This window comes from Neobacillus rhizophilus (assembly GCF_018343535.1).
GTDB lineage: Bacteria > Bacillota > Bacilli > Bacillales > Cytobacillaceae > Neobacillus > Neobacillus rhizophilus.
Genome location: NZ_JAGYPF010000001.1, coordinates 692,057 through 807,399, shown reverse-complemented (window position 1 = coordinate 807,399; position 115,343 = coordinate 692,057). Strand labels below are relative to the sequence as shown.

The following is a 115,343-nucleotide window of genomic DNA, read 5'->3' as shown; positions in this document are numbered from 1 at the left end:
TGTCATTTAAAGCTCTAAAGGATACCTTAATCAGGGTCCCATGGTGGGCAATGAACGAGAGACCAAATCAGTTGGTAAAAGAGGATGTAATCAGACAAGCTGATCATTTAATGCCTAGCCCTCCAAAGGCTGGCGAAGAAGGGAGTCCCTCATGAAGAAGGCCCGGATTTTATTATTGATCCTGTTCCTTCTCATACCACTAACGGGCTGTTGGGATCGAACGGAAATAAACGATTTGGCATTTGTAGTTGGAACGGGAGTTGATAAGGGCCCGAAGCAGCAATACCGTTTTTCTGTGCAGGTACCCTTGCCAAGCTCTTTAGGCGGAACAGGATCGAGCGGGGGAGGCGGCGGGACTAGCGGTGAGGGGCCTTTTCTTATCGCAACCGGGACTGGTCGAAACATCAGGGAAGGTGTTGAAGACATCCAGGCAAGATTATCAAGAAAGCTTTATTTTGCTCACCGCAGGGTCTTGGTAATTGGTGAGGATCAGGCAAAAGAAGGAATAAGGGAAATTCTTAATGCTGTTTTTACCCAGCCTCAGTCAAGATTATCAACCTTTCTTATTGTTTCAAAAGGAGAGGCTGTTAAAATGTTAAAAGCCCAGCCTCGAATGGAACTTTCGTCCGCTGAAGCGATGCGGGAAATGGCCAAAGCAGGTGCGAACTTGACCGTGATGGATGTCCTGCAAAATTTAGACCGGCAAGGAAAGTCTCTGATCATTCCGATGGTTGAACCAACTGGGACATTAAAAAAGGAAAGGGATGGAAAAGAGGTACTAATGGGCAGATTTGCTGTGTTTAAGGCTGACAAGCTTTCCTTCTTTACAAGTAAAAGGGAATCTCACGGCATCTTATGGCTGCTCGAACGGATGAAAAAGAAAAGCTATTCTTTTTCCGTTTCGAAAAATAAGGAAATGACAGTTCATATTAACGAAAATAGTGTCCACCCAAACTTAAAAATAGTGAATGGGAACCCTGAATTTGCCGTTTCCGTCAGGGTAACAGGGCATCTGGTGGAAAACGAAGCAAATTTACGAATCGAAGACCCAGCAACCTATAACAAAATTATTGAAAATATGGAAGAGAAAATAAAGAATGATATCCATTCAATATTAAAACGTGCTCATACACAAGGTATAGATATTTATGGATTCGGATGGTTTTTATTTAAACGTCATCATCAAAAATGGGAGCATGAGTGGAAGCAGAATTGGAAATCGATGCTGCCTCACTTAAAGGTAACGGTTAAGGTGGACGCCGATATTCAAAGAACGACGAATACCGGGAATGTGGAAAGGAACTAACATATGGATATAGCGATTGTTTGGTTATCTCTTACCATTTATGTTGTGATTATTTTCAAGGCGAAAATTATTGATAAAAAAGAGCGTAAATGGGTGTTCCTGTTCATTATTTTAACTGTCGGATGCACTGTTTTGACGGGACTGCATCTTTCATTAAATAGTGTTACCGTATTTTTAAATGATTCATTTGGAAGGCTGTCAAGAATGGTTGTGAACATATGAAGGAAAAAATATCCAATCTTCAGTTAATCTTTTTAATCGCAAACTTTATTATGAGTGCAGCCATAATCAGCCTGCCGCAAATCATCGTTCATACGGGACGGCAGAACGCTTGGCTTGTCCCGATTCTTTCATTTCCATTTTTTCTATTGATCATTTATCTGATTTTTGGAAAGAAAGGGAAGGCGGAACGGTTTGAACATCTTTTTGCCATTGGGAAAAAAGGGAGCCTTTTGGAAAAAGGGATCATCATTTTATTTTTCTTTTTAGCTTTATTCATTTTTGTACGTGATTTACGGGCGCTTGTTGATTTTGTGGCATCCGTACTTTTGCCAAACACCCCTATTAATATGTTAATGGTTCTTTCGACCTTGGTCATCATTTATATCAGCATGGCTGGAATAGAGGTGATTGCAAGAATTAATGCCATCCATTTTTTTATTCTCATCATTGTGGTCCTTTTCCTGCCATTTCTTTTGCTAAACGAACTGGATGCGGGAAATTTGCAGCCGCTCCCTGGCCTGCGCTCATTTAAAGCATTAACGAAATCTGTTTTTATATCCTTCTCCTGGATAGGGGAACTGTTTTTTTTCATTCTGATTATCGCAAATGTGAACCCGCTAAAGGCAGCCCGAAAAGCAGTAATAACCGGTACAGCTTTGGGTGTGTTTCTGTTTTTGATTGTTCTTATTTTAAACATCTCGGTTTTAGGAACAAAAATAGTCCGGGAGGCAGCCTATCCAACCTACGTACTTGTCCAGCAAATCAACTTAACTGATTTTCTTGACCGGCTGGATTTAGTCATTGTGTCAGTATGGATTCCGGTTTTATTCTGCAAAGTCGCCTTTCTAATGTATACGATTAATTTTTGTTTTAGTTATTTCTATAATTCCAATACAAATAAATTTCTTCCGCCTATTGCGTTAACTCTCGGGTATTTGTCGATTTTATTGTTTAAAAACAGCATGGAACATATCCATTTTTCCTTTTATGCCTGGAATTCACTTGGAATCTTTTTGGAAGGATGCATTGTTATTTTATTTCTTTTTTTGAAAAGAATGGTTCTTAAAAGGAAGGAAGCTAAACCAGCTAATACGTCTTAAATGAGGAAAGAAACACGGTATAAACACCGTGTTTCTTTATGGGATACAACTTGTTGTTAGATTAATTTGATACCACTAAATAAAATCATTAAAGCCATGATTGTTCTTAGTGGTTTTGCAGGAAACTTTGATGATAATGTACTTCCAATTAGAACCCCAGGGATGGAGCCTAATAACAGATTCAGTGTTAATAAATAATCGACATTGCCGATTCCGGCGTGCATAAAACCCGCTGCGGTAACTAATAAAAATGCATGGGCTATATCAGTTCCAACCAGTTCCGACGAACCCATCCGGTACAAGTAAAGCATCGCTATGGCAAATAATGATCCAGAACCAATAGAAGTTAATCCGACTATAAAGCCTAATACCGCTCCAATTGTAATAGTTAGTGCCTTTTTTTCCTCCTGGGGTTTCATCTGCATAGGATTCCACTCAATTTTCTTTTTCATAAAGGTTTTAAATAGGGTGGCCGCCGCAACCAAAATAAGTACATATCCAAGGGCATGCTTGATAATCTGCTCCTGGTTATGGAAAAAGGAATCAAATAAATGAAGCAGTCCAACCGCTAAAAGGGCGCTGGGGATGCTGCCGATGGCAAGATACTTAACAAGTTTAAGATTGATGGTTTTCTGCCGCCAATGCTGGATGGAACCAAATAGTTTTGTAATCGAGTTATAAAATAAGTCTGTACCAACTGCTATCGAAGGACTGATTCCTAATAAAATGAGGATTGGTGTTAAAAGGGCAGCCCCGCCAACCCCAGTTAATCCGACCATAAAGCCAATGAAAAGCCCCATGATGATAATGCCGACACTCATAGGCAAACACTCCTATTTCTCTAAACTGCATTTCATCAATAAAATATGAAGTAGTCAAATGCCTTGTCAGCCCATTTATTCAAATAAAAAAGAGGACAACTGCCCTCTTTTGCGAAAAATATTATTTTTCTTCTTCTTCCTCACTCAATTTAATTTTCTTACAGCCAACATATAAACAAGAGAAAATATCAACCCCTGGTTTAGCTTTTGTCATTCCTTTAATATAAGGGGTAACAAGATCCTTAAAGTCGAGTCCGACCCCCTCTTCCTCCAAAATTCCATACACGAACAGTTTTTTCTCATCAAATAAGAAGGCAACATTGCCGACTGCCTTATTGGTGGAATCGACAACATTTAGGACCTGAAAATGAGGAGTGATGACTTCAGGTGAAAAATATATTTGCACTGTTTTCAGCTCCCTTACGTAAACTGCAATTTTTCAAATAGCGTATCATTTTCCTTTTCCTTCGAAGACTCTTTTTTCGCCACATGAATCAGAACCATACATAGCAAAGCGCAAATGAGGGTTAACCCGGCTGTCGTTAAAAACATTCCGGACCGTGACCAATCCATTAATTTACTAAAGATGGGCGGCCCAATGGCAACTCCTAAGAAACGGACGGAGCCATATAAGGAGGTGACGAATCCTCTCCTGTCTGCAGGAACCGAGCCGGTAATAAAGCTGTTAATGCAAGGCAGCACAAGCCCTGTTCCGATACTGCTTATAACAAGTACAGAAAAGAATGGAACCAGCTTTTTAAAGAAAATTAACGATGCAAATGAGCCGGTCATCAAGAGAAGTCCAATAATAATCAGTGCTTTCATCAGCTTCATTCTCTTGCCGATTTTACTTCCTGTGATGTAAGAGGTTGTGGTCATAAATAAAAGTGGGATGGCAAGGATGGCCCCCTTTAATATTCCATCAATTTGATAGTCCTTTTCAAGAATATCTGAAATGTAAAATAAAATGCCAAATAAAGTAAATAAGCATACAGCTCCTGTCAAGTAAGCGGCAAATAGCCAGCGGCCTTCAGTTTTAAAAACAGAAACAAGGCCTTTTACATATTTTCCAACTGGCGGCGGCTCTTTTTTTGTTTTCTTTTCCTTGATAAAAAAGATCGTTAATAACACGGATAAGAAACAGAAAATCGGAAAGGCAAAGAAGGCGGCGTACCAGAAAATGAGGGCCAATAACGAGCCGATTATTGGACTAATCACTTTGCCAAAACCGTTTGATGCTTCTACTAACCCTAATACCTTACTTTGTTCTCCGCCTTTAAATAAATCTCCTGTTAACGCCATGGCAATAGGCGCTGTTCCCGCTGCGCCTATTCCTTGCATGATTCTGCCGGCAAGAATCCAAGTATAGGAGCTGCCAAACCACGCTGCTGAAGCTCCTGCTAAAAGCCCGCCGATACCATATAAAATGAGGGCCGGGATGATGACCGCTTTCCTTGAAAAACGATCAGAAAAATACCCTAATACCGGAATCGAAATGGCTGCTGCAATCGAAAACACCGAAATAACCAAACTTACCTGGAATTGAGAAATATCTAACTCCGATTTCATTTTTGGGAGGATTGGGATTAACATTGAGTTTCCTAAGACTAAAATCATCGGGATTGAACCAATTGCAAAAATCGTCATGCCTTTGTGTTTTTGTTTAGGCAATGGAGTGCACCCCTATCGTTGAAATAAGCTATTTTAGTGTGTGATTGCGGACATCAGTTTATACAAGGCGAATGCCTAATTTCTATGGAAAAGGCCCATTATCTACACATTCACCCAGTTTTTGAATAATCTATCCTAGAAAAAAAGAGGAGGCGTAATGCCTATGGATTTTTTAACACTTCCTGAACGGACTTCCGGCAGCCGAACTTATGGATTAACCTCTGTCGCCGACTTCGGAACTCCTATGGGAGAATTAAGGAATATATTGGCCGATTACAGCCATATCATTGACATTGCCAAAATTGGAATTGGTTCTGCGTATGTCACCCCCAATTTAAAGAAGAAGGTGGACCTGTATAAGGAATACGGAATCAAGCCTTATTGTGGAGGCACATTATTTGAAAAATGTTATTACCAAAACAAAATCCCGGAATACCTCTCTTATTTATGTGAACTTGGGATTGAATGGGTTGAAGTTTCAAATGGGACCTTGGATATTCCACTTGACCAGAGGCTGGAATTGATTTATTTTCTAAAAAATAATTTTAACGTGATTGCCGAGGTGGGATCGAAGGATACCGAGAAAGAGATGCCCATTTCAGAATGGAGAGCAGAAATCAAGCAATTGCTTGAGGCAGGTTGTCAATACGTTATTACAGAAGGGCGTGATTCCGGGACTTCCGGCATTTATGAAAAATGCGGTACGGTTAAGTCTGACCTGATTCAGGAATTAGTCAGAGATTTGGATCCGAATAAGATTATTTTCGAGGCGCCATCAGCAAAGCATCAAATGTATTTTATTAGGGAGTTTGGGCCTAATGTAAATTTGGGTAATGTGAAGCTTTCGGATGTTTTAATGTTGGAGGCGCAGCGCTGCGGCCTGAGAAGTGAAACATTTTATATGGAGGCACAGGAATGCAAATTACCTTAATCCGCCATTTGCCTACCGAATGGAATAACAACAATATGCTTCAAGGGAGAAGGGATATCGGAATTTCTCCGTTAACTGAGGAATTTCGCAAAGGCATTGCTGAAAACAAAAGCATGTTGAATGGTCTTGCTCCTTTTGAAGTTGTTTTGGCCAGCAGTTTAAAAAGAACACGACAAACAGCACAATGTTATGGGTTTCAGCCTGAAACCGAATGCTTATTGGATGAATTGGATTTTGGCCCATTTGAAGGCCAGCCAAAGGCAATGTTGATTGAAGCATTTGGAGATGCCTGGTTAGAGAACCCAAGCAAGCTGGTGTTAGGTGAAAGTATTCATAACCTTGAAAAACGCATTTCCATGTTCTTGGAGAAATATCGGGAATATAAAAACATGTTAGTATTTGGCCATGGCTGTTGGATTCGAGCTATGATTTCCTTTTCAAAGCATGGTCATATTGATGAGATGAACAAAGTATTATTGGAAAATAACTCCTTTGTAACGTTAACGATGGATTCATAATTAATTTGGAGGGGTGGGAATGGCTTCGATACTTACGTATGAAAATTGGGACGAACAAAAAATAGCAGAAATTAGCGGCCAAAGCAGGGATTATTTCGATATTTTAAAGTGGGCATATCAGGAATATGATGGCGAGGAAATTGTTTACGCTTGTAGCTTTGGAGCAGAAGGAATGGTGTTAATCGATTTAATTCATAAAGTTAATAAACAGGCAAAAATCATCTTCCTGGATACTGGCCTTCATTTCCCGCAAACGTATGAATTAATAAATCAGGTGAAGGAACGCTACCCTTCATTTAACATCACAATGTTAAAACCGAAGCTATCTTTATTGGAACAGGCAAAGGAGCACGGTGAAGAGCTTTGGCGTCATAATCCAAATTTGTGCTGCCAGATAAGAAAAGTTGCCCCTTTAAAGGAGGCGCTGCAGGGCGTAAAGGCATGGATTTCAGGGCTCAGAAGGGAACAATCGGCTATAAGGAGCAATACTCAGTACATCAATAAAGATGAAAAGTTCCATAATATCAAGATTTGTCCGCTTATTCATTGGACTTGGGATGATATATTGACGTACATCGACTTAAACAAATTGCCTTATAACCCATTACATGATAACGGTTATCCAAGTATCGGCTGCGCACCGTGTACCCAGCCGGTTACTGATTCTGGTGACCAGCGGGCGGGTCGCTGGGCGGGACAATCAAAAACGGAGTGCGGACTCCATTTAACTTAGAGATAAAGAAATTTGGGGAGGTAAAACCGTTGAATAAGAGAATTCCCCATGGCGGGAAATTAGTCAATCGAATCAATTTAAATTGTGTAGTGGACTATACTCTCAATTATGTTGAACTCGATAAATTGGAATTAAGCGATTTGGAGTTAATCGCTAACGGTGCTTACAGTCCAATTGAAGGTTTCATGGGAAAAGCCGACTATGAGTCGGTTGTACACAAAATGAGGCTTGTTTCGGGACTGCCGTGGTCACTGCCGATTACTCTGGCAGTCCACCAGACCAAAGCGGCCGAATTAACAATCGGTGAGACCATTAACCTCATTCATAATGACAAGGTTTATGGTGTCATGAAGGTAACCGAAAAGTTTTCACCAGATAAACGGATAGAGGCTGAAAAGGTATTCAAGACAACGGAACTAGCCCATCCCGGTGTAAAAAAACTTTTTGAACGTCCCGCTGTTTATCTGGCCGGACCTATCACACTTATAAAAAGACCTGAAAAAGGCCAGTTTGAGGATTTTTATTTAGACCCTATACAAACAAGGGAAATGTTCCAGCAATTAGGCTGGAAAACAGTTGTTGGGTTCCAAACACGTAATCCGGTACACAGGGCTCATGAATACATTCAAAAGTCGGCACTGGAAACGGTTGACGGGCTGTTCCTTAATCCTCTTGTCGGCGAGACAAAAGCAGATGATATTCCGGGCGAAATCAGAATGAAAAGCTATCAAGCCTTACTTGAAAATTATTATCCAAAGAACCGGGTGTTCCTGTCCGTTTTCCCGGCAGCGATGCGATACGCCGGACCGCGGGAAGCGATTTTTCATGCCCTTGTCCGGAAAAACTTCGGCTGCAGCCATTTTATTGTCGGAAGAGACCATGCTGGGGTAGGAAACTACTATGGCACTTATGATGCCCAAAAAATATTTTCTAATTTTTCCGAAGAGGAGCTTGGAATCAAGCCGCTGTTTTTTGAACATAGCTTTTATTGTAAAAAATGCGAGAACATGGCTTCTGAAAAAACCTGCCCGCATGACAGGCAATATCATGTCATCTTATCCGGAACTAAAGTCAGGGGGATGCTCAAAAATGGCGAGCAGCCTCCAAAGGAATTCAGCCGTCCAGAAGTCGTTGAAATCCTTATCGAGGGGATGAGGGAAGTCTACAAACTAGAAGGTGTAGGAAATGGGGAAAAGTAATCATCTTACCTGGCACCAATCAACGATCACAAAAATAGACCGGCATCAGAAGAATGGACATAAAAGCTGTGTGCTTTGGTTTACAGGCTTATCAGGTTCAGGAAAATCTACGCTGGCAAATGCCGTAGACCAGGCACTTTTTAAAGAAGGCTTTAGAAGTTATGTATTGGATGGGGATAATATTCGTCATGGTTTAAACAAAGATTTAAGTTTTGGTGTTAGTGACAGGAAAGAGAATATCCGCCGAATTGGGGAAGTGGCAAAACTATTCGTGGACAGTGGTCAAATCGTTTCTTCAGCCTTTATTTCCCCTTTTCTTGAGGACCGGGCGCAGGTTCGTAATATGTTTGAAAACGGGGAGTTCATTGAAATTTACTTGAATTGCCCGATTCAAATCTGTGAAGACCGGGACCCGAAAGGTTTGTACAGAAAGGCAAGAATTGGAGAAATCCCCGAATTTACCGGTATCTCCTCACCATACGAAATTCCCGACAATCCAGAAATCATTATTGAAACAGGTCGAATGTCGATTGAAGAATCAGTAAAAGAAATTTTAGAGTATTTAAAGGAAAGGAAGATCCTTTAACAGGTCTTCCTTTACCTTATTTGGGGGGCTACCGTGAAAAAAGGAACAAATAATATTTCAGGACAAAATCCCCAATCAATTTCAACTCAAAATTATTCTAATACAACGAAATTAGTACTAGGATCTCTCCTTGCTGGAATCGCAGCCATCCTGCAGGCCGCCGGATTTTTTACAGGAATTGGCTATGCATTCAGTATGTTAACTACACTGCCCATTGTTCTTGCTTCCATGTTGTCTTTAAGGATTGGGTTCATGTCTTATGTTATTACCGTTTTTCTATTGGCTATTATCCAGCCCAGCGAGTTGTTAGTATTTCCTTTTACAACAGGGCTATTAGGAATTTCCATGGGGGGCGCATTCAAGTTGTGGAAAAGTTGGATTTCTATCACTTTTGCCGGCGGAATTGGTCTCTCGATTGGAATCATGTTTTTGCTTTACGTTCTTCGGTTTCCGGTTTTAGGGCCAACGATCTCATCTATATTTAATTTTAAAACTTCCATAATAATTTTCCTGTTCTCTTTGTTCTACAGTTTAATCTGGATGGGTCTAAGTAAGCGGGTTTTTGTAATTTTATCGAGGTATTTATAGATTTAATGGACTATTTGAAAAAGAGGCTGCCTAAACAAGACAGCCTCTTTACTCTTTAACGTCTTCGCCAATTGGCAGAAAGGAAAAGTAATCGATTAAATCTTAATTCATAAATAAAATCAATAATATTGGTTGAAAAGAATTGACAAACAATGGCGTACACGACAATTTTATAATCAATGACCAACGCGGTTAATAAAAATATCATCATATTGATGCCCATCATCACTTTTCCTGGACTCCAATTTTTATAGGCGGCTATCATTAGCGCAGGAATGACCATCCCGCCGCTTGATGCCCCTGCACGAATCAAAAGACCAACGCCGATGCCAAAAAAGATGCTGCCGCAAACCATATCAAACAACATATGAACGTGATGATGTGGTATTTGGGTCGTAATCACGCTAACAACTGTTGAGGTAGTAGCGACTGATAGAATGGTTCGAAATGTCCATGTATAGCCAAAATATTTTAGCGCAAAAAGTAAGAAGACAATATTGGCCAGCCATAGGGAGAAGCCAAGCGATAAACCAAACCAATAATTCATTAAGATGGCCAGTCCTGCCGCACCGCCAGAAGGGATGGAATGGGGAAATAAAAACAGGGACATTGACAGACCTTGCAAGGTTGCCCCAAAAAGCAAACATAGGTAAATTAACAAAGTTTTTTTCATTATTTAAAAGAAATAATCTCTAAAAATTTTCGTCATAACATTCACTGTTATTCCTCCCTGGACTTGCCTTTCTTGTCCATTTTATGAGTTGAGAAAAAAGAATATGTGGGAATATTTTGTGAAAAAACAAAGTTTTCCCAATCTACCGATGTTTTAAATTGCAATATTAGGATTGAAAATCAAAATTATTAAGATTAATATTATAGTAAGATTAATGACTATTATCATATGAAATAGTGAAAATGAACTAGTGCACCTAGACCTTTGACATGCCAAATCGGAAGTAGGATCATTTGACTATTTCTAATTTGGCTTTTTTATAAATAATGAAAGGAACTTTTGATCGTGATGCAAAGTTCTATAACTGATATTAAAAAGGAAAAGCGGATCTTGTTAGAAAAGCATTTAAATGGCAGCCTGAATAGCTATCAGTCTCTGTTCGCATGCGATTCTGATGCCATTTATGCAATGGATTTAGATGGTTATTTCATTCCATTAAACCCTGCTTGTGCGCTCATTTTTGGATATAATTCGGACGAATTTTCAAAATTAACGTATATGAAAGTCATGAAATTGGAGCATCTGGATCGAGCCATTTCATTTTTTTACAAGGCAATTGACGGCAAATTGCAGAATTTCGATTGTCAAATCGTTCATAAAAGCGGGAAATTAATTGATTTAAATATGACAAATTATCCGATTGTCATCGATGGTGAAATTGTAGGCGTTTATGCAGTAGCAAAGGATATTACGGAAATCAAACAAAAGCGAAAAAAGCTTATGGAAGATATTCAGCAGCGGGAGAATACCTATCGGGATATTGTAGAGCATTCACCTGATGCAGTCGCGATTGTTAAAGATGAGCTAATCCTTTTTGCCAACGATACTGCCGTGGATTTAATTGGTGCGAAGGATAAAAATGAAGTGATTGGAAAAAGCATTTACGATTTTTTGGACAGCCCTTACTCAGACATTGTGAAACAACGGGCCAAGAAGGTTGAAAACGGCATGGCTGTTGATTTTATCGTGGAAAAGCTGGTCCGTATGGATGGCACGATTATTGAAGTCGAAGTAAAAGCTATTCCAGCCATTTATCAAAACGAACCTGCACGTCATATTATCATTCGGGACATAATGGAGAAGAAAAGAACGCAAAAATTGCTTCTCCAGTCTGAAAAGTTAACGGTGGCTGGGCAGCTTGCCGCTGGAATCGCCCATGAAATAAGAAATCCATTAACCGCTATAAAAGGCTTTATTAAGCTAATGGATACAGGACGTGAATTTAATTCTAGTTATTTGGATATTATCAATTCTGAAGTGAACCGCATCGAACTGATTCTGGGTGAATTGTTGCTGTTAGCGAAACCGCAGTCTATGAAATTTGAAAAACGTGATTTGCCGACCATTTTAGAGCACGTTAAAACGCTTGCTGATACACAGGCGATTATGAGAAATATAGGTATTCATATTCTTTACCTGACAGAAATCCCTGAAGTTTATTGCGATGAAAACCAGCTTAAGCAAATGTTTATTAATTTCCTCAAAAATTCTGTTGAGGCCATGCCTAAGGGTGGAGAAATCATTATAGAGGTTCAATGTACAGATTCTAATCAAATAAAAATTCGGTTTATTGACCAAGGGTGCGGTATCCCGAAAGAGCATCTCGAACGAATAGGCCAGCCATTTTTTACAACCAAGGATAATGGAAATGGATTAGGTTTGATGATTAGCATGCAAATTATTGAAAATCACAATGGCACGATGCATATCTCTAGTAATGAAAATGGAACTACGATGGAGATATTACTGCCAATTTAGTGAATGTTAGCGGACGGAGGGAAGACCGTCCGTTTTTGTATTGACGAGAATTTCATTTTATGATATTTAAATATTTGTTAGCACTCATTTCAATAGAGTGCTAATCATTTGATTTATTGACCTCCTGCAATTATGATGAGAAGGGTAAAAATGGAAGGAGAATTGGGTATGGAAACAAAACAATTTAAAGCGGAATCGAAACGTTTGTTGGACATGATGATTAATTCGATTTATACGCATCGCGAAATTTTTCTGCGTGAGTTAATCTCCAATGCGAGTGATGCGATCGATAAAATCTATTACAAAGCATTAACGGATGATTCCTTGTCATTCGATAAAGACAATTACTACATAAAGATAATCGCTGACAAGGAAAATAGAACTTTACGATTAATCGATACTGGGATTGGGATGACTAAGGAAGAATTGGAAAATAACCTTGGTACGATTGCTAAGAGTGGATCTTTAGCGTTCAAAAGCGAGAATGAATTGAAGGATGGCTATGATATCATTGGCCAATTTGGCGTTGGTTTTTATTCAGCGTTTATGGTTGCCGACGTCGTAACAGTCATTAGTAAGGCTTTAGGTAGTAACGAAGCCTACAAGTGGGAGTCACAGGGTGCCGAGGGATACACCATCGTTCCATGTGAAAAAGAAACAGTCGGTACTGACATTATTTTAAAAATCAAAGATAATTCCGAAGAAGAAAATTATGATGAGTATTTAGAGGAATACCGTTTAAAAGCAATTATCAAGAAATACTCTGACTTTATCCGCTACCCTATTAAAATGGATGTGTCGAAAAGCCGTCTTAAAGAGGGCAGCGAAACGGAGTACGAAGATTATCAAGTTGAAGAAGCCATCAACAGCATGGTGCCGATTTGGCGGAAAAATAAAAACGAACTGACAGCCGAGGATTATGAAAATTTTTATGCGGAAAAGCGATACGGCTTTGACAAACCGCTGAAGCATATTCATATCAGTGTGGATGGGGCGGTCCGTTATAACGCGATTCTTTATATTCCAGAAAACATGCCGTTTGACTATTATTCTGCAGAATATGAAAAGGGTCTAGAGCTTTATTCGAGCGGTGTTTTAATTATGAACAAGTGCGCCGACCTCCTGCCTGACTATTTCAGCTTTGTTAAGGGAATGGTCGACTCAGAAGATTTATCTTTGAATATTTCACGTGAGTTGCTCCAGCACGACCGTCAATTAAAGCTAATAGCGAAAAATATTAACAAGAAAATCAAGAGTGAGCTAGTAAGCTTATTGAAAAATGAACGGGAAAAATATGAGCAGTTTTATCAGGCATTTGGCCGCCAGTTAAAGTATGGTGTCTATAGCGAATTTGGCGCTCATAAGGAAGAATTGCAGGATTTATTGATGTTCCATTCCTCCAAAGAGAAGAAGCTCGTAACGTTAGATGAATATGTTTCTAGAATGCCGGAGGACCAAAAATATATTTTCTACGCCACTGGCGGAACCAATGAGCGAATCGAAAAGCTGCCGCAAACGGAGTTGGTTGCAGACAAAGGCTATGAAATTCTGTATTTCACAGATGAAATTGACGAATTCGCCATTAGAATGCTAATGAGTTACAAAGATAAAGAGTTTAAGTCCGTTTCTAGTGGTGATTTAGGCTTTGAAGCAGATGAAAAGTCTCAGGATTCGGCAGGAGAAGAGCAGGATAACAAGGAACTGTTTGAGTATATGAAGGAGACCCTGGCTGGCAAAGTGAAGGATGTCCGTATTTCTAAACGCCTGAAGTCGCATCCAGTTTGCTTATCAACAGATGGAGAAGTCTCTATCGAGATGGAAAAAATCCTAAATGCAATGCCGAATAACCAGGGAATTAAAGCTGAGAAGGTACTAGAAATCAATGCAAATCACGAGGTTTTTGCAGCCTTAAAAGAATCATTTACCGGAGACAAAGACAAGCTGACATTGTATACACACCTATTGTATAATCAGGCACTACTAATTGAAGGCCTGCCAATTGAAGATCCGGTTGAATTTACGAATAATATTTGCAAAATAATGGTGTAATGGATGATGAAAGGATTGCCGTGATACGTGATGCGGCAATCCTTTAAATTTTTCTCCATTTTTAGAGTATTAGCCGGATCATAGACAAAACCGGTCGGAAAACAGACGAAAATGTCCTTGATAGGCCGGATCAAGGACAAAACCGGTCGGAAAACAGATGGAAATGTCCTTGATAGGCGGGATCAAGGACAAAACCGGTCGGAAAACAGACGAAAATGTCCTTGATAGGCGGGATCAAGGACAAAACCAGGAGAAAAACGGAAGAAAATGTCCTTGATAGGCCGGATCGAGGACAAAAACGGTCGGAAAACGGAAGAAAATGTCTTTGAATAGGCGGGATCAAGGACAAAACCAGTTGAAAAACGGATGGAAATGTCCTTGATAGGCCGGATCAAGGACAAAACCGGTCGGAAAACAGACGAAAATGTCCTTGATAGGTAGGATCAAGGACAAAACCAGGAGAAAAACGGAAGGAAATGTCCTTGATAGGTAGGATCAAGGACAAAACCAGGAGAAAAACGGAAGGAAATGTCCTTGATAGGCCGGATCGAGGACAAAAACGGTCGGAAAACGGAAGAAAATGTCTTTGATAGGCGGGATCAAGGACAAAACCGGTTGAAAAACGGATGGAAATGTCCTTGATAGGCCGGATCAAGGACAAAACCGGTCGGAAAACAGACGAAAATGTCCTTGATAGGCAGGATCAAGGACAAAACCAGGAGAAAAACGGAAGAAAATGTCCTTGATAGGCCGGATCGAGGACAAAAACGGTCGGAAAACGGAAGAAAATGTCTTTGATAGGCGGGATCAAGGACAAAACCGGTTGAAAAACAGATGGAAATGTCCTTGATCACCTTTTAAAACCCAATATTTCCGCAATAAACCATAAAGTATCTATAGGAAGCTCAATATATACACGTTAATGAATATTTCCATCCACATATTTTCCGTAATCCGGAATCGCTAAGCTGTCAAAATTATTTACCAGCCTTTGCAGTCCGCTGGTTAATGCCTCGCCTGCGAGCGGAGTACCATGCCCTGTTATCGCTGTCGAAGGACTTAATTCAGCTAGCTTTTTAACTGAGTCCCAAGCGGCCCTCCAATCAGTTGTGAAGTATCTAGGCGGACCGTTTACCTCTTCCTCCTGGGTAATGACCTTATATAATGAATCCTGTTTCACATTTATGAAAGCATCTCCCGCAATCAACGCACGGTCCTCATCTCTAAAAAAGGAAACATGTCCAGGTGTGTGACCTGGAGTGTGGATCCAGCGGAATCCAGGCATATGAGGGACGCTGCCGTCTGCAGGAAGTTTTTCAACATGGTTACCCAGGTTAATTGGCTCATTCGGAAATAACGGTGACATCTTCGCCACCATCCCGCCTTCCACACTGGGGTCGGGCTCAGGATAGCTCCTTTGCCCGGTTAAATAAGGCAATTCAATTTCATGGGCATATACCGGTACCTGCCAATGATTCACCAGTTCGATTATTGCTCCAACATGGTCAAAATGACCATGCGTTAAAATAATCGCTTTCGGGCGGCAACCCTCGCCAAACCGTTCCTCTGCTGCCCCGATAATTTCATCTGCTGACCCCGTCATACCGGCATCCACTAAAACAAACTCGCCATTATCAGGGTTACCTACAAAACAAATATTGACGATTTGGATGGTATAAGAAAATAAATCCGGCAAAACCTGAATCCCGATTCCACTACCAATAGAAGTGGCTGGAATCAATTTATAGTCACTTCCATATGACATTTCTTTATCCATTAAACGATCCCCTTATCAATTTCCTAATTTTAGGGATAGTTTTCCTTTGTTTAAAGCAATTATTCAATCAGCTTAGTTAGGCTCCACATGGACATTAACATCAAACACATCGTGTTCCTTGATTAAGGCATTTTCCACCTTTGTGGCAACATCATGTGCTTCCCGAATATTTAGATTGGAATTCACGAGGATTACCACATCCACGACAGCGCTATTGCCATAATTCCGTGCTTTGATGTCCTTTATTCCTTTAACGCCCGAAATCTCTTCAATTGTATTTTTAAAAAAAGACATCTCCTTCACATCAAAACCATCGGTTAAGCTGTGGGATGCATCGCGAAAAATATCCCATGCCGTATTACAGATAAGAAGTCCTACGATTACTGCAGTAATTGGATCTAGCCATGGCAGATTGAATTGAGCGCCAATAATTCCTGCAGCAGTTCCGATGCTCACCCAGGCATCAGAGAGATTGTCTTTCGCGGCAGCCATTACCGCCTGGCTGTTAATTTTTGCAGCAAGCTTATGGTTATAGCGATAGACAGCATACATGACTGCGCCACAAAAAATTCCGGTTACGGCAGAAAGGGGGTCTGGCGACTCGCTCTTTCCATTGATGATGGTGGTAACCGCATCATATAGCACCTCAATACCCACGGCCATCATGATAAAAGAAGAAACCATGGAGGCAACAGTTTCCGCTTTCCAATGACCATAAGGATGGTCCTTATCTGCGGGCTTTTGTGAAAGTTTTAGGCCGATTAACACAACAATAGATGCGATTACATCCGTACTGTTGTTTAATCCATCGGCTTTTAGTGCCTCCGAGTTGGATGCATAGCCAACGGCCAGTTTTAAAATGGATAGAAAAATGTATGCAAAAATACTGATATATGCGGCTTGTTCCCCTTTTTTTAGTGCTAAATACTTTTCATTTTCCATATGTATTGCCCCTTAGCTTTTCGTTCCCTTCATTATCTTAGCAATCTATTATTATGTGGGTCTAGAGAAACCTTTTTAGTCCGGACTTAAAATTCTTATATCAGGAAAAAAAGTTTAGTACGGGCAAAACAGACATCTGCTTTAATGAAAAAATAGTTATAATATTTTCATCATTTATATTGACAAATCCCTATGTGTCTAGTAGGATTAATTTCATCAACTATATATGCGAATTCCTATTGGTCTAGTGGGATTAATATTGAGAAATTGAAACAGTAAAATGCCTTTCCTGGAATAGGAGGAATTTTTTAGGAAAAGGGGGCGAATCGGCTGAAAACACCAGATGAATGGCAAGAAATTGCGGCACACCTTAGGCCGATGCTCGAATCAATCAAATTCGGATCGATTACACTTGTTATCCAGGACGGTAAGGTCGTGCAAATTGAAAAAAACGAAAAGGTTCGTCTTCAATCGAATAAAACACGCTGACTAGACAAACTAGAGGCGGTCTTCACCATTAATGGTTGAAGGCTGCCTTTTTTTAAAGGAATAAGGAGGCTTGCATGATGACAAACGCAGTGACATATGAAAATTGGTATTCCATTTCTGACTCTTTTTCGATTCAAGATGAAACGAAAGGCGCTAAAGCAGTATTGGAATGGGCTTATCAGAATTATTCTGACAATAAAATTGTTTATGCTTCGAGCTTTGGGGCGGAAGCGATTGTGTTGATTGACTTGATTGCTCAGGTGAAACCTGATGCGCACATCGTTTTCTTGGATACAGATCTTCACTTTCTAGAAACCTACGATGTTATCAAAAGGATCGAAGAACGTTTTCCATCATTGAAAATCGAGAAGAAGAAACCTGCATTAACTCTTGATGAACAGGCTGCTCAATATGGGACAGCATTATGGAAACGCGACCCTAACCAATGCTGCCAAATCCGAAAAGTCATTCCTCTTAGGGAAACTCTTACAGCAAGAGAAGCTTGGATCTCAGGTCTTCGCAGAGAACAATCACCGACAAGGAAAGATACTGAGTTTGTTAACAAAGATGAAAAATTTAAAAATATTAAAATATGCCCGCTGATTCATTGGACATGGGATGAGGTATGGTCCTATATTCGGGAAAAAGACCTTCCATATAACGAGTTGCATGACCACAACTACCCAAGTATTGGCTGCTTCCCTTGTACGCAAGCAGTTGCCGGTGACGGTGATTCCCGTGCCGGACGCTGGTCCGGCAGTAGTAAAACCGAGTGTGGATTACACTCATCGTAAGGGGGCGGTCAAAACGATCACAATCATTGCTATAATGATAGGTTTGTTTTTTGCAGTCAATATCGGGGCCAGCGGGGCAGCTGCTTCGATGGGGATATCCTATGGTGCCGGCGTTGTCAAAAAACAACTGGCTTTATTCCTTTGTGGAATTGCGGTGTTCCTTGGTGCATGGCTTGGCGGCGGCGAGGTCGTAAAGACCATTGGCGGCGGTATCGTTCCAAGCAGTACCTTTACAAATGCCATTGCTTTAATCGTGTTAGCTTCAGCAGCTATGTCGCTGTTTTTAGCGAACATTTTTGGAATACCACTCTCAACAAGTGAAGTAGCAGTGGGCGCCGTCGTGGGGGCGGGGATTGTCTATCAATCCGTTTTTGTCGGCAAGCTCCTATGGATTATGGTGTTTTGGCTGTTAACTCCAATTGCAGCTTTCGTGCTGGCGATCCTTGCTGCTAATTTTTTAAAAATCAAACCTATTAAAAAAATTGTCGAGAAACCAAAAGCAGGACCTCTTCTTGCAGTACTTGTCGTCTTAATGGGATTGTTCGAAGCCTTTTCGGCAGGAATGAACAATGTGGCCAATGCCGTTGGCCCCCTTGTTGCCGCATCATTAATGTCTAAAGAGACAGCTGTCCTTTGGGGAGGTTTGGCCGTAGCACTTGGTGCATTCCTGCTCGGCCACCGAGTAATTGAAACCAATGGGAAGAAAATAACAAAGCTTCGCTTGGAAGAGGGATGTATCATATCCGGTACTGGAGCCAGCATCGTAACGGCTGCATCGCTCTTTGGAATTCCAGTTCCGCTTACGCAAATTACGACATCTTCTATTATTGGAATTGGTTTTGCAAAATACGGAAAATCAGTCTTGAAAAAGGGTATTGTCGTTCAGCTTCTGACGGTCTGGATTGTTTCACCGGTTATTTCAATGGTGCTCTCATACACCATTATTCAATTAGTGATAGTTCGGAACTTTTATCCGATTATTGTCATGGCAGGCGTCCTTATCTCTGTTTTTGGAGTGCTGTTTTTAATGAAACGAACTTCATCCGCATCGATTGGTGCGCCTACCGATATTGCAAATAAATAAAAACAAATAGAAGGGTTGATAACAAAAATGTCATTTTTACCAAAACCTCACGGAGGCAAACTTATTCAAGCTTTTGATCCAAACTATGATTTATCCAATGCAGCAAAAGAATTAGAAATTGATGCGATTGCTTTAAGCGATCTTGAACTTATTGGAGTGGGAGTTTTCAGCCCGTTAAACGGTTTTCTTGGTAAAGAGGATTATGAATCTGTTGTCAGCAATATGCGTTTAGCCGACAATACGATTTGGTCCATTCCAGTAACTCTTCCTGTATCCTATGAAATCGCGGAATCCTTAGTAGTCGGTGAAGAAATTAAATTAAAACACAACGATGAAGTTTACGGTGTAATTAAGGTTTCTGAATTGTATGAGCCGGATTTAAACAAAGAAGCAAGAGAAGTTTATAAAACGGAAGAACTTGCTCATCCAGGCGTTAAGCGGCTATTTGAAAGAGGACCTGTCTATGTGGCAGGGGAAGTTGTGCTTGTTAAGAAACCTGAAAAAGGCGTGTTCGGTGATGTCTGGTTCGAACCAAATCAGACTCGCGCCTTTTTTGAAGAGAAAGGCTGGAAAACAGTTGTTGGTTTCCAAACAAGAAATCCGATTCATCGTGCGCATGAGTACATTCAAAAGGCTGCCCTTGAAACGGTTGATGGCTTGTTCGTGAACCCGCTAGTCGGTGAAACAAAATCTGATGACGTTCCAGCTGATGTACGTCTGAAAAGCTATCGTGTTTTATTGGAAAACTATTATCCAAAAGAACGGGTCCAGCTAGGCGTCCACCCAGCTGCAATGCGCTATGCAGGTCCAAGAGAAGCTATTTTCCACGCTCTTGCCCGCAAAAATTATGGCTGCACACACTTTATTGTCGGCCGTGACCATGCTGGGGTAGGAAACTATTACGGAACCTATGATGCCCAGTATATTTTCAGCAATTTTACTGAAGAGGAACTTGGTATTAAACCATTATTCTTTGAACACAGCTTCTTTTGCACAAAATGCGATGGTATGGCATCTGACAAAACTTGCCCGCATGGCAAGGAAGATCGTGTAATCCTGTCGGGAACAAAAGTTAGAGAGATGCTCCGCTCAGGAGTTCTTCCGCCAGCAACCTTCAGCCGTAAAGAAGTGGTTGAAGTCCTGATTGAAGGAATGAGAGAAAAAGCGACAGTATAAGGAGTAGGAGAATGAGCAAATCATCGAATATTACATGGCATAACGCTACCATTACAAAAGAAGACAGACGTGCGCAAAACGGTCATGGAAGCTGTACACTATGGTTTACAGGGCTATCTGGTTCTGGGAAATCAACAATTGCGAATGCAGTTTCAAACGAATTGTTTCGGCAGGGAATTAACGAATACGTTCTTGATGGAGACAATATCCGTCACGGCTTAAATAAGGATCTTGGTTTTTCTGAAGAAGATAGAACAGAAAATATCCGCCGCATCGGGGAAGTGGCAAAGCTGTTTGTTGACAGCGGTCAGATTGTCACTACTGCGTTTATTTCACCATTCCGTTCCGACCGGGACAATGTCCGTGCGTTATTTGCAGAAGGGGAATTTATCGAGGTTTTCATTGATTGTCCTCTTGAAGAATGCGAACGCCGTGACCCAAAACAGCTTTATGTTAAGGCTCGCAAAGGTGAAATTAAGGATTTTACGGGGATTGATTCACCATACGAGTCACCGGAAAATCCGGAAATCCTCATCCGCTCTGATTTGGTGACAGTTGAAGAATCAGTGGAACAAGTGTTAGGATATTTACGGGAAAAGAATATTATTTAATAAAATAGCTTTTTTAAAAAGAAGCGGGTACTATGAAATCACATAGTACCCGTTTGAGTTAAAAAGCAAAATGTGAAAGGAGCAGCCAGCATGAAAGCAATTCTCTACATTGGACACGGTACTCGCTCAAGGAAAGGGGCGGATGAGGCAAGGACGTTTATCCAGCGGATAATGGCCCGAATCGATGTGCAAATTCAGGAAATGGGTTTTCTGGAGCTGGCTGAGCCACTGATTGAAGATGGTTTCAGGCATTGTGTAGAAAGGGGTGCCACCGAAATAACGGTTGTTCCTCTTTTTCTGCTTGCCGCGGGGCATATAAAAGAGGATATACCAAATGCATTGGCAGGGCTTCATGAAAAATATCCTCATGTTAAGGTAAATGTGAAGGATCCTTTTGGGGTACAGGGGAACATTCTTGATGGTTTAGCAGATCTTGTTAATGAAGAGGCAGGGACGCTGACAGCTAAAGACAGCGTCTTGCTTGTCGGCAGGGGGAGCAGCGACCCGGATATATTAGCGGATTTTGCAAACATTGTTGATGGAATCCGAAATCGTCTAGGACTTAATCGTGTTTCTGTTTGCTATTTAGCTGCCGCTGAACCCAGGTTCGATGAGGGATTGGAAACTGTCTGCAACGAGGCAGTGGGCCGGGTCATTGTCGTTCCTTATTTGCTGTTTTCAGGACTTCTATTAACGGAAGTGGTCCAAAAAGTGCGGAAAAAGGAAAAAGAAGGTTACTCGATTATACATACAGGTCAATTGAGCAGGCACCATGTTATTGAAGATGTCATTATTAAGCGGGCAATTGAACACGAATAAGTTTTTTCTGGGATTCGCAGATATATTCATAAATTCGCAGATAAAATGAAATATTCGCGGATATCGTCACAGAATTCGCAGATACATGAAAATGCTTCCTAAATAAGCTTTTTATTGGATTGATTTTTCTTGTTGAGATAGAATTTTCCTTGGGTATAAGTGCCATAATAGGTTGGTATATGCCTAAAAAACCATGGGAAAGGTGAGAACAATGGTTAAAAGCTTAAAGGATACGACTACATTACATAATGGTGTTGAAATGCCTTGGTTTGGCCTTGGTGTTTTTAAAGTGCAGGAAGGTTCAGAGGTAATTGACTCTGTAAAGGCAGCTATCAAAAATGGCTACCGCAGCATTGATACTGCAGCGGTTTATCAAAATGAAGAAGGTGTCGGTCAGGGCATTAGAGAGTCCGGTGTTTCTCGTGAGGAGTTATTCATCACTTCAAAGGTATGGAACTCTGATCAAGGTTACGAGTCCACACTTCAAGCATATGAAACTAGTTTAAATAAGCTGGGACTAGATTACCTTGACTTATACCTCATTCACTGGCCAGGCAAAAACAAATTCAAAGAAACTTGGAAAGCCCTTGAAAAATTATATAAGGATGGACGCGTTCGTGCCATCGGTGTCAGCAACTTCAAGGTCCATCACTTAGAGGAACTATTAAAGGATGCCGAGATTAAGCCGATGGTGAATCAAGTGGAATATCATCCACATTTAACTCAAAAGGATTTACTTGCTTTTTGCCAAAAAGAAGGGATTCAATTAGAAGCATGGTCGCCGCTTAAACAGGGGAAATTATTGAATGATCCTAATTTAAGTGATATTGCTCGTAAATATGGAAAGTCAGTTGCCCAGGTCATCTTACGCTGGGATTTACAATCAAAAGTAGTGACTATACCAAAATCAATTAAGGAACAGCGTATCATTGAAAATGCCGATATTTTCGATTTTGAGTTATCAACAGAGGACATAGCAAGAATTGATGGCTTGAACAAAGATGAGCGGGTCGGCCCAGATCCGGATGATTTTACGAATGGATTTACCGAATAAAGAACACAAAAAAAGCGAACAGCCGCAAAACTGTTCGCTTTTTTACGTTTAAATTAATGCCCTAACTCCACATCGTCGACGTGCTTGACATGGTGCCGATTCATGAAAATAAATATAACAGAAACAAGGACAAATCCAGCACCTACAATAAAAGGTGTTGATGGTGTATAAATTTCGGCAAGCTTACCTGCCGTATATGGTGCAATTGCACCCCCTATAAAGCGAAGGAAGCTATATGCGGCAGATGCAGTCGAGCGTTCTACCGGGGCAGAGTTCATAACAGCAGTGGTAATAAGCGTATTATTATTCCCCAGTAAAGCCCCAGCAAAAATAACAGCCGCAATAATAACCCATTGCGTTGATGTCCAAATACCCATCGCTAAAAGGACTAGGGCAAATAATGTTAACATTGCCCCCATAGAATTGATGGTTCCAAACCTTTGCTGAAGCTTTGGAGCAGTAACAACTGATGTAATGGCAAGTAAAATACCCCATCCCAGAAACACATACCCCAAGCCATGTTCGTCAAGACCCATTACAAATGGAGCGTAGGCAAGGAGGGTGAAGAAACCAAAGTTATAAAGCGCCGCAGCAATACCAAATACCAATAATGAACGATATTTTAAGGCGCGGAATGGATCAAGCAAGGAAGTTTTCTTTTGTTGTGTGCTCTGCTGCTGATGTGTTCGCGGCATTAATATCAAAAGTCCAACGAAGGCTACAATCATAAGTGTGGCAACACCGAGAAACGGACCTCTCCAGGAAATGGCCCCAAGCCAGCCTCCAAGTAAAGGACCTACAGAAATCCCTAAACCAATAGCAGCTTCGTAAAGGATGATGGCTTTTGCAGTCCCGCTGTTAGAAAGAGAGACGATCGCCGCCAAGGCAGTTGCGACAAACAGTGCGTTACCAAGGCCCCATCCGCCGCGAAGGCCAACAAGTGTCCAGATCCCATTTGAATAGCCGCCAAGCGCTGAAAAGACAGCAATTATGATAATTCCGGCAATTAGTGTCCATTTAATGCCTAGTCTTGATGATATCGTGCCCGTGATTAACATGGCAACGGCCATAACAGCATTATAGCTTGTAAAAAGAAGTGTAACCTCACTGTGAGAAGCATGTAATTGGTTAGCGATTGCAGGTAAAATCGGGTCGACAAGTCCCAAACCCATGAAGGCAATAATGCAGGCAAAGAAGACAGCCCAGACGGCCTTTGGCTGCTTAAGAAGATTTGATTCTTCTATAGAAGACATGCTAGTAGTTCTTGGTACAACAGTTTGTGATGTTGATGACATCTGAATCCCCCTTGTTTTATCTTTTCTTTGTAAGTATTAAAAATAGTTGTATAATGAAACTATATATTTGTATTATACAACCATTTTTCACTACGTCAATAGTGAATTCGCCTATAAGTTATAATTTGGGGCGCTCTTATGATATCATAAGAACAAGAAATGACACCTTGAGAGGTGATAATTATGTCTGAAGAATCCCTTGAAACGATCGAACTTGAACTGGCCATTATGATTCGCCGTATCACGGCCTACTCTTCTCATAAAAAAATTGGCAATCTTGATCGTTCCGCTTATCTTCTACTACATCAAATCGCAACAAATGGACCAGCAGGAGTGAAAACATTAGCAGGACAATCCCAACTGGATATTTCCACAATAAGCAGGCAGGCATCCGCATTAGAACAAAAAGGCTTCCTATATCGAATTCCTGATCCAACAGATGGAAGGGCATATTTCTTAGAAATTACTGAATTGGGTTTAAGGAAATTAAGGGAAGAGAGACAAACGAGGAAGATAAGGGTAGGAGAAGTGACAAAGGACTGGTCTGACGAAGAACGGGCCACATTTGGTAAACTTTTAACAAGATTTAATATTGCAGCTATTCAAGAATAAAAAAGAGGATTGTCATCCTCTTTTTTATTTATTTTAGTGTGTCTCATCAGGCGCTAATAGCTCTAAAAATTTTTCAAATGGCATTTGGCAGGCTGGGTATTTTTCAAGTAAATCCAGCATTGTAATGCCTTTGTCTACAACGTGAGCCTTATAAGCATCTTCGTTTATAAGTGCTTCTAATTCTTTTTGATGAGGCGGGCATACGGTATGTTCAGCCAGCTCTTGAAGCTGCGGACGGGTAACAATTTCTTCTAAATTAACCGTTAGACTCAGTAAGTCGCTGACACGGACAGGGAAATCTAGTGGCAGCCGGGTCGCAAATTTCGGGTTCCCACTCAAGATAACCTTTGTGTTTGTATCTAATGCGAAGCGGTTAAGAACACGTTCAACCGTCTTAAATGAATTGCGCGTTTTCACAGTCTGGACCGCAGTACCCCCTGAACCATGCTCCGTGGTCTGTACTTCATCGACAAATTGGATTGTCAATGCCTGATTTGATTCTTCTGATTTATTTTCAACTTTAAGCCCTAATGCCTCAAACACATTTGGCCATAATTGTTCATGCCAATCTTCAAACTGTTGATCAAAATCACTGCTTGCGTCACCTTGGCCTTTTGGCGATATTCTGTTGGCACCCTTTTCAGCAAGCTTTTCGTCAATCAAATTAGGAACACTTTGATAAGTGTTCGCCCAGTTCGTATCTCCGCAGCCAAAAACAGCGTAACGAACACCATCGAGCATCTCACCTTCAGACTCTTTCATCCACTTGACAAACTTTCGAGCGTTCTTTGGCGGATTGCCATTATAAGAGGAAGTGACAATTACAGTAACTCCTTCTTTCGGCAATACGCCAACGTATTCATCAAGCGGAGCTATTTCACTTTTGAAACCTTTAAAACGAGCACTTGTTGCCAAATCTTTTGCGATTCCTTCCGCAGTCCCCATATTGGAACCGTATAGAACAAGTAATGGTGTATTATTTCCTATCGAAGAATCGTATTGTTGATTAGCTGATTTTAAGACAGAAGAGCTTTTTTCTTCAGCAGGTACTATAAATGATTCAACAAGACGTTTATCACGCAGTTGGACGCTCATCGTGAAATTTTCAGGCTTAAGCGTCAACGTTTGCTTAATTTTTAATTGATAGTTCGTATGGTCAATTAAGTCAAAGTTTTGCAAAATCATTCCTATTAATAATGTTGCCTCGTGAAGGGCAAACTGCATTCCGATACATGCACGTTGTCCATTGCCGAAAGGTTTATAAGCATCATGCGGTATTTTTTTCGGGTCTTCAAACCGTTCGGGACGAAACTCTTCAGCATCTTCACCCCAAGCTTCTTTGTCGCGGTGCAGCTGAGGGAGGAGAATGGCAACCGTCTGCTTTTTATTTATCTTATATTTTCCTCCAAGAACCAAATCTTCCTTGGCATATAGGGTAAATTGCGGTGCTGTCGGATAAAGCCGTAACGATTCATTTAAAATCATCCGAATATACTTCAGCTCCAAAACTTGTTTAAAGGTTGGAACTGCTCCTGTCAATACACTGTCAACTTCCGCACGGGCTTTTTCCAGGATTTCCGGGTGCTTTAACAGCAGGTAAAGCGTAAAGGACAAAAGACCGCTGGTTGTTTCGTGTCCGGCAATCAGGAAGGTGATGATTTGGTAACGGATATTTTCATCATCGAGCATTTCGCCTGTTTGCGGATCTTTAGCACTTAGCATCCGAGCAAGCAAATCTGTTTCCCCTTGATCACCGCGTTCCTTCCGTTCAGCGATTAGTTTGTCTACCAAGGAAAACATCGCTTGGATGTTCTTTTGGTATTCCTGTCGTTTTTTTACCATGAATTTATCTTGAATCGGGAGACGGGTCCCTTTATGCATGGCTTCATCTAGGGCATTCACCATATTGATAATAAACGGGTCATGCGTCTCACGGTAGAAGCTGTTGAAACGATAGTTAAAGCCGCACAAGCCAATCGTATCAAGCGTAAGTCTGGTCATATCATCCGGTACATCAATACTATCATTTGGATTCAGCCGTGCCCATTTTTGGACGAGCTGGCTTGCTATGTCTACCATCATGGAGTGATACCCTTTCATAGCTGACAGACTAAACGAAGGCATTAGAATGTTATGGGCTTTTTGCCAGTTTGGCTCAGATGTTTTACCTGTAAATAGCCCATCGCCAGCGAATTCGCGGACCTGATGGAGGCCGCCGAGCAAACTTTTATCAAATTTTCCGCTGTTCAGAACCTCGCCGGCCCATTTATGGCCGGAAACAAAAATGGTAGAAAATCCGCCGAAAAATTCCATACGAAAAATCGGACCGTATTTTTCCGCGATTTTCCATAAGGAGAGTGTCGGGGCCTCCTTATCAATCAAAGGCATGTTGCCAAGTGGGCCATACGTTTTCGGCTGCGGTATCGCAGCAATTTCGGAAGTAGACATATTTGTTTTTACAACCTTCCTTTCTCCTCGAGAAATTTAATTTTTAAATAATTTTAAAATAATATTTTAGAAGATTATACCATGTGTATAATACGAATATAAAGCATTTGATGAGTAAATATTCAGACAAATTTCTACATTTTTTTCATTTTTGCTTTTTACGAAAATAGGCTGAAAAACAAACAAATTATTGAAAACGGTTTCAAAAAGGAGTATATTATAAAGAGAGTGAAGTGATATTTTAGAAGATTATAGTGTCCTCTTAAAAGTGGTTGTTGATCAGGTGATATTTTTTTAAAATAATATTTTTGAAGAATTTTTGTTTTAAGAATGAAATTATAGCAGGAATGTAATACAATAACTTTGTAAATGTTATTATATATAATAGGATTCTATTAAAATAGAATGCCTAAATACAAAGGTGAGGTAAGAAAATGGAAGCGAATACAACAAGGGTTGAACAAGACTTCTTAGGAAAAAAAGAAATACCGGAAAATGCTTATTATGGGATTCAAACATTACGGGCCGTTGAAAATTTTCCGATTACAGGATACCGAATCCATGAGGAATTAATTAAGGCATTAGCAATGGTCAAGAAAGCAGCAGCTATTGCTAATATGAATACCAAACGTTTATACAGCGGACTTGGGGAAAAAATCGTTCAGGCAGCCGAGGAGATCATTGAAGGGAAGTGGCATGACGAGTTTATCGTCGACCCAATTCAGGGTGGTGCCGGGACATCCATGAATATGAACGCAAATGAGGTGATCGGCAACCGCGCACTTGAATTGCTGGGACACAAAAAAGGGGATTATAAGCATTTAAGCCCAAATAGCCATGTCAATATGTCACAATCGACAAATGATGCCTTCCCAACGGCAATCCATATTGCAACACTAAATCTATTGAGCAAATTATTAGAGACAATGCAGTACATGCATAGCGTTTTCAAGGCAAAAGCAAAGCAATTTGAAACAGTAATCAAAATGGGCCGAACTCACCTTCAAGATGCTGTACCGATTCGCCTCGGCCAGGAATTTGAAGCGTATTCCCGTGTACTTGAAAGGGATATGAAGAGAATTTCTCAATCGCGGAACCATTTATATGAGGTAAATATGGGGGCAACTGCAGTTGGAACAGGATTAAATGCTGACCCTCAGTATATTGAAGATGTGGTAAAACAGTTGGCCGAAATCAGCGGGCTGCCATTGGTCAATGCGGAGCACCTGGTGGATGCCACCCAGAATACCGATGCCTATACGGAGGTTTCTGCCGCTCTAAAAGTATGTATGATGAATATGTCGAAAATTGCTAACGACCTACGCCTGATGGCTTCGGGACCACGGGCAGGTCTGGCTGAAATTTCACTGCCGGCACGCCAGCCTGGATCTTCCATCATGCCGGGTAAAGTAAACCCAGTTATGCCGGAACTGATTAACCAAATTGCTTTTCAGGTGATTGGCAATGACCATACCATTTGTCTGGCATCGGAAGCAGGGCAGCTTGAGTTAAACGTAATGGAGCCTGTTTTAGTCTTCAATCTGCTGCAATCCATCAGTATCATGAACAATGGTTTCCGCTCATTTACTGACCACTGTTTAGCTGGCATTGAGGCGAATGAAGCTAGATTGAAAGAATATGTTGAAAAGAGTGTCGGCATAATTACCGCAGTAAATCCGCATCTTGGTTATGAAGCAGCGGCAAGAATTGCAAGGGAAGCGACTTTAACAGGGAAATCTGTTCGTGAGTTGTGCCTGCAGCATGATGTTTTAACTGAGGAAGAATTGGATCAAATCCTTAATATTTATGAAATGACAAAACCGGGGATTGCCGGAGCGGCACTTTTAGATCGAGATTAAAACCCAAAGAGCGAACAGTTAGCGAACTGTTCGCTTTTTTTATATTGCGTGCCCAGCAAGCCGTTAATTGCTAATTGGTGAAAGTCCAATCTGAGTAAGTACCAAGACGCTCAGTAGCTGACAGGCAACTGGTGAAGAAACTCTAAGGTTGAAGCCCTGTGACAAAGTAACTCTCTAGCAGAGTGCGAGCAAACTAACAGGTTGTAACATTAAGTGAATCCTGCCGTCTCGTCAAAGGAACCCACCGTCGGTGGCTAAAGAGAAGTCGAGCCTTGAGTATATGGGCGAAGACCATGGAAGGTGTGAAGAACTTGGGAAAGCAGCACCAAGGAATCTCTCGGGGTAAGGGGAGCGACATGTTAGGAAAGTAATTAACGGAACTGGGGATACCCTCCTCGTCACTTTCATACGAAAGTAAAGCAGAAACCTATAAGTGTAAACGAAGTGGTGAATGGATGAGAGGGAGTCGGAGGGGGTCATAGTACCAATGATGACAATGACAACATAACATTGTCTAGGGAAGGACGGCAAAAGCCAATACCCTACTTCGTTCATATGTTGGAAGGAGGTAAGAGTCAGTGAATGCCAAGAAAATGGCTAACTACACCAATAAAGTAAAAGCTCAAGAACTCTGGAAGACGTTATATCTTTGTGCCAAGGAAAACACTAGCCGTAGATTTCATGCTTTATATGACAAAATTTATCGTCCTGATATCCTATGGGAAGCCTGGCAACGTGTGAAACGAAAGAAAGGCAGTGGGGGCGTAGATGGACAATCGATTGTAAATATCGTCGAGGAATACGGAGAGAAGAAGTTCTTGAACGAACTCTACCTAGAGTTGAAAGAGAACAGATATCATCCCAATCCAGTCCTAAGAACCTACATACCAAAGGATGACGGGAAGAAACGTCCATTAGGAATCCCAACCATTAAAGATAGAGTTGCACAAATGGCTACTAAGATGGTTATTGAACCTATTTTTGAGGCTGACTTTCATGATTGCTCATTTGGTTTTCGTCCTAAACGTAATGCTCATCAAGCCATGGCAAAGATACGAAAAGCGAGTAAGAAATGTTTTTGGGTAGTAGACGTCGATATCCAAGGATATTTTGATAACATCAACCAAGATAAATTGATGAAATTGGTCGAACAACGTATCAGTGACCGCAGAGTTCTAAAGCTAATTCGTAAGTGGCTGAAGGCGGGCATCATGGAAGAAGGTAAGATTAGAAATCCGATTTCTGGAACACCGCAAGGTGGTGTTATCTCCCCGCTGTTAGCGAATATCTATTTAAACACAATGGATAAAATTTGGGAGAAGCGATTTAATCATTTAGGTGAACTGGTCAGGTATGCGGATGACTTCGTCATCATGTGCAACACTAAACAACATGCACTTAAAAGCATTAAAGTTATTCAAGCAATAATGGGAAAACTGGACCTTTCAATTAATCGAGATAAATCAAGATTGGTTCATCTTTGGGATGATATAGAGGGTTTTGACTTCTTAGGATTTCATAATAGGAAGTTTCCAATCCGTCGGAAAGGCGGTTACACATTATTTGTGATGTCACACATCCCGAAAAAGAACGCAATGAAGAAAATGCGTGCAAAAATTAAGGCATACACTGAGCCAAGGGCAAAATTGTACATGGATATTCATGACTTGGTGATCGGATTAAACAAGAAACTACAAGGTTTCAAAAATTACTATCTCATATCACTTAATGCAAAGAAATGGCTTAATCGGATTGATTGGTATGTGTTAGAACGCCTAACATTATTCTATAACAAGAAAAGAAATAGTCGTATGAAACATGGGAATTTAATAGACGTACGAAAAGAAATTGGTCATTTATTAGTGAAATTGGCTAGTTAGTCTCCGTAAAGCCAAAGAAAGAAGAACGTCGGAAAGCCGTATGAGGGAAAACTTCACGTACGGTTTGATGAGGAGGAACTGAAAGTAAAAGAGATAGCCGAAAGGCTATCCCTCTGAAATCAGTTTCTTACTCTACTAAAATTGGATGTATTAAGAGAGGTTGTCTAAAAGCTGACAACCTTTCTTTTTTTAACTTGAAGTAAATATTCTGCTGCAATAAAGTAGAAAAATTTAAAAAAAGAGTAATAATTCCGAAAATGGGGGCATCGAGAGTTTTTTATAATAAAGGTAAAAGGAAGAAAGGAGAAAGTGGATGAAGACAAAGATAAAGGGAAGGTATGTCATAGGCTATGACGGGGAAGACCATGTTATCATCGAAAATGCTGAAGTTGTTTATGAACAAGACACTATTATATATGTCGGTAAAAATTACACAGGTGTAATAAATGAAATAATCGATGTAGGGAATGCCGTCATTAGCCCTGGTTTTATTGATTTAAATGCGTTAGGAGATATCGACCATGATATTTTACACCTCGAGGCCAGTACAAACAGACAGAAAAACTTGCTCTGGTCCGCGCAATATATTAAGGACGGATACCATGAAGTGATGACCGCTGAAGAAGAAGCTTTTAAATCTCTTTATGCCTATACGCAGCTAATTCTACACGGGATTACAACGGCGATGCCAATTACGTCAGTCTTTTATAAAAAATGGGCTGAAACATATGAGGAATTAGCAGCAGCTGCAAACCATGCCGGAAACCTTGGGTTAAGAATTTATCTTGGTCCTAGCTATCAATCTGGGATCAGGGTGGTACAACCCGATGGTACTATCAAGCTTTATTTGGATGAAGAAGCCGGTAAAGAGGGATTAAAACGGGCGGTTAGATTTGTGGAGGAATTTGACGGTGCTTTTGATGGGCTAGTTCGGGGCATGCTTGCACCTGAACGGATAGAATGTCAAACAATCGATAGCATGGCACAAACGAAGTATTTTAGCGAGAAGCTGGGAGTTCCAATAAAACTCCATGCGGCACAAGGAACTTTTGAATATCATACCATTGTGGATAAATATGGGGTCACTCCAATTCGCTTCTTATACGACCTTGGCTTCTTAGGGCCCAAAACTGGGATCCCACACGCTCACTATATTGCCGGATATAGTGAAGCGAAAGTTGGTGAAGGGAACGATATCGCACTCCTGCGAGAAACCGGGACGACAGTGATTCATTGTCCGTTAATTATTGGCAGGCACATGTCAGCTTTAGAGTCCTTTGCGATATATAAAAGAGCAGGAATTAATATAGCGCTCGGAACGGATACCTTCCCTCCGGATATTTTCCAGAACATCCGGACCGGAAGCATGTTTTCTCGTTTTATTGAAAAAGAAGTCAAAGATTCAACATACGCTGATTTCTTTAGGGCAGCAACACTCGGTGGTGCTAAATTCCTCGGCAGGGCCGATCTCGGCAGGCTCGCTGTTGGTGCGAAAGCTGATATTATTGCGATTGATTTGGATGGATTTCACATGGGGGTTGTGGATGACCCAATTCGCACGATGGTCGTAGGCGGAACTGGAAGAGATGTGAAATTATCTATCATCAATGGCAGAATTGTCATGAAGGATCAGCAAATTCCAAACGTTAATTTAGAAGAAATTAAATTCAAAGGGCAACAATATTTTAATAAAATGAGAAAGGGATATATGGAAAGAGATTATCAGAAGCTTCCGGAACGACAATTATTTCCAACATCCTTTAGAGTTGTAGAATCTATTAAAAATGAAAGAAAGTAGTAAAGATATTAAAAAAGGAAGTAAAGATATTTGAAATATTATTATCTGAATATTTTTTATAATTAGACAAAGGTTAAACCCTTTTAAAAAATATTCAGGAGGTAAGATTGATGAAGGGAAATAGGGGGGTAGGAAAAATCTTTATCGTCATGTTCATGATGATGGTAATCATGGCAGGTTGTTCTACCAAAAAAGATGTTAGCAGTGACACCAAAAAAAGTGACTCAGCCGCTAAAGAAGGGGGAACTTTGGTCGTTGCGCGCTTATCTGATGCTGAAAATTTGGACCACCATTTTATGTCTACCATTAATGCCGCAAGTATTACTCATCGGAAGATTTATGAGGGTTTAGTTGGCCGTGATAAAAATGCTCAAATAAAGCCATTGCTAGCGGAAAAGTGGGAGCAAAAGGACGATACAACCTGGGAGTTTACCCTAAGAAAAGGTGTAAAGTTCCATGATGGAACCGAATTTAAGGCAAATGCTGTCAAAGCTACCTTTGATCGTTTATTAGACCCAAACGTTGGTTCACCGAGAGCGGTTGTATTTAAAATGGTTAAGGAAGTAAAGGTTATTGATGATTATACCGTACAGTTTATCTTATCTGAGCCGTTCTCTCCGTTACTCTCTATCTTAGCGAGCCATGAAGGTGGTATTATCAATCCAAAAACGATTGAAAAATATGGCAAGAAAATTATCCAAGAGCCAAATGGAACAGGTCCATTTGTATTCGAATCCTGGACACCGGGTCAAGAAATTGTCTTAAAAAAGTACAACGATTATTGGGGAGAAAAAGCAAGGGTGGATAAAGTCGTATTCAAGGTTGTTCCTGAAGAAACGACAAGAATATCGATGCTTGAAACGGGAGAAGCTCATATAGCTGAACCGCTTTCCGTACCGATGATGGATACAGTAAAAACTTCAAAGGCTGTCGATGTTTACCGTAGTGAAGGATATGGAACAGAGTATATTGGTTTTAATGTTCAGAAGAAACCTTTTAACGATGTTCGTGTTCGAAAGGCTATATCCTACGCTGTTGAAATGGATTCCATTATTAAAGGTGTATATAACAATGTTGGGAAAAGAGCGAATTCCTTATTGGGCTCTAAAGTATTTGGCTACAATGATACAATGAAGGCCTCTGAATATAATTTAAATGAAGCGAAAAAGCTGCTTGCAGAAGCAGGCTATTCGAATGGATTGGAAATAACTCTTAAAACAATGGATAGCAAAGAGCGAATCAATATGGCCGAAGTTCTTCAATCTCAATTAAAAGGGATCGGCGTTAAGGTTAATATTCAAGTATTGGAATATGGAACATTTGTAGAGCAAGTAAACAAAGGTGATTCAGAAATGTTTATTATCAGCTGGAGAAATGCTACTGGAGATGCTGATTATAATCAATATAATCTTTTCCATACAAGTTCCCAAGGTGGGGCAGGAAACACCTTTTTCTACAGCAACAAAGAGGTTGATAGTTTAATTGAAGCAGCTAGAAGAGAAAAGGATCAAGAAAAACGCAAGGAGCTTTATGCACAATCACAAGAATTAGAAATGAAGGATGTAGTGTATATTCCAGTCCGTGTGATAGAAAACCTAGCAGCTGTCTCAAAAAATGTAGAAGGCTTTGCGATAAGCCCGTCAGGCTATTTAGAAATAAACGATGTATCTATTAAATAACTTTAAGGCAGATAAAAGGGATATCTCTGTGGGGTACCCCCTTTTATCTTTTGCTCTGAAAAGAAAGGAAGTTAGAGAATGAATAGAAGTTTTTGGTTAAAGAATGTTCGTTTGGAAACAGGTTACATTAAAGAGAACGGAAGAGTTGTAGGGACACAAACAGGGCTATTTCAGTTATTAATTGAAAATGGCAAGATTACGACAATAATCGATGCATCAGAGACACTCTTGAATGAATTACCCGTGATGAACGCGGAAGGCCTGCTTCTCATCCCATCCTTTGTTGAAAAGCATGTTCATTTAGACAAAACCTATATGGGAGATCGCTGGAGGGCCTGTATACCAGCATCAGGTGTGATTGAACGATGTGAAATAGAAAAAAATATTCTTACTTCTATATCATCCAGCACGAAGGATCGTGCGGAAGCACTGCTTGAGGTGTTATTATCTTATGGCTCGACTCATGTCAGAACGCACGTGGATATTTATCCAGAAGTAAGCTTGCAGAATTTAGAAGGAGTAAAACTAGCTTTAGAAACGTATTCGCATAAATTAAGTTCCGAAATTGTAGCCTTTGCCCAGCACGGCTTGCTACGGCCTGGGACAGTTGAACTCGTTAAAGAAGCATTAAGAAATGGTGCCGGAATTGTGGGTGCTGTCGACCCTGCAACTGTTGATAATAATATCGAAGCATCATTAGTACAGTTAATGGATTTGGCAGTTGAGGCAAATGCCGATATCGATTTGCATTTACACGACCCTGGACACTTAGGAACCTTCACGATGAAACGGCTAGCCTATTTAACGAAGCAGGCAGGCTGGGAGGGAAGAGTTGCCATAAGCCATGCATTTGGCCTTGGAGATGTTTCGCAGGGAGAGGCCGTAGAAATGGCTGAGATTTTAAAGGATGCAGGAATATCGATTGTGACCAGCCTGCCAATCGGCCGCAACATACCTCCTGTTCCGCTTCTTACTGAATTTGGAGTAGAAGTGGCTGTGGGGAATGATAATATCTTTGATTCATGGTGGCCAACTGGTAACGGGGATGTACTTGAAAGAGTGGGCAGATTAGTAGAAAGAAGCCGCTGGACAAATGAAGTTTCCTTAGGGCAAGCACTTAAATATATTACCGGCGGTTTAACACCGTTGGACAAAGAAGGTAATCAGATTTGGCCAAAACCAGGGAATACCGCCAATATGATTCTGGTTGAAGCGAGCTGCTCGGCCGAAGCTGTTGCAAGAAGAGCCAAGCGGAAAGCGGTTTTTTATAATGGAAACATCGTATCTGGCTCACTTTAAAACACAAAATGAAACATAACAAAAAGGGGATGACACGGTCATCCCCTTTTTGCAGTTCCTGGAAAATACTTTACCGCTTTTATTGTCCGAAAGTTCACCCAATTGAAGACCCCATCCAAATAGAGAAAAAATGTCCTTTTTTCCAGGTTCTTGCTTCAGGTTGTGTTGGTAATAGGTCATGGCTTAACATGGATAAATCTTCGAATAGGGATTGTGATTGTCCCAATGCAGCTCCCTCCAAAAGTCGTAAAATACCTAAGATTTTATAGGTGCTTTTTTTAAAATGTATACAAACAAACAGATGACACCCGATATAGCAAAGCTAATCCAAATCGCTTTCAGGTCATTGGTAAATGGAATCAATAAGAAGCCCCCCGCTGCTCCAATCAATGAGGAATATGGTATGACCACGGGAATGGGCTTGCTGCTAAGAATGATGTACAGCATTGGAATAATTATCGAGGCATAAATATTTCCGAAAAAGAACAATAATTTCAATGGATTCGGCGTAAGAATACTGACTATTACTAGCAAACACACACAAACTATTCCAGAAAAAATATAGGAGTATTTCCATCTTTCATGATTCGTTAATGGCCGAAACAATTCCAACACATTTTTTACAAACAAGGTAGTAGTTGCGTGCAATTCAGCATTTATCGCAGAAGAAATTGCGCTAAAACAAAATAATACAAATAAAATAATCAGCATTGTGGACTGAATCTTGTCAACTAATTCAAACAAAAGCGAATATATATTCTTATAGCTTCTACCGAACATAATAATCATTAATAAAGATGATAAGGCAAGAGGGATGGTTGCCCAGATCCCCCCCGCTAAAGAAAAGGTCATTGTTACTTTTTCTTTTTGAATTATAAATACTCTTTGCCAGGTGGCACGGTCCATCATAATCTGTCCAAAGAAGATTAAAAGGGCGGTAAATATAAACCATATCGCATCCATATTTTTGAAGTATAAAATATAGGGATGGTAAAGCTTTATTCCGTCATATACTGGATGAACCCCTGCTTGAATATAAAAATAGACAGGAATCAGGAGGACTGCGCCAAATATTAAAGCTACATTAACGCCGGAAAACTGATGAATTCGCTGCATTCCGCTTACTCCACCAACAAAAAAACAAAAGCCCATAAACAGAATCATCCCGATAAATACGGGAATAGGGAAAATAATATGTATGAGAATCCCTGCACCCATTGCTTGAATAAAAAGCGAATAAAAGCTCGTAACCAAAAGAATAAACATTATATACCAATATCCGCTAGGAGTCAGCTTTTGCCGCATCACATCCCCAATCGTTTGTTCATTGTGAAAATTGTTTCGGATTTTTTTTGCTAAAAATCCAAATAAGACAAGAGCAAGAGCCCCCATTAACGAATAACCAATGGCACCGGTTATTCCGTATTTTACTAGTGTTTCAGGTGCAGAAAGTATCGTATTTCCGGTAATCCAGCGTGCCAATAAGCTAACAACTCCAAAGCTTACTCCTAATTTTACAGCACCACTAATGTAAAATTGATAATCCTTCCTATTCAACGCAATGTCTCCTTCAGTCGATAGTCACGTGGGGAATATCCAGTTATTTTACGGAAAATTTGACTAAAATAATGCTGACTGTTAAATCCACATCTGTCTGAAATAGTATTAATACTTAGTTCTGGATTTTCTATTAACATTCTCTGAGCTTCCTTTAATCGATAGTCATTTAAATATTCTGAAAACCCCATCCCAACTTCCTCATGAAATTTTCTGCTAAAATAAGCTGGATTTATATGAATTTTCGAAGCCAAATAATTCAATGTCAATTTCTCACTATATTCTTGGTGAATAATTTGCAGGGCGTTCATGATTGGTTCAGAGTAACGTCCTATACGTTCGTATCTTTTTAACACTTCAAGTAATTCATCTTCAATAACCGGCTTAGTAATGTAATCAACAACCCCAAGTCGTATCGAAGTTTGAGCATATTCAAAATTTTGAAAAGCTGTTACCATAATGATATCCATTTTATGAGAACGAGTTAGTTCCGCGGCTAATTCTAATCCTGATTTTCCCGGAAGCTGAATATCCAAAAAGGCAAGCATGATATCATGTTGTTTCAGAATTTGAACAGCCTGGGATGCATCTTGTGCTTTGAAAAATTTCCATGTTGGAAATCTTTTTTGGATTAAGTATTCAAGCTGCTCTAACTCTAGCGGCTCATCATCAACTAACATGATATTCATAATCGTTTATCTCCTTGATTTTCGTTCTTATTTACATATGGAAAAACAGCCAAAACGTTGGTTTTATCATTTAAAGATGTTAATTGAATAGAAGTATGTTCAGGTGAAAATAAAAGCTCCAGTCTTTTGGCGATATTCTCTAATCCCAGTCCCCCCTTATGAGGCTGGTCTTCATGTTTTTCACTGGAACTGTTCCATACCGTTACATGTACATACTTCTCTTTCTTCTCAACAATTATTTTTAAGAACGCTTCTCCAGCATATTTTTCAAATGAATGCTTAAATGCATTCTCCACAAATGTCTGGATTAAAAATGGGATAATAACGGCCTGTCCAACAGAAGGATCCATAGCGATTTCATAATGGAGTCTGTCCCGAAACCTTATCTTTTGAATTTCCAAGTAATATTTAATATAAGTCAGTTCATCATTGATCGTTATAAAGGGAGAATTCGTTTGATACTTAAATTTAAGCAGCCTTGAAAGAGCTTCAATAGAACGTATTAATTCAGTTTTACGTTCGAGCCTTGCCAAACTTAATATGGAATTCAATGTGTTAAAAAGGAAATGCGGCTGTATTTCCTGATTTAATTGATTATATAGGGCAGTTTGAAGTTCTCTTTGCAACGCAATTTCCCGTGTTTGTTTTTCCAAAAGGTCAATCCGTTTTTCGAAGATGAATAAAAACAGCAGTGTGAATGCACCTAATAAAGGTGCAAGCACACAAAACATAATATAAAGGGAGAAAGCATCCATCGAAAGCATATAAAGTGATTCTCCTTTACATGGCGAAAAGGGAGTATGACTAACTCCCTTTTTTAATATAATATTTTATACTTATTTTTTATTATTTGAAAATATTTTTATTTTGCAAGTTCATCCGCGTAGTGACAGCTGACAAAATGATTTTCCCCTAATTTTCTAAGGGCTGGTTCCTCATTATTACACTTTTCTGTTGCAAACGGGCAACGTGTATGGAACCGGCATCCGCTTGGCGGGTTAATAGGGGAGGGGACATCACCTTTTAAAATGACCCGCTCTCTTTTTAACTCCGGGTCAGGTACCGGAATTGATGATAATAATGCTTTGGTATAAGGGTGGAGCGGTGAATCAAACAAAGCTTTTTTCTCAGCAATCTCGACTACCTTTCCTAAATACATCACCATGACTCGGTCAGAAATGTGCCGTACCACACTTAGATCGTGTGAGATGAAAAGAAAAGTGAGCTGAAACTGATTTTGCAGCTTTTTTAATAGGTTAAGAATTTGTGCCTGGATCGATACATCCAAAGCTGAGACAGCTTCATCACAAATGATTAATTTCGGATTCACCGCCAGAGCCCTGGCAATCCCAATCCTCTGACGTTGGCCTCCGCTGAACTCATGAGGATATCGATCTAATGCTTCTGGCGGGAGACCAACATACCCGAGTAATTCCAACATTCTTTCCATTCTTTTTGGTTTTGGAACGACCTCTTGAATGGCCATCGCTTCATTCAAAATTTGTTTTACTGTTTGTCTTGGATTAAGAGAGGCGAAAGGATCTTGAAAAATTACCTGCAGGTCTCCTCTTAACTTTCGCATTTCTTTTTTGTTTAAATCCAAAATATTTTGTCCTGAATAATAAACCTTGCCATCTGTTGGTTCATCAAGCCTTAAAATTGCCCGCCCGGTGGTAGATTTGCCGCAGCCGGATTCGCCGACAATGCTTAAAGTCTCACCTTCAAAAAGATGGAAAGAAACATCGTCAACTGCCTTTACATATGACTTTGGTTTAAAAAGGGAGTCTGATTTGACAGGAAAATACTGCTTTAAATTTTCTACTTGTAATAATAGCTTTTTCTCGGCTTGTGCCTGCATTATTTTACAGCCTCCTGTTGTTGGAATTCTGTCCATTGACTTGTATACATCCAGCAGCGGACCTTTACACCATCCGGCTGTGCTGCGAGTTCTGGTTGACGCTCATGGCAAATTGGCTGTTTAAAGGGACATCTGGATGCAAATCGGCAGCCAAGAGGCATATTATAAGGACTTGGGACACTGCCTTCAATGGTTTTCAATTCATCTTGATCCTCATGGATTTTAGGTAATGAGGCTATTAAACCTTGCGTGTAAGGATGTCTTGGATCCGAAAAAATCTTATTAGTTGGAGCATGTTCTACAATGTTACCGGCATACATGACGGCAACTGTATCACAGGTTTCAGCAACAACACCCAAATCATGGGTAATCATAATAACGCCCATGCCAAGCTTTGTTTGTAAATCTTTTATCAATTCTAAGATTTGCGCCTGAATAGTTACATCCAAGGCTGTTGTCGGTTCATCCGCGATTAACACCTCAGGAGTGCAAGCTAGTGCCATTGCAATCATGACACGCTGCCTCATGCCGCCGCTTAATTGAAAAGGTTCCTGTTTTGCTCTTTTTTCAGGAGAGGGTATACCAACTAACTTCAGCATTTCTACTGCTTTGTCCCGTGCCTCTTTTTTACTCATCTTTTGATGGAGTCTTAATGCTTCGGCGATTTGTTCTCCAACAGGGATGACAGGGTTTAACGAGGTCATCGGTTCCTGGAAAATCATCGAGATTTCATTCCCGCGAATTTTCCTCATTTCATCTTCTGAAAGGGAGACTAAGTCTTTACCTTTAAACAGAATCTGCCCGCCGGCAATTTTTCCGGGAGGGGAGGGGATTAACCTTAGAATGGAAAGAGATGTCATACTTTTTCCACAGCCGGATTCACCTACAATCCCTAATGTTTCGCCCTTCCTTAGTGTAAAATCGATGCCGTCTACGGCTCTACTGACCCCACGCTTCGTGTGGAAATGTGTTTTTAAACCTTTCACTTCTAAAATCGGTCTGTTTTCAGCATTCATGACCGTTCACCACCTTTTAATTTAGTTCAATCCGTTTATTAAAGAATCGATATAGTACATCAACACATAAATTCACGATAACGAAAACTAGCGAGGCTACTAATACTCCTCCTTGTACCATTGGAAGATCGCGCATCCTGATCGAATCTACGATCATCCTTCCTAATCCATTAATAGCGAAAATCGACTCGACTAAAACGGTACCGCCAAGCAATGCGCCAAACTGTAGGCCAACAACGGTGATCACAGGAATTAATGCGTTACGTAATGCATGCTTATAAACGATTACTCGCTCACGAAGACCTTTAGCACGAGCAGTTCTAATATAATCCTGACGAATAACTTCAAGCATACTTGATCTCGTCATTCGGGCCACAATAGCTGCGCCGCCAGCACCTAATGTAAGAGCTGGAAGGATCACGTGAAGAATGCTTTCCCATCCGGCGACTGGCAGTATCTGCAATTTTACAGAAAAGAAATACATCATCATTAAACCGAACCAAAAGCTTGGTAATGAAATCCCTAATAATGCGACAATCATAACCGTTGTATCTGTTAGGGAATAAGGTTTAACTGCAGATATGATGCCAGCAGCCATCCCTAGAACGATCGTAATGATAATACTGAAAAAGGCAAGCTCCATAGTTATTGGTAATCTAACCAATATTTCCTCTAGAACGGGCTGGCTATTTTTAAGGGACACCCCAAAATCACCACGAAAAACGTTCATCAAGTAATCAAAATACTGTACGTATAGTGGTCTATTTAACCCTAATTGCTCCCGAATGGCTTCAATGGTATCTTTTGAAGCACCTTCACCAGCAAGCAATACAGCGGGGTCCCCCGGAACAAGCTGCATAATAATGAACACTACAAACGTTACCCCAATAACCACAGGAATTGTTTGCATTAAACGGCGTAAGATAAACATTAACATCGTTGGTCAACCTCCCTATTTCTTCATTCTTGGATCAAATGCATCTCGTAATCCATCACCAAAAATATTAAAACCTAAAACTAGTATAGAAATGGCCAGCCCTGGAAAAATAGCGATATAAGGTGCTGAGAATAAGAAATCCCTTCCGTTGCTTAACATGGTCCCCCACTCTGGAGATGGAGGCTGGGCACCAAGCCCAAGGAAGGATAGGCCAGCTGCTGAGAGAATGACTGTTGCTAGTCTAAGTGTCCCTTGTACAATAATAGGTGACAGAATATTCGGTAATATATGTTTAAAAATAATTGTTATATCATTCGCTCCCAGCGAACGGATGGCATCAATGTACTCAAGCCGCTTTACTTCTAAAGTCGAACCGCGAACAATTCGGGCAAATAACGGAATCGAGTATGCTCCTACTGCAATGGTTACATTTGTTAAGCCTGGTCCAAGTGCACTGATGATTGCCAATGCTAGTAAAATTCCAGGGAAAGCTAGCAGGATATCCATGATTCTCATAATCGTAGAGTCAATCCATTTTCCATAGTAGCCCGCAACAAGTCCAAAAATAATACCGAAAAAGGCACCGAAGATTACCGCAGTGAATCCAATCCCCATTGACAGTCTCGATCCAAAAAGAATCCGACTTAAAATATCTCTTCCTTTATCATCTGTTCCCATCCAATGATCTGGGGACGGGGGTATTAATTTATTTTCCAATTTAATTTCGTATGGATCATAAGGAGCAAGTAATGGTGCGAAGAGTGCAACTATTATATAGAAAAGTATAATGATAGCACCAACCATTGCCGCTTTATTTTGCATTAAAATGGAAAGGAAATCTTTCAGTTTAGATTCTTTTGGATGATTCATAGTTTGTGTTACTACAACTGTTTGTTTTGTTTTTGCTTCAAGTGTCATGCAAAACCCTCCTTAATTATTTTATTTGAAAGAATGCTGTAGTTTCTGGTTGTCATGTTCCTCCTTATGAAAGCTAATTTTTTTATGTGGAATAAGTACAAAATTATCAAAATTTAAGTGAAAGTAAATATTTTTTAAATTGTTTGTCAAAATAGTTAAAATTTTAGTAAATATTCTGTAAATATTTCAAATCATCATCTTCTATAATGCAGATAAGCAAATTTAGAGGCAGGTGAAAAAACGGATACAGCTTAGATATAGAATTTAAATAACATCATAAAGGGGAAAGAGATATGGAGAAAAAAAGTCGCACCATTAAAAATGGCATTCTATTTGTTTTAATAGGATTAATGCTGCTGTTTGCTCAAGCTTGTTCAACGAAATCAGCTAATACCAACGAAACAGCAGGGAAGAAAAATGAAGTTAAAAAAGGTGGAATACTTACTGTAGTTCGTCTTTCTGATGCAACGAAATTAGACCCACATTTTATAACCGATATTCCTTCTGCTAATGTTGTTTATCAAAAGGTATATCAGGGACTGGTTGTACCAGACAAAGATTTTAAAATTCAACCACTGTTAGCAAAAGAATGGAAGGTCGTAAATGATACAACTTGGGAATTTAAATTAAGAGAAGGTGTTAAATTCCATGATGGAGCATCATTTAATGCAGAAGCTGTGAAGGCAACATTTGATCGTTTATTAGATCCAAAAACGGGGTCGCCACAGCGTACGAAATTTGCCATGATTAAAGAAGTAAAAATTGTTGATGATTATACCGTTCAATTCTTGCTTGACTATCCATATGCCCCACTTCTATCTATATTAGCGAGCCAAGAAGGAAGCATCATTAGTCCAAAAGCATTGGCTGAAAATCCAGAAAAATTAGCTGAACATCCAGTTGGAACTGGCCCGTTTGTTTTTAAAGAATGGAAAAGCGGCCAAGAAATTTCACTTGTGAAAAATGAAAATTACTGGGGGAAAAAACCAAATATCGATGGGGTAGTATTTAAAGTTGTTCCAGAAGATGCAACTCGTCTAGCCATGATTGAAACGGGCGAAGCGCATATCAACGATCAAGTCCCTGTCACTGAAATTGAACGGATTGAAGCTTCTGATACAATGGAGCTTTATCGCACTGAAGGACTTGCTGTTGAATTCCTCGGCTTTAACGTAAAGAAAAAACCATTTGATGATGTAAGAGTCCGTAAAGCAATCAGCCATGCGATTGAAAGAGAAGCCATCATTAAAGGTGTTTATAATAATGTGGGGACCCTTGCTAACGTGGCCATGAGCCCTAAAGTGTTCGGTTATAGCGACAAGGTAAAGCCGTATGATTATGATTTAAATGAAGCCAAAAAATTGTTAAAAGAAGCAGGCTATGAAAAAGGGTTAGAGATTACCTTAGTTACCAGCGATCGTAAAGAACGTATAAATATGGCTGAAGTTATTCAATCTCAGTTAAAAGGGATTGGGGTAAATGTGAAGATTCAAGTGATGGAATATGGCGCATTTATTGAAACTCTTAATAAGGGACAACATGAAATGGTCATCAACGGATGGGGAAATGCCACTGGCGATGGAGATTATAACCAATACAACTTATTCCATACTTCTTCACAAGGTCCTGCAGGGAACCATTTCTACTATAGTAATCCTGAAGTAGACAAATTGATTGAAGATGCGCGTAGAGAAACTGATGAGAAAACACGCTTAAAACTGTATGAAGAAGTTATGCAAAAAGAAATTGACGATGCAGTTTATATTCCAATCCGCAATTACGAGTACTTAGCAGTAAGTAATAAAAATGTAAGTGGGTATTGGTTAAACGCTTCAAACTACCTAATGATTGATGATGTAGTTATTAAGTAAAAAGCTTGATTGAATGTTGATGAAGGAAAAGTACTTTTTTACAAAAGTGCTTTTCCTAATTTTTTTTCATAGGAGGAAATGAAATGACGACTTTTTGGTTAACAAATGTTCGTTTAGAAAAAGGCTTCAAATATGAAAATGAACGTATTGCCGCTACTGAAACAGAAATTTGCCATTTGAAAATTGAAGGAGGCAAAATCACCGAAATCACTAGTGAATTGCCTAACTTGGGTGAAAAGCAGGTTGATGCGAAGCAGCAGCTATTACTGCCATCCTTACGAGATATGCATATTCACATTGATAAAACCTATTATGGCGGACCTTGGAAAGCGTGTACTCCAATCACAAAAGGGATCTTTACCAGATTAGAAGAAGAAAAGGTGCTTTTGCCAAAGCTTTTACCAACTGCACAGGAACGCGCTGAAAAAATGATTGAATTATATATTCGGAATGGGCATACCCATATCCGCACCCATTGTAACGTCGATCCGGTCATAGGATTAAAAAATTTGGAAGCAACTGTGAATGCTTTGAAAAAATATGAGGATGTCCTAACCTATGAAATCGTCGCCTTCCCGCAGCATGGACTCCTTAGGAGTGATTCTGTTCAATTAATTCGCGATGCGATGAAAAATGGAGCTACCCTCGTAGGGGGTGTTGACCCGGCAACGGTTGATAGAAATATTGAAAAATCATTGGCGACGATTTTTGAAATTGCTGTTGAAAACGATAAGGGTGTCGATATTCACCTTCATGATCCTAACACATTAGGTGCATTTACTTTTGAAAGAATGGCTTACTATACGGAGCAAGCCGGGTTAAAGGGAAAAGCAACCATCAGTCATGGGATAGCACTAGGCGATTTATCGGGGGAAGCACTCGTTGAAATGGCGGCTATTTTAAGAGAACAAGAGCTTGATGTGACAACAACTGTACCGGTTAATCGTCCTACTATACCAATTCCGACTCTTGATAAATTGGGTGTTCCGGTTTCCGTAGGCCATGATAGCATCACGGACCACTGGTCTCCATTTGGCACTGGAAATACTATTCAAAAGCTTGGAACCCTTGCTGAGAGGTTCCGATTGAGTGATGAATACTCTTTATCAACTGTCCTAAAATATGGTACTGGCGGAGTGACGCCTCTAAATGAAAGAGGCGAACGTGTCTGGCCAAAGGTTGGCGATGACGCAACCATGATGTTTGTAAATGCATCTTGTTCAGCAGAAGCAATCGCAAGGCGGGCCACTGTAGAAGCACTATTTTTTAAAGGGAAAAAGGTCGAAAGTAAGCTAACGGAAACAAATGAAGTAAGAGTGTAAACGAGGGGGAAATGAAGATGTCTGCTCCATATTGGTTAACAAACGTTCGATTAGAAACTGGCTATCAACAGGATGAGAAAGGTGACTACGAAACAAAAACATCACTCTTCCATTTGAAAATAGAGGATGGGAAATTTGTTGAGAAAAAAGACGCTACTTTTGTCATCCCATCCGGGGAAATAAAAATAGATGGAAAAGGTTTATTAGCGATTCCAACCTTTAAGGAGATGCATAATCACCTTGATAAAACCTATTTATCTCTCAACTGGAAGGCTCCCATTCCAGCAAAAAATTTAACAGAACGATTACGGCTGGAAGCTATGGAACTGGAGCATTTGGCTTCAACGACCAAGCAGAGGGCTAGTGCGATGATTGAGCTACTTCTTTGCCAAGGTTCTACGCATATCCGGACTCATGTGAATATTGATCCCTACATCGGATTGAAAAATTTGGAAGGCGTGAAAGCAGCGCTAGAAGATTATTCCGATAAATTAACCTATGAAATTGTTGCCTTTCCACAGCATGGACTTTTAAGGGACAACGTTATTTCCTTAATGAAGGAAGCCATGAGAAATGGTGCAAATATTGTTGGCGGGCTTGACCCAGCAGGTATTGACCGTAACATAGAAAAATCTTTATATGAAGTAATGAACCTAGCAACAGAATTTGATGCTGACGTGGATATACATTTGCATGACGGCGGTCATGTTGGCTATTATACGGTAGATAAATTAGCTGAATTGGTTGAAGAGGCAAAATGGCATAATCGTGCAACCGTCAGTCATGCCTTTAGTTTAGGGGACGTGCCGATTCCACAGCAGGAAGAGATTGCTGAAAAGCTTAGCAATTTAGGGATGTCGATCATGTCCACGATTCCAATCAACAGAACGCTCCCTCCAATTGATTTATTAGACCGAAAAGGGGTTAATGTCTATTTAGGCTGTGATGGTTTTTATGATTCATGGGGACCGTTTGGAACAGGTGATGTACTGGAAAAGGTGACTCGCTATGGTGAGTTATATCGCAAAAGCGATGAACTGTCCCTGTCTCAATCGTTAAAATACGCAACAGGCGGACCAACACCATTAACGAAAGATGGGGAAGTGGCTTGGCCGCTTGAAGGAGACGAGGCCAACCTTGTACTTGTTAATGTATCTTGTACGGCTGAAGCGGTTGCAAGAACTCCGAAACGGGAGGCTGTTATTTTTAGAGGGAAAGTGGTCTCGGGACAAATTTAATCATTCAGGATGATAATATTCTCAAAAAGAAGAAGCCCAGAAAATGGGCTTTTTTTTGCTAATAAGTTAGTTGAATTCAACTACGCCTCAATCTTCGTCTTATCGGACTTGCCAATCGGCGAGTTTTCATTTAATCGTCTCACATATATAGGAGAAAAAAATTTAAAAATTTAAAATTTTACCTCTTTTTTAATAAATTTACAAAGTTTTGAGCTGTCTTTGATAAGTAATGATTTTTCAGCCATATTAATCCGACAGAGGAGGACAGCTTAGAACTTGGAATTTGGTATGATTGTATTGGATATCCTTTATGCAGTTTAAGCATGGTTTCTGGAACAATGGATGCACCAAAACCAGATGAGACCAAATCCATCAATAGAGTAATGTCTGAACACTCACCAACAATGTTAGGATGTTTTTCGTACCGAGAAAATGCCTCCAAAATTAAATAATGCACACCTAATCCTTCCGTACTTGGTAAAATGAGCGGGTAGTTTTGAAGCTCTCCAAATGAGACCTCATGAACTAACGGTTTCTGTTTTTTTGATGTTATAAAATAAAATGGTTCTGTTTGAAGGTGAAGAACTGAAAAATCATCTAAATTGAGCGGCATTCGAATGATTGCCAGCTCCACCACCCGGTCTTTGACTAGCTTACAAAGATGAGAGGATTCATTTTGTTGAATTTTATATGTAACATTTGGGTATAGTTTTTGAAACTGATGGAGTATTTCAGGTAATTCGACAACAGAAAATGTATTGATTCCTAACGATAGTCTCCCTTTTGTCCCATTTCCTACTTCCTTCACTTCCATTTTGGCTTCTTCCATTAACTGGGTCACTCGCAAAGCGTATTTATATAAGGCTTTCCCCGCTTCGGTTAATTCAAAAAATTTTCCATTTCTCTCTACTAATTTTGAGCCTAGTTCCTCTTCCATTGTTTTTAAATGTTGACTTAAAGGGGGTTGAGAGATATGAAGTCTTACTGCGGCAGCAGAAATTTTTCTTTCCTCAACAATGGCTATAAAATATCGCAGCTGTCTTATGTCCAACGCTAAAACACTCCTTGTATTATATGAAAAACTTAAGTAAAATTTATTTTTTTTATATTTTTAATATGGTTGTTCCCATGTTAGCATATTTCTATCAGGTAGGAAAAGGATTACTAGTGATATCTGATCTCCGCAATTTTTCCGTCCTCGATCAATAAATGGTAACATTCCGTATTTGTACCCGTTATGATGCTATCCTCTGATGAAACCATTACAGACGATTCCACTTACATGACACAGGATTCAAAATAAGCATTCTGTATACACCATTTTCATGAAGAATCAAATATTATTTTTTCGAGCAAAAGAGGAGAAAAATCCGTGCCAAAAAAATCTGCATTTCCACTTTTACTGACATATATGTTTCTTGCGATGCTTGGCATTGGTCTTGTTATTCCGATTCTGCCTGAACTGCTAAAAGAATTCGGAGCCGGCGGAAAAGCAGCGGGATATTTAGTATCCGCCTTCGGTTTGACGCAGTTTTTGTTCTCGCCAATTGCTGGCGAATTCTCAGACAAATACGGACGCAAGCCGATGATCGTCGTTGGACTGTGCTTATTCGTCATTTCCAACTTACTGGCTGCTGTTGCAGATCATTTCTCGCTTTTTCTTGTTTCACGATTAATTGGCGGTATGGGTTCTGCTGCCTTGGTTCCCTCCATTATGGCTTATGTTGTGGATATCACGACAGAAGAACAGAGGCCTAGAGCGATGTCATTTCTAGGCGCTTCGATGTCATCCGGTTTTATTATTGGTCCGGGTTTGGGAGGATTGCTTGCTGAGTTTGGAACTAGGGCTCCTTTCTTCGGGTCTGCAAGTATTGGTCTATTGTCGGTGATCTGTTGTTTGCCATTTTTACCGGAATCCCAATCTGTAGAGGCCCGTCACATGCATCTGAAATCGAAACCAAAGAAGGAAAATATTTTTCGTCAGCTTGCACAATCGGTTAAATCTCGCTATTTTACTCTATTGTTAATGATATTCGCTCTTACATTCGGACTTACTCACTTTGAGGCGATATACCCGTTGTTCGTTACCCAGAGCTATGGATTTACAACTAGAGAAATTTCCATCTTGTTCATGGTTTGTTCCTTGATCGGTACATTCAACCAAGTGATGCTGACTAACCGGCTTACACAAAGATTTGGGGAAAAGCCAATTATTAGCAGCATGCTCTTGCTATCGGCAATATCTCTTGTGTTCTTGCTATTCTCGGGCAATTTCTTTTATGTAATGGTCATTACGATGTTGTTTTTTACATTTAATAACATATTGCGGCCGACGATTAACACGCTGCTTTCGAAGGAAGCTGGAAATGAACAAGGATTTGTAGCAGGGTTGAACAATGCCTATATGGGTCTCGGACAAATTTTTGGGCCAGTGCTTGCGGGGTGGTTATTCGATATTCATATCAACCTGCCTTATCTATTCGGAGCATTTGTGTTACTGGTTAGCAGCTTTGTTTCCGTTAAGTGGGTTGGAAGTAAGAATGGAGAAAGCCCTACAGAAAATAAAAGATTAAATGATCAAGCTTTATAGAAATATTTACTAAATTACTACATCCGTAACAAAGGGAATGAAACATATCCTATCATTAAAAATTGTTTTTATAGAATAGCCGCATTTTCCATGGAAAATGCGGTTTTGCTTTATAGGAAAGCAAATGAAGAGATTGTGATTACATCTTATTGGTTACTTATATGCAAAACTTAAGTAAAACTTAATTTTTTTATATTTTTCTTAAAGTTTTTCCTATGTTAGCATAGAACTATATGTATTTAAATTGTAATAAATTGTCTATCGATTTAAGGGCGAAAGTACCTTGTAATCAGAAGTAGGGATTCCCTTTTTTGGGTGTCGAATCCTTCCGGCTTTTTTTAAAGAGTGGCAGGATTCAATGAAAGGCATTGTCGTTAGCATCTTCCTTTACGGGACTGCTAGCGACAATGTCTTTTTCTTTAGCTGGATCTAAATAAAAGCAAGAACCGACTTTTTGAATAAAGAATAAGATTCTGATATTTGAATGAATAGTTTAAAAAAGGGTAATTCGATGAACTAGGAGGAACATATGATGGAGTTTGTTACAAAAGTAAACTCATTAGTCAACATTAAAGTAATCGGCGTTGGCGGTGGGGGGAATAACGCTGTTAACCGTATGATCGAGCATGGAGTTCAGGGTGTAGAATTTATTGCTGTTAATACAGATGCACAAGTTCTTAAATTATTAAACGCTGAGATCAAGATACAAATCGGTGAAACATTGACAAAAGGATTAGGATCAGGGGCAAATCCAGAAGTAGGTAAAAAAGCAGTAAAAGAAAGCCAAGGGAAGATCCAAGAAGTATTAAAAGGCACAGACATGGTATTTATTACAGCTGGTATGGGCGGCGGTACAGGAACGGGTGCTGCCCCTGCTATTGCTCAAATTGCCCGTGATCTGGGCATTCTGACCATTGGAGTTGTAACACTTCCATTTTCGTTTGAGGGCCGTAAACGTGCAAAACAAGCAGAAAGCGGAATCGCCTTAATGAAGAAAGCAGTGGACACATTAATTGTTATTCCAAACGATCGATTATTAGAGACTATACATAAAAATACACCCATAGTTGAGGCATTTCGTGAAGTGGATAATCTTCTTCGTCAAAGTATCCAAGGTATTTCCGATTTAATAGCTGTACCTGGTTTAATCAACATTGATTTTGCTGATGTACAAACAATCATGTCCAATAAAGGAACTGCCTTAATAGGAATTGGCATCGCAACAGGTAAAGACCGCGCTGCTGAAGCTGCAAAGAGAGCTATTTCCAGCCCGTTACTTGGTACTTCTATCGATGGAGTTCAAGGTGTGCTAATGAAAGTCACAGGGGGCACAAATTTAAGTCTTTACGAAGTACAAGAGGCGGCAAACATTGTTACTTCTACGGCAAGCTCCGAGTTAAATATGATTTTCGGTTCTGTTATTAACGAACACTTAAAAGATGAGATTATAGTAACCATCATTGCTACTGGCTTTCATGATCAGGAGCTTCCATTAGTAATGTCTTCCAGCACTTAAATTACAGGAATGGAAAAACCATTTCCTCCATGGGTAATGGGATAATGCGATAAACCATTTGTATAGGATCCCCTCAAAATAATTTTTGAAGGGTTCTAAACTATTTCATCCTTTTTTAATGTATTCCAGAAGCCTGCAGCAAGGGAAAGTGCTCGAGACAGGTTGCAATGAATTTGAGTTTAAGATATCAAACTAAAAAGTTAAGAATTTGATAATGGTTTTTATACGAGGAGTTAAGTTCTGTAAGGTACAATCAATGTACGTCGACGAAGTCATAAATCAAGAATACAAATGAAACAATACCTTTTAGGACCAGTTAATAATGTTATTGAATTAGGGGATGAAAAAATGATCAAGAAAACAAAAATATTAACACCTTTACTCGGATTGACATTAGCATTAACAGCGTGGGGCACAAGTATGCAGGTCAACGCAAGTGAACAAAAGAATGCAACAAAAACAGAACAAACGAAAACAAATAAAGCTCAAGATTCAAATAAAAAACACCAATCTGAAAATAAAATGACTAAAGGTCAGGAAATGGCTAATATTCTTAGCAGCACAAATTGGCAAGGTACAAGAGTATACGACAAAAATAATAATGACTTAACAAAAGAGAATACAAATTTCATTGGCCTTGCAAAATATGATGCTAAAACAGGCAGATATGAATTTTTTGATGCTAAAACGGGTAACAGTCGTGGGGATAAAGGAACTTTCTTTATCACAAATGATGGGAAGAAGAGAATTTTAATTTCAGAATCAATGAAGTACCAAGCAGTTGTTGATATGACAAAACTAAATAAAGATGTTTTTACTTATAAAAGAATGGGAAAAGATGCTAATGGCAATGAAGTAGAAGTATTCGTTGAACATGTTCCATATAAAGACAAAGAGCTGTCTTTTACTGATCCGGACAAGCTGTTGGATACTACTACAGGAGATATTGTTAAAAACATTGATGGAGATAAAATTTTAGGCAGCACCCTATGGCACGGAACAAAGGTATTGGATGAAAACGGCAATGATGTAACACAATATAATTCGATGTTTATAAGTCTGGCAAAATTTTATGATAAGACAAATAAATATGAGTTTTTCAATGAAGAAACTGGCAAAAGCCGGGGTGATTATGGATACTTCGATGTGGTACACGGAAATAAGATAAGAGCCCATGTTTCAATTGGAGCTAATAAGTATGGTGCTGCTCTTGAACTTACAGAGCTTAATAAAAATAAATTTACTTATAAAAGAATTGGTAAGGACAAAGATGGCAAGGACATAACTATATTCGTTGAACATGAACCTTATAAAGGTGATTTTAAACCAAAATTTAGTTTTTAAAAGCAGTTAATATACAAATGGGTGGGAAATAAATGAATTAAAAACAAGGTTGTCTACAAAAGGTGACAACCTTGTTTCCTTTACGGTAAAGTTAAAAAAACTGTACCTCGGCAGGAGGCACTCTCATGTCTATTCGGTGGCGATTATTAATTTCACATACAACGATGCTAATCGTGACGCTAGTACTTTTCTTAATAAGCGCCTTGTTGATTCCAGTGGCAATTACAGGGGATATTCGAAGTATTAAAGATTTGTATACACGTCAATACGCGCTTAAGCCATTAACAAAACCAGAGGAAAATGTATTTCTAGATGTTAAATATTTAGCGAAAAAACAACCAAATCAATTATTAAATGAAACCACACTTAAACAATTTGATCAAAAGTTAGATCCAGTATCCTCTGGATTAATCATCCGTAAAGGAAAAAAAATTGTCCACTCATCAAAAATTTTAAATTCTATAAAGGATGAAAAAAAACTTCCTTCTTTTGAACCGGAAAATATTAAAGTACGAGAAACGATCAGTATAGATCATCAATTTTTTTTATATGTAAAGTTCGATTTTTATTTTCCGGATCAGGAAGAAGGCAGTGTTATCATTATGAGGGAAGTTAGTCCTTTTGTTGAACTGTCAAGAAGCTTATTTCCATTAATATTTGGGGCACTTTTTCTTTCTTTAATTCTTGTAAATGGTTTATTAAGTTATTTTGTCTCTAGGAGTATTATTAAGCCATTATTTTCTTTGAAAACTGCAACAGAACAAATGGGTGAAGGTAATTTAAACGTGAAGATTGATCATGCGAGGCAGGATGAAATTGGTCAACTTAGTTATGAATTTGACAAAATGAGGAAAAAACTTAAGGATTCAATAGAGCTTCAGCTTCAATATGAAGAAAGCAGAAAGGAGTTAATTTCCAATATCTCACATGATTTAAAAACTCCAATAACGGCTATCAAAGGTTATATTGAAGGAATACAGGATGGAGTTGCAGATTCGCAAGGGAAAATGGAGAAATACCTCTCAACAATCAAACGAAAAGCGACAGATATGGATCAACTAATTGATGATTTATTCCTTTTTTCTAAATTAGATTTAAAGAAGCTGCCATTTTACTTCGAAGGCATTGAAATTAACCGTTTTATCATAAATTTTGTTGAGGAAGCAAGTTTTGATTTAGAGGAAAAAGGTATTCAAGTTAATGTTGAAAATAGGACGAAAAATGAAGTGAAGGTGATTGCCGACCGTGATAAATTAAGGCGGGTAATGACAAATATCATTAATAACTCCGTAAAGCATATGAAAAAGTCAGAAAAAAATATATGTATTAATATAAATGAAGAAGCAGATTTTGTTGAAATTGAAGTCCGTGATAATGGTTCCGGAATCGAGGAGCAGTCTCTTCCATATATTTTTGACCGTTTTTATCGTGTAGATACCTCAAGAAATAAATCAACTGGCGGGAGCGGACTTGGACTTGCGATTGCAAAGCAGATTATTACGGAGCATGACGGAGATATTTGGGTGGAAAGTCAAATAGGGGTAGGAACGAGTATCTTTTTTACGTTGAAGAAGTCAATTTAGAGTGGTGAGTACATTGAAAAAAATTTTAATCATTGAAGATGATCTTGATATTGGGGAATTGCAACAAGACTACCTTGAGATTAATGGATATGATGTTGAATTACAAACCTCAGGCAAGGAAGGATTAAAACGTGCACTAAATAAAGAGTATGACTTATTAATTATCGATATCATGCTTCCAGAGGTGGATGGGTTCGAAATTTGTAAACAAGTAAGAGCTGTAAAGAATATCCCCATCTTAATTGTCTCGGCCAAGAAAGAAGATATTGATAAAATAAGAGGCCTGGGGCTTGGTGCCGATGATTATATTATTAAACCTTTCAGTCCAAGTGAGCTAGTTGCCAGGGTAAAGGCCCATTTGGCACGTTATGAGCGTTTAATAGGAAATATGGATACAGCCAAAAAGGAAATAAGAATCCGAGGGCTTGTCATTGATGAAATGGCGCGAAAGGTTTATGTGAATAATCAAAAGATCTCTTTAACTGCAAAAGAATTCGACTTATTACTTTTCTTAGCTCAGCACCCAAACCGGGTCTTTAGTAAAGAAGATCTCTTCGAAAGCATTTGGGGATTGGATTCATCTGGGGATATTACCACTATCACGGTTCATATCAGGAAGATTCGCGGAAAAATCGAAAATGATCCCTCGAATCCTCAATTTATTGAAACAGTTTGGGGTGCGGGATATATGATGTCGGTTTAATCGAAGGATGACTTTAATTTTTTTTAGAAAAATTTGATAGGATTTGATTATGATACTTATAAAACGATCTATTTGTATAATGTTATTTTTTTTAGTAGGTTGTCAAAACCCAATAATATTGGAAAGTTCAAATGAAAATCAGATTGTAGAGGCGGATAGTATGAAAGAACAATTTTTTAAAGCTGTAGAAAAGGGGAATATAGCCGAGATTAATAACTTAATAAATAAGGGAGTAAATATAAATAGCCAGGATGGTTTGGGAAGGACAGCAATCATGATTGCTGCCTATGCTAATGATGTTGAAACAGCCAAAGCCTTAATTGAAAAGGGGGCTGATGTTAATATTCAGGATAAAATGAAAAATAATCCCTTCCTTTATGCTGGAGCAGAAGGGTATATTGAAATATTGCAACTGACAATCGAAGCAGGCGCAAACCCCAAACTCCTTAATCGGTACGGCGGCACAGCTTTAATCCCAGCCTCAGAGCACGGATTTGTTGAAGTTGTGAAAGAACTCCTAGAAAATACAGAAATAAATGTTAATCATGTGAATAATTTAGGATGGACAGCATTAATGGAAGCTATTGTACTTAAAGACGGGGGAAGGAAACAGCAGGAAACCATTAAGCTATTAATAGAACATGGGGCTGATGTAAACATACCGGATTCTGATGGTGTCACACCTCTTCAACATGCAAAAGAAAGAAATTTTTCTGAAATTGAAAAAATTCTCCTGCAAGCGGGTGCAAAACGGTAGAAAGACATTAGTTTTTGAGAATACTCATCTACAAAAAAGGCGAGACTTTTTTTAAAAAGTCCTCGCCGTTTTTTAAAAATAAATAATATTTAAAATTATCTCAGTATAGAGGCTAATTCTCTTTAGTGTGCAATCACGTATAATTACCTAGACAGCATTCTTTTTTGCACTTTCTAAATTCTTGGATTTCACCAAAAGGCTGCCAACGTAGTAGAACAATGCAGCTGAACCTATACCGAATGCCACAACGGAAAGCTGTGGAGCGGAGAAATTGACCATCAGTGCAACTATGGCTGCCATTCCCCATGCTACAAACGCCAGCGGTTTCCATTTAGCCGAATCAACAGCTTGGTTCCTGCGGAGGATTAGTTGGTCCATGATGATGATTGTAGCGATTGGTGGAACAATTAAGCCTAAAAGCTCCAGCCAGCTTTGGAAGGCGCTCCAAATCCCGGAAACAGCTGCAATTATTCCAATAATCCCCAGAATAATTGTCAGCAATCTCATACTTTTTCCGGTCATATGGGAAAAACCGACGGCTCCATTATATAAACAGTGTGTACATCCAACTCCCAGATTAATAAACACGAATATGATAGACAACATGGAAAGCAGCGGTCCTTGTCCAGATAAAATTGGCATAAAGTCCCCGCCGTTCGTTACAGGGTTTTGAATGACACCTGTCGCAACGATAATTGCACCAACCACTTCGGCAATGAACTTCCCAAATGGAAAGGCTGTAAATGCAGCTAAAAATCCTTCACGCCCATTTTTGGACCATCGCGTAAAGTCAGCGGTCATCGTGCCGGAATCAGCGAAAGTCGCAAATACCAAGGTGACTGCAGCGCCAAATGACATTAGGCCCGCACCGGCAATTGGTTCAAAATTAAAAATATCTGGATTTCCCGTTTTAATCGAGAAACCTATTGCAACAAAGCCCAAAATGAGATATAGCGGTGCCGCAATCCATCCTAATATGGTTAACGCTTTAATTCCAATAAACGTTGCGGCTACATAAAGAACTCCACCTAGCAAGGTCATTAACAACATCGGAGCACCAAATGAACGGGCCATGGTATCCCCTGTAAGGCCTGTCATCAAGGCAAACCAACCAACAACAACTGTTGAAAGTAATCCTGAAACAGCTATATACCCAAGCCGTCCAAAGGTTTTCTGGGCGGCCATTGCAAAGTTTTCTCCAGTTTTTCCTGCCAAATAACTTAATGAGCCGACAATCAGGCATAAAAGCAAGTTTCCGGTCAGAATTGCGGTAACACCCACTTTGAATCCAAGCATGGCAGTAATTACGCCGCCAATTACAGCACTTGTTAAAACCATTGGAAATCCAAACCAAACGGCTGCAACGGAAGCCAGTGATTTTCTATATTCTTTTGGTACAGGAGTGGTTTCAAACTCTGGATCCAAAAGATTATTATCCATATTATTAGTAGACATACATTTCCTCCTAACAATTTTAATGTTGGTATATTTATTTGATTGTGTTATTCCCACCGCCTTTACTTTTTTAAAGCGCTTTCTATAGGATCCTTATTCTTATTTTAAAGTGGAAAATTTTAACGGTCTTTGGATATAGCAACTAAAAAACTACGATAACGCTTATGCATTCCGTACAAAGGTTTGTGAAAGAACTTTGAAGTTGCATGCAAAATAAAAAAAATAATCCCTGCTGTGCAAGGAGTATAAATTCTGCTTGCACAGCAGGGATTGAGTTTAATACTTTTTTATGAATCTATTTGAAGTTTTTTGTTTAGCAGTCTGTATATTTTTAATGCTAATTGGATTTGAAGCAGTTCTTCTGCATTTTTTAAATCACTGTTCAAGATTTCTTTAATTTTTTCAATTCTATATATGAGAGTATTACGGTGCAAAAACATTGCTTTCGCAGTTTCACTAATATTAAGGTTATTGTGAAAATAATTCTCTAAGGTATTAATATAGCCGGTACCATGGAATTTATCATGCTCATATATTTTCCCGAGCCGTTTCATGAAGAAGTCTTCCAGCTCCATATCTTTTACGTTTGAATCCAAAAAGTGATAGATGCTATGGTCTTCAAAATGCGAGATACCCCCACGGTCATCGAACTTTTGCATTAGTCTTATGGATTCATTGGCTTCAGAGAAGCTCTTATGCAGGGACTGTATTCTTTCATACTGTCTGCCAATTCCAATTAAGAAAGTCGAATTTTTAATATATTTTCCTAGAACATCGTAAATTTTTTGGCCATATTGTTTCGCTTCATTTACGGAAATGGGTGCTCTATTTTCGTGCTGTCCAATCAAAATAATAATTCGGTTATTACGGTGAAAGCAGGTAACTTCTCCATTTGAATAATTAGAATGCTCATAAACTAAATCCACGCATTTTTTTGATCTGTTCTCCACTTGAACCCTTCTAGCGACCAAATCCTCAAATTGATTCTGATCATTGGAATCTATATTAATCACCATACTATGGTACTTATATTGTGAATTTAATCCATGCATTTCACTTAAAGTCTGAATGGATTCAGTTGAGGTGATTTTTCCAGTGAGCAAATCATCAAAAAAGTCCTGCCTAATTTTTAACTTCACTTCCTCAATTTCCTTCGCTTTAATTCTTTCTAAGGCAATGTTCGTTGATGCTTGTTCCAAAATGATAAAGTCAAACTCGGTTAACTCACGTACAGTTTCCCAAACGATGATATACCCGTAAATATTGCTTGCTGCAGCTATGGGCAGAATACGGCATTTTATTTCTATATCCTCTAAACGGAATATTCTTTTAATTGATTTTTTCATATCACTTATATCTTCAGGTATAGCGTCTATGAACTCTTTAGGAAAGGAAGGTCTATTTTTAATTAAATCAAAACAATACGAAAGCGGTACTTTGTTGTTGATGTGCTCAATTGCGTTCACCAGCTTCCAATCTTGATCGACTATGATTACCGGATTACCAATTGTCTCTGACAACATGGAGGAAATCCGCTCAATTCCTCCGCCTTCAAGTGTAATTCTGAAGAACAAACTATGCATATCCAAAGTTTTTCTATTTAATAAATCATACCTGCCTGATGCTTTCTCATTGATAATCGAAATGACCCTTGAAAGGGTGTATTGATAGGGAAGCTCTATAAGCGGAAAACCATACTCATTCGCTTTATCAATCATATTTTTCGGAAGTGTATCGAAGTAACGTTTCATTTTCACGATCAGTCCAGCACAGTTAATTTCAGCAAGCTCTTTAATGATTCTGTTTTGTAATTCCTCATTATCCTTGAAAATATAGCCAGTCGATAGCAGCAATTCATTTGGTGAAAGCCAGTCGAAAGCATCGGGATTTTCAATAATATTTACGATTGAAATTTCATTGTTAATTCCTTTTTCTCCCGCAACAATCTTTATGCCATCAATTGCTTTTATATTAAATAGTTCTTTAACCGTAAGCAAACTTCTCTCGCTCCTTTGTCAAAATTTAAACACAATCCATTATGCAAGTTGCACAATTGAATAGATAGCTTTTTGGATTTTATAAACGATGACGGTGTTATGCATTATATCTAGAATAATCATGTAAGCTTCATACTTTGTCAAATGAAAATTGTATAAAGCTTTCTCAAGAATAAGTTCATGATTTAAAAGGAGGCAAGTTTTGTCCAATTATAAATTAGGCTCCCTGAGTCAGATTTATGAGGTGCTTTAAGTGTTAAAAACAGTATCGGGTGATGTTGAATTTTTACAGAAGTTGAATAGCTCAAAATTCACAGGAAGTGTTCATAGTACATTTAATCGGACATTTAATATTAAATGTCATCAAAATGGTGAGTTATACACCATTGCTTGCAGAAACGTAGATAATGGACCCAATACCTTAATTATCGATGTTGATAATATTAGGCCGATGGAAATTGCAGTAAATGATCAAGTATTTACTAAGAAGAATATTTTGCACATTGGAAATAAGCTTGCCATTTCTTTTAAAAACGTTAATAAATGGGTCAGTGTTGTTCCCGGATATCCTTCGAATGAAGAAATTTTGAATCAAAATTTAAAAAAGTTGAAGAAATTTATCGACATTCATGGGAAAAGTGGCGGAATAAAAAAACACGAATTACCCAATAGCCTATTTGAAGCTAAAATGTCCAGCATGCTCGAACTGCGAACTAATTTACTTTTAGACGAATTAGCGGAAGATCGAATGTCATCTGCTTTAGAACATGCCATTTCGATTATTGGTCTAGGACCAGGGCTCACACCATCAGGGGATGATTTTCTAGTTGGGCTATTTACCTCTTTTAGTATGTTGAACGGTCCATTCTATGGAAGAAGGTCATTCTGTGAAGATGTCGTTAGCAAGGCCAAAACCTTAACGAATGACATTAGCTGGATGGCATTGCAGAAAGCATCCACAGGTAAAGTGAGAGAGTCTATCATTTTGTTACTCAACGCCTTGCTCGGTGAGAATGAAGCAGACTTATTTCTCTCTTTAAATAAAGTATTAAACATCGGATCTTCATCCGGTACTGACATCGCATTAGGTCTTGTCGGCGGATTGGAGGCCAATATAAAAGCAGGAGGAAAAGTATATGTTAGTACAAGCATTGATTAAACCTAACACGTATTTCGATTCGGTATCATTAATGTCGCTATCTACTAAAGCGAATCAAATTGATGGTGTTGAACAAGCGATTATCGCAATGGGTACTGAAATGAACAAAGAGGTAATGAAAAATGTCGGTTTAATGACACCGGAAGTCGAGGAAGCCGGCGCAAGTGATTTGATTATTGTAGTGAAAGCTGAAACTGAGGAGCTCTTCGAAAACGCTTTCTTGAGCATAAATGAATTATTTACTAAAAGGGATTCAGGCAAAAAAGGAAAAAGTGATATTAAATACTCTACTATTTCCTCAGCTGTAGAAAATAATCCGGATGCAAATCTAGCGATTATTGCTGTGAATGGGGCTTACGCTGCTAGAGAAGCGAGAAAAGCTCTTGAAAATAACCTGAATGTCATGATGTTCAGTGACAATGTCAGCGTCGAAGACGAAATTGCTTTAAAGAATTTAGCGCATGAAAAAGGATTATTAATGATGGGTCCTGACTGTGGTACAGCGATTATCGGAAATACTGCCCTTTGCTTTGCAAATGCTGTTAGAAAAGGAGATATCGGGATTGTTGGTGCATCAGGTACCGGGTCCCAAGAAGTAAGTGTTCGTATCCATGAATTTGGCGGCGGGATCACTCAGTTGATTGGAACCGGCGGAAGAGACCTTAAAGAAGAAGTTGGCGGAATCATGATGCTTGATGGAATCCAAGCGCTAGAAGATGACGAGGAAACAAAGGTTATTGTACTTGTTTCGAAGCCTCCTGCACCAAGTGTGGAAGAAAAAGTGCTAGCGAAAATTAAAACATGTAAAAAGCCTGTTGTCGTTTGGTTTATTGGCGGCGATGAGGAGAAAATTACTGCAGCTGGCGGTCATTTTGCCAAAATGTCAAAAGAAGCAGCACTTAAAGCGGTTTTACTTGCTGGTGCAGATGAGAGCAAACTTAATAAGCGTGCATTAAACATTCCGTTAATTGAAGATGTTCGTACTAAATTAAAGCCAGAGCAAAGATATATTCGCGGTTTATTCAGCGGCGGTACACTTTGCGATGAGGCAATGCACGCAGCTATGGAGAAATTCGATAATGCTTACAGCAATATCGCAAGAAATCCTGAGTATCGTTTAAAAGATCGTTATACAAGTCAAGAGCATACATTCATCGACTTTGGTGATGACGAATATACACAAGGCAAGCCGCATCCAATGATTGATCCTTCTACACGTCTTGACAGATTTATGCAGGAAGCAAAAGATCCATCCGTTGGTGTTATTGTAATGGACTTTGTATTAGGTTACGGTGCTCACGAAGATCCGGTTGGAGCATTCCTTCCTGCAATCATGGAAGCTAAACTGCTGGCAGAACAAGAAGGAAGACATTTGGAGATTATTGGGTATGTTCTTGGTACAGAATTAGATCCGCAAGATTATGAAGAGCAAATCAATAAATTATTGGCTGCAGGTGTCACTCATGCAAGCAGCAGCCAGAACGCAGGTTTATTAGCAAGAGAATTTGTTGTGAAAGGAGAATAGCCATGAGTAAAATTAACGAACTTTTTAAAGGTAAACCAAATGTTATCAACGTAGGTATTGAGTCATTCAAGGAAGATTTAGCGAAACAAGGTGCAGAAGTCATTCATTTAGAATGGACACCGCCTGGAAGAGGAAATCATGCGTTAATTGCAGCACTTGATAAATTTGAAAACCCTGCCATCATGCAAAAAATTGAAGAAGCAAATAAGTTGGCGGTAGAAAGAATTATAAATTCTCACCCGATTTTAATCGGTTATGACCAAGCGATTAACTGCGTACCAGGTATGACGAAGAAAACCATTCTTCATGCTGGCCCGCCTATCACTTGGGAAAAAATGAATGGCCCAATGAAGGGTGCTGTTACCGGCGCACTGGTATTTGAAGGTTTGGCAAAGGATTTAGAAGAAGCAGCTGAACTTGCAGCATCTGGTGAAATTACTTTCGCTCCTTGTCATGAACACAACTGTGTAGGTTCCATGGCAGGTGTTACTTCAGCATCAATGTTCATGCACATTGTTGAAAACAAAACGTATGGCAATATTGCCTATACAAACTTAAGTGAGCAATTAGCAAAAATCCTTCGCATGGGTGCTAATGATCAAAGTGTCATTGATAGATTGATATGGATGCGCGATGTATTTGGTCCTATTTTAAGAGATGCTATGAAATTGAATCCAGAGGGCATTGATTTGCGTTTGATGCTTGCCCAGGCTCTCCATATGGGTGACGAGTGTCATAACCGAAATGTTGCTGGTACAACTCTATTAATTCAAGCATTAACACCTTATATTTTACAAACAGATTATACAATCGAGCAGAAAAAAGAAGTATTTGATTTCGTAGCCAGCAGTGATTATTTCTCTGGTCCAACATGGATGGCAATGGCAAAATGTGCTCTTGATGCTGCTCATGGCATTGAAAATAGCACAATCGTAACAACGATGGCCCGTAACGGTGTGGAATTCGGTATCCGTGTAAGCGGTATGCCAGGAAATACATGGTTTACAGGCCCTGCACAAAAGGTTGTTGGTCCAATGTTTGCTGGATACAAGCCGGAGGATTCTGGACTTGATATTGGTGATAGTGCCATCACGGAAACATACGGTTTTGGCGGATTTGCAATGGCAACGGCTCCAGCAATTGTTGCGCTTGTAGGGGGTACAGTTGAGGATGCTATCGGTTTTTCAACAAAAATGAAGGAAATCACGACAACTCAGAATCCGAATGTAACAATCCCATTGCTTGATTTTATGGGTCTTCCAACTGGAATTGATGTTAGAAAAGTTGTTCAAACAGGAATAATGCCAGTCATTAATACCGCCATTGCGCATAAAGAAGCAGGCATCGGAATGATTGGTGCAGGTATCACTTATCCGCCGGTAGAAGCTTTTGAAAAAGCAATGTTGGCATTAAACGAAAATATTCATTAATCAAATATGCTTTTTGGGGGAGATTGATGTCCCAAGTTTTATTCTTGGTTTGGGAACCTTCCCCCCCAAAGCCCCATAGGAAATTGTGTGACAGGACATAAGAACGGGAGCGATTGTAGGTGGACAATAAGTCTTTAAATATGGAATTGATCCTTGCTAGTGAACAAGGAGATGTCAATACTGTACAAAAATTGCTCGAAGAAGGAGCAAGTGTTGATTTTAAAGATGAAAATGGCCGGACAGCATTAATGGCTGCAACTCAAAAAAATCAAGTAAATACAGTGAAACTGTTGTTGGAAGCAGGCAGTGATGTTAATACCAGAGATATTACACAGCTAACACCTTTCATTTGTTCTGGTGCAAATGGCTTTCATGAAATTCTTAGCATGATGCTGGAATATAGTGCAGACCTAAAAAGTGTCAACCGTTTTGGCGGTACAGCCCTATTGCCTTCAAGTGAGAAAGGCTATTTAAAAACAGTGCAAGTTTGCCTTGATGCAGGAGTTCCTGTCAATCATGTAAATAATTTAGGCTGGTCAGCACTTCTCGAAGCCGTAATTTTAGGCAATGGGGGCCGTTTATACTCGAATATTATAGAAGTTCTTGTAGAGGCTGGGGCTGATGTGAATTTGCAGGATAGGGACGGAAAATCATCCCTGCAGCATGCCGCAGAGTTAAATCAGGAAAGAGTAGTTAAAATTCTTAAAAAAGAATATCAAGAGGATAACCAAGTAATTCAATCAGCTAAAAAGCTATATAAAGAAAATTGCTTTGAAGAGGCAATCCTAGTAATCAATCAAGCTCTTTCAGAGGAACCAAACAATCTTGATTATCATTTCTACAAAGGTTATAACCTCCAAGAATTAAAGCGGTACGAAGAAGCGCTTGAGGAGTATAACAAAGCTTTAACATTCAATACCAATGATTTAGATTTCTATTTCTACACAGCAAATTGCTTAAGATTAATGAACAAGCCTGAGGAAGCGCTTACAAAATATGATAAAGCTTGTAAATTAAACCCTGACGAAACGTTTTACCTTTACCACAAATCCAATTATTTAAGAGAATTGGGCAGACATGAGGAAGCAGTACGGGAAATGAATAAGCTGCTTGCAATGCAGCCACAACGCTATGATTTCTCCTTCCACAAGGCTAACAGTCTAAGATCATTAGGAAAACATGAGGAAGCGATCGAAGCAATTGAGAATGCCATTAAACACGACCCGTTGAACCCTTTATATCATCTTCATAAAGAGCAGTCTATTGAATTATTAAAAAAAACAACAAGTAGTTAGATAGGAGCATACGCCGTGGAAAAATTAGTTATTGTAGCAATTGGGGGGAATTCTTTAGTCCGGGAAAATGGACGTGATTCCGTTCAGGATCAATATGAAGCTGTTAGTGAAACAGCTGTAAACATCGCTGATATGGTTGCGGAGGGCTTCAATGTGGTAGTTACACATGGAAATGGCCCGCAAGTAGGGTTCGGTCTTAGAAGATCGGAAATTGCGAATGAAGTTGCTGGAATGCCATCAGTCCCTCTGGTCAATTGCGGCGCTGAAACTCAAGGCGGAATCGGCTATCAAATTCAACAAGCTTTGATTAATGAATTTGCTAAGAGAGGCATGAACAAAAAAGTTGCTACGGTTATTACACAGGTTGAGGTAAGTCCTGATGACCCTAATTTTAAAAACCCTACAAAGCCGGTAGGATCCTTCTTTACTTTTGAACTAGCAGAAGAAATGAAGAAAGAACATCCGGATTGGATCTTAATTGAAGACTCAGGCCGCGGCTATAGAAGAGTGGTTCCTTCGCCGAAACCAATAAATATTGTTGAAAAAGATGCAATTAAAACATTAATAGAGGCTGGATTTGTTGTCGTTGCTGTTGGCGGCGGAGGAATTCCTGTTGTTAAAACGGAAAATAGATCATACGAAGGCATTGATGCGGTTATCGATAAAGATTTTGCAACAAGTTTGTTAGCAGAACAAATACAGGCAGAAACCTTAATTATTACGACTGGCGTGTCCAGAGTTTGCATTCATTTTGGTAAACCAAATCAAAAGGCACTTGAAAATATTTCAATTGAAGAAACAAAACAGTATGTTGCAGAAGGACACTTCCCTCCAGGCAGCATGCTTCCCAAAATTGAAGCAAGTTTAAACTTCTTGGAAAAGGGCGGTTCCAGGGTCATCATCACAAACCCTGAGAGTCTAAAGGATGCTATTCAAGAAAAAGCAGGTACCCATATTGTTAAAAAAACAACAACTTAATGGGTAGTAAATGGAATAAGCCAATTTAGAAAAGGTTTAGCTGTATTAAAAATTAATACATTTTTGAGGAGAATTTACATGGCAAATGCAAATATATCTTTATGGAAAAAAGGAGACTTTGCTGCTTCCTTCGGTTTGTTCGTTAATGTTTTGACAGACTTTTTGGTTATGATCTCACTATTAATTGGTGTAGTTGGTATGCCAAAAGAGTTTGTTTTTAAACAAATTGTTCCTGGCTTTGGACTTGCTGTGCTTCTATCTGGCATTGTATTTGCTTATTTTGGCTATAAATTAGCTAAAAAAACAGGCAGATCAGATGTTACCGCACTACCATCAGGTTCTAGTTCACCTGGTATTTTTCTTATCGTATTTGTAATTATGCTTCCTCTATATCATCAAACAAAGGATGCTGCTTTTACTACAACAGTGGGTGTGCTTTGGTGCTTCTTTGAGGCAACCATGCTAATAATAGGTGCATTCCTGGGCGATACTCTTAGAAAGTTTGTCCCAAGGACTGTATTACTGGCAGCCTTAGCAGGTTTGGCTTTTGTATTCTTGGGTATGAACCCAATGCTGCAATCTTTTGAAATGCCTATAGTGGCATTTGTTGCAATTATCATCATCTTCATGAACTGGTTAAGTAAACATCCAATATTAAAGAAAATACCTACAGGTTTATTATTGATTGTAATTGGAACGGCAATTGCTTGGATAGCTGGATATCAAAATCCTGCCGACGTTACTGAAGCTCTAAAATCATTTGGCTTTAATCCTCCCATGTTGCATTTAAATGGACTTTTCGATCATATTGGCGCTGCGCTGCCATATTTATTGACGGCTGTACCTCTAGGATTGGCGAACTATATTTTTAATCTGGAAAATGTTGAAGCTGCTGCTGTTGTTGGGGATGAATACAAAACTAGAGACGTAATGCTAACAAATGGTATTTGTTCAGCGATAGGCGGCCTTTGTGGAAACCCATTCCCGGTAACTGTATATGTAGGTCATGCTGGTTGGAAAGAAGTTGGTGCAGGTATAGGCTATTCTATTGCTAGCTGTGCAGCAATATTTGTATTATCGATTTTAAGTCTTATGGGTCTGTTACTGGCTGTTATCCCGATTGCGGCGATTGTTCCTATGCTCGTGTTTATTGCGATTGTATCAGGGCATCAAGCTGTCAAAAACAGTCCGCAATTTGAAGCCCCTGTAATCTTTGTATGTTTCTTCCCATGGGTTGCTACCTGGGCGCTTACTGCTGTTAATAATGCAATTTCAGCTACTGGGATGACGGTGGGGACTGCTGCCGGTCAAGTTTCTTCACATGCCCTGCATAATGCTGGACTTTTCTACGATGGCTTGGTTGCTCTGGGTAATGGTGCACCTATTACTAGTGTTCTTTGGGGTTGTATTGCAATCTTTACGATCCGTAACACACCTATTGGAGGCGTAGTAGCTGCAATGCTGGGGGCCATTTTAACATTTGTTGGTGCCATTCATACAAACACTGTCGGACTCGCCCAACCAACTGCTATGCCTTTCGTTTGGGGATATCTACTAATTGCAGGATTTTTAGCGTATAAACTCTATGTAAACAAGAAAGAAAACATTGGTCCTGTTACAGAGTAAAAGTGAAAGTGTTCAGGAATATAAAATAGATGACTTCCAAATTTAGTTATTCAAAAAATTTTTATAAACAAAACTTGGAGGATTTGGCTATGGAAAAATATATTAAAATGGCTGTTGATGCAACGATTGAAGGTATGAACAATAAGATCGGCGGACCATTTGGTGCCACAATTGTACGCGATGGTGAAGTCATTGCTGCAGTAAGCAATACGATGATGAGAGATACTGACCCTTCTGCACATGCAGAATTGGTTGCGGTAAGAGAAGCTTGTAAAAAATTAGGGACTTTTGATTTATCAGATTGCGTAATGTATGCAACTTGTGAGCCATGTCCAATGTGTGTGGCTGTCATGATTTGGGCGGGGATTAAAGAGGTATATTACGTTAATACAAAAGAAGATGCTGAAAAGCATGGATTCTCCGACATGCACCTGCGCAAATATTTAAAAGGTGAAGATGATAGCGTTATTAAAATGGTAAAAGTAGAACAAAGAGATGATTGCGATAACTTATTTGAGCACTTCCATAAGCTTAACGAGAAGTAATAAAAAATATAAAACGTCTGGTAATCAGTACCAGACGTTTTATATTTTTTTACATGTTTAGGTGGGAGTGCAGGAAATCAACAACCTGTTGAAGTGCATTTTGAACAACTGGATTATGAAAATCTTTATCGAATACATGTTCTCCGTTTGGTATGGTTATTAACTTTGCTTCGACAGATTCCTTTATAATTGCTGCTCTCATAAAGACAGACTGCTCGTATGGAACATCCATGTCTTTTGTCCCGTGCAGCATTAGTGTTGGGGGATAGTCTTTAGTAACATTGTGAATTGGACAATATTTCTTGAGCCCTTCTTTGTTGCTTTCTTGCATCGTGCCAGTGATTAAATTAATCCAAGTACCTTGCTGTCTGCCATGTACATAAAGAAGGAACCGCTCTTCCACAGAGGCTTCGGTAAGTGTCTTATCTGAAATAAGAGTATTTGCTACATTTTGTGGAACCATGTCTTTTTGACAATAATATTTGCTTGGTGAAGTTGCCCATTTACCTAAAATGTCACCATATCCATAGAAGGAGACAATTGCGCTTGGTTTATTTTTAAAGGTGCCGGTACTTAGTGCTAAAAACCCGCCAGCGGAACTACCAACTACAGCGATTTTTTTTGGATTAATCGAGAACTGTTCGGCTCCTTTTGTGATAATCCAATCTATTGCATCTTGAATGTCCTCGAGAATTTTCGGCAGCTTCGTTTCTGGTGCCAGGCGATAATCGATGGAAAACGACGCGAACCCATTGTTGGTATATAACCGGATCATATCGTCACTAATTTCTTCTCTTGTTCCCCAAATTAATCCCCCGCCATGAATATAAACCACAACAGGTGCATGCTCTCGATTTGTTCCAAAGTAATCTGCTTTTAGTTCAAAAGAATCATTCTGCTTATATATAACTGTTTGCTTCATCAATTTGCACGTCCAATCATGAAGTATTGAGAACGTGCCAAGTTTATCAAAGAATGTAAAAAAAGTCATTGTGTATGTTGCCTAACAAAAATACTGATATTTTGGATTAGTCGTACAAAGACGGATTTGTGCAATGTGTCTAAAATGAAGATATAGTCAAGATGTTGGAACACTGATGAGCTTTCCATTATTTTGTTGTTGCGTAATAAAGATTGCTTGAATGGATTTGTCCGGCACTTTTCTTTAGATGGTGCCGGACTTTGAATTCTAATAAAATTATTTTTTGGAGGTAAGCTGCTTTGCAAATGAGTAAAAGTAATAATTTCTTTAGTACCCTTCAATGGTTTATCTATTTACTCGCAAATTCGATTGCGCTTCCGATTGTGATTGGAAATGTATTTCACCTTTCTGATGCAGCAATTTCGGACCTTATGCAAAGAACGTTTTTTATTGTCGGATTAAGCTCTTTTATTCAGGCAAAATTTGGCCATCGATTTCCAATTGCAGACGGACCTGCTGGGTCCTGGGTAAGCATTTTTGTTATTTTCGCAGGAGTTGGCGCGGAGCAGGGGTTAACAATGAAAGAAACATTACAGACTCTTGAAGCTGGATTAATTTTAGCAGGAATGCTGCTATTGTTATTAGGCGTGTCGAAATGGGTCCGTCATTTGTTATTCCTCTTCTCTCCATTGGTAACTGGTTGTTTTCTTTTTATTTTGGCTATCCAGCTAAGTGGTGTATTTATAAAAGGAATGGTATCCATAAATCCTCTTACAGGCCAGATTGACAAGCTGAGTTTCTTTGCTGCAATACTAGTATTTTTCCTTATCATCTTCCTTTCCACAAAAGGAAAGGGCTGGCTGAAAAGTTACGCAATTTTAATAGGTATATTATGCGGTTGGGTGCTGTTATTAATATTCGGTAAGAGTTCACAGTCTATATCCTATTCAGCATCATGGATTAAATTTCCTGAGATATTTCCTTGGGGATATCCACATTTGACAAGTGGTATTTTGATTACATCGATACTATTTACCTTTTTACTCATTTCAAACACATTTGCAGCTATCAGTGCTGCAGCGGATACAATTCCAAATCAACAAACATCATTAGAAGTTAGGCTTTATAAAGGAACATGTGCTGGGGGACTTTCTCATATTTTATCAGCCGTATTTTCAACTATTGCCGTTGTACCGCTTCCGGCGACTGCAGGGTTTGTTAAGATAACCAAACAATACAGGATTTTTCCATTCGTTGCAGCATGTGGGGTTTTAATGGCCTTTTCCTTTTTTCCTGGAGCAGTGAGTATGTTGGCATCGCTGCCATTATCTGTTGCAAGTGCTGCGCTTTTAGCAACACTAATTGATATGCTGGCAATTGGTATCAGGTCATTGATAAAGCACCCATTAAACGATAGGAATATAGCCATTATTGGAATTTCACTCCTATTAGGGATTGGAACAATGTTTTTACCTGCAGATGGCTTAAATGGACTTCCGTACGTGATTCAAAATTTGGGTAAAAATGGTTTATTAGTCGGGACTTTCATGGCGATCTTACTTGAACAGATTTGGAAAGAAAAACAGCCATCTACCACTATGTGATTTTATTAGAAAAAAGCGTGCAAAGAATTTTTGCACGCTTTCTGCTGTTATTTGTCATTTTTCTTCTCATTGCTTTTATCGCTAAGCGTGCGATAAATCTGCGTATACATGCTGCCTTCTGCTATATTTTCAAGAAAAAACGGTCCAATTAGTTCCAGATATTCTTCATCATCAAACATTTTCTTATTTTGCCATTCCATCTCCGCTAACCCGTCGTAAGTAGAGAGCAATGCATATGTATGATCGTTTCCAGAAATTGGAGTTAGAATCTCAACCTTATGGTTATAATTTTCCATTCTAAATTTTTTTATTTCTCGTAAATTTTCAATACCTTCTTTAAATTTATCCTGTTTAATCGTGAATGTCTGGTGGACAATAACCGCCATTGCATTACCTCCAATCAAGTAAATAAGAAGGCAGTCTCGAAGGCTAATGGATCAAAACCCATGTGAGACTGCCTCTTTCTATTTTGGACTAGTTTATTGATAGCTTTCCCAATCCGTGTAATGGCCGCTGCCTTGACATCCCGGACATTCAAACGAATTAAAATATGCAAATTCATTGTAAGGGTAAACGGTGTAGCCTCGGCCAAAACAATCTGGACATTTGCCTTGGTCTTTCATAGTGGAGAGATGATTTTGATAGCGTGTTTCTCTCCATTGATTGAATGAGCTGAGTAGTCCCATTTTTTTCACCTCAACGTTTTTATTTAGTATGGGGTAAAAATGGAATAATTATGCTTTTATTTTTAAAAAGGTAACAGCTGCTGCAAATACTTTTATATAATAATATTTTTATGTAAAACAAGCCCTGTTTGTGAATGCAAAAAAGCGGTAATCCCGTTCATTACCGCTTTTTTTTTGAATATTAAATGCTGAGATTTAGTTTTTTCATCCGATATTGCAGGCTTTGCCGGCTTAGGCCTAGCAATTTGGCACTCTTTGAAATATTGTTGTTATTCTTTTTCAACACATGCTCGATGTAGGATTTTTCAAATAGCTCTAGTTGCTCCTTAAGAGGTATCGCAATATCTGCCTGTTCATTAATATAGGTATCAACTGTGGAAAGAGGTAGCATTCTTTCCTTCAATTGCATTTTATTGCGGTATTGATACGGTAAATGGGAGTACTTGATGATTTCTTCATCCATCATGATGTTCAATGCAGCTTCAATGATATGTTCAAGCTCGCGGATGTTACCGTGCCAATCATATTCAAAAAATGATTGCTTAACCTCATCAGATAATCCTTTAACATTCATTTGAAAACGTTCATTATATTTTTCGATGAAGTGCTCCACCAATAATGGAATATCCTCTTTTCTTTCTCTTAATGGCGGGATGAAAATCGTTACCACCCCCAGCCGATAATATAAATCTTTTCGAAGATTGTTATTGGCGACAGCATCAATCGGATCCTCGTTGATATTGGCGATTACCCTGACATCAACAGGTGTATCCTTTGTATCGCCGATTCTACGGATCATTCGTTCCTGTAGAACACGAAGCAGCTTTGCCTGAAGGTTCATATTTAAAGAGTTAATTTCATCAAGTAACAGTGTGCCGCCTTCAGCCTGTTCAAATAATCCCGGTGAATCAACAGAGCCCGTAAAAGCTCCGCGTTTCGTTCCGAAAAGAAGGCTTTCAATTAAATTATCAGGCAGGGCAGCACAGTTTTGCGAAATAAATGGACCGGCCAGCCGAGTGCTGGCATTATGAATACTCTGCGCAAAAAGCTCTTTGCCTGTACCGGTTTCCCCAACGATTAATACATAGGATGCAGTCCGGCTGGCACGTTTCGCTGCTTCGATCACTTCTTTAAGGGCAGGGCTATTCCCGATGATATTATCAAAGGTATATCTGGTGCCGCTTTTATTGGTATTTCCTTTTATCAGGCGTTCGAGTTTTGTTACGTCATTGGCAATTTCTACTGCGCCTTGCAGATTTTCATTTTGATAAATTGGGATAGTATTATTGATGGTCGTAATTTCACGGCCCTTATTATTAAAATAGGTTTGCTTGACATTACTGGTTTCCTTGCCATCCTGTAGAGCTTTTACTAGTGTACTAGATTGATTATCTTTAAATTTAAAAACATCCAGCAAATTCTTATTGATCACTTCCTGAATATCCATCGACTCTATTTGCATCATTTTTTTATTGTAAACGATAGTTTTCCCCGTATTATCGACGGCGTGGACGCCTACGTCGACCTCGTCCAATATCCTTTTGTACATGCTGTTTATATATTGCAGCTGTTGGATTGTTCTTTTTGTATTTTCCATGACGTTTTCTCTCCTTGCAAATCCCTTATGCACTAATTTAATCAAAAATCAGACTATAATGCAAAATAATTTTGCGTAAATTCTTAAATATATGCAAAATAGCAAAAAAAATTGGCGTGTTTTTTATATTGAAACGTTGTTAAACTGCAAAAAAATAGTTGGCACGGAACTTGCATATTAATAGTGTGATACAAACAAAGGAGGTTTAATTACATGCAACCGTATACACACGAACCACTTACGAATTTTTCTGAAGAAAAAAATAAAAAAGCATTTCAAGATGCACTTGACTTTGTTCAATCACAGCTTGGGAAGCACTATCCAGTCGTAATTGGCGGAGAGCTAATTACAACCGACAAAAAGATTGCGTCTATCAATCCAGCAAATAAGGAAGAAGTTATCGGTACCGTATCGATGGTTGACCTAGAATTAGCTGAAAGTGCTATGCAAACAGCATTAACTACTTTTGAAACATGGAAAAACTGGGCTCCTGAACATCGTGCCAACATTATATTCCGCGCTGCTGCCATTCTGCGCCGCCGCAAGCATGAGTTTTCCAGCTACATGGTGAAGGAAGCAGGGAAGCCATGGAAAGAAGCCGACGCTGATACTGCAGAAGCTATTGACTTTTTAGAATACTACGGCCGACAAATGCTGAAAATCAAAGATGGCTTTCCTGTAAACAGCCGTTTTGGCGAATTTAATCAGTTCCATTATATTCCGCTTGGGGTTGGTATCATCATTTCGCCATTTAACTTCCCATTGGCGATTATGGCAGGAACAACAGTAGCTGCAATCGTTAGCGGGAACACTGTGCTTTTAAAGCCGGCAAACTCAACGCCAATCATTGCTGCAAAATTTGTAGAGCTGATGCATGAAGCAGGTCTTCCTAATGGGGTATTGAACTATGTTCCGGGCAGTGGCGCAGAAATTGGTGATTACTTAGTCGATCATCCAAAGACACGCTTTGTTTCCTTCACTGGATCCCGTGAAGTTGGCTGCCGCATTTACGAACGTGCAGCTAAAGTTAACCCAGGACAAATTTGGCTGAAGCGTGTGATTGCGGAAATGGGCGGTAAAGATACAGTTGTTGTCGATAAAGATGCAGATTTAGATTTAGCCGTGTCTTCTATCGTTTACTCAGCTTTCGGATTCTCAGGTCAAAAATGTTCTGCAGGATCACGTGCTGTTATTCACCAAGATGTTTATGATGAGGTTCTTGAAAAAGTGGTTGCACTTACAAAGACATTAACGCTTGGCAGCCCTGAATCACTAGATACTTATATGGGACCTGTCATCGATGAAAGATCTTTCAAAAAAATTATGAGCTATATTGAAATTGGCAAACAAGAAGGCAGACTCATGACCGGTGGTGAAGGGGACGATTCCAAAGGTTACTTCATTCAGCCGACCATTTTTGCCGATGTTGATGAGAATGCCCGCATTATGCTTGAGGAAATTTTCGGGCCGGTATTGGCTATCGCTAAAGCGCGTGACTTTGACCATATGATGCGGATTGCTAATAACACCGATTACGGCTTAACAGGTGCATTGGTTTCCAATAACCGTGAGCATATTGAGAGAGCACGCCGTGAGTTCCATGTTGGCAATCTCTATTTCAACCGCGGCTGTACAGGTGCGATTGTCGGCTATCAGCCATTTGGCGGATTTAATATGTCAGGAACGGACTCCAAAGCAGGCGGCCCTGATTATTTAATTCTTCATATGCAGGCAAAGACGACTTCAGAAACGCTGTAATTTTAAGAGGATAGCAAGGGGGCTCACAAGCCTCTCTTGCAAAAATAAAGGGAGGACATAAAATGACTATGACATCAATTAAATCTACTGAAATTATTGAACAAACACATAAATTTGGAGCTAATAACTATCATCCGCTGCCAATCGTCATTTCCAAGGCGGAAGGGGTTTGGGTGGAAGATCCTGAAGGAACACGCTACATGGATATGCTTAGTGCGTATTCTGCAGTAAACCAGGGCCATCGTCATCCAAAAATCATTCAAGCTTTGAAAGACCAGGCAGACCGTGTAACTCTAACATCACGCGCATTCCATAACGACCAGCTGGGCCCTTGGTATGAAAGAATCTGCAAGCTGACCAACAAGAACATGGCACTTCCAATGAACACTGGTGCAGAAGCAGTTGAAACGGCGTTAAAAGCTGCACGCCGCTGGGGTTATGATGTGAAGGGCATTGCAGAAAATCAGGCAGAAATCATTGCGTGCACAGGCAATTTCCATGGCCGGACAATGGGTGCGGTTTCCTTATCTTCCGACCCAGAATATAAGCGCGGTTTTGGCCCGATGCTTCCTGGCATTAATTTAATTCCTTACGGTGACCTTGAGGCGCTAAAGGCAGCGATTACACCAAACACTGCAGCATTCTTAATGGAACCGATTCAAGGTGAGGCGGGAATTATTTTACCTCCTGACGGATTTTTAAAGGCTGCTTCAGAACTATGTAAAGAAAACAACGTCTTATTTATTGCTGATGAAATTCAAGTTGGCTTAGCCCGTACGGGTAAAATGTTTGCCTGCGATTGGGAAGAGGTTGAACCAGATATGCTTATTTTAGGTAAGGCATTAGGGGGCGGAGTATTCCCAATTTCCTGCGTGGTTGCCAATGCCGATGTTTTAGGTGTATTTAATCCAGGATCGCACGGTTCCACTTTTGGCGGTAATCCGCTTGCTTGTGCGGTGTCCCTTGCAGCACTTGATGTCATCGAAGAGGAAAAACTGCCTGAACGTTCACTTGAATTAGGAAAATATTTCTTGAATCAATTGAAGAAAATCAGCAATCCGATGATTAAGGAAGTCCGCGGTAAAGGATTGTTTATCGGGGTGGAACTAACAGAGGAAGCAAGACCATATTGTGAACAATTGAAAGAAGAAGGCTTGTTATGTAAAGAAACGCATGATACAGTTATTCGTTTTGCACCGCCGCTGATCATTTCCAAAGAAGAAATTGATTGGGCAGTTGCAAAAATTCAAAAGGTTTTAGGTTAATTAACTATAAATATTTTAAAAATTTGACGAGGTGTCTTCCATGTCTGTTAATGCAGTGGTAAATGAAATGACAAAAGAGCAGCAAAAGGAGCAGGAGTCATTAAATTTGTTTTACTCTACACAAACAGTAATACAAAAGGCTTTGGCAAAATTGGGTTACCAAAACGAGATGTTTGACTTATTAAAAGAACCATTAAGATTATTGACAGTCCGCATACCAGTCAGAATGGATGACGGTTCTGTTAAAGTGTTTACCGGTTATCGCTCCCAACATAATGATGCGGTTGGTCCAACTAAGGGCGGCGTTCGCTTCCATCCGGAAGTGAATGAAGAAGAAGTAAAAGCATTGTCCATCTGGATGAGCTTAAAGTGCGGGATCACCAATCTTCCTTATGGCGGCGGTAAAGGCGGCATCATCTGCGACCCGCGGAAGATGTCTTTTCGAGAGCTTGAAAGATTGAGCCGCGGCTATGTTCGTGCGATTAGCCAGATTGTTGGTCCGACAAAAGACATTCCGGCGCCAGATGTTTATACGAACTCCCAAATTATGGCGTGGATGATGGATGAATACAGCCGTCTTCGCGAGTTCGACTCACCTGGATTTATTACCGGTAAGCCAATCGTATTAGGCGGTTCCCAAGGACGTGAAACAGCAACGGCACGCGGCGTAACCATTTGCATCGAAGAAGCGGTCAAGAAAAAAGGTATTGAACTGCAAGGTGCCCGGGTAGTCATCCAAGGTTTTGGAAACGCGGGCAGCTATTTAGCTAAATTCATGCATGATGCCGGTGCAAAGGTTATTGCTGTTTCCGATGTTTATGGTGGAGTCCATGACCCAAATGGTCTTGACATTGACTACTTGCTTGATAGAAGAGATAGTTTTGGTACATTCTCACAGCTCTTTAAAGAGACAATTACCAATAAAGAACTGCTTGAATTAGAGTGTGACATCCTTGTTCCTGCTGCCATTTCAAATCAAATCACTGCGGAAAACGCAGCCAATATTAAAGCAGCAATCGTAGTGGAAGCTGCCAATGGTCCGACAACTCTAGAAGCAACGAATATTCTGACTGAACGCGGAGTCCTGCTTGTCCCTGATATTTTGGCAAGTGCAGGCGGTGTAACAGTTTCCTATTTTGAATGGGTGCAAAATAATCAAGGCTATTATTGGACTGAAGAGGAAGTAGCCGAGAAACTTAAAAAAGTAATGGTTGACTCTTTCGAAAAAATCTATCGGACAGCGCAGGAATATCAAGTTGACATGCGTTTGGCCGCCTACATGACAGGTATTAGAAAAATGGCGGAAGCAGCACAATTCCGCGGCTGGGTGTAAGAAGCTTTCAAAATCGGACGAAATCTTAGATAAGGAGAGAACAAAATTGATTTTTAAGGATGAAACTATTTATAGTCCCTGTTCAGGCACTGTTGAAAAAGTTGTCACAAAGGAAAACAACCACGTGTATGAATGGGAGAAACTATTTCTAGTAAGAGCAGAGAACGGTGCCATTGTAGAGATTTCGTTCGGTATAAGCGGCTATGTAAGATCCATTTATGTAAAGAAGGGACAAAAGGTGGATCCGCAAACCAAGTTAGGAATCATCCAAGATGATTTACAAATTACCGGCTGCGATTAATAAAAATAGTTCATTTTACATCCATTTAATACTCTTCCCATTTTAGTGGGAAGAGTATTTTTGCATCTGGAGCGCAAAATATTTAATATTATGCAAAAAATTTTGGCGCTATAATTTCGAAAAATGTTCAAAATTTAAGCTTTTTATTTTGGCATGAAAATTGCAATTAAATATAACGTAAAAATAGTGATAATTTTAGAAAGATTTGCCGGTTGTATAAAATTTTAAATTCGCTTATTCTTTCTTGTGTGACAGAAAAGTGAAGGCAACTTGCCAGTCACATTTTCTCCTATTTTTACAATCACATCAATTTGAAAGCGTATACTTCAATGGGAAAGAGGGGAAATTTCATGCAATTACCTGAAAACAATCAAACCCATGAACTGCAAAGAACGATGAAGTCCCGCCATCTGTTCATGATTTCGCTGGGCGGAGTCATCGGTTCAGGTTTGTTCTTAGGATCTGGTTATACGATCAGCCAGGCAGGGCCGACAGGAGCAATTCTTTCGTATATCGTCGGCGGTTTCATAATGTTTTTAACCATGCTTTGTCTTGGTGAGTTATCTGTCGCCATGCCAGTATCGGGATCGTTCCAAACTTATACTACTAAATTTATTGGACCGGGGACAGGATTTGCTCTTGGTTGGTTATATTGGTTAGGCTGGGCTGTTACTGTTGCTCTTGAACTGCTATCAGCAGGACAACTGATGCAGCGTTGGTTTCCGCATGTAGATGTTTGGGTATGGAGTGCAATTTTTGCCATCGTATTATTCGCTCTAAATGCTTTATCTGCTAAAGCTTTTGGTGAAGCAGAATTTTGGTTCTCAAGTATAAAAATTTTAGCTATAATCATGTTCATCGCACTAGGCGGCGCTGCCATGTTTGGCCTGATTCATATGAAAGGCGGACATGCTGCCCCATTCTTATCGAACTTTACAGCTCACGGTATAATGCCGCACGGCTTTACTGCTTTAATAATTACCATGATTGCAGTTAACTTCTCGTTCCAGGGAACCGAATTAATCGGGATTGCTGCCGGAGAAAGTGAAGAGCCGGAGAAAACCATTCCAAAATCGATTAAACAAACAGTTTGGCGTACTCTATTCTTCTTCGTGTTAGCAATCTTTGTCGTGGCCGGGTTAATTCCAATGGAAAAAGCAGGTGTGGTGGAAAGTCCGTTTGTTGTGGTATTTGACAGCATCGGTATCCCATATGCTGCTGATATTATGAACTTTGTAATCCTAACAGCTTTACTTTCTGTAGCAAACTCAGGTCTTTACGCTGCAACCCGGATGTTGTATGCAATGTCAAAGGAAAAGATGGCCAGCCCTGATTTAACAAAAGTAACCAAGAATGGTGTTCCATTTAACGCGCTTGTGTTAACACTTGGGATTGCATTACTATCTTTATTATCAGGCTTTTTTGCTGAAAAAACTGTCTTTGTTTGGCTTTTGTCAGTAGCTGGTTTAGGAGCACAGGTAGGCTGGATTTCCATCACTGCTTCACAAATTGCCTTCCGCCGTAAATATATCCGTGAAGGCGGTAAAGTGGAGGATTTGAAATTTAAAACACCACTATTCCCAATCCTGCCAATTATTGCATTAACTTTAAACGTTGTGGTATTGTCCAGCTTGGCATTTGACTCAGAGCAACGCTTGGCATTGTATCTTGGTGTTCCATTTGTTATCGCCTGCTACCTGATTTATCATTTTAAAATTAAAAAGAACCGCGAGCAGGACGGAACAGAAGAGCAAGAATTACAACTTCAAAATGATAAAAAAATGGTTATTTAATTCTTATAACGCTTGGGCTTCCAAGCGTTTTTTCGTGGATAATCTTTTAAAATCGCCAAATACTATTTATGAGGTGATATCGATGGGAAAGTGGAATGAGCAAGCTGCACCTAATAACAATTTACATCCAAAAACAATCAAGACAAGTAACTTGGTGCAGAGTGACACGGGATATGGATTTTCCGAGGAATTGTCAGATGGCGGCGAACGTGATGAGTATATTGAGCGTCAACAAGATGATTTTAAAATGAAATAATGGACATAGGGAGTGGCGATTTTTTTAAATCGTCACTTTTTTAGCTAATAAGTATAAACTTTCTGTCGAAAGCTTTATACTTAACGCATAAATTCAACTACGCCTCTGTCTTCGTCCTATCGGACTCGCAAATCGGCAAGTTTTTATTTATCTAAAAACCCTTTACAAGGCAAAAATTATCATGTAGAATTTCTATATACCTAATAAATCTAGGTAGGTGAAAAAATGTTTAACCGCGAACTGGTAAAGGGAAGCACATCGTTAATCTTATTACAATTATTAAACGAACGCGACATGTATGGATATGAGCTGGTAAAGGAATTAGAGCAGCGCAGTGAAAATGGTTTGAGTGTAAAGGAAGGGACGTTATATCCCGCGCTCCATAAGCTAGAAAAGCAGGAATATATTGAATGCTATTGGCAGGAGCAAGAGAAGGGACCGGCCCGTAAGTATTATCGCATCACTGAAGCTGGAAAAGAAGTGCTCGCAGAAAAAACACGAGAGTGGCAGGACTTTGTAAAAGTAATGAATAAGGTTATTGGGAGATCGAAGCATGGAACAGCTGAAGAATAAGTTTCTTAATGAATTGTCCCAAGAACTCGGTACTCACTATGATAAAGAAAATATTCTTCGAGAATACGAGACCCATATTGATGAAATCATCTTAGAATCCTTTGAAGAAACGGATCATGGGAAGCTCGAGGACCTTTTATTCACAAGGCTCGGAAGTCCAGAAGAAATAGCTGCCGCTTGGCAGGAAGAACTTTCCGTCACTCCAAGCAATATGAAATGGCTATTCATTCTCCTCAATATTATTTTTTTTGCAGGAGGCAGTTTTCTGACGCTTATACATAATTTGTACCAATGGTCGTGGCTGACATCAATTTGGAATCATCTAACATCCATTCCCGCTTTAATTGCCTTCTTGTATTTGTTTTTTTGGGCATTATTGGGGTATGAAATGGGCAGAGGCTTTGGACATGGCGGACGAAAGCTGCTCAGAAAAACATTTCTTTTATCGCTCATTCCTAATTTAATTTTAATGATGTTAACTGTTTTCGAAATCATACCACATTCATGGTTTGCTCCTTTATTAACGAAAACATTTATTATTGCTTGTATCATTTTTACGATATTTCTGTACCCAATAAGTATGCTTGGCTATCGATGGGGGAGGAAAGCGTCGATATAAGCAGTTTTTTTTGCAATATTACCTAGAAATACGATGTATATAGAAAAACAATGTAAAAGAGGGATGAATATGGAAAGCAAAATGGCAAAAATGGATTGGTTGTTTTTAGGTTTGTGCTTATTGCTTGGGATTTTGGCTGAAGAATCATTTTTCCGCGGGCAAATAGGGATTTCATATTTGGTGTTTCTTTTCGCGTTTTATGCGGTCTTTTTTTGGCGGTACCGGCGCTTTTCGTTTACCCACCAACGATTCGGTTACCTGGTTCTATGCTGCATCTGGCTTCTTGCCGCAAGCTACTTTTTGAATGATAATATGTTTTTTAATGTATTAAACATTATAGTGATACCTGCACTAGTTGTTTTTCATATAGTCATTGTAACAAGTCCGAAAAGTATGCAGTGGAATAAAATTTGGTTTATACCTTATTTGTTTTTTAGACTGTTAGATGCAATCAAATATAATGCGGCAATGACTAAGCTGATTGGAAGCGGTGTAAAACGAGGTGTGGATGAAGATAAATTTATCATCTGGAAAAAGGTTTTCATCGGTATTCTGATCTCAATCCCAGTCCTATTTGTGGTCTTAAGTCTTCTTATGTCGGCGGATACCCAGTTTGAACGGATTATGGGCGGTATTCCGAATTGGTTTAATGCATTTGATGCGGAAGGCATGATAAGGTTAATCGTCATTCTCATTTTTACTGCAGCATTCTTTGGGTTTATGCAGGTCTTGATTAAAAAGCAAATTGAGGTGATAAAGCAGCCTGAGTTCCAACAGGGCTTGAAAGTGGATGCGATTATCACCATAACAGTTCTTTGTTTAATTAATATCGTTTATCTATTATTTACCGTAGTTCAGTTTAAATATTTCTTCAGCGGAACCCTTCAGGGTGATTATACCTATGCCGAGTACGCTAGAAAGGGTTTTTTTGAACTGTTATTTGTCACCATCATTAATTTATCGATCATTGTGGTTGTGTTGACTTTCGTGGGCTTGACATCTCATTTTATAAAAAGATTTACGCAAATCCTGCTGACACTTTTGGTGTTTTCAAGTGCTGTGATGCTATGCTCCGCGTTTATCAGGCTAAGTATGTATGAAGATGCGTATGGATTTACCTTTATAAGAGTCATGGCACACTCGTTTATGATATTTTTAGTGTTTATTTTTACCTATACATTGGTGAAAGTTTGGATAGAGCGGCTGTCGTTATTTCATTTTTTCTTTATTTCATCCTTACTTTATTACACAGTCATGACGGTGATCGATCCTAATCAAATTGTCGTAAGTAAGAACCTCGACCGGTATGAATTAACAGGCAAAATTGATGTTCACCACTTTGACAGCCTGTCCTATACCGGTGTTCTGGGGTTAATCGACCTTTACGAAAAAGATAAGAATATTGAAAGTTTGACGCAAATTTTAGAAGTCAGGCAGAAGGAGGCCCTAACAGAGGATGCATCTTGGCAGTCCTATAATTTAAAAAGAGAGCAGGCATTTATGGAGCTAAGAAAGCTTAATTTCAAATAAGACGAAAACCGGGCTGGGAGGCCCGGTTTAGTTTTAGTAAATTTTCTATTAGTTAATGAACAATTTAATTAATCGCCATTAAACATATCAAAAAGACCGCGGGCGATGCTGCCTTCATCCTTGCTGCCGCCTCGTGCTGGTGCTGCAGCAAATACCCGGCTTGCCAGCCTGCTGAATGGCAGCGACTGAATCCAAACTGAGCCAGGGCCGCGCAAGGTTGCGAAGAATAAGCCCTCGCCGCCGAACAATGCAGTTTTAACGCCTTTTACAAACTCTATATCATATTGGACATCACGAGTCATCGCCACTAGGCATCCAGTATCAACCCGTAAACTTTCACCGTGACCGAGCTTCTTTTCAATAATGGTACCGCCTGCGTGAACAAACGCCATTCCGTCGCCTTCGAGCTTCTGCATGATAAAGCCCTCGCCGCCGAAGAAGCCGACGCCAATTTTTCGCTGGAACTCAATGCCGACCTGAACACCTTTTGCCGCTGCGAGAAATGCATCCTTTTGACAGACAATTTTGCCGTCAAACTGACTTAAATCCATCGGAATGATTTTTCCAGGGTAAGGGGAAGCAAAGGATACATGGCGTTTGCCTGCACCTGCATTCGTGAAGGTTGTCATAAATAAGCTTTCACCTGTTAACACGCGTTTTCCCGCTGAAAACAGCTTGCCCATCAGGCCGCCGCCACTACCGCCAGAACCATCACCAAAAATGGTCTCCATCTGAATATCGTCATCCATCATCATGAAACTTCCCGCTTCTGCGATAACTGTTTCCTGCGGGTCCAGTTCCACCTCCACAAACTGCATATCATCACCGTAAATTTTAAAATCAATCTCGTGGTTATTCATAACGGATTCCTCCACTTTTAAAAATTAACACCTATCTATATTTTAAAGGAAATAGGAAAAAAGTGCTAATCTTATCAAGGGACAAAATAAAAAAGACGCCTGAAAGATCAGGCGTCTTTGCGTATTGCGGCGAAAAAACCACACTCCACATTGTGTGCTCCTAGAAGGAATGTTTCTCGTCTTATGCAATTCAGCTCATCGCTATGCTATTGTACCATAAACGAAAAAAGAAAACAATTGTATATTTTTTAGCTAATAAGAATAAAATTTTTCCAAATTTTATTCTTAACGCATAAATTCAACTACGCCTCATGAACCGTCCTATCGGACTCGCCAATCGACGAGTTTTCATTTAACAATTACTATTGATTATATTTATCTATTATTGTATATTCAAATAATCAGATATACAAAAATATGTGATAAGAAGGGTGAGTATGTTTACAGATAAAAGATTCCATCATTATTCTTTAAAGAGTGTACCAAAGGATCTGCTCTCTGGGTTGATTGTCGGGGTGATTGCGATCCCCCTTGGTATGGCCTTTGCCATTGCTTCAGGAGTGAAGCCAGAGTATGGAATCTACACGACCATTGTTGCCGGGATTCTTATCTCCTTATTCGGCGGCTCCAAGTATCAAATTGGCGGCCCAACAGGTGCATTTATTCCGATTTTGTTCGGAATCGTCATGACGTATGGCTATGAAAACCTGCTGATAGCGGGTTTCATGGCTGGAGTAATCCTTGTCTTAATGGGGGTATTTAAGCTTGGTTCGCTGATTAAATATATCCCAAGGCCTGTTACCATCGGCTTTACCGCAGGTATTGCGGTAACCATTTTTACAGGACAGATTGCCAGTTTCCTAGGTTTAGAGGGCATCAAAAAGCATGAGGAATTTATTTTAAACATTAAGGAAATTGTTGTGCACCTTGGGTCTACGAATATTTTCAGTATTTTAACAGCAGCGATCTGTTTGGCAACGATTATCATAACACCTAAAATCGCGCCAAAGGTACCGGGCCCTTTAATCGGTTTAGTCGTATCAACGGCTGCCGCTTCCTTGTTTTATCCTGGACAGGTAGCAACCATTGGTACGGCGTACGGTCAAATTCCTAGTACTCTGCCCGCACTGCATCTGCCTGAGCTAAATATGGATATCATCCTAGAATTGATTAGGCCAGCCTTTATTATTGCCATGCTCGGCGGGATTGAATCGCTTCTTTCTGCCGTGGTCGCAGATGGGATGACGGGCAGTCGTCACAACAGCAATAAAGAGCTTGTCGGGCAGGGTATTGCCAATATGATTACGCCATTATTTGGCGGGATTCCAGCGACAGGTGCCATTGCCCGGACAGCAACAAATATAAAAAATGGAGCAGTTTCACCGTTATCAGGGATTTTTCATGGAATTGTGGTTCTGCTTGTGTTAATCTTTTTTGCACCATATGCATCGTTTATTCCTCTTGCCAGCATGGCACCGATATTAATGGTCGTTGCTTGGAATATGAGCGAGCGAAAGGTTTTTGCCCATATTTTTAAAACAAAATCAACGGACTCACTTGTTCTTGTAGTCACATTTTTATTAACAGTCTTTGTGAACTTGACCGTGGCGGTGGAGGTAGGATTGGTCATGTCAGCCATTCTGTTTGTCAAACGGATGAGCGACGTGATGATTACGGCCAAAGCGCTGCCGAACCCGCAAACCAATCGCGCCAAGGTGGAAACTGGGATGGTGACCGATACACATGACTGTCCGCAGATTAGCATCTTTAATATTGAAGGACCGCTGTTCTTTGGTGCAGCCCTTACATTTGAAGAAACGATCATGAATACCATTAATTATCGTCCGAAGATTCTGTTGTTGCGGATGGGCAGGGTTCCATTTATGGACACAACCGGGGAAGCGAATTTGGCAAGTATTGTACGCCACTTTTCCAAAAATGGTATAGTATTAATATCAGGAATAAATCCGCAGCCGGAAAGTGTACTGAAAAAGACGGGGTTATACGAGGTTGTAGGCGATGAACATTTCTTTGCCCATACAGGTGAAGCCATTCAATATGCTTTAAAGGAAATAAATCAAAACAAATGCCTGGGCTGTAAGCATTTTGCATTTAGAGAATGTAAGAAGCTTTCCGGTACTGAGGCAAAAGAGGGAAGCAGACAGAAATTAACGGCTACCTTCTAGTTTTGTAGTAAAGGTGATGATGAATTGAATTTAGAAATGCAGCGGTTTAAAGCAGAATTTTTTAAAGCTTTGGCTCATCCATTAAGAATTCGTATTTTAGAAATTCTCGCTGAGGGAGAAAAAAGTGTCAATGAAATTCAGACACTTGCGGGTAGTGAAGGCTCGGCTGTTTCACAGCAGCTGCAGGTACTAAGGGCGAAAAACATTGTTACCGGCACCAAGGATGGAAACAAAGTTATTTATACATTAAAGGATTCCATGATCATTGACCTCTTAGCAGTAGCAAGACAGATTTTTAACAATCATTTGGTCAATACCATCACTATATTGGATAAATTTAAAGAAGAGGAAGAAGTACCAGCAGTTACGCCGAAGAATTGAATTCTTCGGTTTTTTCTATTTAAATAGTAAACCTGTCACGACTTTTCCAAAAGGACAGCCCAAATATTTTTCTTCAAAAAACGACATATGATTCTTGTTTTCCTCCTTACCTGATAGATTAATATGCAAATTATTATTGTGAAAATAATAAAATATCATGGGATTGGCGAAAATGATGTCAGTTTATGTCGTCTTGCCCTTTCTTGACATACCTACTAAATAATGATAAATTGTAAACAGCCGTTGCACGAGATTAGATTTATGTAATATGCTTGATCAAGGTTTTGACCGAAGTTTGGATGAAGTAATGAGTAAAGCTATCTGCGTTGTAATTTGGTGAATTTTACACATGGCTTTTTTCAAGCCAATAGGAGGATTTTTTTTTATGAAAAACGGTAAAGTAAAATGGTTTAACTCAGAAAAAGGTTTCGGATTCATCGAAGGAGAAGACGGAAACGACGTATTCGTTCATTACTCTGCAATCCAAACTGAAGGTTTCAAAACTTTAGAAGAAGGCCAAGAAGTTTCTTTCGAAGTAGTTGAAGGAGCTCGTGGACCACAAGCTGCTAACGTAACTAAGAAGTAATTTTATCAAACTAACTATAACAGTCCGGTACTTGTGCCGGACTGTTTTTTATTGTCTCCGCACACAATGGATATTATCCCCCCAGCTTCCAAAAAACATAACCCATTTCCAAGGCCAGCCTGCTATATATTTTGCTATAATAATAGTATTGTATAAACGTATTTAAAACATGGAGTGATGCAGATGAAATTTATTCATACCGCTGATTGGCATTTAGGGAAATTGGTACACGGCGTTTACATGACGGAAAATCAGCGCGAGGTTCTACACCAATTCGTGGACGTAGTAGCGGAGGAGAAACCAGATGCAGTTGTCATTGCCGGTGATCTTTACGACCGTTCTGTTCCTCCTACCGATGCCGTTGAACTTCTCGACGAAATCCTTTTAAAAATAAATGTTGAATTGAAAACCCCGATTGTGTCCATTGCCGGAAATCATGACAGCGCGGAGCGCCTTTCGTTTGGCAGTTCATGGTACAAGCACAGCCAATTTTATTTATCAGGCAAACTAACGAACAGCTTTGATCCAGTCCGCATTAACGGGGTAAACTTTTATCTCGTACCGTACGCAGAGCCCGGGGTCGTACGCCAGCTTTTAGGGGATGATTCCATCCACTCCCATCAAGAAGCTATGAAAGCGATGATTGGCAAAATCGAAGAAACTTTAAACCCGAATGAACCAAATGTTTTGGTTGGACATGCTTTTGTTTTAGGCGGAGCTCAATCCGATTCTGAACGAATCTTATCCGTGGGCGGCTCAGGGTGCGTCGGCGCAGAATTGTTTGAACCGTTTTCTTATACCGCATTGGGCCACCTTCACAGCCCTGATGCTATTAACCACGAAAAGGTTAAATATTCTGGCTCTCTGTTAAAATATTCTTTTTCCGAAGCCAAACAAAGAAAGTCTATTTCCATCATTGAAATGGATGAGAAGGGAAACTTTGAACACCGTTATCGTTCTCTTACTCCTTCACATGATATGCGTGAGATTGAGGGATATCTCGAACAACTGCTCGACCCGCAATTTTATGAGAAAGAACGGACCCAAGATTATTTAAAAATTAACCTATTAGATGAAGGTGCTCTTATTGACCCTATCAACAAGTTGCGCCAGGTTTACCCGAATGTGCTTCATTTAGAGCGGAAAATTGAGATGACAGATTTAAAGAAAAAACAATCCTTCAATGCCCTTCGGAGCGAGAAAAAGTCGGAGATAGATTTGTTTGAACAATTCTACAACGAGATGACAACGTCTGAATTTACAGTGGATAAAAAAGAAGCCATGACAGAAATCATTGATAAAGTGTTGAAGGGGGCAGTCGCAAAATGAGACCGTTGAAATTAACGATTAAAGCATTTGGCCCTTATGCTGAAACGGAAGTAATTGACTTTGCGGAACTGGGCAATCGGACGATGTTCGTCATATCCGGAAAAACGGGCGCTGGAAAAACAACGATTTTCGATGCGATTAGCTATGCTATTTACGGTAAGGCAAGCGGCGAGGATCGTAACGGCCCCGAGCTTAGGAGCCAATTTGCCAAGGATGATTTGTTGACCGAGGTTTCACTAGATTTTTCATTAAGAGGCAAGGTCTACTCCATTACCCGCTCGCCACAGCAGTTGAAACCAAAAGAAAAAGGTGACGGCTACACTTCAATCGGCGCTAAAGCCGAATTATATATGTGGGACGCCGAAGGTGAGAAAAAGCTGCTAGCCTCCAAAATCAGCGATGTCGAGGAAAAAATTAAAGAAATCATGCTGATAGATGCCAATCAATTCCGGCAGATTTTAATGATACCTCAAGGCGAATTCCGCAAGTTGCTAACATCGGACAGTAAAGATAAGGAAATCATTTTGCAGCGACTGTTTCATACGCAGCTTTATAAAATGGTTGAGGATAAGCTGAAAGAGGAAGCGAACGAGCTGAAAAAGTCCGTTGAAGACCAAGTACAGGCTAGGAATGAAGCCATCCGTCGGATTCAAGCAGTGACCAATGATGAACTACGGGAATATCTTACTGCCGGAAGTGACAATGACACCATCATTATGCCGCTATTAGCAGTGGAAATTGCCGGCTTGGGGGAATTATTGGGGCAATTGTCCGAAGAATTAAAGGAAAAGGTAAAGCAGCAAGATTCGCTTAAAGGCAAGCTTTATGAAGCAGAAGAGACGCTCAAACAATTGCAAAAGAAGGAAGAACTGAAGGAAAAGAAGGCTCTCCTGGAATCTCAGGTTGATTTGTTCTTGGAAAAAGAAAGACAGGTTCAGCGTGCCCAAAAAGCTGCCCTTTTAGCCAAACAGGAAGAGCTATGCCATCGTTTGAAGAGCGAATGTGATCGAATAAATGTTAATGTTGCTACACTAAAAGCGGAGGTAGGAAAATTAACTAGCAGCAAGGCACAGTCAGAAATTAGCCTTAAAATTGAACTCGAAAGAGAAGCAGACCGGCAAGCAGCGCAAGAGGAAGTAAACCGTTTAGTTAACATGAAAGAGGATGTTTATTCATTTGCATCTTTAATGAAAGAGGTTGCTAAGGTAGAAACCTCCTTGCAAACCGCAAGAAACAACCAGGTGACAACGGAACGTAATCTTGAATTAACAGAACAGCGGTTAAAACTCCTTCAGCAGCAAAAGGAAGAAATTGAAAAAGGCAAGCTGGCATTTGTTGAAAATAAACAGCTGGTTGAAAAACTGTTGTCTGAGCTTGAGCGTCTTGACAAATTTGAAAACTTGCTTGGCCGCCATCACAAGGCTAAACAGGAACTGCAAGTAATTACAGGGCGATATGAAAATACGGCAGCCAGATTTCAAGATGCAAAGGCCCTTGTGGAAGAACTTGAGCAAAAATGGCTGCATGGACAGGCTTCGCTTTTTGCCGCAAAATTGCACGAGGGGGAAGCTTGCCCAGTTTGCGGTTCTGAACATCACCCTGCTAAAGCCGTCCTGCACGATGGAAGTGTTCCTAGTGAAGAAGACATGAAGGCAGCTAAAGCACAAGCGGCCAAATGGGAAAAAGAAAAATCACTTGATGAAGCAAAGCTTTACCAGTGCCAGTCTGCAGAAAATACACAAAGGGAAACTTTAGAGGAAGTTCTAAAGGAAATTCGTGGTTACCGTGCTGAGTTCTCCGAACCTGATTTACCACTTCTGAAATCGGAGCTTACTGCTGAGAAAAATAGTCTGCAGGAAACGCAACAAAAATTAGCGGAAAAGATGAATAAGCTCGATTTGGTCAAAAGGGAACTGGAGAATCAGGAATTAGAAAAACAAAAGCTGCAAAAGGCGATTCAACTATTAGGACAAGAAGTTTCGGAACTGACAATTCAATATACTGAGAAGAAGACAATTCTGACGAGAATGATGAATACAATTCCGGAGAATCTTCGTTCTGAATCAACATATGAAAAGGCACTTACCGTTTCTAAAAACCGCTATGATGCGTTAATTAAACAGTTAGAAGAGGCACAACGGCATTTGCAATCCGTAAATGCAAAGCTTGCTGCCGAATCTGCGAGATTGCAGGACGCCGAGAAGCATTTTGATTCTAAACAGCAGGAATTAACTGCTGAACGTGAGATTTTTAAGAATATATTGGTGGAACAGGGCTTCGAAAACTATAATGTCTATCATGCGTCAAAACTTTCTGATTCTGTGATTCACGGTCTCGAAGTAGAGATTCGCGGGTTTAGGGAGGAATTACGTTCAGTTTCCGACCGATTGAATGAATTAACGGAAAAATTAATGAATGTGAAAACTCCAGATGTGGACGGGCTTAAAAATGAGCTTGCGATAATTGACAGTGAAATAGCGGCGTTAAACCGCAATTATACGGACCTTTTTGTGAAAAAACGGGATAACGAGGAAATCTGCAACCGTGTTGAAAAATTAAATGAAAATATGAAGGCCCTTGAGGAACGGTATAAGCTGATTGGACATCTTTACGAGATCACGAAGGGCCAGAACAGTTTCCGGATTACCTTTGAACGGTATGTGTTGGCAGCTTTCTTGGATGATATTTTACAAGAAGCTAATCACAGATTGAGGAAAATGACGTCGGGCCGTTTCCAGTTGCTGCGAAAAACAGACCGTGCTAAAGGGAATGCTCAGAGCGGCTTAGAATTGCTGGTGTTTGACCAATACACAGGCCAGGAACGGCACGTTAAAACATTATCAGGCGGAGAAAGCTTTAAGGCTTCCTTGTCTCTTGCGCTTGGGCTGGCAGACGTGGTACAAAACTATGCCGGCGGGGTTTCGTTGGAAACAATGTTTATTGATGAAGGCTTCGGTACACTAGACCCTGAATCACTTGAACAGGCGATTGAAGCGTTAATGGATATCCAAAGCAGCGGGCGCTTAGTCGGAATCATTTCGCACGTTCCGGAATTGAAGGAACGAATAGATGCAAGACTTGAGGTTATTGCAGGCCAAGCCGGGAGCCGGACGGAGTTTGTGTTTACGAATTAACCAACAGCGAGTGGGGAAACCCACTCGCTATTTTTCGTATTTTTATAAATAGAAAAAGGTTAAACTACCATTAGTTTTTATAATGGCGGGAGGGATAACATGTCTGAGTTTTGTCCAATATTATGGCCGGAAGAGCCAACTCCGGAAAACTTAAAAAACTGCAGTGAGTGCGGTTTAGATAAGCATGGTTCGAGGATGGTATGGGGAGAGGGGAACCAGGATGCCCCGATTATAATTATCCTTGATAACCCAGGTGCACGTGAAGACCGGGAAGGTAATCCATTTGTATGCGGGACACGGCAAACACTACAAAAGGCTGCCAATGAAGTTGGTTTCACTATGAACGATTTGTATGTAACTTTTATTTTAAAAAGAAAACCGGTAAGAGCCTATGACAAAGAGCATGCGCGTGAAACATGCATGATACATCTTAAACAGCAGCTGGAGGAAAAACAGCCTAGGCTGATTCTTTGCTTTGGAAATGTAGCTGTTCAATCCTTTTTCGACAATCCGGAAGCAGAGGTAAAATCACTTCGTGGTACCATTCATGAAATTAAGGGTTATCCTACTGTAGTCGGCTATCATCCCTTAGCAGTCAGGCGCCGTCCTAATCTTTGGTCAGTATTTTTGGAGGATTGGAAGGTTGCTGCAGAGTACTACCATACAAAAAGCTGCACTCTTTAACAATAAAGAGTACCGTTAAGAGGTGCACGAACGCAATTTGGCATATTTATTTGCATGCGAATTGACGCATGCCTTTTTGTTGTCGTATCAAGGTTTTGAAGGGTGAATTAAAGAAGAATTGACAGATAATAAATAAGTTAAATATCAAGTGACAATACTTATTGTCAACGAAAAATTAGCGTCAAATTAAATGCCATTTCTATTACCAAAACCGGTTCCAATAGAGGTTCTTGGCTACCGAAATGAAGGAAACCCAGTGAGTTCGGTCGCCAATAGGGGTTCTTGGCTACCGAAATGAAGGAAACTCAGTGAGTTCGGTCGCCAATAGAGGTTCTTGGCTACCGAAATGAAGGAAACTCAGTGAGTTCGGTCGCCAATAGAGGTTCTTGGCTACCGAAATGAAGGAAACTCAGTGAGTTCGGTCGCCAATAGAGGTTCTTGGCTACCCGAAATGAAGGAAACTCAGTGAGTTCGGTCGCCAATGGAGGTTCTTGGCTATCGAAATGGAGGAAACTCAGTGAGTTCGGTCGCCAATAGGGGTGCTTGGCTACCGAAATGAAGGAAACTCAGTGAGTTCGGTCGCCAATAGGAGTGCCTGGCTACAGAAATGAAGGAAACTCAGTGAGTTCGGTCGCCAATAGGAGTGCTTGGCTACCGAAATGAAGAAAAGCCAATGAGCATGAGTTCGGTTGCTAATAAGGGTTCTTGGTTATCGAAATAAAGAAATCTTAATAAAACCTTCACAAATCACCGCTCTTGACCAAAACCAACCTTAAAATCGAATACTGTCCTGAATAACTAATCCAATAAGAACAAAGTCCTCGAAAACAGCCTAAGTAAAAAAGAGTGCTATTCAATAAAGCACTCTATTCTATGTTATTTTGTTGTCGAATTCTATGGCATTTGCTAAGCCGAAACAAGGTCATGCACCTCTAAAGTGAATCCTTTATCATTAATAAGCGCCGCTTTTTTTAGAATGCTAGGAAACCATATTTATAGTGTGATTAATATATATGAATGATCCCGCTTGATACATCAAGATCAACAGCATGCTTTCCAGACCCATGTGTACCATTGATGCTGTCTTTATCCTGGACCTTTTCTTTCAATGGCAAGTCGCATTTAATCACGCCGCTGTTAAACCCGGCATCTAATTTAAAATCAGCATCATCCGGCAGGTCAAGATTAACTAATCCTGAGCTGACATCCATTTTAACGGAATCCGTTAATTCATCAACTTGAACCGCAAGCTTCCCCGAGCTGACATCGGCTGCTAATGCACCAGAATAATGCTTAATGTCGAGAACTCCAGAACTGAGATCAAATATACCTTTATCAGCTTTAACAGTATGGATGTCTACTTTACCTGATGATACATCCTGATAAAGCTCTTTCACATCAAGATTGTTAAGCTTCATGTATCCAGATCCAATATCAACAGTTAATTTTTGTAAATGCATTGGTTTAGTTTTGGATTCCCCGGAAAAAGTTAAATATCCTGATCCAAGATCAATGGTCATATCTCTATCGTAATCCTGCGGAATGTAGATTTTTAGATTGCTTTTGTTATTACCCCAATTGAACCATGTAAACCATTTACTCTTTAGCGAAACCTCTACAGCATCCCCATTTTCTTTAACAGTCAGCTTTTGTTTACCTTCATAAACTGCCTTTAAATCTTGCCTGTCTTCAGGAATAATGGTTGTCTTGACACTGCCAACATCTATCTTGATTACCTTCGTATCATCGGTAATGTCAACTTGCCCATTATTTTTACCTGAACCAAATACATCGAATGTGTAGGATTGGTTAAAAACAATATATAAGCCGGTTATAACCAATAGTAGTATTAAAATTCTCTTCATTAAATTCATCCCCTTTTCCCTCATACATCTTCTATATATAGCATAAGAAATTCTTTGATTTTCCACGATGTACCAGGGATTTATTTTTACCTAAGACTTGAGGTGTATTTGATAAAAAAATTCTTTCAGTGGATGTTCTGATGTCTTTAGCGGTGGTTTCAGGTAATCTAGAGTAAGGGGGGACAAACCATGATAAAGGCGTTATTATTTGATTTGGACGGAACAATGTTGGACCGAGATGCCTCAGTTCAAAAATTTATCGGAAACCAATATGAGCGCTTCAAAAAATGGACGGGCCATATTCCAAAAGAAATTTACATATCTAGATTCATAGAATTGGATAGCCGCGACTATGTTTGGAAGGACCGAGTGTATAAGGAATTGATTTCTGAACTATATATAAATAATATAAAATGGGAATTATTGCTCGAAGATTATTTGGGGAATTTTAAGAATCACTGTGTGCCATTTCCAAACATAATTAGTATGCTAGAAGTATTAAAGAAGAGGCGAATCAAACTCGGAATTATTACGAATGGCAAGGGCCAGTTTCAACTAGATAATATTCGAGCCTTAGGTATTGAAAAGTTTTTTGATACGATTCTTATTTCCGAATGGGAAGGGATTAAAAAGCCAGACCCCGAAATATTTTACAGAGCTTTACGTAAGCTGAAAGTTCTCCCTCAAGAAAGCATTTATGTTGGAGACCATCCCGAGAACGATGTCCAAGCTGCCCGAAACCTTGGAATGAAAGCAATTTGGAAAAAAGACACTCAATTGAATGAAGTTGAAACAGATTATATGATCGAGGATTTGCTTGAGATTCCAATTATCATTGATAACATAAATAATGAAAGGTGAGGATTAACATTACGAAGATTTGCATCGTACGACACGGGGAAACTGATTGGAACGCGATTGGACGACTTCAAGGAAGATCGGATATCCCATTAAATGCGAAGGGTGTAAAGCAAGCCGAGGAAAGCGGCGAATTCCTTAAAAACTCGCAGTGGGACGTGATCATAACCAGCCCACTGCAAAGAGCAAAAAAGACAGCAGAAATCATCAATACTTATATAAATGTTCCTTTAGTTGTAATGGACGATTTTAAGGAAAAATCTTTTGGGGACGCAGAAGGAATGACCATTGAGGAAATAAGGGTGGCCTTCCCTGAGAGGAATTATACCAATCAAGAAAGTGCTGATGCACTGATTCAACGTCTAATGGGAGGGTTGGAAAAAATCAAACACAACTACGAGGATAAAAACGTTCTGCTAGTCGCCCACGGGGCAGTCATTAATGCCATTCTCGCCCATTTGTCTAATGGGGAATTAGGCTACGGAAAATCGCGGATTGATAACGCTTGTTTTAATGATATTCATTTTGAGGAAAATGGTTGGATAATTAAAGCTTATAATCGGGTTGAACATCTTTCTCATAATGAATAGTCGGTCGATAGTTTATGCTGAAATAAAAAGAAAATTACTAAAAGGAATAAACTTTATGATACAAATAATAGACATGAAAAATTTAAGTCTAGCGAATGACTTATATAACCTGCAAAGGTCCGCTTATCTAGTGGAAGCTAGAATAGTAGGCTTTGATGATATCCCGCCTCTAAAGGAGAGCTTTGAGGAATTTCTGATTTCTGGTGAATCTTTTCTAGGCTTTTTTGAAATGGGGGAACTTACTGGAGCAGTTTCTTTTGAAACAGAAGGCAAAGAACTGACGATTTGCCGAATGGTAGTCGACCCTAAACACTTCAGAAAGGGAATTGCCGAGAAACTTTTAAATGCTGTTGAGGACATTGACCAGAATATACAGGTATTTAAGGTTTCCACTGGTAAGGACAATCAACCTGCCAAAAATTTATATCAAAAAAATGGCTTCAAATTGGTGGAGGATATGGAGGCAGCACCAGGCTTTTTCATTAGTCATTTTGAAAAAACAAGACCATAACAGAAGAATTTAAGGAGGGGTGTCTAAAAGGCACCCTTTATCAAACCGTTACGAACTCTTGTATAGTGCATCTTCTTTCATCAGTAGTTTCGTTGAATTTACCTCCAGTGAACTTTGAAATGGTACTCCTCCAAAAAGCCTTGGCCGGTTCGTTCTTCTCGATTTGAGTGACTCGCCACTTCCCAGGGAAAAGAGTGAAAATATCATTTGCGGCTAATTTTCCAAAGCCGTTCCCTGAATATTTGCGAATGATAAAGAATTCTAGAATTGTATTTGGTTCCGATTCTGTGGCACTTTCTACTAAAGCAAAGCCTATGAATTCTTCATCTTTTTTTATAAAAAAGGGATGATGGCTGGGACTGCTCCAATATGGCGTTAAATCAAAGGGCTTATAAGCGCCATTTTCCTCCAAAGTGATAGCAGGTATAAATTGGCTGAATTCGTAAATGTAAAATTGCATGAGATTATGCAGGATTTGTTCTTCTTTCTTTAAAACCTTCACAAGAGTAATCATTTTCGGTCCTCCTAGTTTTGATACATATAGGATTTGACATGGCGGGTCAATATCCTTTTAAAATGAATTAATAATTGTAATTCTTGAAGGGGTGATGGGATTGACGGCACAAAAGGTGGGAATCGATGCAGGCGGTTCTCTAATAAAAATTGCTTTTCAAGAACGTGATGTAATGCATTATAAAAAATATCCAATCGGTGAATTAGAGTCCGCTTTTTCCTGGTTAAAAGCGGTTGCCCCGAATGTAATGGCTGCTTTAACAGGCGGAAAGGCTCATATAGTGCAGGAAAAATTTTTCCCAAACGGCACGATTGTTCCTGAGTTTCAGGCAACCTGTGAAGGGGTCAGACTATTTTTACTTGAAGAGGGAAAGAAAACGCCGGATCCATATATCATTGTCAACGTAGGGACAGGAACTTCCTGGCATTTGGTAGATGGAGAAAGTTATGAACGTATACTCGGTAGTGGGGTTGGTGGTGGAACATTTATGGGACTTGGCACGATTCTTACGAATGAGTCGGGCTTTCAGCATTTAACCGAAATGGCAGTCAAGGGACAGAAAGAAAATCTTGATTTACTTGTGAAAGATATTTATGAGTCTGACGAGCCTCCAATTAACGGTGACCTTACCGCGGCTAATTTTGCGAAAGGTTTGAATGTTAAGCATTCCGGTGCAGACAGGATGGCTGCTTTAACTAATATGATCGCCGAGACGATTATGCTATTAACGGTACAGGCTGCAGCCATACATCAGGTGAAACAAATCGTGTTCATCGGGAGTTCATTGATAGGAAATCCGTTTTTGACAGAGTCTCTTGAGACCTATATGAAGATGCTTGGATTACAGTCAATGTTTTTAAAAAATGGGGAGTACTGTGGTGCGGTTGGGGCATTACTATCAATTTAAATCGGGGCAGCTATTGAAATTATTAAATTGATGATGAAGTCTAAATTGACACGGGACAAGAGGAAAATGTCCTTCATTAGCCTAATGAAGGACAAAATCGGCTTTGAGAAAGAGGAAAATGTCCTTCATAAGCGTGATGAAGGACAAAATCAATCATTAGAAAGACGAAAACGTCCTTCATAAGCACGATGAAGGACAAAATCGATCAATAGAAAGAGGAAAATGTCCTTCATAAGCCCAATGAAGGACAAAACCAGCTCTGAGAAAGAGGGAAATGTCCCTCATAGGCTTAATGAAGGACAAAATCAACAAAGAGACTTATGAAAAAGTCCTTCATCAAAAAACTTGCTAGAAAAAACCAAAAAATAATTGTCCCATAATGTTCGCTTGAACAATCCCCCTATAAAGGCTACAGTAGAGAAGAAGACCGGTAAAGAAGGTGGCAAGCTTGGAAAAAAGATATTTTACGATTGGAATGGCGGGGCATATTGACCATGGAAAAACATCCCTAACGAAGGCTCTGACCAATGTTGATACAGATCGATTAAAAGAAGAAAAAGAGCGGCAAATCTCGATTGAACTCGGATTTGCTCCATTATATGAAGATGAGGAAATCCAGATTTCCGTTATCGATGTCCCAGGGCATGAACGTTTTATACGGCAAATGATTGCCGGAGTTGCCGGTATTGACCTAGTAGTGCTAGTTGTGGCAGCCGATGAGGGCGTCATGCCGCAAACGAAAGAACATCTCGAGATCTTAAAATTTCTCGGTGTCAAAAACGGGATCATTGCTATTACAAAAATAGATCGAGTTGACGAAGAATTCATTGAACTTGTAAAGGATGATATCCTAGCAGAACTGCAAGGCACTGTATTTGAGGCTGCACCATTTGTTTTAATTGACAGTTTATCCAAAAAGGGAATTGAAGAAATAAAACAGCTAATCATTAAAAAGCTCAAGGAACAAGAGATGCGCGATGCCAAAGGCGCGTTTCGTCTGCCGATTGACCAGGTGTTTACTGTGAAAGGGCAGGGGACAGTTGTCCGCGGCACGGTTTATGAAGGCACGGTGGAAGAGGGGCAGGCTTTAAAAGTCATGCCTAAAGGGCTGGAGGTCCGGGCCCGGCAGATTCAAGTTCATCACAAACCTTCCCCAAAAGCCTACGCCGGACAACGTGCAGCAATTAACTTGTCAGGAGTCTCAAAGGAAGATTTGGAACGCGGTGAAGTTCTTGTTTCCTCGGAGCATTTTATTGTAACCAGAATAATAGATGTCGCCATTCGTGTTGTGGAGGAATTAGAGCATTTAATCAAGCAGCGGATGCCGATTAAACTGCATATTGGGACAGCTGAAGTAATGGGACGGATTGTCTTTTTTGACCGAAATGAAATCAAAGAAGAGAACGGAGAAATCCTTTGCCAGTTAAGACTTGAGGAAGAAATCCTGACCAAACGCGGCGATCGTTTCATATTAAGACGGCCTAGCCCGACCGAAACGATTGGCGGCGGCTGGGTAATCGATCCTAGAGGAAATAAATATCGTTTTGGAGAACAAACGATTGGGGAACTGGAGAAGAAAAAAGTCGGCACTCCTAAAGAACGAATAACAGCCGCTTTGTTGGAAGCGAAAAGTCTGACATTACCAGAATTAATTAAACGGACTGCCCTTGACGAAGAAACCTTATCAGAGCATCTCCAGAATGATGAATTTGTTCTTTTTAATGGAAAGGAATATACATTACAACAGTTAATCCAGTCTATCGAGGAAGATATTTATGACAGACTGCAGGATTTCCATCAACAAAATTCAATGAAGCAAGGTATCAATAAAGCTGAAATCCTGCAATCGATGCAAAAGAAATTCTCGAAGTCTCTTCTTGATTATGTTGTAGAAAATGCGATCTCTAAAAAGGTATTTTACCGGAGAGAACAGTTTGTCTGGCTGGCTGAGTTTTCACCGCATGTTCCAAAAAACTGGGCAAAACGGACGGAAAATCTGCTCGCTGAATTGAAAAAAGATGAGTTAAAAGTTCGTTATTTAAAAGACTATTTATCGGCTGCAGGCATTCCGGATACTCTGGAAGGGGATTTACGAAGATTCCTAGAAGACCAAGAGTTGATTGTGTTGCTCGATGATCAGTTTGCTTATCATGGAGATGTTTTTAAAGAAGCCGTTTATCAACTTCAATCCGCTACGGGGCTCGAATTTGAAGTGGGAGAAGCGAAAGAGGTCCTTGAACTTTCGCGCAAGTACATGATTCCGTTCTTGGAAAAGCTGGATGCAAAAGGTTATACAAAACGAGTCGAAAATAAGCGAGTTTGGAAAAATAAATAGTCAAAAGCCTCTGCCAAAATCCCAAAGTGCAGAGGCTTTTTTTCATTCTTATGATAAAAACTCAGCTGGGTTTAACCCAAGTTCGTGGCAGATATCAACGACCATCTGCTTTTCATTATGATCAAAGTTCCCATCAGCATAGCCAATGGCAATGCAATAGCGGGCGACCAAGCGGGCAATTTCCGGTTTTGTACGAATTCTTCCAAGCGCCCGGAATGCTTCGGCACGGCCAAGCATTCGATCATTTTCTATCCTGGAAACGAAAAAGTTGAATCTTTGAATAACTTTGGTAGTATCAAATACCCGCAATTCCTCGCTTTGATTAACAAAATCGACCATCTTTTGCCGTTCAGAAGCATCCAAGTAGCCGTCTGCCATGGCAACCAAAGCACATGCCGCAACGACTGCATCCAATACATCCTGACTCTTGTAACGATTAAATAATTCCTGGGCTCGTCTTTTTTGCGTGTTTGCCCATTCCGCGTAGTCTGTTTGAGAAGGGGACCAATTACTACCGCAGCTATTGCAGGTAAATTTTAATTGGTTATGTCCAATAAACCCGCCAAGTAAGCCAACAGGACCTAAAATTAAACCACCAATTGCCGCTTTGCCCAAACCAAACCCTTTTTTACCGGTACGTACATTTGAAGAATGACAACGTGGGCAAACGATATCATCGCCCCCATATGTAGACCGTGAGTTTGTTGAAGATGGGAATGTTTGAGACGGAAAGCCAAAAGCAGGCTGTCGGTTCGCAGAATCCGGCTGAAGATGGATCGGCTGTTGGGTTGTATTTTGGCTTTGCGGATATGGATCATATTGATTTTGACTTTGGCGATACGGATCATAATTATTATAATTTTGGCTCCCGTTCTGCGGGGAAAAGGACTGCGTTTGATAGGAATTATTGCTTTGACTTTGAAAAGGATTTCCCGTGAACTGATTTGGTGAGCTAGGTTGAAATGAATTTCCAGGCTGGCGGTCAGACTGCTGAACCGGAGCAGAATAGGACGAATTGACAGGGGCATCATCAACAGTTACCCCAAAATTTCCACAAAGGGCAGCTAATCCGCCTTGAAATCCGCTGGCAATGGCATTAAATTTCCATTCTCCGTTATGACGATATATCTCCGCTGCGACAATCGCGGTTTCAACTGTAAAATCCCTGCCTAGATCAAACCTCAATAATTCTTCATTGTTTTCCTCATTAAATATTCGAACATAGGAATCAGATACTTGTCCGAAATTTTGCCGCTTCGCCTGGGCATCATGAATCGTAATGGTAAAGGCGATACGGTGGATGTGAGCCGGTACCCGGTTTAAATCAATTCGTATTTGTTCGTCGTCTTTATCGCCGGAGCCAATCCGATTATCGCCGCTATAAATAATGGCTCCATTCCCTCCGGATGGATTATTGTAAAAAACAAAATCCTGATCGCTTTGCACTTTTCCTGATGGACCTAATAAAAAAGCGGATGCATCCAAATCAAAATTCGAACCGTTTTGATTGATATTCCAACCCAATCCCACAACAACTTTTTGAAGGCCGGGATGGGACTTTGTTAAATCCACTTTTTGACCTTTGCTTAATTTAACACCCACATTTTTCACTCCTTATTATTTCACTCTTTTTATCTCTATTTTCTAATAGGGGGAAAATTCCTAATACAAGACCATAATTATATTTACGGACCAAGCCCAAAAAAGTTTCATTTTGAAATACAAAGGATGTCATGAAGAAAAATTTTGAGGGGGATAAAAATTTACATTTACTAGGATTATAAAATCTGAAGGAGAGATTTTATGATTGCCATTATCTATTCGATTCTATGGATAATTGCTGCCTTTAAATTGGCAGATAGGGATTGGAAACAATATTATCCCACCATTTTATTTTCCTCACTGGGGAATGCATTATACGAAATTATTTGCTATAAATACCAGCTTTGGCAGATGGAACCGAATGGATTGCCGGCAGCCATCATTCCGATGATGTTACTTATATTAATAGGAATGCCCTTGTCTACATGGATTTTTTTATCAAAATACCCTTTTAGGAAAAAATTATCGATTCAAGTAATGTATACCTGCTTTTATGTAGTGATGTTCCTTGTGCTTGAATATCTGTCAATAAAATTAGGGGCGATCACTTATCATCATAATTGGAATTTATTTTGGTCAGGCATATTTGTTATTGTCATGTTCCTAGTACTGAGAATTCATTACTCCAAACCACTGCTCGCATTATTTATTTCTGTGATCTTCAGCTTCTTCTTAATTTTTGTTTTCGATGTCAGCTTAGATAAAATGAAATAATAAAGATAGCACGCTGGGCTTGAGCGTGCTTTTTCGTTCGTTTGATAGTATTGGCATCATTTTCTAAATGGCCACCAGTTGGCTTCTCCAAAGGTGCGCACCATAACTGGTACAAACAGCGGAAGAACCACTAGGGCATATAAAGCAAGACCAATTAATAGAATCGTAGCAATTTCTAGTAATGATAAAACACCGGAAGGCATCATCGCCGCGAACGTTCCGCCTAAGATGACGGCCGCTGAGATGATGACTGTTCCCATCTTCTTCATTGATTCAAGAATGGCTTTTTCAACAGGTAAATCACGGTACTCGTTAAAGCGGTCCATTAAGAAAATACTGTAGTCAATTCCAAGCGCAACGAGAATAACAAAGGCAAAGAATGGTACAGCCCAGCTGATGCCTGTGTAACCTAGCCAGTTTACAAAAATATATTCAGAGATTGACATTGATGTATAGTAGGTTAAGACCAAAGAGCCGATTAGGTAAATTGGCATTATCAATGAACGGAGCAGGATGATCAAGATAATACCGATTCCTGCAAGCATTAAAATAACGGTTCTGGAATAGTCGCCTTTGGAAATGGTATCCAAATCATGGTGCATGCTTGATACACCTCCAATAGCAACATTTGCATTTTCAAGCTTTGTGTCTTTAACAGCACGTTTTACAGCATCTTTTATGACTGGTATTCTGTTTATCGCCTCATTAGAGTATGGATTCTTATTAAAGACAACATCAATTGTCATGACCTTGCGATCCTTTGACATATAGGCATTCAGCACTTTCGCAAAATCATTGCTATCCAAAACATTCTGAGGGATATAAAAACCATTTCGCGGCTGCTTAGATACATCGGCCAAGTAATCTTGGGCACTTGCCAGTCCATTTGAGACTTGATTTAATCCATCGGAGCTTTGATTTAACCCGTCAGAAAGCTGGTTAATTTGGCTGCCGATATTTTCAAACCCGGACAGAAGTCCCTGCTGGCCATCATTGATGCTATTCAGACCGTCGGTAAATTTCGGCATATTTGCGACGATTTGACCCTGACCGTCTTCCATTTGATATAGTCCGGACTCAAGTGCTTCAATACCCGGGATGAGCTGTTCCATTCCTTTAACAAGCTGTTCTTGGCCAGCAATTAATTTTGCAAATTCGCTATTGGCCGTATTAAGACCGTTTTCTACTTCTTTAAGGCCTGCGTTAAGTTGATTCATGCCTGCAGCTAGCTGCTGTGCCGCCACATAGGCCCCAGGGGCATCTGGCTTACCTGGAATGCCTTCAATTGTCGCCTTAATAGTTTGGTAGTCTTGACTATTCTGGACAATCGGATAATCTGTTTCCAACTGATTAAAATTAGCTTGCAAATTAAGGCTGCAGCTTAGTAATTCCAACCCAGCGGCCGTTTTTTGATAATTGCTTAATAGGGTGCCCAGCCCACTTTCTGTTTGTTGATAGCCCGCAAGTATTTGTTTGCTTCCATCTAAAGCTTTTTGAGAATTAATTTTGATTTGGGTTAAGCCTTCTTTTATTTGTGTTGAACCTAAAGAACCTTGTTTAAGTCCTGTTTCGATATCTGAAAGGCCGCTTTGAACTTTGGCCAGATTCGTTTTGATTTCATTCGTGCCAGAGATTAATTGGCTGATCCCTGCTGTTGCCTGCTCCATTTTTGGTTGATTAGCTGCCATCTGGCTGCTTGCTTCAGAGAGTCCGCCGCTGATTTGTTTAATCCCGTCATTTCCTTTGCCAAGCCCGTCCTCAAGGCTTGCCACCTGCTTGGAAATATAAAAATCGTCCATTGGTTTGCCGGTCGGGCGGGTGACAGAACGGACGGTTTTGACATCATTGACTTTTTTGAGTTCTTGGCTGATTTTTTCGGTAATCGACAAATATTCTGTGGTGTTCATTTTATCGTCATTTTTTATGACAATTTGTGTCGGCATGGATTCACCAGGACCGAATGAATCCGCGATTAGATTAAACCCCTTAATAGATGGATAATCATCGCTGATTTCTTCAAGCGAATTAAATGACAATTGGTCCTTATACGTGAATAGGAAAGGTATTGCGATAATGGCAACAAGAATAAAAGCAATCAATGGGCGTTTTAGTGCAAAGTTCCCCATTACACCCCATATCTTACTATCGCCGTGTTCAAGCTTCCCCTTAGCTGGCCAAAACAATTTTTTCCCAAGGACTGTCATGAAAAATGGCACCACCGTGATGAGCGCGATTAATAAAATGGCAACTCCAACTGCTACAGCAGCGGCGGATTTGTATAGTTGGAAGGTTGATAAACCTATCGAAGCAAATCCGATTAAAACAGCGACTCCGCTAAAAAAGACCGTTTTTCCAGCTGTTTTATATGTTTTAATGATGGCCTCTATTACATTTTCACCCGAAGACAATTCCTCTTTAAAGCGGCTTAAGAGCAGGATGCAATAATCCGTTCCAATCCCGAAGAGGACGGCAACCAAGAAAATCTGTGTAAAGGTTGATAAGGGAAAGTTCACTTTATCTACTAAAATAGCAACAATGGATTGAGCTGTCAGATAGCTAAATCCTACCGTTATCAAAGGAATAATTGGGGCCACTACTGATCTAAAGACAAGCAGCAGCACTGCTAAAATGAAAACTACCGTTATGCCTTCGGTTTTTTTCAATCCTTCCTGAGAGTTTGTGACGAGGTCCTCGCCAATCACCCAGCCGCCTGTATAGTAATGTTCAAGTTTGACATCATCAATCGCTTTATTTAATTCTTTGACAATTTTTTTTGCTTCTCTATCGTTCGATGTAACTTTAATGGAGACTAGAATTGTTTTGCCGTCCTTTGAAACCAGCTGGTCCTTTAGTTCCTCTTGAGTGAAATGGGTGAGGATTTCGGTGATTCCGAGCGTCTCTTTATTTTTTTCTAGTTCTTTGACAGCTTTTTCAGCATCAGCGAAGTCGTCCTTCGTTAATTTTTTTTCACTATGGAAGACAAGCGCCGTTTGCAGGGAATTGCCCTTATTTTCACTCGACTGAACATCCTTGAGAATTTTTTCGGCAAGGGTGGAGGAGTAACCTTCTGGAACGGAAATTTGTCCTTTCTCCCGAACGAGATTTTCCATGTTTGGTGCTGCCATAAAAAGAGCAGCAATGACAGCAATCCAAGCGATTAAGATAAACCATTTTCCCTTAATGATGGCTCTCACTTGTTATTCCCCCAGTTCTTCCTGTTTCTTGTTGTCTAAAATTTGTGCTAATTTTTCATACGTGTTTATAAAAGTTGTGATTTCGGTTTCATCGAACTGGGTAATGATAGATTCAACCAATTGATGGACTTTTTCCTGGGCACTTTGAAACAGTTCGACGCCTTCTTGTGTAGGTGTTAAATAAACCACTCTGCGATCTTTTTCATCCCTAGTTCGTTGTATCAATCCTCTATCTGTCATTCGATTTATGATGGCTGTTATTGCACTTTTATTTACCTGAAAAACTTCAGCCAATTCCGTTGACGTACATTCTCCAGTCTGGTGGATATACCTTAAGATGTAGTGCTGGTCATTGGTCAATTCGTTCCCAAGTTGATTTTTAATTAAGGCTTCCGCTTTTTTATGTACCTGAAAGGAAATGTTAACATAGCGGTCAATTAAATCCTGGATTGTGTTGTTATCCATTTTGCTTTCACCCCATTACTTTTTGGAAAATAGTTAATCTATTGAACTATTCACCTGTTAAACTATATAACAAAGTAAATATTGTGTCAATTAGGAACAATCAGCAAAAAAAGACCTTGATTTTATAACAATCAAGGCCATTGCTCCATATGCTTTTGTAGTTTTTTCTTTTTCGTGATTCTTTTGATTAGATATATACCGGCTATCAATGCCAGCACATTTAATGAATCGCCAAAGTTAATTGTTAAACTGAATTGGTTATTCACCTTAATATCACTTTTATTGTTTGTTGTACTAGGACCACTTTTTATTTCCGGCTCTTTCTTTACCACTCGCATGCCCCCTAAAATCTATCATTTCTCTATTAATCATATTCAGGGCGGGGGAAATAATGCTAGATTTTAACAAAGAGGTTTATGAAACAAATTGAGGGATTATCCTTCATTTTTTTCTTTTTCAACGGCATTTTTAAAAATACGTTTCAGGGCTTCATTTTGCATTCTCATGTATTCAAGCAATGTTTCTTTTTCTTCCTCATCGAGCTCAAGTTCATCTTTTTTTTCCTTTTTCATGCAAATCACCCCAATTTAGCTATTAATAGCATTTTAACCGATTCGGAACGTCGATTAAAGTGGTATTAAAAATTTTAAAAAGGCAATAATGGTTAATACTAATGAAAAATATTCCTATAAAGGAATTGACTTTTAGCTAAGGGAAATATATAATTTTTTCAAAAATATAGATTGAAACAATGACGGGGATTAGTAAAATGAAAAAGGTCTTACCAAGAGAGGAAACCATTGGTGCGAGGTTTCTTAAGACGGTCATTTGAACCTGCCTCCGAGTTCTGTATCGGATGAATTGAAGATACATGCGGATCAAATCCGTTATCATGCAAAGAGTTTAAAGCATTTGCTTTATGAATTTAGGGTGGTACCGCCAGGCCTTGGTCCCTTTTTAGGATCAGGGCCTTTTTATATGCAAAAAGCTAAATGCGTCTAAAACAGACGCTGGAGCGGGAAATATTTTTCAGAAAATGATGAGGTGTCAAAATGGCTAAGGAATTTGTAAAAGATATTACTGCGATGGATGAGGACTTCGCGCAGTGGTATACAGATGTTGTTACAAAAGCAGATTTAATCGATTATTCAAGCGTCCGCGGTTCAATGATTATCCGCCCATACGGATTCGCCCTGTGGGATAATATCAAAAATGAACTGGACCGCCGCATTAAAGAAACCGGGCATGAAAATGTGTATATGCCATTATTTATTCCTGAAAGCCTGCTGCAGAAGGAGAAGGACCACGTAGAAGGGTTTGCTCCTGAAGTTGCTTGGGTAACACACGGGGGTTCTGAAGAACTTGCTGAAAGACTGGTGGTCCGCCCAACTTCAGAGGTTTTATTCTGCGAGCATTATAAAAATATCATCCATTCTTATCGTGATTTACCAAAACTATATAACCAATGGGCTAACGTTGTCCGGTGGGAGAAAACAACCCGCCCATTCTTAAGAACATTGGAGTTCTTATGGCAGGAGGGCCACACAGCCCATGCAACAGATGAAGATGCAATGGAAGAAACGATCAAAATGTTGAATGTCTATGCTGAGGTTCTTGAAGGGATCCTAGCTATTCCAGTTGTAAAAGGGCAAAAAACTGAAAAAGAAAAGTTTGCCGGTGCAAAAGCCACCTTCACTGTTGAAAGCTTGATGCATGATGGAAAAGCGCTTCAGTCAGGAACTTCCCATCACTTTGGCACAGGTTTTGCTGAAGCATTTGGCATCCAATACACTGACAAAGAAGGAAAGCTTCAATATGTTCATCAAACATCATGGGGCTTTACAACTCGTGTTATCGGTGCCTTAATTATGGTTCACGGCGACGACCGCGGTTTGGTGATTCCGCCAAAAGCAGCACCAACTCAAGTGATGATTGTCCCAATCGCCCAGCATAAAGAAGGCGTGCTTGATTTTGCGTATGAATTGAAAAATTCACTTGGCAAAGTGGCACGCGTCGATATCGATGCCAGCGACAAAAAGCCAGGCTGGAAGTTCAATGAGTATGAAATGAAAGGTATTCCGGTCCGCTTGGAAGTTGGTCCAAAGGATATCGAAAACAAGCAGGTAGTTTTGGTACGCCGGGACACTTTGGAAAAAATCGTCGTTTCAATGGATCAATTAGAAGAGAAGCTTGTAGCGCTGCTTGAGGAGATTCAGTCGAACCTGTACAACAAAGCGTTGAAGCATCGTGAAGAAAGAACATCGGTTGCCACTACACTTGCTGAATTAAAGGAATCCTTGGAAGCAAAGCCAGGCTTTATCAAAGCAATGTGGTGCGGCGAGTTAGCCTGCGAAGAAAAAATCAAAGAAGATACTGGCGCTACATCACGTTGTATCCCATTTGAACAGGAAAAAGTATCTGATAAATGCGTTTGCTGCGGGAAAGACGCAGATCAGATGGTTTACTGGGCAAAAGCATATTAAAAATTACCTTTTTGAGGGGCTCTTTCGATGGGAGGAGCCCTTCTTTATGCAGTTTTGCTGCCTTTTAACCAGTCTCTCGATGACATTAGGGAGGATATCAGCGGATTTTTAATTTTATCAGCGAATTCATAAATTTATCAGCGAATCTCTATAAGATATCAGCGGATTTTCAAATATAACAGCGAATCGCCAAATTTGCAGTGTCACTTAACCGGGCAAAAAGGAATTTTACATTTTATATCGAACTTAACATAATAGGAGGTGCACAAAATTGAAACCTATCTTAATAGATTTCCCAGAAGAATTTTACACAGAAAGATTAGTTATTCGTAAGCCGATGCCGGGTGACTGAAAATCGGTTTATGAGGCAATGCAGGCTTCTTTGACCGATCTGAAGCCGTGGATGCCTTGGGCCCACCGCGATCAAACGCCAGAAGAGGTAGAGGCCAACATGCGTGAAGCGAATGCGAAGTTTCTCACTAGAGAAGATCTAAGATTGCATATATTTCATAAAGAAACCGGTGAATTTATTGCATCTTCCGGATTGCATAGAATCAACTGGGATGTTCCCAAATTTGAAATTGGCTACTGGATTGATACACGGCATAGCGGAAAGGGCTACATAACGGAAGCGGTTGAGGGTATTACCAATTATGCTTTTCAGGAATTGAAAGCCAAGCGGGTAGAAATCCGCTGCGGTTCTAAAAATGTGAAAAGCCGGGCCATTCCAGAACGTTTGGGATTTGAACTGGAAGGCATTTTAAAAAATGATAGTATTTCTGTTGTTGGAAATGAACCAAGAGATACATGTGTTTTTGCAAAAATAAAATAAAGTAACAAAAAAACTCGACCTAAAGTCGAGTTTTTAAATTAGCTAGGGACGTAACTAAATAATATTTTGTAATCGCCAAATATTCATGAATATATGATTTTGGGACAGCAATCAACGGTGTTCCCGCTGGAAGCCCTTGTACCTTAAGGTCGGCGTCAGCGGCAAGTGACAAGGCACGATAGAGATGAAAGTCATTCGTTACCACAACACCATCTTTAGCAGATATAGGAATGAGCTTTTTTGAAAAATGTATATTTTCATATGTATCAGTTGATTTAGCTTCTAAAACAATCCGAGATTCGTTAATCCCAAGTTTCTGCAGTTCTCTTTTAATACATTCAGCTTCAGATATATCCTCTCCGGGACCTTGCCCGCCTGAAGCAATGGCTATCGTGCTCGTGTTTTTCTTTAAATATACGGCAGCTGCATCTATTCGGCTAGCTAATGTTAACGATGGTTCGGTGCCTTTCACTCTCGCGCCAAGAACAACTAGGTAATCTGCATTATTAGCAGGAACTACACCATAATTTAAGGATATCTTATATTGTAAAAAGGCTGCATAAATGATCCCCACCGCAAATATTACCCAAAACAATAAAACTACTTTTTTTCGAATCCTTTTCATTGATTTCGCACCTCAATAATTTACCAATAATCATTATTTTACATTATAAATGAATCTTCTGGAAAAATTTGCGACTATAGTCATAGTCTGAATTATTAAAAAATAACAATATGTGATTTGCATCACTTATTCTCAGTGATTTCTATCATATAATTCACTATGGATATAAAATTCACTACATATATAGTGGAAACACAATGAGGAGTGATAAAGATGTTAGACCAAAAAACCATCGAGATTATTAAATCAACAGTTCCAGTTTTAGAACAACACGGTGAAAAAATTACGACACGCTTTTATCAGCTTATGTTCGGGAACCATCCTGAATTATTGAACATTTTCAATCATGCCAACCAAAAACAGGGAAGACAGCAAAAAGCTCTTGCCGGAACGGTTTATGCTGCGGCAATGTATATTGACAATCTTGAAGCCATTATTCCTGTTGTCAAACAAATTGCCCACAAGCATAGAAGCCTCGGCATCAAACCTGAGCATTATCCGATTGTCGGAAAACATTTGCTGCTTGCTATCAAGGATGTTTTAGGAGATGCAGCAACTGATGAAATCATCGATGCCTGGGCTCAAGCCTATGAAGTAATAGCAGGTGCCTTCATTGGTGCGGAAGCAGAAATGTATGATGTAGCAGCGAATCAAAAAGGCGGTTGGGGCGGTTTCCGTAACTTTATCGTTGATCGCAAAGTCATTGAAAGTGATGTCATTACATCCTTCTACTTAAAGCCTGAAGATCAGAAGGAAATTGCCGGTTTTGAACCAGGACAATATATTAGTATTCTACTAGAAATCGACGGGGAGAAGTTTACCCATATCCGTCAATACAGCCTTTCAGATGCTCCAGGAAAAGATTTCTATCGAATCAGCGTGAAACGCGAAGCGGGTACTCCAAATCCCGATGGAATCGTATCTAATTACCTTCATGATGAAGTAAAAGAAGGAGACATTTTAAAAGTAAGTGCACCAGCTGGAGATTTTGTGTTAGACACTGAAAAAACAAATCCGGTCGTTTTACTTAGCGGCGGTGTAGGTTTAACACCAATGATGAGTATGTTAAAAACCGTGGTAGAACTTCAGCCGGAAAGAAAAGTAACATTTGTCCATGCGGCTGCAAATGGTAATGTCCATGCGCTTAGGGAAGAAGTTGAAGAACTGGCACAGCTTGACAATGTAAATAGCTGCATTTTTTATGATTCCCCAACTGAAGATGATCGCCAAAACAACCGTTTCGATGTTGAAGGTTATGTGACACGAGAATGGTTGGAAGAGAATGTAGCAATTGAAGATGCTGAATTCTATTTCTGCGGACCGGTTCCATTCATGAAGGCCATTAATGGCTCTTTAAAAGGACTTGGGGTAACTTATGAGAGAATCCACTTTGAATTCTTTGGACCAATGGGAAGTTTAGAAAATAATGAAAAGGATACAGCCATTGCCGAACGGTCTGAAGATTTAGTTACAGTTTAATAAACAAAAACCCGAATTTCCAAGAAGGAATTCGGGTTTTATTTTTAGCTAATAGGAAAGTATAAATTTTCACAAATTTATACTTTCCTAACGCATAAATTCAACTACGCCTCTGTCTTCGTCCTAACGGACTCGCCAATCGGCGAGTTTTCATTTATTCACAAACCCAGGAAAGGCCTATTGTCCCTACCCCAGTATGAACTCCTGCAACGGTTATCAACATCATAATCTCAGTTTTTACATTTGGGAAGGTTTCGTTAAGCAATTTCTCCAGTTCTGAAGCCTTTTTTGAATCGTTCGCATGAAGAATAGCCGCTTTTTGGACCTTTTTTGTTTCCAAATCTTCTTTTAATGTCTTCATTAGCCAAGCGAAGGCTTTTTTATCGGAACGGACCTTGTCTTTAATTTTTGCCGTACCTTCCTCGATGGCCAATATCGGCTTAATATTTAGAAGAGATGCCAGGATTTTTTGTCCGCCCGAGACCCGGCCGCTTTTGTGCAGCTGATCGAGATTAGAAGGGACTAAGAATAGCCGCGTATGGTCACGCAAAGCATTTAGATGGTTTACAACTTCTTCAATCTCAAGTCCCTCCTCAACAAGCTCAATCCCTCTTTTAATAATAAAGGAAAGCGGATAAGAACCTGTAAGAGAATCAATAGCGTAAAGTTTAAAGCCAGCCATATTAGCGGCTAAAACGGAAGTTTGATAGGTACCGGTTAGAACACTTGATGCATGGATAGCAATCCCGAAATCATATTCCTCTTTCAACTTTTTATAGAGCTCTACGAAATCATTGATGGACGGCTGGGAAGATTGAAATTTTCCATCCTCATTTTTCATTCGCTCATAAAATTCCTCTTGAGTAATATCAATCGTTTCCTTATAAAATTCATCGTTAATAACAACATGCAGCGGGATAACATGTATGTCATTTTTCTCAATAAATTCCTTAGAGAGAGAAGATGTTGTATCGGTAATCCATGCGATCTTTGCCTTGTTCATAAGTCCTCTTCCTTCCGCATAATTCAATAGATGTAACAGCTTACATTTCAAAATAGCAAATCATGTAGTTTTCATAACTACATAAAAGATACTAGAATCGTATTATAGAGTCAATAAATATTTTAAGTTTCGCTTAAAATTCATATTCTCAAATTTGCTTCCCAAACGATTAGTGTTTAAATTAAAGATAGATGAAGGTCAGAAAGGATGAACATATTGAGTAAGAATTCAATTCGGGCGATAACAGGCGTGGCAGCCCTCCTTTGTCTCCTCTGGCTGGCTGGACTCGGTTGGGCAGTTGGGGAGTACTATGATGGTACATCGGAAAATATCTCAAAGCCATCCGTTTCGGAGCAGAAAGCTGATCAAAAAAAGGGATTAACCGTAGTGGCTCTTGGAGATTCCTTAACACGAGGAACTGGTGATGAGACGGGTAAAGGCTATGTAGGTGTCCTAGTTGACGAAATCAAAGAAAAAACCAAAAAGTCTGTTCAGTTAACCAACCTCGGCATTAATGGCCAAAGATCAGACCAGCTTCGCAACCAGATTCAGGAGGAGGAAATCGGAAGACAAATCCAAAAAGCAGATGTTGTGCTGGTGACGATCGGCGGCAACGATTTGTTTCGAGGCGGGCAGGGTTTAATAGATTTTCAAGCGGAGGATATAACCGCCATTGAGAAAAAATATCTGGATAATTTGAATTTTATTTTCACTGAAATCCGAAAGCACAATCAGACTGCCAATGTGTTCTTTGTTGGTTTGTACAATCCTTTCATTGAATTAAATCAAGGAAAAGAAATGTCCAAGGTCGTTCGAAAATGGAATTACGACAGTGCTGAAGTTAGTGCCGTATTCCCTAAAATAGTATTTGTTCCGACGTTCGATTTATTTGAATTGAAGGTAAATGATTATTTATATTCGGATAAGTTCCATCCGAATCAAAAAGGATATCGGTTAATAGCTGAACGAGTTGCTGCATTGATGACATGGTAAGGAGTTAAACCCATGGAGAAAAAAATAACATTGTCCGTAAAGGATTTGAAAAAAGTAATTGGGCGTAGAGAGATTATCAAGGGATTAAGCTTTGATCTGCGGGAAGGAGAGGTATTTGGCTTCCTTGGGCCAAATGGCGCCGGCAAAACAACGACGATCCGTATGCTTGTCGGTTTAATTAGACCAACCTCGGGAACCATTCACATTTGTGGTTTTAACATTAGAGAGCATTTTCAAAATGCAATGGAAAGTCTGGGCTGTATTGTCGAAAATCCAGAATTATACCCTTATTTGTCAGGCTATAATAACCTGCTTCATTTTGCGCGCATGCTTGAAGGGATTGGCGAAGAACGCATTAAGGAAGTGACGGAGCTTGTTGGCTTGACCGAAAGAATTCATGATAAAGTAAAAACTTACTCACTTGGTATGAGGCAGCGACTGGGAATTGCCCAAGCACTATTGGGAAATCCGAAGGTGCTGATTCTAGATGAGCCGACAAACGGACTAGATCCCGCCGGAATTCGTGAAATGCGCGAATTTATCCGCTTTTTGGCCGAACAGGAAGGATTGAGTGTCCTTGTCTCGAGCCATTTATTAAGTGAAATTCAGTTATTGTGTGACCGGGTTGCCATTATTTCAAAGGGTGCCATCATACGCATCGATACAGTTGAAAAGTTGTTATCAAATCGTGAAAGAGTCGTCTGGAGACTTGCGCCGATTGACAAAGGAAAACAAGTATTAGCAGCTATGACAGAAATAGAAGAAAAAGAAGACGGTACCATTTTAACAGAGTTTGACGAACAAAGAACGCCTGAGTGGAATAAACAGCTTGTTGAAGCTGGGGTTTCGGTGATTGAATTCCATCGAAAGCTTCCTGTGCTCGAAGACTTGTTTCTTGAGCTTACTGGGGGTGAGACAATTGCATAAATTGATTCAAAATGAAATGCTCAAGCTAATCGCCAAGAAACGTTTAATCGTAATTGCCATCATCATTGGGGTTCTCGTCATGTTGTTTACTTATGCTCAATATAAGCAGATTCAAACACAGCGGGAGAAATTGGGCACCAGTGATTGGCGGACCATCCTTCAGCAGCAGATTGTCGACACCACCAACCGTTTATCGAGCAGCCGGATTTCAGACGAATGGAAAAAACAATTACAAATCTCGCTTCAGCAGCAGCAGTATTATCTTGAGCATGATATCAATCCCTCAGAACCCGGGGCACCAACTTTTATGAGGATTTTTCTGGAAAATTCGATTGACCTGTTTATTCCTTTAATGGTGATGGTTATAGCCAGTGACTTGGTTTCCTCTGAGCATAGTCTGGGCACAGTCAAACTGCTCTTAACCAGACCCGTCAAACGATGGAAAATCCTCTTGAGCAAATACATAACACTTTGCCTTGCCGTTTCATTAATAATTGCTATTGCCGGAATTCTCTCATATGGCATTTCCGGGCTTGTCTTCGGATACAAAGGGTGGGGTGCTCCAATCCTGACTGGATTCAGCGTTACCGATACCGGGTTAAATACATCTGAGGTTAGGCTGTTAAGTCTGTGGAAGTTTTTATTAATGGATTTTGGGCTCGTTTGGTTTGTGGCCATCGTTGTTGGCACCTTGTCGTTTATGTTATCGGTTTTAATCCGCAGTACCGCGGCAGGCATGGGGGTTATGCTGGCCGCCTTAATTTCTGGGGCGATTTTAAATAACATGGTTTCATCATGGAAATCAGCCAAATTCTTTTTTATGGTGAATTTAAGACTGACAGACTATATGAAGGGGAATGCACCACCAATCGAAGGTATGACGCTGTCGTTTTCATTACTCACCCTTTTAGTGTGGTGGGCAGCAGCATTAATGGTATCGTTTATGGTCTTTACCAAGAGAGATGTTTACTAAATTAAAAATTGATAGAAATTTTTAAATTTTATAAAATAGTAGGTGAAAATGAAGAAAATGGGGGGATTCAATATGACTTTTGTCGTCAAAAAAATTGATCATGTTCAACTGGCTGCTCCAAAAGGCTGTGAAGACGAAGCGAGAAAATTTTTTGGAGATGTTTTAGGGTTAGTCGAGGTGGAGAAACCGGAGGAATTAAAGAAACGCGGCGGCGTTTGGTTTGAGTTTGGTACGTTCCAAATTCATATTGGAGTAGAGGAGCCCTTTACCCCTGCTAAAAAAGCCCATCCTGCCCTGGTTGTGGAAAACATCGACTCCTTAAAAGAGCATCTAAGTAAAAACAATATACCTTATACTGCAGACGACAATCTCCCAGGTGCAAACCGAATCCACCTGCATGATCCATTCGGAAACCGCCTTGAGTTGTTGGAATGGATTTAAAAAACAGCCCGCTTGTTACTAGCGGGCTGTCTGCCTTAATGGGGGAAATAAGGCCTATAAAAGGGATATATCTATTTAACGGCTGCAGGGAAGGTGGCTTGGCCGCCGATAATCCACAAACTATTGTTTGACCGTGATTTTGACAGGTTCGCGGTTGATTCTAAAGTGCTGTTTTAGGATTAATGCCGGTCCGCCAAGATTGAACAAATATCGAGCTTCAATCACTTGTTTCATGAAGGCTCCAAATAAACCGGAAAGGCGGAAGCGACTGACTAAGCCGACTGCAGCAAAATTGCCAATGGAAGCAACTGTCCCTTTATGATGATATTCAAACACCTTCAATTCATTGCCTCGGATTGTGGACACAATGTTCTGTGCACAAACAGGTGCTTGCTGGAGGGCAACTTGCGCAGTAGGAGGCAAAGAGCTTTTTTCATCCTTCATGAACAGCGAGCAATCCCCAACACTGAAGACATTAGTCATATTTTTTACCCTAAGATACGAATCAATAGGGATTTTTCCTTTTTCAAGCGGCAATCCAAATTTTTCGACAATGGAATTTGCTTTTACCCCACAGGACCATATGATGGTTCGAGCAGGAATTTCCAAATTGGTTTCTAACAATATTTTTTCCGGAGTGCATTCCAATATCTTCTTGGAAGTAATTAATTCAACATCAAATTTATCTAATGTTTCAGTTGTATACTTTATTGATTGTTTTGGAAAGAAGGGAATAACAGATTCAGCAGCTTCCACGGCAACAATTTTTACCTTTTCAAATGGAATATTGTGCTGACTGCAAAGTTTTGGCAGTCCCTCAGCTAATTCTCCTAGCATCTCAATCCCGGTAAATCCTCCACCAGCAACCACGAAGGTTAACCGAGAAGGGTCTTGA

The 115,343-nt window shown here is 39.8% G+C and carries 103 protein-coding genes and 1 other annotated feature (2 of these 104 running past the window's edge); of the genes, 71 read left to right on the top strand and 32 right to left on the bottom strand.

Translation table 11 applies throughout. The features are described from left to right. The 4 genes in view from KHA99_RS03820 to KHA99_RS03805 are tightly spaced (at most 3 nt apart) and all read left to right on the top strand, a layout consistent with a single transcriptional unit that may run on beyond the window. On the top strand, nucleotides 1–155 hold the end of the coding sequence (locus KHA99_RS03820; protein ID WP_217034124.1) for a spore germination protein. It extends 1,405 nt beyond the left edge of the window; the window shows 155 of its 1,560 coding nt (coding positions 1,406–1,560); its start codon lies off the left edge, out of view; the stop codon is at nucleotides 153–155. After that, the gene (locus KHA99_RS03815) at nucleotides 152–1,306 is read left to right on the top strand and encodes a Ger(x)C family spore germination protein (RefSeq protein WP_213116085.1); all 1,155 of its coding nucleotides are present in this window, start codon (nucleotides 152–154) and stop codon (nucleotides 1,304–1,306) included. The genes KHA99_RS03820 and KHA99_RS03815 overlap by 4 nt, the downstream gene beginning before the upstream one ends. 3 nt (nucleotides 1,307–1,309) lie before the next feature. Then, nucleotides 1,310–1,528: a hypothetical protein gene (locus KHA99_RS03810; RefSeq protein WP_213116084.1), complete on the top strand. Its 219-nt coding sequence runs from the start codon at nucleotides 1,310–1,312 to the stop codon at nucleotides 1,526–1,528. Further along, nucleotides 1,525–2,628, top strand: coding sequence for a GerAB/ArcD/ProY family transporter (locus KHA99_RS03805; protein WP_213116083.1), 1,104 nt, complete (start codon nucleotides 1,525–1,527; stop codon nucleotides 2,626–2,628). The genes KHA99_RS03810 and KHA99_RS03805 overlap by 4 nt, the downstream gene beginning before the upstream one ends. Before the next feature lie 56 nt (nucleotides 2,629–2,684). On the opposite strand, the gene KHA99_RS03800 is transcribed toward KHA99_RS03805, so the two are convergent. The 3 genes from KHA99_RS03800 to KHA99_RS03790 form a co-directional block, all read right to left on the bottom strand. Further along, complete coding sequence (locus KHA99_RS03800) at nucleotides 2,685–3,449, bottom strand: sulfite exporter TauE/SafE family protein (RefSeq protein ID WP_213116082.1); 765 nt, start codon at nucleotides 3,447–3,449, stop codon at nucleotides 2,685–2,687. A 121-nt stretch (nucleotides 3,450–3,570) separates the two neighbouring features. Further along, nucleotides 3,571–3,855: a hypothetical protein gene (locus KHA99_RS03795; RefSeq protein ID WP_213116081.1), complete on the bottom strand. Its 285-nt coding sequence runs from the start codon at nucleotides 3,853–3,855 to the stop codon at nucleotides 3,571–3,573. A gap of 14 nt (nucleotides 3,856–3,869) precedes the next feature. Further along, nucleotides 3,870–5,096 (bottom strand): MFS transporter, encoded by a 1,227-nt coding sequence (locus KHA99_RS03790; RefSeq protein WP_307852012.1) that lies wholly within the window; start codon nucleotides 5,094–5,096, stop codon nucleotides 3,870–3,872. A 187-nt stretch (nucleotides 5,097–5,283) separates the two neighbouring features. On the opposite strand from KHA99_RS03790, the gene KHA99_RS03785 reads away from it, so the two are divergent. From KHA99_RS03785 to KHA99_RS03760, 6 genes are read left to right on the top strand one after another with little or no spacing between them, the layout of a single operon-like run. After that, nucleotides 5,284–6,051, top strand: coding sequence for a phosphosulfolactate synthase (locus KHA99_RS03785; RefSeq protein WP_213116079.1), 768 nt, complete (start codon nucleotides 5,284–5,286; stop codon nucleotides 6,049–6,051). Further along, a complete protein-coding gene (locus KHA99_RS03780) occupies nucleotides 6,036–6,569 on the top strand; it encodes a histidine phosphatase family protein (RefSeq protein ID WP_213116078.1) in 534 nt (177 codons plus the stop codon). The genes KHA99_RS03785 and KHA99_RS03780 overlap by 16 nt, the downstream gene beginning before the upstream one ends. A 19-nt stretch (nucleotides 6,570–6,588) precedes the next feature. After that, nucleotides 6,589–7,302, top strand: coding sequence for a phosphoadenylyl-sulfate reductase (locus KHA99_RS03775; RefSeq protein ID WP_213116077.1), 714 nt, complete (start codon nucleotides 6,589–6,591; stop codon nucleotides 7,300–7,302). A 29-nt stretch (nucleotides 7,303–7,331) separates the two neighbouring features. Further along, nucleotides 7,332–8,501: a sulfate adenylyltransferase gene (sat, locus tag KHA99_RS03770; protein ID WP_213116076.1), complete on the top strand. Its 1,170-nt coding sequence runs from the start codon at nucleotides 7,332–7,334 to the stop codon at nucleotides 8,499–8,501. After that, nucleotides 8,488–9,087: an adenylyl-sulfate kinase gene (gene cysC, locus KHA99_RS03765; RefSeq protein ID WP_213116075.1), complete on the top strand. Its 600-nt coding sequence runs from the start codon at nucleotides 8,488–8,490 to the stop codon at nucleotides 9,085–9,087. Before sat (KHA99_RS03770) ends, cysC (KHA99_RS03765) begins: the two co-directional genes overlap by 14 nt. Before the next feature lie 33 nt (nucleotides 9,088–9,120). After that, nucleotides 9,121–9,675, top strand: a complete 555-nt coding sequence (locus tag KHA99_RS03760) for a hypothetical protein (RefSeq protein WP_213116074.1) — start codon at nucleotides 9,121–9,123, stop codon at nucleotides 9,673–9,675. A gap of 55 nt (nucleotides 9,676–9,730) precedes the next feature. Here KHA99_RS03760 and KHA99_RS03755 read toward each other — a convergent pair whose 3' ends face one another. Then, nucleotides 9,731–10,348, bottom strand: a complete 618-nt coding sequence (locus KHA99_RS03755) for a YitT family protein (RefSeq protein ID WP_213116073.1) — start codon at nucleotides 10,346–10,348, stop codon at nucleotides 9,731–9,733. A 348-nt stretch (nucleotides 10,349–10,696) separates the two neighbouring features. Between KHA99_RS03755 and KHA99_RS03750 the strand changes: the two genes are divergently transcribed. Further along, entirely contained in the window at nucleotides 10,697–12,166 is a 1,470-nt protein-coding gene (locus KHA99_RS03750) for a PAS domain S-box protein (protein ID WP_249366511.1), read from the top strand. A gap of 168 nt (nucleotides 12,167–12,334) precedes the next feature. Next, complete coding sequence (gene htpG, locus KHA99_RS03745) at nucleotides 12,335–14,215, top strand: molecular chaperone HtpG (protein WP_213116071.1); 1,881 nt, start codon at nucleotides 12,335–12,337, stop codon at nucleotides 14,213–14,215. A 919-nt stretch (nucleotides 14,216–15,134) separates the two neighbouring features. On the opposite strand, the gene KHA99_RS03740 is transcribed toward htpG, so the two are convergent. Both KHA99_RS03740 and KHA99_RS03735 read right to left on the bottom strand, forming a co-directional pair. Continuing rightward, nucleotides 15,135–15,992, bottom strand: a complete 858-nt coding sequence (locus KHA99_RS03740) for an MBL fold metallo-hydrolase (RefSeq protein WP_213116070.1) — start codon at nucleotides 15,990–15,992, stop codon at nucleotides 15,135–15,137. A gap of 72 nt (nucleotides 15,993–16,064) precedes the next feature. Beyond that, a complete protein-coding gene (locus tag KHA99_RS03735) occupies nucleotides 16,065–16,934 on the bottom strand; it encodes a cation diffusion facilitator family transporter (RefSeq protein WP_213116069.1) in 870 nt (289 codons plus the stop codon). 378 nt (nucleotides 16,935–17,312) lie between these two features. Here KHA99_RS03735 and KHA99_RS03730 point away from each other — a divergent pair, with 378 nt between their 5' ends. From KHA99_RS03730 to pgoN, 7 genes are all read left to right on the top strand, one after another. Continuing rightward, nucleotides 17,313–17,423, top strand: coding sequence for a YezD family protein (locus tag KHA99_RS03730; protein WP_249366415.1), 111 nt, complete (start codon nucleotides 17,313–17,315; stop codon nucleotides 17,421–17,423). 74 nt (nucleotides 17,424–17,497) lie between these two features. After that, nucleotides 17,498–18,217: a phosphoadenylyl-sulfate reductase gene (locus KHA99_RS03725; RefSeq protein ID WP_372447563.1), complete on the top strand. Its 720-nt coding sequence runs from the start codon at nucleotides 17,498–17,500 to the stop codon at nucleotides 18,215–18,217. Between the two features lie 34 nt (nucleotides 18,218–18,251). Continuing rightward, nucleotides 18,252–19,301: a sulfate permease gene (gene cysP, locus KHA99_RS03720; RefSeq protein WP_213116895.1), complete on the top strand. Its 1,050-nt coding sequence runs from the start codon at nucleotides 18,252–18,254 to the stop codon at nucleotides 19,299–19,301. A 27-nt stretch (nucleotides 19,302–19,328) separates the two neighbouring features. Next, nucleotides 19,329–20,477 carry a sulfate adenylyltransferase gene (sat, locus tag KHA99_RS03715; protein WP_213116067.1) on the top strand — a complete coding sequence of 383 codons (1,149 nt, stop codon included), beginning with the start codon at nucleotides 19,329–19,331 and terminating at the stop codon, nucleotides 20,475–20,477. Between the two features lie 11 nt (nucleotides 20,478–20,488). Then, complete coding sequence (gene cysC, locus KHA99_RS03710; RefSeq protein ID WP_213116066.1) at nucleotides 20,489–21,088, top strand: adenylyl-sulfate kinase; 600 nt, start codon at nucleotides 20,489–20,491, stop codon at nucleotides 21,086–21,088. A gap of 90 nt (nucleotides 21,089–21,178) precedes the next feature. Next, complete coding sequence (locus KHA99_RS03705) at nucleotides 21,179–21,907, top strand: sirohydrochlorin chelatase (RefSeq protein ID WP_213116065.1); 729 nt, start codon at nucleotides 21,179–21,181, stop codon at nucleotides 21,905–21,907. A gap of 211 nt (nucleotides 21,908–22,118) precedes the next feature. After that, complete coding sequence (pgoN, locus tag KHA99_RS03700) at nucleotides 22,119–22,961, top strand: glyoxal/methylglyoxal reductase (RefSeq protein WP_213116064.1); 843 nt, start codon at nucleotides 22,119–22,121, stop codon at nucleotides 22,959–22,961. 53 nt (nucleotides 22,962–23,014) lie between these two features. Here the strand turns inward: pgoN and KHA99_RS03695 are convergent, their stop codons facing one another. Further along, complete coding sequence (locus tag KHA99_RS03695; protein WP_213116063.1) at nucleotides 23,015–24,256, bottom strand: MFS transporter; 1,242 nt, start codon at nucleotides 24,254–24,256, stop codon at nucleotides 23,015–23,017. 183 nt (nucleotides 24,257–24,439) lie between these two features. On the opposite strand from KHA99_RS03695, the gene KHA99_RS03690 reads away from it, so the two are divergent. Then, nucleotides 24,440–24,868, top strand: coding sequence for a MarR family winged helix-turn-helix transcriptional regulator (locus tag KHA99_RS03690; RefSeq protein ID WP_213116062.1), 429 nt, complete (start codon nucleotides 24,440–24,442; stop codon nucleotides 24,866–24,868). Between the two features lie 33 nt (nucleotides 24,869–24,901). Here KHA99_RS03690 and KHA99_RS03685 read toward each other — a convergent pair whose 3' ends face one another. After that, nucleotides 24,902–27,316, bottom strand: coding sequence for a cytochrome P450 (locus KHA99_RS03685; protein WP_213116061.1), 2,415 nt, complete (start codon nucleotides 27,314–27,316; stop codon nucleotides 24,902–24,904). A gap of 434 nt (nucleotides 27,317–27,750) precedes the next feature. Between KHA99_RS03685 and aspA the strand changes: the two genes are divergently transcribed. The 5 genes from aspA (at nucleotide 27,751) to KHA99_RS03660 (ending at nucleotide 35,831) form a co-directional block, all read left to right on the top strand. After that, a complete protein-coding gene (aspA, locus tag KHA99_RS03680) occupies nucleotides 27,751–29,175 on the top strand; it encodes an aspartate ammonia-lyase (RefSeq protein WP_213116060.1) in 1,425 nt (474 codons plus the stop codon). 578 nt (nucleotides 29,176–29,753) lie between these two features. Beyond that, the gene (gene ltrA / locus KHA99_RS03675) at nucleotides 29,754–31,055 is read left to right on the top strand and encodes a group II intron reverse transcriptase/maturase (RefSeq protein WP_213116059.1); all 1,302 of its coding nucleotides are present in this window, start codon (nucleotides 29,754–29,756) and stop codon (nucleotides 31,053–31,055) included. Between the two features lie 313 nt (nucleotides 31,056–31,368). Then, nucleotides 31,369–32,853, top strand: coding sequence for an amidohydrolase family protein (locus tag KHA99_RS03670; RefSeq protein WP_213116058.1), 1,485 nt, complete (start codon nucleotides 31,369–31,371; stop codon nucleotides 32,851–32,853). Nucleotides 32,854–32,963: 110 nt separating this feature from the next. Next, nucleotides 32,964–34,532 (top strand): glutathione ABC transporter substrate-binding protein, encoded by a 1,569-nt coding sequence (locus KHA99_RS03665; protein WP_213116057.1) that lies wholly within the window; start codon nucleotides 32,964–32,966, stop codon nucleotides 34,530–34,532. 78 nt (nucleotides 34,533–34,610) lie between these two features. Beyond that, on the top strand, nucleotides 34,611–35,831 hold the full coding sequence (locus KHA99_RS03660) for an amidohydrolase (RefSeq protein WP_213116056.1): 1,221 nt from the start codon (nucleotides 34,611–34,613) through the stop codon (nucleotides 35,829–35,831). Nucleotides 35,832–36,086: 255 nt separating this feature from the next. On the opposite strand, the gene KHA99_RS03655 is transcribed toward KHA99_RS03660, so the two are convergent. From KHA99_RS03655 to KHA99_RS03625, 7 genes are all read right to left on the bottom strand, one after another. After that, nucleotides 36,087–37,388: an SLC5/6 family protein gene (locus KHA99_RS03655; RefSeq protein WP_213116055.1), complete on the bottom strand. Its 1,302-nt coding sequence runs from the start codon at nucleotides 37,386–37,388 to the stop codon at nucleotides 36,087–36,089. After that, nucleotides 37,385–38,077, bottom strand: a complete 693-nt coding sequence (locus KHA99_RS03650; protein ID WP_213116054.1) for a response regulator transcription factor — start codon at nucleotides 38,075–38,077, stop codon at nucleotides 37,385–37,387. The genes KHA99_RS03655 and KHA99_RS03650 overlap by 4 nt, the downstream gene beginning before the upstream one ends. Then, entirely contained in the window at nucleotides 38,074–38,841 is a 768-nt protein-coding gene (locus KHA99_RS03645) for a sensor histidine kinase (protein WP_213116053.1), read from the bottom strand. Before KHA99_RS03645 ends, KHA99_RS03650 begins: the two co-directional genes overlap by 4 nt. A 98-nt stretch (nucleotides 38,842–38,939) precedes the next feature. Further along, complete coding sequence (locus KHA99_RS03640) at nucleotides 38,940–39,935, bottom strand: ABC transporter ATP-binding protein (protein ID WP_213116052.1); 996 nt, start codon at nucleotides 39,933–39,935, stop codon at nucleotides 38,940–38,942. Next, the gene (locus KHA99_RS03635; protein WP_213116051.1) at nucleotides 39,935–40,951 is read right to left on the bottom strand and encodes an ABC transporter ATP-binding protein; all 1,017 of its coding nucleotides are present in this window, start codon (nucleotides 40,949–40,951) and stop codon (nucleotides 39,935–39,937) included. Before KHA99_RS03635 ends, KHA99_RS03640 begins: the two co-directional genes overlap by 1 nt. A gap of 16 nt (nucleotides 40,952–40,967) precedes the next feature. Then, complete coding sequence (gene nikB / locus KHA99_RS03630; RefSeq protein ID WP_213116050.1) at nucleotides 40,968–41,888, bottom strand: nickel ABC transporter permease; 921 nt, start codon at nucleotides 41,886–41,888, stop codon at nucleotides 40,968–40,970. A 15-nt stretch (nucleotides 41,889–41,903) separates the two neighbouring features. After that, complete coding sequence (locus KHA99_RS03625; protein ID WP_249366509.1) at nucleotides 41,904–42,758, bottom strand: ABC transporter permease; 855 nt, start codon at nucleotides 42,756–42,758, stop codon at nucleotides 41,904–41,906. A 341-nt stretch (nucleotides 42,759–43,099) separates the two neighbouring features. Between KHA99_RS03625 and KHA99_RS03620 the strand changes: the two genes are divergently transcribed. From KHA99_RS03620 to KHA99_RS03610, 3 genes are all read left to right on the top strand, one after another. Next, nucleotides 43,100–44,677, top strand: coding sequence for a glutathione ABC transporter substrate-binding protein (locus tag KHA99_RS03620; RefSeq protein ID WP_213116048.1), 1,578 nt, complete (start codon nucleotides 43,100–43,102; stop codon nucleotides 44,675–44,677). Between the two features lie 83 nt (nucleotides 44,678–44,760). Next, nucleotides 44,761–45,999, top strand: a complete 1,239-nt coding sequence (locus KHA99_RS03615) for an amidohydrolase family protein (RefSeq protein ID WP_213116047.1) — start codon at nucleotides 44,761–44,763, stop codon at nucleotides 45,997–45,999. 17 nt (nucleotides 46,000–46,016) lie between these two features. Next, nucleotides 46,017–47,237, top strand: a complete 1,221-nt coding sequence (locus KHA99_RS03610; RefSeq protein ID WP_213116046.1) for an amidohydrolase — start codon at nucleotides 46,017–46,019, stop codon at nucleotides 47,235–47,237. Nucleotides 47,238–47,415: 178 nt separating this feature from the next. Here the strand turns inward: KHA99_RS03610 and KHA99_RS03605 are convergent, their stop codons facing one another. After that, nucleotides 47,416–48,288 carry a LysR family transcriptional regulator gene (locus KHA99_RS03605; RefSeq protein ID WP_213116045.1) on the bottom strand — a complete coding sequence of 291 codons (873 nt, stop codon included), beginning with the start codon at nucleotides 48,286–48,288 and terminating at the stop codon, nucleotides 47,416–47,418. A 360-nt stretch (nucleotides 48,289–48,648) separates the two neighbouring features. Here KHA99_RS03605 and KHA99_RS03600 point away from each other — a divergent pair, with 360 nt between their 5' ends. The 6 genes from KHA99_RS03600 (at nucleotide 48,649) to KHA99_RS03575 (ending at nucleotide 55,730) form a co-directional block, all read left to right on the top strand. Beyond that, nucleotides 48,649–49,827, top strand: coding sequence for an MFS transporter (locus KHA99_RS03600; protein ID WP_213116894.1), 1,179 nt, complete (start codon nucleotides 48,649–48,651; stop codon nucleotides 49,825–49,827). Between the two features lie 529 nt (nucleotides 49,828–50,356). Next, nucleotides 50,357–51,343, top strand: a complete 987-nt coding sequence (gene ftsZ / locus KHA99_RS03595) for a cell division protein FtsZ (RefSeq protein WP_213116044.1) — start codon at nucleotides 50,357–50,359, stop codon at nucleotides 51,341–51,343. 348 nt (nucleotides 51,344–51,691) lie between these two features. Continuing rightward, nucleotides 51,692–52,687 carry a DUF4822 domain-containing protein gene (locus tag KHA99_RS03590; protein ID WP_213116043.1) on the top strand — a complete coding sequence of 332 codons (996 nt, stop codon included), beginning with the start codon at nucleotides 51,692–51,694 and terminating at the stop codon, nucleotides 52,685–52,687. 125 nt (nucleotides 52,688–52,812) lie between these two features. After that, the gene (locus KHA99_RS03585) at nucleotides 52,813–54,270 is read left to right on the top strand and encodes a sensor histidine kinase (protein ID WP_213116042.1); all 1,458 of its coding nucleotides are present in this window, start codon (nucleotides 52,813–52,815) and stop codon (nucleotides 54,268–54,270) included. Between the two features lie 4 nt (nucleotides 54,271–54,274). Then, entirely contained in the window at nucleotides 54,275–54,973 is a 699-nt protein-coding gene (locus tag KHA99_RS03580; RefSeq protein WP_213116041.1) for a response regulator transcription factor, read from the top strand. A 49-nt stretch (nucleotides 54,974–55,022) separates the two neighbouring features. Next, a complete protein-coding gene (locus tag KHA99_RS03575; RefSeq protein WP_372447562.1) occupies nucleotides 55,023–55,730 on the top strand; it encodes an ankyrin repeat domain-containing protein in 708 nt (235 codons plus the stop codon). 147 nt (nucleotides 55,731–55,877) lie between these two features. Here KHA99_RS03575 and KHA99_RS03570 read toward each other — a convergent pair whose 3' ends face one another. Both KHA99_RS03570 and KHA99_RS03565 read right to left on the bottom strand, forming a co-directional pair. Then, a complete protein-coding gene (locus tag KHA99_RS03570; RefSeq protein ID WP_213116040.1) occupies nucleotides 55,878–57,185 on the bottom strand; it encodes a cytosine permease in 1,308 nt (435 codons plus the stop codon). 287 nt (nucleotides 57,186–57,472) lie between these two features. Further along, nucleotides 57,473–59,182, bottom strand: a complete 1,710-nt coding sequence (locus KHA99_RS03565) for a PucR family transcriptional regulator (RefSeq protein ID WP_213116039.1) — start codon at nucleotides 59,180–59,182, stop codon at nucleotides 57,473–57,475. A gap of 253 nt (nucleotides 59,183–59,435) precedes the next feature. Between KHA99_RS03565 and KHA99_RS03560 the strand changes: the two genes are divergently transcribed. From KHA99_RS03560 to KHA99_RS03530, 7 genes are all read left to right on the top strand, one after another. Beyond that, entirely contained in the window at nucleotides 59,436–60,341 is a 906-nt protein-coding gene (locus KHA99_RS03560; protein WP_213116038.1) for an oxamate carbamoyltransferase subunit AllH family protein, read from the top strand. After that, nucleotides 60,319–61,866 carry an acyl-CoA synthetase FdrA gene (gene fdrA, locus KHA99_RS03555; protein WP_213116037.1) on the top strand — a complete coding sequence of 516 codons (1,548 nt, stop codon included), beginning with the start codon at nucleotides 60,319–60,321 and terminating at the stop codon, nucleotides 61,864–61,866. Before KHA99_RS03560 ends, fdrA begins: the two co-directional genes overlap by 23 nt. 2 nt (nucleotides 61,867–61,868) lie before the next feature. Then, nucleotides 61,869–63,296, top strand: coding sequence for a YlbE family protein (locus KHA99_RS03550; RefSeq protein WP_213116036.1), 1,428 nt, complete (start codon nucleotides 61,869–61,871; stop codon nucleotides 63,294–63,296). Between the two features lie 119 nt (nucleotides 63,297–63,415). Next, complete coding sequence (locus KHA99_RS03545) at nucleotides 63,416–64,591, top strand: ankyrin repeat domain-containing protein (protein WP_307851973.1); 1,176 nt, start codon at nucleotides 63,416–63,418, stop codon at nucleotides 64,589–64,591. 15 nt (nucleotides 64,592–64,606) lie between these two features. Next, entirely contained in the window at nucleotides 64,607–65,569 is a 963-nt protein-coding gene (arcC, locus tag KHA99_RS03540; RefSeq protein WP_213116035.1) for a carbamate kinase, read from the top strand. 78 nt (nucleotides 65,570–65,647) lie between these two features. Next, nucleotides 65,648–67,195: a xanthine permease gene (locus KHA99_RS03535; RefSeq protein ID WP_213116034.1), complete on the top strand. Its 1,548-nt coding sequence runs from the start codon at nucleotides 65,648–65,650 to the stop codon at nucleotides 67,193–67,195. 89 nt (nucleotides 67,196–67,284) lie between these two features. Beyond that, nucleotides 67,285–67,740, top strand: coding sequence for a nucleoside deaminase (locus KHA99_RS03530; protein WP_213116033.1), 456 nt, complete (start codon nucleotides 67,285–67,287; stop codon nucleotides 67,738–67,740). Between the two features lie 49 nt (nucleotides 67,741–67,789). Here the strand turns inward: KHA99_RS03530 and KHA99_RS03525 are convergent, their stop codons facing one another. Next, nucleotides 67,790–68,662 (bottom strand): alpha/beta hydrolase, encoded by an 873-nt coding sequence (locus KHA99_RS03525; RefSeq protein ID WP_213116032.1) that lies wholly within the window; start codon nucleotides 68,660–68,662, stop codon nucleotides 67,790–67,792. Nucleotides 68,663–68,967: 305 nt separating this feature from the next. Here KHA99_RS03525 and KHA99_RS03520 point away from each other — a divergent pair, with 305 nt between their 5' ends. Beyond that, complete coding sequence (locus KHA99_RS03520) at nucleotides 68,968–70,266, top strand: purine/pyrimidine permease (protein ID WP_213116891.1); 1,299 nt, start codon at nucleotides 68,968–68,970, stop codon at nucleotides 70,264–70,266. Between the two features lie 47 nt (nucleotides 70,267–70,313). Here KHA99_RS03520 and KHA99_RS03515 read toward each other — a convergent pair whose 3' ends face one another. Both KHA99_RS03515 and KHA99_RS03510 read right to left on the bottom strand, forming a co-directional pair. Continuing rightward, the gene (locus KHA99_RS03515; RefSeq protein ID WP_213116031.1) at nucleotides 70,314–70,652 is read right to left on the bottom strand and encodes a hypothetical protein; all 339 of its coding nucleotides are present in this window, start codon (nucleotides 70,650–70,652) and stop codon (nucleotides 70,314–70,316) included. A gap of 481 nt (nucleotides 70,653–71,133) precedes the next feature. Continuing rightward, nucleotides 71,134–72,549, bottom strand: a complete 1,416-nt coding sequence (locus KHA99_RS03510; protein WP_213116030.1) for a sigma-54 interaction domain-containing protein — start codon at nucleotides 72,547–72,549, stop codon at nucleotides 71,134–71,136. A 213-nt stretch (nucleotides 72,550–72,762) separates the two neighbouring features. Here KHA99_RS03510 and pruA point away from each other — a divergent pair, with 213 nt between their 5' ends. From pruA to KHA99_RS03465, 9 genes are all read left to right on the top strand, one after another. Further along, the gene (pruA, locus tag KHA99_RS03505; RefSeq protein WP_213116029.1) at nucleotides 72,763–74,307 is read left to right on the top strand and encodes an L-glutamate gamma-semialdehyde dehydrogenase; all 1,545 of its coding nucleotides are present in this window, start codon (nucleotides 72,763–72,765) and stop codon (nucleotides 74,305–74,307) included. A 62-nt stretch (nucleotides 74,308–74,369) separates the two neighbouring features. Beyond that, entirely contained in the window at nucleotides 74,370–75,572 is a 1,203-nt protein-coding gene (locus KHA99_RS03500; RefSeq protein ID WP_284037667.1) for an ornithine--oxo-acid transaminase, read from the top strand. A gap of 67 nt (nucleotides 75,573–75,639) precedes the next feature. Beyond that, nucleotides 75,640–76,905, top strand: coding sequence for a Glu/Leu/Phe/Val family dehydrogenase (locus tag KHA99_RS03495; protein WP_213116889.1), 1,266 nt, complete (start codon nucleotides 75,640–75,642; stop codon nucleotides 76,903–76,905). Nucleotides 76,906–76,951: 46 nt separating this feature from the next. Continuing rightward, nucleotides 76,952–77,206, top strand: a complete 255-nt coding sequence (locus tag KHA99_RS03490) for a biotin/lipoyl attachment domain-containing protein (protein WP_213116028.1) — start codon at nucleotides 76,952–76,954, stop codon at nucleotides 77,204–77,206. 350 nt (nucleotides 77,207–77,556) lie between these two features. After that, nucleotides 77,557–78,999, top strand: a complete 1,443-nt coding sequence (locus tag KHA99_RS03485) for an amino acid permease (RefSeq protein ID WP_213116027.1) — start codon at nucleotides 77,557–77,559, stop codon at nucleotides 78,997–78,999. Nucleotides 79,000–79,081: 82 nt separating this feature from the next. Next, the gene (locus KHA99_RS03480; protein WP_213116026.1) at nucleotides 79,082–79,255 is read left to right on the top strand and encodes a hypothetical protein; all 174 of its coding nucleotides are present in this window, start codon (nucleotides 79,082–79,084) and stop codon (nucleotides 79,253–79,255) included. 225 nt (nucleotides 79,256–79,480) lie between these two features. Continuing rightward, nucleotides 79,481–79,828, top strand: coding sequence for a PadR family transcriptional regulator (locus tag KHA99_RS03475; RefSeq protein WP_213116025.1), 348 nt, complete (start codon nucleotides 79,481–79,483; stop codon nucleotides 79,826–79,828). After that, entirely contained in the window at nucleotides 79,809–80,447 is a 639-nt protein-coding gene (locus KHA99_RS03470) for an HAAS signaling domain-containing protein (protein WP_213116024.1), read from the top strand. The genes KHA99_RS03475 and KHA99_RS03470 overlap by 20 nt, the downstream gene beginning before the upstream one ends. Nucleotides 80,448–80,516: 69 nt before the next feature. Then, nucleotides 80,517–81,977: a DUF4153 domain-containing protein gene (locus KHA99_RS03465; RefSeq protein ID WP_213116023.1), complete on the top strand. Its 1,461-nt coding sequence runs from the start codon at nucleotides 80,517–80,519 to the stop codon at nucleotides 81,975–81,977. Nucleotides 81,978–82,045: 68 nt separating this feature from the next. Here KHA99_RS03465 and KHA99_RS03460 read toward each other — a convergent pair whose 3' ends face one another. Then, entirely contained in the window at nucleotides 82,046–82,837 is a 792-nt protein-coding gene (locus KHA99_RS03460; RefSeq protein WP_213116022.1) for a TIGR00266 family protein, read from the bottom strand. A 437-nt stretch (nucleotides 82,838–83,274) separates the two neighbouring features. Between KHA99_RS03460 and KHA99_RS03455 the strand changes: the two genes are divergently transcribed. From KHA99_RS03455 to KHA99_RS03430, 6 genes are all read left to right on the top strand, one after another. After that, the gene (locus KHA99_RS03455) at nucleotides 83,275–85,023 is read left to right on the top strand and encodes a SulP family inorganic anion transporter (RefSeq protein WP_213116021.1); all 1,749 of its coding nucleotides are present in this window, start codon (nucleotides 83,275–83,277) and stop codon (nucleotides 85,021–85,023) included. A gap of 24 nt (nucleotides 85,024–85,047) precedes the next feature. Next, nucleotides 85,048–85,404: an ArsR/SmtB family transcription factor gene (locus tag KHA99_RS03450; protein ID WP_213116020.1), complete on the top strand. Its 357-nt coding sequence runs from the start codon at nucleotides 85,048–85,050 to the stop codon at nucleotides 85,402–85,404. A 385-nt stretch (nucleotides 85,405–85,789) separates the two neighbouring features. Beyond that, a complete protein-coding gene (locus KHA99_RS03445) occupies nucleotides 85,790–85,990 on the top strand; it encodes a cold-shock protein (RefSeq protein WP_042463935.1) in 201 nt (66 codons plus the stop codon). 183 nt (nucleotides 85,991–86,173) lie between these two features. Continuing rightward, the gene (locus KHA99_RS03440; protein ID WP_213116019.1) at nucleotides 86,174–87,319 is read left to right on the top strand and encodes an exonuclease SbcCD subunit D; all 1,146 of its coding nucleotides are present in this window, start codon (nucleotides 86,174–86,176) and stop codon (nucleotides 87,317–87,319) included. Next, nucleotides 87,316–90,453, top strand: coding sequence for an AAA family ATPase (locus KHA99_RS03435; RefSeq protein WP_213116018.1), 3,138 nt, complete (start codon nucleotides 87,316–87,318; stop codon nucleotides 90,451–90,453). Before KHA99_RS03440 ends, KHA99_RS03435 begins: the two co-directional genes overlap by 4 nt. 99 nt (nucleotides 90,454–90,552) lie before the next feature. Beyond that, entirely contained in the window at nucleotides 90,553–91,137 is a 585-nt protein-coding gene (locus KHA99_RS03430) for a uracil-DNA glycosylase (RefSeq protein ID WP_213116017.1), read from the top strand. 1,004 nt (nucleotides 91,138–92,141) lie between these two features. On the opposite strand, the gene liaG is transcribed toward KHA99_RS03430, so the two are convergent. Continuing rightward, entirely contained in the window at nucleotides 92,142–93,002 is an 861-nt protein-coding gene (gene liaG, locus KHA99_RS03425) for a LiaG family protein (protein ID WP_213116016.1), read from the bottom strand. 189 nt (nucleotides 93,003–93,191) lie between these two features. Between liaG and KHA99_RS03420 the strand changes: the two genes are divergently transcribed. Genes KHA99_RS03420 through KHA99_RS03410 form a run of 3 tightly spaced genes read left to right on the top strand, consistent with a single transcriptional unit; the run spans nucleotide 93,192 to nucleotide 94,961 of the window. Beyond that, nucleotides 93,192–93,863, top strand: a complete 672-nt coding sequence (locus KHA99_RS03420) for an HAD family hydrolase (RefSeq protein WP_213116015.1) — start codon at nucleotides 93,192–93,194, stop codon at nucleotides 93,861–93,863. An 8-nt stretch (nucleotides 93,864–93,871) separates the two neighbouring features. After that, nucleotides 93,872–94,450, top strand: coding sequence for a histidine phosphatase family protein (locus KHA99_RS03415; RefSeq protein WP_213116888.1), 579 nt, complete (start codon nucleotides 93,872–93,874; stop codon nucleotides 94,448–94,450). Nucleotides 94,451–94,505: 55 nt separating this feature from the next. Continuing rightward, nucleotides 94,506–94,961 carry a GNAT family N-acetyltransferase gene (locus KHA99_RS03410; protein ID WP_213116014.1) on the top strand — a complete coding sequence of 152 codons (456 nt, stop codon included), beginning with the start codon at nucleotides 94,506–94,508 and terminating at the stop codon, nucleotides 94,959–94,961. 40 nt (nucleotides 94,962–95,001) lie between these two features. Here KHA99_RS03410 and KHA99_RS03405 read toward each other — a convergent pair whose 3' ends face one another. After that, the gene (locus KHA99_RS03405) at nucleotides 95,002–95,475 is read right to left on the bottom strand and encodes a GNAT family N-acetyltransferase (RefSeq protein ID WP_213116013.1); all 474 of its coding nucleotides are present in this window, start codon (nucleotides 95,473–95,475) and stop codon (nucleotides 95,002–95,004) included. Nucleotides 95,476–95,575: 100 nt separating this feature from the next. On the opposite strand from KHA99_RS03405, the gene coaW reads away from it, so the two are divergent. Beyond that, the gene (coaW, locus tag KHA99_RS03400) at nucleotides 95,576–96,382 is read left to right on the top strand and encodes a type II pantothenate kinase (protein WP_213116012.1); all 807 of its coding nucleotides are present in this window, start codon (nucleotides 95,576–95,578) and stop codon (nucleotides 96,380–96,382) included. Between the two features lie 448 nt (nucleotides 96,383–96,830). Beyond that, on the top strand, nucleotides 96,831–98,717 hold the full coding sequence (gene selB / locus KHA99_RS03395) for a selenocysteine-specific translation elongation factor (RefSeq protein WP_213116011.1): 1,887 nt from the start codon (nucleotides 96,831–96,833) through the stop codon (nucleotides 98,715–98,717). Between the two features lie 48 nt (nucleotides 98,718–98,765). Here selB and KHA99_RS31315 read toward each other — a convergent pair whose 3' ends face one another. Continuing rightward, entirely contained in the window at nucleotides 98,766–100,319 is a 1,554-nt protein-coding gene (locus tag KHA99_RS31315; RefSeq protein WP_213116010.1) for a TerD family protein, read from the bottom strand. Nucleotides 100,320–100,520: 201 nt separating this feature from the next. On the opposite strand from KHA99_RS31315, the gene KHA99_RS03385 reads away from it, so the two are divergent. Continuing rightward, nucleotides 100,521–101,033, top strand: coding sequence for a CBO0543 family protein (locus KHA99_RS03385; protein ID WP_213116009.1), 513 nt, complete (start codon nucleotides 100,521–100,523; stop codon nucleotides 101,031–101,033). Nucleotides 101,034–101,089: 56 nt separating this feature from the next. Here the strand turns inward: KHA99_RS03385 and KHA99_RS03380 are convergent, their stop codons facing one another. The 4 genes from KHA99_RS03380 to KHA99_RS03365 all read right to left on the bottom strand — a co-directional run bounded on the left by KHA99_RS03380 (nucleotide 101,090) and on the right by KHA99_RS03365 (nucleotide 105,264). Then, a complete protein-coding gene (locus KHA99_RS03380) occupies nucleotides 101,090–104,227 on the bottom strand; it encodes an MMPL family transporter (RefSeq protein ID WP_213116008.1) in 3,138 nt (1,045 codons plus the stop codon). Between the two features lie 3 nt (nucleotides 104,228–104,230). Beyond that, nucleotides 104,231–104,692, bottom strand: coding sequence for a MarR family winged helix-turn-helix transcriptional regulator (locus KHA99_RS03375; RefSeq protein WP_213116007.1), 462 nt, complete (start codon nucleotides 104,690–104,692; stop codon nucleotides 104,231–104,233). A 131-nt stretch (nucleotides 104,693–104,823) separates the two neighbouring features. After that, nucleotides 104,824–105,024 carry a hypothetical protein gene (locus KHA99_RS03370; RefSeq protein ID WP_213116006.1) on the bottom strand — a complete coding sequence of 67 codons (201 nt, stop codon included), beginning with the start codon at nucleotides 105,022–105,024 and terminating at the stop codon, nucleotides 104,824–104,826. Between the two features lie 102 nt (nucleotides 105,025–105,126). Beyond that, nucleotides 105,127–105,264 carry a hypothetical protein gene (locus KHA99_RS03365; protein WP_213116005.1) on the bottom strand — a complete coding sequence of 46 codons (138 nt, stop codon included), beginning with the start codon at nucleotides 105,262–105,264 and terminating at the stop codon, nucleotides 105,127–105,129. A gap of 170 nt (nucleotides 105,265–105,434) precedes the next feature. Beyond that, nucleotides 105,435–105,650 (top strand) — a binding site (T-box leader). Between the two features lie 94 nt (nucleotides 105,651–105,744). Between KHA99_RS03365 and proS the strand changes: the two genes are divergently transcribed. After that, on the top strand, nucleotides 105,745–107,175 hold the full coding sequence (gene proS, locus KHA99_RS03360) for a proline--tRNA ligase (protein ID WP_213116004.1): 1,431 nt from the start codon (nucleotides 105,745–105,747) through the stop codon (nucleotides 107,173–107,175). A 370-nt stretch (nucleotides 107,176–107,545) separates the two neighbouring features. Further along, a complete protein-coding gene (locus tag KHA99_RS03355) occupies nucleotides 107,546–108,007 on the top strand; it encodes a GNAT family N-acetyltransferase (protein WP_249366413.1) in 462 nt (153 codons plus the stop codon). 19 nt (nucleotides 108,008–108,026) lie between these two features. Here KHA99_RS03355 and KHA99_RS03350 read toward each other — a convergent pair whose 3' ends face one another. Next, the gene (locus tag KHA99_RS03350) at nucleotides 108,027–108,623 is read right to left on the bottom strand and encodes a YdcF family protein (RefSeq protein WP_213116887.1); all 597 of its coding nucleotides are present in this window, start codon (nucleotides 108,621–108,623) and stop codon (nucleotides 108,027–108,029) included. A gap of 222 nt (nucleotides 108,624–108,845) precedes the next feature. On the opposite strand from KHA99_RS03350, the gene hmpA reads away from it, so the two are divergent. Further along, nucleotides 108,846–110,111: an NO-inducible flavohemoprotein gene (gene hmpA / locus KHA99_RS03345; protein WP_213116003.1), complete on the top strand. Its 1,266-nt coding sequence runs from the start codon at nucleotides 108,846–108,848 to the stop codon at nucleotides 110,109–110,111. Nucleotides 110,112–110,265: 154 nt separating this feature from the next. On the opposite strand, the gene KHA99_RS03340 is transcribed toward hmpA, so the two are convergent. Continuing rightward, nucleotides 110,266–111,114, bottom strand: a complete 849-nt coding sequence (locus KHA99_RS03340; protein WP_213116002.1) for a DegV family protein — start codon at nucleotides 111,112–111,114, stop codon at nucleotides 110,266–110,268. A 216-nt stretch (nucleotides 111,115–111,330) separates the two neighbouring features. On the opposite strand from KHA99_RS03340, the gene KHA99_RS03335 reads away from it, so the two are divergent. The 5 genes from KHA99_RS03335 (at nucleotide 111,331) to KHA99_RS03315 (ending at nucleotide 114,579) form a co-directional block, all read left to right on the top strand. Next, nucleotides 111,331–112,107, top strand: coding sequence for an SGNH/GDSL hydrolase family protein (locus KHA99_RS03335; protein WP_213116001.1), 777 nt, complete (start codon nucleotides 111,331–111,333; stop codon nucleotides 112,105–112,107). Nucleotides 112,108–112,119: 12 nt separating this feature from the next. Then, a complete protein-coding gene (locus tag KHA99_RS03330) occupies nucleotides 112,120–113,034 on the top strand; it encodes an ABC transporter ATP-binding protein (protein ID WP_213116000.1) in 915 nt (304 codons plus the stop codon). Then, nucleotides 113,027–114,007 carry an ABC transporter permease gene (locus KHA99_RS03325; RefSeq protein WP_213115999.1) on the top strand — a complete coding sequence of 327 codons (981 nt, stop codon included), beginning with the start codon at nucleotides 113,027–113,029 and terminating at the stop codon, nucleotides 114,005–114,007. Before KHA99_RS03330 ends, KHA99_RS03325 begins: the two co-directional genes overlap by 8 nt. Before the next feature lie 72 nt (nucleotides 114,008–114,079). Further along, a complete protein-coding gene (locus KHA99_RS03320) occupies nucleotides 114,080–114,448 on the top strand; it encodes a VOC family protein (protein WP_213115998.1) in 369 nt (122 codons plus the stop codon). Continuing rightward, on the top strand, nucleotides 114,439–114,579 hold the full coding sequence (locus KHA99_RS03315; protein ID WP_213115997.1) for a hypothetical protein: 141 nt from the start codon (nucleotides 114,439–114,441) through the stop codon (nucleotides 114,577–114,579). The genes KHA99_RS03320 and KHA99_RS03315 overlap by 10 nt, the downstream gene beginning before the upstream one ends. Here KHA99_RS03315 and KHA99_RS03310 read toward each other — a convergent pair. Beyond that, on the bottom strand, nucleotides 114,569–115,343 hold the 3' portion of the coding sequence (locus KHA99_RS03310; RefSeq protein ID WP_213115996.1) for an NAD(P)/FAD-dependent oxidoreductase. It continues 449 nt past the right edge of the window; the window shows 775 of its 1,224 coding nt (coding positions 450–1,224); its start codon lies beyond the right edge, outside the window; the stop codon is at nucleotides 114,569–114,571. The genes KHA99_RS03315 and KHA99_RS03310 overlap by 11 nt on opposite strands.

What these genes read in the sequence shown, in the direction of transcription:
- KHA99_RS03815 (WP_213116085.1), top strand. Translation starts at nt 152, where the DNA reads ATGAAGAAGGCCCGGATTTTATTATTGATCCTGTTCCTTCTCATACCA.
- KHA99_RS03810 (WP_213116084.1), top strand. Translation starts at nt 1,310, where the DNA reads ATGGATATAGCGATTGTTTGGTTATCTCTTACCATTTATGTTGTGATT.
- KHA99_RS03805 (WP_213116083.1), top strand. Translation starts at nt 1,525, where the DNA reads ATGAAGGAAAAAATATCCAATCTTCAGTTAATCTTTTTAATCGCAAAC.
- KHA99_RS03800 (WP_213116082.1), bottom strand. Translation starts at nt 3,449, where the DNA reads ATGAGTGTCGGCATTATCATCATGGGGCTTTTCATTGGCTTTATGGTC.
- KHA99_RS03790 (WP_307852012.1), bottom strand. Translation starts at nt 5,096, where the DNA reads ATGACGATTTTTGCAATTGGTTCAATCCCGATGATTTTAGTCTTAGGA.
- KHA99_RS03785 (WP_213116079.1), top strand. Translation starts at nt 5,284, where the DNA reads ATGGATTTTTTAACACTTCCTGAACGGACTTCCGGCAGCCGAACTTAT.
- KHA99_RS03780 (WP_213116078.1), top strand. Translation starts at nt 6,036, where the DNA reads ATGCAAATTACCTTAATCCGCCATTTGCCTACCGAATGGAATAACAAC.
- KHA99_RS03775 (WP_213116077.1), top strand. Translation starts at nt 6,589, where the DNA reads ATGGCTTCGATACTTACGTATGAAAATTGGGACGAACAAAAAATAGCA.
- cysC (WP_213116075.1), top strand. Translation starts at nt 8,488, where the DNA reads ATGGGGAAAAGTAATCATCTTACCTGGCACCAATCAACGATCACAAAA.
- KHA99_RS03755 (WP_213116073.1), bottom strand. Translation starts at nt 10,348, where the DNA reads ATGAAAAAAACTTTGTTAATTTACCTATGTTTGCTTTTTGGGGCAACC.
- KHA99_RS03750 (WP_249366511.1), top strand. Translation starts at nt 10,697, where the DNA reads ATGCAAAGTTCTATAACTGATATTAAAAAGGAAAAGCGGATCTTGTTA.
- htpG (WP_213116071.1), top strand. Translation starts at nt 12,335, where the DNA reads ATGGAAACAAAACAATTTAAAGCGGAATCGAAACGTTTGTTGGACATG.
- KHA99_RS03740 (WP_213116070.1), bottom strand. Translation starts at nt 15,992, where the DNA reads ATGGATAAAGAAATGTCATATGGAAGTGACTATAAATTGATTCCAGCC.
- KHA99_RS03735 (WP_213116069.1), bottom strand. Translation starts at nt 16,934, where the DNA reads ATGGAAAATGAAAAGTATTTAGCACTAAAAAAAGGGGAACAAGCCGCA.
- KHA99_RS03730 (WP_249366415.1), top strand. Translation starts at nt 17,313, where the DNA reads ATGCTCGAATCAATCAAATTCGGATCGATTACACTTGTTATCCAGGAC.
- KHA99_RS03725 (WP_372447563.1), top strand. Translation starts at nt 17,498, where the DNA reads ATGATGACAAACGCAGTGACATATGAAAATTGGTATTCCATTTCTGAC.
- cysP (WP_213116895.1), top strand. Translation starts at nt 18,252, where the DNA reads ATGATAGGTTTGTTTTTTGCAGTCAATATCGGGGCCAGCGGGGCAGCT.
- sat (WP_213116067.1), top strand. Translation starts at nt 19,329, where the DNA reads ATGTCATTTTTACCAAAACCTCACGGAGGCAAACTTATTCAAGCTTTT.
- cysC (WP_213116066.1), top strand. Translation starts at nt 20,489, where the DNA reads ATGAGCAAATCATCGAATATTACATGGCATAACGCTACCATTACAAAA.
- KHA99_RS03705 (WP_213116065.1), top strand. Translation starts at nt 21,179, where the DNA reads ATGAAAGCAATTCTCTACATTGGACACGGTACTCGCTCAAGGAAAGGG.
- pgoN (WP_213116064.1), top strand. Translation starts at nt 22,119, where the DNA reads ATGGTTAAAAGCTTAAAGGATACGACTACATTACATAATGGTGTTGAA.
- KHA99_RS03695 (WP_213116063.1), bottom strand. Translation starts at nt 24,256, where the DNA reads ATGTCATCAACATCACAAACTGTTGTACCAAGAACTACTAGCATGTCT.
- KHA99_RS03690 (WP_213116062.1), top strand. Translation starts at nt 24,440, where the DNA reads ATGTCTGAAGAATCCCTTGAAACGATCGAACTTGAACTGGCCATTATG.
- KHA99_RS03685 (WP_213116061.1), bottom strand. Translation starts at nt 27,316, where the DNA reads ATGTCTACTTCCGAAATTGCTGCGATACCGCAGCCGAAAACGTATGGC.
- aspA (WP_213116060.1), top strand. Translation starts at nt 27,751, where the DNA reads ATGGAAGCGAATACAACAAGGGTTGAACAAGACTTCTTAGGAAAAAAA.
- KHA99_RS03670 (WP_213116058.1), top strand. Translation starts at nt 31,369, where the DNA reads ATGAAGACAAAGATAAAGGGAAGGTATGTCATAGGCTATGACGGGGAA.
- KHA99_RS03665 (WP_213116057.1), top strand. Translation starts at nt 32,964, where the DNA reads ATGAAGGGAAATAGGGGGGTAGGAAAAATCTTTATCGTCATGTTCATG.
- KHA99_RS03660 (WP_213116056.1), top strand. Translation starts at nt 34,611, where the DNA reads ATGAATAGAAGTTTTTGGTTAAAGAATGTTCGTTTGGAAACAGGTTAC.
- KHA99_RS03650 (WP_213116054.1), bottom strand. Translation starts at nt 38,077, where the DNA reads ATGAATATCATGTTAGTTGATGATGAGCCGCTAGAGTTAGAGCAGCTT.
- KHA99_RS03645 (WP_213116053.1), bottom strand. Translation starts at nt 38,841, where the DNA reads ATGCTTTCGATGGATGCTTTCTCCCTTTATATTATGTTTTGTGTGCTT.
- KHA99_RS03640 (WP_213116052.1), bottom strand. Translation starts at nt 39,935, where the DNA reads ATGCAGGCACAAGCCGAGAAAAAGCTATTATTACAAGTAGAAAATTTA.
- KHA99_RS03635 (WP_213116051.1), bottom strand. Translation starts at nt 40,951, where the DNA reads ATGAATGCTGAAAACAGACCGATTTTAGAAGTGAAAGGTTTAAAAACA.
- nikB (WP_213116050.1), bottom strand. Translation starts at nt 41,888, where the DNA reads ATGTTAATGTTTATCTTACGCCGTTTAATGCAAACAATTCCTGTGGTT.
- KHA99_RS03625 (WP_249366509.1), bottom strand. Translation starts at nt 42,758, where the DNA reads ATGAATCATCCAAAAGAATCTAAACTGAAAGATTTCCTTTCCATTTTA.
- KHA99_RS03620 (WP_213116048.1), top strand. Translation starts at nt 43,100, where the DNA reads ATGGAGAAAAAAAGTCGCACCATTAAAAATGGCATTCTATTTGTTTTA.
- KHA99_RS03615 (WP_213116047.1), top strand. Translation starts at nt 44,761, where the DNA reads ATGACGACTTTTTGGTTAACAAATGTTCGTTTAGAAAAAGGCTTCAAA.
- KHA99_RS03610 (WP_213116046.1), top strand. Translation starts at nt 46,017, where the DNA reads ATGTCTGCTCCATATTGGTTAACAAACGTTCGATTAGAAACTGGCTAT.
- KHA99_RS03600 (WP_213116894.1), top strand. Translation starts at nt 48,649, where the DNA reads ATGTTTCTTGCGATGCTTGGCATTGGTCTTGTTATTCCGATTCTGCCT.
- ftsZ (WP_213116044.1), top strand. Translation starts at nt 50,357, where the DNA reads ATGATGGAGTTTGTTACAAAAGTAAACTCATTAGTCAACATTAAAGTA.
- KHA99_RS03590 (WP_213116043.1), top strand. Translation starts at nt 51,692, where the DNA reads ATGATCAAGAAAACAAAAATATTAACACCTTTACTCGGATTGACATTA.
- KHA99_RS03585 (WP_213116042.1), top strand. Translation starts at nt 52,813, where the DNA reads ATGTCTATTCGGTGGCGATTATTAATTTCACATACAACGATGCTAATC.
- KHA99_RS03575 (WP_372447562.1), top strand. Translation starts at nt 55,023, where the DNA reads ATGATACTTATAAAACGATCTATTTGTATAATGTTATTTTTTTTAGTA.
- KHA99_RS03570 (WP_213116040.1), bottom strand. Translation starts at nt 57,185, where the DNA reads ATGTCTACTAATAATATGGATAATAATCTTTTGGATCCAGAGTTTGAA.
- fdrA (WP_213116037.1), top strand. Translation starts at nt 60,319, where the DNA reads ATGTTAGTACAAGCATTGATTAAACCTAACACGTATTTCGATTCGGTA.
- KHA99_RS03550 (WP_213116036.1), top strand. Translation starts at nt 61,869, where the DNA reads ATGAGTAAAATTAACGAACTTTTTAAAGGTAAACCAAATGTTATCAAC.
- KHA99_RS03535 (WP_213116034.1), top strand. Translation starts at nt 65,648, where the DNA reads ATGGCAAATGCAAATATATCTTTATGGAAAAAAGGAGACTTTGCTGCT.
- KHA99_RS03530 (WP_213116033.1), top strand. Translation starts at nt 67,285, where the DNA reads ATGGAAAAATATATTAAAATGGCTGTTGATGCAACGATTGAAGGTATG.
- KHA99_RS03525 (WP_213116032.1), bottom strand. Translation starts at nt 68,662, where the DNA reads ATGAAGCAAACAGTTATATATAAGCAGAATGATTCTTTTGAACTAAAA.
- KHA99_RS03520 (WP_213116891.1), top strand. Translation starts at nt 68,968, where the DNA reads ATGAGTAAAAGTAATAATTTCTTTAGTACCCTTCAATGGTTTATCTAT.
- KHA99_RS03515 (WP_213116031.1), bottom strand. Translation starts at nt 70,652, where the DNA reads ATGGCGGTTATTGTCCACCAGACATTCACGATTAAACAGGATAAATTT.
- KHA99_RS03510 (WP_213116030.1), bottom strand. Translation starts at nt 72,549, where the DNA reads ATGGAAAATACAAAAAGAACAATCCAACAGCTGCAATATATAAACAGC.
- pruA (WP_213116029.1), top strand. Translation starts at nt 72,763, where the DNA reads ATGCAACCGTATACACACGAACCACTTACGAATTTTTCTGAAGAAAAA.
- KHA99_RS03500 (WP_284037667.1), top strand. Translation starts at nt 74,370, where the DNA reads ATGACTATGACATCAATTAAATCTACTGAAATTATTGAACAAACACAT.
- KHA99_RS03495 (WP_213116889.1), top strand. Translation starts at nt 75,640, where the DNA reads ATGACAAAAGAGCAGCAAAAGGAGCAGGAGTCATTAAATTTGTTTTAC.
- KHA99_RS03485 (WP_213116027.1), top strand. Translation starts at nt 77,557, where the DNA reads ATGCAATTACCTGAAAACAATCAAACCCATGAACTGCAAAGAACGATG.
- KHA99_RS03480 (WP_213116026.1), top strand. Translation starts at nt 79,082, where the DNA reads ATGGGAAAGTGGAATGAGCAAGCTGCACCTAATAACAATTTACATCCA.
- KHA99_RS03475 (WP_213116025.1), top strand. Translation starts at nt 79,481, where the DNA reads ATGTTTAACCGCGAACTGGTAAAGGGAAGCACATCGTTAATCTTATTA.
- KHA99_RS03470 (WP_213116024.1), top strand. Translation starts at nt 79,809, where the DNA reads ATGGAACAGCTGAAGAATAAGTTTCTTAATGAATTGTCCCAAGAACTC.
- KHA99_RS03465 (WP_213116023.1), top strand. Translation starts at nt 80,517, where the DNA reads ATGGAAAGCAAAATGGCAAAAATGGATTGGTTGTTTTTAGGTTTGTGC.
- KHA99_RS03460 (WP_213116022.1), bottom strand. Translation starts at nt 82,837, where the DNA reads ATGAATAACCACGAGATTGATTTTAAAATTTACGGTGATGATATGCAG.
- KHA99_RS03455 (WP_213116021.1), top strand. Translation starts at nt 83,275, where the DNA reads ATGTTTACAGATAAAAGATTCCATCATTATTCTTTAAAGAGTGTACCA.
- KHA99_RS03445 (WP_042463935.1), top strand. Translation starts at nt 85,790, where the DNA reads ATGAAAAACGGTAAAGTAAAATGGTTTAACTCAGAAAAAGGTTTCGGA.
- KHA99_RS03440 (WP_213116019.1), top strand. Translation starts at nt 86,174, where the DNA reads ATGAAATTTATTCATACCGCTGATTGGCATTTAGGGAAATTGGTACAC.
- KHA99_RS03435 (WP_213116018.1), top strand. Translation starts at nt 87,316, where the DNA reads ATGAGACCGTTGAAATTAACGATTAAAGCATTTGGCCCTTATGCTGAA.
- KHA99_RS03430 (WP_213116017.1), top strand. Translation starts at nt 90,553, where the DNA reads ATGTCTGAGTTTTGTCCAATATTATGGCCGGAAGAGCCAACTCCGGAA.
- liaG (WP_213116016.1), bottom strand. Translation starts at nt 93,002, where the DNA reads ATGAAGAGAATTTTAATACTACTATTGGTTATAACCGGCTTATATATT.
- KHA99_RS03420 (WP_213116015.1), top strand. Translation starts at nt 93,192, where the DNA reads ATGATAAAGGCGTTATTATTTGATTTGGACGGAACAATGTTGGACCGA.
- KHA99_RS03410 (WP_213116014.1), top strand. Translation starts at nt 94,506, where the DNA reads ATGATACAAATAATAGACATGAAAAATTTAAGTCTAGCGAATGACTTA.
- KHA99_RS03405 (WP_213116013.1), bottom strand. Translation starts at nt 95,475, where the DNA reads ATGATTACTCTTGTGAAGGTTTTAAAGAAAGAAGAACAAATCCTGCAT.
- KHA99_RS03385 (WP_213116009.1), top strand. Translation starts at nt 100,521, where the DNA reads ATGATTGCCATTATCTATTCGATTCTATGGATAATTGCTGCCTTTAAA.
- KHA99_RS03375 (WP_213116007.1), bottom strand. Translation starts at nt 104,692, where the DNA reads ATGGATAACAACACAATCCAGGATTTAATTGACCGCTATGTTAACATT.
- KHA99_RS03365 (WP_213116005.1), bottom strand. Translation starts at nt 105,264, where the DNA reads ATGAAAAAGGAAAAAAAAGATGAACTTGAGCTCGATGAGGAAGAAAAA.
- proS (WP_213116004.1), top strand. Translation starts at nt 105,745, where the DNA reads ATGGCTAAGGAATTTGTAAAAGATATTACTGCGATGGATGAGGACTTC.
- KHA99_RS03355 (WP_249366413.1), top strand. Translation starts at nt 107,546, where the DNA reads ATGCAGGCTTCTTTGACCGATCTGAAGCCGTGGATGCCTTGGGCCCAC.
- hmpA (WP_213116003.1), top strand. Translation starts at nt 108,846, where the DNA reads ATGTTAGACCAAAAAACCATCGAGATTATTAAATCAACAGTTCCAGTT.
- KHA99_RS03340 (WP_213116002.1), bottom strand. Translation starts at nt 111,114, where the DNA reads ATGAACAAGGCAAAGATCGCATGGATTACCGATACAACATCTTCTCTC.
- KHA99_RS03330 (WP_213116000.1), top strand. Translation starts at nt 112,120, where the DNA reads ATGGAGAAAAAAATAACATTGTCCGTAAAGGATTTGAAAAAAGTAATT.
- KHA99_RS03320 (WP_213115998.1), top strand. Translation starts at nt 114,080, where the DNA reads ATGACTTTTGTCGTCAAAAAAATTGATCATGTTCAACTGGCTGCTCCA.
- KHA99_RS03315 (WP_213115997.1), top strand. Translation starts at nt 114,439, where the DNA reads ATGGATTTAAAAAACAGCCCGCTTGTTACTAGCGGGCTGTCTGCCTTA.